Genomic DNA, 111,257 nt, shown 5'->3' with positions numbered 1-111,257 from the left:
AAGCCGGTTTTTTCTCCGCACGGATCGCGTCTTGCCTACCTTGTCCAAACCGACGACACGACCGATGCCGTGGTCATGTCGCTTGGAACCGGCCACACCCGTCGCCTCACCCACGGCCGGGGCGACGTGCTCGATCTGGCTTTTACGCCGGACGGGAAGGCGCTGGCCATGACGATGACCATGAACGGCGGCTCGGGCAACCGGGAGACCAACTGCGACGCGGATGTGGATGTCCTGGACGAGGAGGGCGGCGCGGCGGGGCTTTTTCTGCTGCCGCTTGCCGGCCAGGGAGCGCTTCGCGGACTGGTCACGGACAGGGACGTGGGCGGCTTCGTCTTTTCTCCGGACGGCGGCCGCATCGCTTTCGAGACGACGCCGCCCGACGCGCCGCCGCGCGGTCGTCGCGGCAATACCGTCGCCGGCCGGGCCCAGCCCCAGGACGCGGCCCAGACCGACATCGCCATGGTGGACGTGAAAACCGGCCGCGTCGTGCCGGTGGCCGCTACCGCCGATTCGGAAACCAGCCCCTGTTTTTCCCCGGACGGCAAATGGTTGGCCTACGTGGCCACCCGCGCGCCGGGGTTTTATTACAGCGCCGCCCGGGTCATGATCGTTCCCGCGTCCGGCGGCGCGCCCCGGGCGCTGGCGGCGACGCCGGACGCCCGGCCGGAGATGCTCGGCTGGTCGGCTGACGGCGGGACCATCTATGTCCGCGAAATCGAGGGCACGGGCGCGGTGGTTTTGGCCCTGCCCGTTTCCGGCGCCGCGCCGCGCACGGTGTCCGGCACGCCGCGCATGGTGTCCCAGGCCGCCGTTTCCGCCTCGGGCAATGCCCTGGGCATGGTGCTGGTCGACAGCGACCTGCCCCCGGAGGCCTACCTGACTCCGCTCGGGCGGTTCGCGCCGAAACCCGTGTCCGCGGTCAACAAGGAATTTGTCGGCTACCGGCTGGGGAAGACCGAGGTGGTGCGCTGGAAGGCGGCCGACGGGACCGTCCTCGAGGGCCTCTATACCCATCCCGTCACGCCCGGTTCCGGGCCGCCGCCGCTTCTGGTGGAGCTTCACGGTGGTCCGGCCGTGGCCGCCGACCGGCAGTATCTGGGCGCGCTCAACTACTACCCGCTGGCTGTCTTCAGCGAGCGCGGCTACGCCCTTTTCCAGCCCAACGTCCGGGGCTCGGACGGCTACGGGCCGGCCTTTCGCATGGCGATCAAGGGCGATTGGGGCGGGGTGGACTTCGCCGACCTGCAAAGCGGGATCGACGCCCTGGTCGCGCGCAAGCTGGCCGATCCCAAGCGCCTGGGCGTCATGGGCTGGAGCTACGGAGGCTACCTGACCGCCTGGACCATCGGCCATACCGACCGTTTCGCCGCCGCCTCCATCGGCGCGGGCATAACCGATCTGGTCAGCCAATCCGGCAGTATGGACCTGCCCGATTTCATTCCGCTGTATTTCGGCGGCGAAGCCTACGAGCGCTTCCAGACGCTTTTCGACCACTCGCCGCTCAAGTATGCCGCCGCCATAAAGACCCCGACGCTTTTTCAGCACGGCGTGTCCGACGAGCGCGTGCCGTTCACCCAGTCCCTGGAACTCTATACCGCCCTGTCGCGCCTGGGCGTGCCCACCAAGCTGGCCGCCTATCCCCGAAGCGGCCACGACGTGACCGAGCCGTCGCTTATCCGCGACCTGATGGTCCGAAACCTCGACTGGTTCACGCGCTATGTCCCGATCGCGCCAGTGGAAACGGCGTTCTTTTTCGGCGACGCCGCAACCGTGCCGCCGGTTCGGGAAAACGGCAAAACCGGGGCGGGCGATCGCCCGGGGGCTGGCGGCGGGCCGTGTCCCCGGCCCGGCTCCTGACGGGCGGCCATGACCGGGACAGGACGGCGCATCCTGGCGGCGGCAAGCCTTGTCTGGACGCTTGTCGCGGCCACGGCCTGTCCCGCCCTCGCCGACGAACGCCTGGAAATCGCCGCCGTCTACCGCAGCCTGGGCTATCGGGACCTCGGCGAACCCCGCTGCTCCAATCCTTCCGCCGGCATTCTGCCGGAGTACGGCGGCTGGACCCGCAACTGGTCCGAGACCCGGGCCTATGTCGCGCTCTCCTGGCGTCTGCTGGACTCGCGCCACCTCGTTGTCGCCCCGGGTTTCCACCTGGGCACGTCCACGGGCCGTTTCGAGGCCAAGAACGTCGGCATCGGCTATTATGAAGCCTGGGAAACCCGGCCGGCCTTGCTTTGGGGCCCCTCGGTCCGGCTGATCCTGCGCCGGGAACCGGGCCACGGCGGTTTTCTCCTGGCCCGCTACGAGCTTTTCATCGCCAGCGCCCCCGAGGCCCGCGAGGATGTCGCCAGCGCCTCGGGCACGGGCACGCCGCCTTCCCAGCGCGACGCGACCTTCTCCTGGCGCAGCCACGAGGCCACACTGGCCCTGGGCTACGATTGGGGCAGGGTGACCGTGGCCGCCGGAGCGGCGCTCACCGCCTTTCGCCTGGACAAGCGCCTTTCCCACCACATCGATCCCAGCGGGGCCAGGGGGACGGCCCTGGCCGCCATCCTGGCGCTGAACGCCTGGCCCGGCCAATACGGCTACGAACCCAAAAGCCTTGTCGCGCCCTATCTGGCCGTGGCCTTTCGGCCCGTGTCCCGTCTGCGTCTGGCGGCGGAACTGCGGCCGTCCGCCCAGCCCGATTGTTCCCTGTCCCTTTCGGTTTCCTTCTGAAGATTTTTATCTTCCGACGGTTTTCGTATGCTAATGGTTGCCATGCGTTCCTGCCGCGTGTTATGAATTATTTGTTCTTACTATGATTGATAACAGGCGATAAAAAAAGGAGGCTTCATGGTGTCCATTTTCCGTGTTCTTGTCGCGCTGGCGACGGTGGCGCTGACGGCCGCCCCGGCCCTGGCCCATTTCGGCATGGTCATTCCGTCCCAGGATGTGGTCACGAGCAAGGAAAAAGCCAAGGTGGACCTGGTTGTGTCCTTCTCCCATCCCATGGAAGGCAACGGCATGAACATGGCCAAGCCCAAGGCCTTTGGCGTGGTTGACGGCGGCAAGAAGACCGACCTGCTCGGCACGCTCAAACCGACCAAGGTCATGGATCATGACGCCTGGAAGTCCGAATATACCTTCAAGCGCCCGGGCGTGGGGATTTTCTACGTGGTGCCCGAGCCTTATTTCGAGCCGGCCGAGGACAAGTACATCGAGCACCTGACCAAGGTCGTGGTGCCGGCCTTCGGCGAGGAAGAGGGCTGGGATGAGCCTGTGGGGCTACCGGCCGAGATCATTCCGCTTTCGCGTCCCTTCGGCAACTATGTCGGCAACGTGTTCACGGGCAAGGTGCTCGTGGACGGCAAGCCGGCCGCCGGGGTCGATGTGGAAGTGGAATATTATAATAAGGACAAGGCCTACACCCCGCCCAACGAATATCTGGTGACCCAGGTGGTCAAGACCGACGCCAACGGCGTTTTCACCTATGCCGTGCCCTTTGGCGGCTGGTGGGGATTCGCCGCCCTGACCGACGCGCCGCAGACCATCGAAAAGGACGGCGTGGCCAAGAAGGTGGAGCGCGGGGCCGTCATGTGGGCCAAGTTCGTTGATCCCAAGCACAAGAAGAAGTAAGGCATTCCGATTCGTCCCCGGGACTCTTGCTTGACGATTCGGGAGGGCGGGCTGGGTCCGCCCTCCCACAACTTTCCGCGCCTTGGGCGCGACAGGCAGGCAGCATGCATATTTCCGAAGGGGTGCTTTCCGGACCGGTGCTGGCCGGCGGCTGGGCGATCACGGCCGTGGGCACGGCCGTGGGCTTAAAGCGCCTGGACTACGACAAGCTCATGACCGTGGCCATCCTCTCGGCCGCTTTTTTCGTTGCTTCGCTCATCCATGTGCCCATCGGGCCGGTCAGCGTCCACCTTATCCTCAACGGGTTGATCGGCGCGATCCTCGGCTATGCGGCCTTTCCGGCCATCTGCGTGGCGCTGTTGCTCCAGGCCGTGCTCTTCCAGTTCGGCGGTTTGGTGGTGCTCGGCGTCAACACCTGCGACATGGCGCTGCCGGCCGTGTTCTGCTTTCTGCTCTTCGGGCCGCTTCTTCGAGCCGGCGGAACCAAACAGGCGGTGGGGGCCTTTTGCTGCGGCTTTTTCGCCGTGCTTCTGGCCGGCTGCCTGACCGCCTGCGCCCTGGCGCTGTCCGGCGAGGCGTTTCTCGGCACGGCCAAGGTGATTCTCATCGCCCATATTCCCATCATGCTTATCGAAGGGGTGCTGACGGCCATGGCCGTGGCCTTCCTGGCCAAGGTCCGCCCCGAGATGCTGGCCATCCGTCTGGCTGGGTAAGTTGGGAAGAACTGGGGGGAAACCTTTCTGTAGAAAGGTTTCCCCCCAGGCCCCCCTTCCCAAGACTTTTAACGGTGACGGGATGTGAGCGGTGCTGCTCAAGGAATGTCGGAGTGTTCGGGAAGAGGAGGGCGCGAAAAGGGAGAACCCTTTTTCAAAGGATTGGCCCTCTCGTATAAGGGATTATTGCCATGAAATATAAGTATATTCTCATTGCAGCTTTGGCGCTTTGCCTGGGTGCGGCCGCACCGGCCCTGGCCCACCGGGTCAACGTGTTCGCCTATGTCGAGGGCAACGACGTACATGTGGAATGCAGCTACAGCCGCTCCGACCGGGTGCGCTTCGGGGAGATCACTGTCAAAAACGCCGCCACCGGGCAGGTCTATCTGACCGGCAAGACGGACGACAAGGGCAATTTCGTCTTCCCCGTGCCCGAGGCCGCTCGCAAGGACAAGGCTGAGATCGCCATCCATCTCGATGCCGGCGAGGGCCATCAGAACAATACGACCGTCAAGGCCGAGGAATACCTGTCCGCCGCCCCGGCCGATCAAAGCGCGGCCCCGGTCGCCCCTGCCGCTACGACGGCAACCGCGCCCGCGACAGCCGCCGCGTCGGCACCGGCCCAAACCGCCGTGGCCGTGCCCATGGACCAGGCCGCCTTGCGGGCCGTGGTCGAACAGGCCGTGGAAGTCAAGATCGCGCCCATCCGCAAGATGCTGTTGGATCAGGAGGAAAAAGGCCCGGGCCTGGCCGGGATCGCCGGGGGCATCGGCTGGCTGGTCGGCATTGCCGGACTTCTGGCCTACGTCCGCTGCCGCAAGGGCGGACGGGGCGCATGATCGACGAGCCGCTTGCCCGGGGAAGCTCGCCTATCCATTCCCTGGACCCCCGTTTCAAACTCGTAGCCTGTCTGGCCCTGTCTGTTGTCGCCGCCTTGGCCGCAACGCCGGCCGCCGCCGGTTTGGTGCTCGTCTGCGGTTTTTGCCTCACCATTGCCGCCCGCCCGTCCTGGCGCGTGGTCTGGGGCCGGTTCGTCGCGGTCAACGTCTTCGTGCTTTTCTTGTGGCTCGTGTTGCCCTTTACAGCGCCGGGAGAGGCGGCGTGGCGGAGCTTCGGCCTGACCGCGACCCGGGAGGGCGTGGCCCTGGCCTCCGTCATCACGGTCAAAACCAACGCCATCTTTTTTTGCATCGTGGCCCTGGTCGCCACCATTCCGGCTCCGGCCCTGGGCCGGGCCATGACCGCGCTTCGCGTGCCGGCCAAGTTTTCCTTTCTCTTTCTTTTCACCTACCGTTACCTGCACGTCATCGCCGAGGAGTATGCCCGGCTGGTTACATCGGCCAAACTTCGGGGCTTTGTCCCGGCCACGGACGCGCGCACCTACCGCACCTACGCCGCCCTGGTCGCCATGGTGCTGGTGCGCAGCTTCGATCGTTCCCAGCGGGTCTATCAGGCCATGCTGTTGCGCGGCTTTCACGGCACATTCCCCAGCCTGGACCGGTTTGCGGCCCGGCGCGGCGATGTGGTTTTCCTGAGCCTGTGTCTGGTCGTATCCGCGGCGGCCGGCGCGCTCGATTTCGTTTTGCGGAGGGGACATGTCTTCTGAGCCGCTGCTGCGCCTTTCCGGGGTGGGCTACGCCTATCCCGGCAGCGACCGTCCGGTGCTGGCCGATGTCGATTTCACGTTTTCGGCCGGGGAGCGCATCGGGCTTTTTGGGCCGAACGGCTCGGGCAAAACCACGCTGTTGCATGTGATGATGGGGCTTGTCCGGCCCGATGCCGGCGAGGTGCGCTACAAGGGGACCGTTGCCGCCACGGAAAAGGATTTCCGGGCCGTGCGGCGGGGTATCGGGCTCCTTTTGCAAAACGCCGACGACCAGATCATCTACCCGACCGTGCTCGACGACGTGGCCTTCGGGCCGCTCAATTGCGGGCTCTCGCCGGCGCGCGCCCGGGAGGCGGCCGAACGCACCCTGGACATGCTGGGCTTGGCCGGTTTCGGCGAACGGCTGTCGCACCGGCTTTCGGGCGGGGAGAAAAAGCTCGTGTCCCTGGCCGGGGTGTTGGCCATGGAACCCGAGGCGCTGTTACTGGACGAGCCGACCAACGGCCTCGATCCGGGGACCCGGGAGCGCATCGCGGATATCCTCAAGCGCTTGGGCAAGCCGCTGATCGTCATTTCCCACGACTGGGATTTCCTGTTCGACGTGACCGAGACCTTCTATACCATCGAGGCGGGCAAGCTCGTCCACGACCCGCACTTCATCATCCACCGACACGTCCACGGTCACCCCCTGGGCGACCAGGCCCACCACCATCACGCTACGGAGTAGGGTAGGGCGAGGGATAAAATGGAACCAGGGGGAAACTTTTCTGTAGAAAAGTTTCCCCCCGGACCCCCTTTCCAAAGATTTTTAATGGTGAGGGGATGTTATCGGCGTTGCTCCCGTAACGTCGAAAAATTGAGGAAGGGGAGAGTGCGAGAGGGGCTACTGCCCTTTTTAAAGGGTTTCCCCTCTCGCACTTCTCTTGCCATTCTCCCCCTAATCCAGCCCAAGCTGGGCGAGGAGGTCGTCCACCGCGCCTTGTTGGACTTTGGTCTGGGGGCCTTTGAGTTCGGAAACCTTTTGTTTGGCCTCGGCCTGGAGTTCGGAGATGGTCTTGTCCGGGGCTTCGGCCCGGGCCTTGAGCTGGATGCCTGTGGACAGGTAGAGGTCGAGCACGATCTGTTCGACCTTTTTGATGGCGGTGATGATGCGCTTGATGCGCTGGCCGGTGAGGTCCTGGAAGCTCAGCGTGGTCATGATGCGCATGAGGTCTTCGCCGAGGGCGGCATTGTCCGTGCGCAGCTTTTCCACGGCTTCGGTGTCGGCCACGCCATTTTGCATGGCCGCCAGAAGCCCGGCCGCGTCGGCTTGCAAGTCCATGTGCTTTTCCACGATGTCCATGATCTCGGTGGTGGCCGTTTCCGTGGTCTCGAGGATCTTGTCCAGCTGCTGCGCCGCTTCCTGGAAGAGCTGGTCGGCCTGCTGCCGGTCGTCGACATGGGCCTCGCCCTCGGTCTTGGCCGCCTGGTTGATCTCTTTGTAGATGTCCTGGAGGCCCTGGCGCATTTCCTCGTTTAGGCGCTGGTGGAACTCGCTTTCCAGAAGCGAACGGGACAGGGTCTTGGCGACTTCCTTTTCAATGGTGACGCTGATGCTGTGGCGCAGGTCCGGGACGACTTCGGTCAAAAGCCTGTCCAACATGCGTTCGAGAAGTTCTTCGTCATTGATCATGCGGCGTTAGTCCCATTTTTTTCCGCGCAGGTCGTCGCGCTGGCTTTGGAAGACAAATTGTACGATGCTTTCCAGGTCGCGTTCCCGGATGCGAGTGAAATCGAGGGCATAGACCGTGCTCCCGTCCGGGGATTGCTCCTGGCGTAGGATGCGCCCCACCGCGCCGGCCATGCGGAGCGGAAATCGCGACAACACGACGACCGACTCCACATACTGCTCCACGTCCAGTTCCTGCGAGGCCGTAAACCGCACGCCCGCGCCGCTGATTTCGACGATCCCCATGGTTACCGGGAAGTCGGCCGTGAGTTCGTCGCGGCTTTGCATGGAGAGCAGCATGTCGAGTTTGGCGTTGATCGAGCACAGCATGGTGTGCAGCGCCTCGCTCATGCCCGCATCGCGCAGGTCGTTGCAGAGTCCCGGGCCGCCGCCGAGGAACGGCGATTCCCGGAAAATCTGGATGTCTTCCGGATCCGGCAACAGCCGGAGATAACCGGATAGGCGCGTGGGAATGCGCATGAAGGCCCGTTTTTCTTCCAAGCGGCACCCCCGCCGGTTACATGACGCCGTTTTCCAGTAAAATCTCCATGGCCGCCACCGGGCAGACCTTGGTGCACATACCGCAGGCCGAGCAGGTGTCTTCGTGAAATTCCACCAGCCGGGTCTCGATGTTGAGCGAAAGGGCCCTGGTCGGACAAAGGGCCGTGCACACGCCGCAGTGGATGCAGCGATCCTCGTCCCTGGAGACGCGCTGGGCGGCCGGCACAACGCCCACGCCGTGCTCCTTGAGGTAGGTCATGCCGGCGTCGAAGGCCTCTTTGGGGCCGCTGATGTCCATGGTCATCTGGCCTTCGTGGCGCGGGGTGATCTGGGCTTTCGAGATGTTGAAGACCAATCCGTAGACCCGGGCCAGATCGCAGACCACGGGCTTGTTCGAGGATTCGGGCGGGAAGGTCAGGTAAATGATCTTCCGCAGCGTGTTTTCTTGTGGGGTTTCCATGCGTATCCGTCGCTTGTTGGCCGGCGCTACTTGGGCATCATGGATTTGGCCCGGGTGGCGAAGGCGGAATCGGGATATTTGTCGATGACTTCCTTGAAGGACAATTTGGCCGCGCCGGCATTGCCGAGCTTCATGAAGGCCACGCCCCGCTTGAAGAGCGCATCGGCGTGTTTGGGGCTTTTGGGATATTTCTCGATGACTTCCTGGTAGGCCAGGGCCGCGTTGGCGAAGTCGCCGAGCTGGAAGTAGCACTCGCCGGTCCAGAAGAGGGCGTTCGGCATCAGCGAGCTGGTTTTGAAATTGCGGGCGAATTCCTGGAAAATCCCCAGCGCCTGCTGGTACTGGCGGGCGTTGAAGCTGGAAAGGCCCTTGGCGTAGACGGCGTCGGCCGGATTTTGCGGCTGCACCACCGGCGGTTGGGCCTGGGCGGCCGGAGCCTGGGTGCCTGGGGCGGTATAGGGCGGAATGGCCGGCTCGGATTCGTCCGGTCCCGCGCCGCCCGGGGTGGGCGCGCCGTAACCGGTGCGGGATTGGGCATAGCCGGTCTGCGGTTGGGCGTACCCGGATTGCTGCTGCTGGGTGTAGCCCGTCTGGGGCTGGGCGTACCCGGTCTGGGACTGCTGGCTATAGCCGGTTTGCGGCTGGGCATAGCCGGGCTGCTGTTGGGCGTAGCCGGTTTGGGGCTGCGCGTAGCCGGCCTGAGGCGCTGGAGCGGCTGCCGGCGCTGTGGCCGCCGGCGTTGCTGCGGCCGGACCGGCGGTTGGGCCGAGGTCGATGGCCAGCTGGGAGGCCATGCGGCTGACGTTGCCCTCGAGCCGGGTCACGCGGCCGGACAGTTCCGGATCGTTTTTGTTGGCCTGCACCTGCTGGGAGAGCTCTTCGACCTTGGCGTTTAAGCGCCGCAACTCGCCCTTGGTGTTCTCCAGTTCCGCCCACATGTCGGCGGGCGTGTTGAGGGGGGCCGGGGTATTGGGCTTGGGCGCGCAGCCGCCGACCAGGGCGGCGAGCATGGCTGCGGCCAGAAACGTACCTTTGCTGTGACGGGACTTCATGACGGCTTGCGACCTCGCTTGCGTCCCCAGATGAGGTAGACCACGCCCCCGAGTACGGGAACGAAGATGGCCAGGAGAAACCAGAACATCCTCTCCAGGGGGGTTGGAAACACGCGGTGAAAACTTTGCCATATCGCGATGTAATTGGGAAGGATCGCCAGGGCCAAAATGGCGACGGCGAAAACCATCTGGCCGGTGGTCATGGGCGGCAGCGCTGGCAAGGGGGGCATGCGGACCTCGTTTCGGATGTTGGCGGCGGTGCGGCCGTTATTTGCGGGAAGAGGGGCGGCGCATGCGGTAAAAGGCCGCAAGGAGCGCCAGCGAACCGAGGAAAATGGCGATGTCGGCCACGTTGAAGGCCGGCCAGTGATAGCTTTTATAATAGAAATCCAGGAAGTCCACGACCTCGCCCGTCTTGATGCGGTCGATGAGGTTGCCCACGGCCCCGCCCAGAATCGAGCCGAGGCCGAGGATGAGCAGCTTGTTGTCGGGACTGGCCATGCGCAGCAGATGGAAGATGATGAGCACGGCCAGGGCCGTTGCCGCGAAGAAGAAGTAGGTCTGCCACTGGATGTCGTTGCGGTTTAAAAAACCGAAGGCCGCGCCGCGGTTGAGCACATAAACGATATTGAAAAACCCGGGGATGACCTGTCGGGTGGTGTAGAGCGTCATGTTGCCGACGATCCACAACTTGGCGGCCTGGTCGAGGACGACCACCAGCACGGCCAGGGGAATGGCGATCTTGAAGCTCGAGCGCATGGATCAGTTGGCCTCCTTCGCCATGACCGCGGCGCAGCGCGGGCACAGGTCCGGATACTCGGGCGCGGTGCCCAGTTTGTCGTACACCCAGCAACGGGCGCATTTCTCGCCGGCGGCGCGGGCCACGCCCACAAGCGCGCCCTCGAGGCCCTCGCAGGCCACGGCGTCGGCCGGGGCGTCGGCCGCCGGGGCGAGGGTCGCCTGGGACACGATAAAGACTTCGCGCAGGTTCATGTCCAAAGAGGCCACCGCTTCGCGCACGGCCTCGGGCAGGTAGAGCGTCACCGCCGTCTCCAATGAATGACCGATTTCGCCGGCCTTGCGCCGGGGCTCGATGGCCCGGGTCACCTCGCCGCGAAGCGCCGCCACGAGGTCGAGCTTTTCCTTGCGTTCCGGGGCAAGCTCCCAGCCCGCCGTATCCAGCGGCGGCAGGGAGAAGACCGAAACGCCGTCGCCCCGCTGGCACTCGGGCGTATGGCGGAAAACCTCCTCGGCCGTGAAGGACAGAATCGGGGCCATGTCGCGCAGCAGCACGCGCAGGATGCGCCACAGGGCCGCCTGGGCCGAGCGGCGCTCAAGGCTGTCCGTAGCCGAGACGTAAAGCCGGTCTTTTAAGATGTCGAGATAAAATGCCGAAAGGTCCGTGACGCACAGGTTGTGCAGGGCGTGAAAGACCTTGTGGAACTCGTAGGCTTCGTAGGCTTCGGCTATGCGGGCGTGGGCCCGGGCGGCCGTGTCCACGGCGTAGCTGTCGAGCGGCAGCATGGACTGCGGGGCCACGTCGTTTACGGCCGGGTCGAAGTCGGACAGGTTGCCGAGCACGAAGCGGCAGGTGTTGCGGATGCGGCGGTAGGCCTCGACCAGCCGGGAGAGGATTTCCTCGGAGAGGCGGATGTCGTCGCGATAGTCCACGGCCGACGTCCACAGGCGCAGGATTTCCGCGCCGTGCTTGTCGATGATTTCCTGGGGCTCGATGCCGTTGCCGAGCGACTTGGACATCTTGCGGCCTTCGCCGTCGACCACGTAGCCGTGGGTGAGCACCTGCCGGTAGGGGGGCGTGCCGCGCGTGGCAAGGGAAGCCAGAAGCGAGCTGTGGAACCAGCCCCGGTGCTGGTCCGAGCCCTCCAGGTACAGGTTGGCCGGGAAGGCCAGTTCCGGGCGCTTTTCCAGCACCGCGGCAAAGCTCGTGCCCGAGTCGAACCACACGTCCAGGATGTCGGTTTCCTTGCGCCAGTGGCTCCCCCCGCAATTGGGGCAGGTGAGCCCGGCCGGCACGATGTCGGCCAGGTCCGCCTCGAACCAGTAGTCGCAGCCGCGCTCGTGGTTGGCGAATTTTTCCGCCACCGAGCGCATCCAGGCCGCGTCGTTGTAGGCCGTGTCGCAGGACTCGCAGATAAGGGCCAGAATCGGCACGCCCCAGGTGCGCTGGCGCGAGATGCACCAGTCCGGGCGGCCGGCGATCATGTTGTGGATGCGCTCCCTACCCCAGGCGGGAATCCATTCCACCTCGCCGTCGATGGCGGCCAGGGCGCGGTTGCGCAGGTCGCCCACCTCCATGGAGATGAACCACTGGGTGGTGGCCCGGAAAATGACCGGCTCCTTGCAGCGCCAGCAGTGGGGATAGGAGTGGCGGATCTTGCGCTCGGCCAGAAGATTGCCGACTTCCTTGAGCTTTTCGATGACCTTGGGGTTGGCTTCCCAGACGGTGAGCCCGGCGAAATAGGGCACCACGTCCAGGAAGCGGCCGGCGTCGTCCATGGGCGAGAGCACGTCCAGGCCGTAGCGCAGGCCCGTGTCGTAGTCCTCGCGGCCGTGGCCCGGCGCGGTGTGGACAAGGCCGGTGCCGGCGTCGAGGGTGACGTAATCGGCCAGAGCGAAGGGCGACTCCCGGTCGTAGAAGGGATGGCGGGCCTTGAGTCCTTCGAGCGCCGAGCCAGGGGCCGTGGCCAGGACCTTCGCGTCGGTCCAGCCGAAAAGTTCGCGCACGCTTTCCAGAAGCTGCGCCGCCAGCACGTATTGGCTGTCGCCGGCCGCGACCAGGGCATAGTCGAACTCGGGGTGGGCGGCCACGGCCATGTTGTCCGGCAGGGTCCAGGGCGTGGTGGTCCAGATGGCGGCGTAGGTTCTCGCCGGATCGGCCATGGGGAAGACGTCTTTTATTTTCGGGTCGGGCAGGGGAAAGCGCACGAAGACCGAGGGCGAGGTCTCGTCGGCGTATTCCACCTCGGCCTCGGCCAGGGCGGTCCGACAGGACAGGCACCAGTGAATGGGCTTTTTGCCCCGGTAGACCGAGCCCTTTTCCACGAAATCGCAAAGCGCCAGGGCGGTGGCCGCCTCGTAGGACGGGCGCATGGTGAGGTAGGGATCGTCCCAGTCGCCGAAGACGCCCAGGCGCTTGAACTCCTTGCGCTGGATGTCCACGAACTTGGTGGCGTAGTCCCGGCACAGCCGGCGCACGGTGATGGCCGGCAGATTCGTCTTGCCCTTGGCCGTAAGCTCCTGGGACACCTTGTGCTCGATGGGGAGCCCGTGGCAGTCCCAGCCCGGCACGTAAGGGGCCTGGTTCCCGGCCATGTGGCGGGATTTGACGATAATATCCTTCAAAATCTTGTTGAGCGCATGGCCCATGTGCAGGTGGCCGTTGGCGTAGGGAGGCCCGTCGTGGAGCACGTAGCGGGGGGCGTCCTCGCGGGCGGCGAGCATCTGGTTATAGATGTTGTTTTCCGCCCAGAACTTGAGGGTTTCCGGCTCCTTTTCCTTGAGGTTTGCCTTCATGGGAAAGGAGGTCTTGGGGAGTTTCAGGGTCTTTTTGTAGTCACTGCTCATGGCCTGGTTTCCTTGCGCTTGTCCCGGCGTCCATACGACGCCGGAGAAACCGCCTGTTTGAAACAAGGCCGCCGGGAAGTCAAGGAACGTCGGCCTCGGGAGCCTGGGCGCGGGCCCCGTGGCGACGGGGTGAAGCCCGGTTGCGAGGTCGATCGGAGCGGTTCGGGGCAAATTGCTTGCCCATCGGGCCGAAGTGGCTTATTCGTTGCCGGTTCCGCTTTTTTCGTTCCACCCTCTACAAAAAATACGCTCATGCCCAAACGGACGGATATCAAAAAAATCATGATCATCGGCTCCGGGCCCATCGTCATCGGACAGGCCTGCGAGTTCGACTATTCCGGTTCCCAGGCGGCCAAGGCCCTCAAAGAAGAAGGGTACGAGGTGGTCCTGGTCAATTCCAACCCGGCCACCATCATGACCGACCCGGGACTGGCCGACCGCACCTATGTCGAGCCCATCGAGCCCGCATCGGTCGCCCGCATCATCGCCCGGGAAAAGCCCGATGCCGTGCTGCCGACCCTTGGCGGCCAGACCGGGCTCAACACGGCCGTGGCCCTGGCCGAGTCCGGCGTTTTGGCCGAGCATGGGGTGGAGCTGATCGGCGCGTCCCTGGACGTGATCAAGAAGGCCGAGTCGCGGGAGCTTTTCCGCGAGGCCATGGAGAATATCGGGCTCACCATTCCCCAAAGCGGCATCTGCCACACCATGGACGACGTGCGCGAGTGGGGCAAGAAGATCGCCTTCCCCATCATCGTGCGCCCGGCGTTCACGCTCGGCGGCACGGGCGGCGGCGTGGCCTACAATATGGAAGATCTCGAAAAGATCTCCGCCCGGGGGCTGGCCGCCAGCATGAAAAGCGAAATCATGCTGGAGCGGTCGGTGCTCGGCTGGAAGGAATTCGAACTCGAACTCATGCGCGACCGGGCCGACAACTGCGTGATCATCTGTTCCATCGAGAACATCGACCCCATGGGCGTGCATACCGGCGACTCGGCCACCGTCGCCCCGATCCAGACGCTCACCGATGAGGAATACCAGAAGATGCGCAACGCCGCCATCGCCATCATGCGCGAGATCGGCGTGGAAACCGGCGGGTCCAACGTCCAGTTCGCCGTCAATCCGGCGGACGGCGAGATGGTCATCATCGAGATGAACCCGCGCGTGTCGCGCTCCTCGGCCCTGGCCAGCAAGGCCACGGGCTTCCCCATCGCCAAGATCGCGGCCAAGCTGGCCGTGGGGTATACCCTCGACGAGATCCCCAACGACATCACCCGCGAGACCATGGCCTCCTTCGAGCCGACCATCGACTACTGCGTGGTGAAAATTCCGCGCTTCACCTTCGAGAAGTTTCCCGGCTCCGAGGATTACCTGACCACGGCCATGAAAAGCGTGGGCGAGGCCATGAGCATCGGCCGCAACTTCAAGGAAGCCTTGCAAAAGGGCCTGCGGTCGCTGGAAATCGGGGCCACCGGCCTCGGGCCGGACGCGGTTTCCTGCGAGCCCGACCGCGAACAGCTCCTGGCCGACATGCGCAAGCCCAATTCCAAGCGCCTTTTCCAGCTGCGCCAGGCCATGCGCTGCGGCGTGACCCTGGAAGAGATTTTCGACGCCACCTGGATCGATCCGTGGTTTTTGCGCCAGATCAAGGAAATCGTGGACATGGAGGTGACGCTCGAGGCCTTCCCCAAGAAGAAGGTCGCCGCCGGCGATCCGGAATGCCGGGAGCTGGTTACGGCCGCCAAGAAGGACGGTTTTTCCGATCCCCAGATCGCAAGCCTGCTGCGGCTGGCCTCGCCCCTTGACGCGCGAAAGCTCCGCCAGGACATGGGCGTCGCCCCGACCTATTATCTGGTCGACACCTGCGCCGCCGAATTCGAGGCCTACACGCCGTACTATTACTCCACCTACGAGACCGGCCGCGAAGTGGCGGCCAAACCCGCCCGCAAGGTGGTCATCCTCGGCGGCGGCCCCAACCGCATCGGCCAGGGCATCGAGTTCGACTATTGCTGCTGCCACGCCTCCTACGCGCTTCGGGCCATGGGCGTGGAGTCGATCATGGTCAACTCCAACCCCGAAACCGTGTCCACGGACTACGACACTTCCGACCGCCTCTATTTCGAGCCGCTGACTTTCGAGGACGTGCTCAACATCATCGAATCCGAAAAGCCCGAGGGCGTCATCGTCCAGTTCGGCGGCCAAACCCCGCTCAACCTGGCCGTGCCGCTGCTCGACGCCGGGGTGCGCATCCTTGGCACCTCGCCCGACAGCATCGACCGGGCCGAGGACCGTGAGCGCTTCCAGGAGCTCCTGATCAAGCTGGGGCTGCGCCAGCCGGCCAACGGCACGGCGTTTACCGTGGACGAGGCGGCGGCCATCGCGGACAAGATCGGCTACCCCGTGGTGGTGCGGCCGTCCTATGTCCTCGGCGGCCGGGCCATGGAGATCGTCTACGACCGGGGCGACCTGGAGAACTATTTCAAGGTGGCGGTGGTGGCCTCGGGCAAGCACCCGATCCTCATCGACAAGTTCCTGGTCAACGCCACCGAGGTGGACGTGGACGCCGTCTCCGACGGCACGGACACCTACGTGGCCGGGGTCATGGAACATATCGAAGAGGCCGGCATCCACTCGGGCGACTCCGCCTGCGTGCTGCCGCCCCACAGCCTGTCGCCGGAGCTGGTGGCCGAAATCGAGCGCCAGACCGTGGCCCTGGCCAAGGAGCTTGGCGTCATCGGACTCATGAACATCCAGTTCGCGGTCAAGGACGGCGACATCTATATTCTCGAGGTCAATCCCCGGGCTTCGCGCACCTCGCCGTTCGTGTCCAAGGCCACGGGCGTGCCCCTGCCAAAGCTCGCGACGCAAGTCATCATGGGCGAGAAGCTCAAGGACCTCGATCCCTGGTCCATGCGCAAGAAGGGCTACTACGCGGTCAAGGAATCGGTTTTCCCGTTCAACCGTTTCCCCGGCGTGGACGTGCTGCTCGGACCGGAAATGCGTTCCACGGGCGAGGTCATGGGCGTCGACGCCTCGGTGGGCCTGGCCTTCATGAAGAGCCAGCTCGGCGCGGGCCAGAACCTGCCCCTTTCCGGGACGGTGTTTATTTCCGTGGCCGACGAGGCCAAGGACGACGTGCTGCCCGCGGCCCGCATCCTCGGCCAGTTGGGATTCCGGATCATGGCCACCAAGGGCACGGCTGCCTATCTCGAAGACAAAGGCATCGCCGTGACTCCGGTCATGAAGGTGTTCGAGGGCCGGCCCCACGTGGTCGACCACATGAAGAACCGGGAAATCGACCTGGTCATCAACCTCATTTCGGACAAGCGCACGGTGCGCGACTCCATGGCCATTCGACAGACGGCGCTTTTATACGGCATCCCCTACACGACCACGGCGGCCGGGGCCAAGGCCATGGCCCAGGCCATCCGGGAAATGGGGGGCGGCCAGGGGCTCACCGTCAAAAGCTTGCAGGAATACTACGCGGGCAATTAGTCCCGCCACGGCTCGCCATGAAAAAGGAATACTGCGGACTGTTCGGCATCTACGGCCATCCCGAGGCCGCGCGGATGACCTATTTCGGCCTCTACGCCCTCCAGCACCGGGGGCAGGAATCGGCCGGCATCGTGACCTGGGACGGCACCCGCATCCGCGAGCAGCGCGGCATGGGGCTCGTTGCCGACGTCTTTTCCGAGCGGCACCTGGGCAAGGAGCTCAAGGGCACGGTGGCGGTGGGGCATATCCGCTATTCCACCACCGGCGCGTCGCTTTTGCGCAACTGCCAGCCCTTTCTGGTGCGTTTTGGCGACTACCATCTGGCCATCGCCCACAACGGCAACCTGGTCAACACCATGGAGCTGCGCCAGGAACTCGAAGCCACGGGGTCCATCTTCCAGACCACCATCGATTCCGAGGTGTTCGTGCACCTGATCGCCAAGTTCCTGGGCTCGTGTTCCCTGGAAGAGGCGGTCATCAAGGCCTGCAACAAGATCAAGGGCGCGTATTCCATATTGCTTTTGGCCAACGACAAGATCATCGCCGTGCGCGATCCCCATGGCGTGCGGCCGCTGATGCTCGGGCGCATGGGCGATGCCTACGTGATCGCTTCCGAAACCTGCGCCTTCGACCTCATGGAGGCCGAGGCCATCCGCTCGGTGGCCCCGGGCGAGATGCTGGTCATCCAGGACAAGCGGCTCCAGTCCTACCGCATCTGCGACCCGCAGCCGGTCAAGCAGTGCGTGTTCGAGCTGATCTATTTCGCCCGTCCCGATTCGGAAGTCTTCGGCGAGGTGGTCTACGAACGGCGCAAGCAGATGGGCGCGACGCTGGCCCAGGAAGCGCCGGTCGACGCGGACTACGTCATGCCTTTTCCCGATTCCGGCTTCTACGCCGCCATCGGCTATTCCCAGGCCTCGGGCCTGCCCTTCGAGATGAGCATGGTGCGCAACCACTACGTGGGCCGCACCTTCATCCAGCCCTCCCAGGACATGCGCGATTTCAGCGTCCGGGTGAAGCTCAACCCGGTCAAGAGCATGATCAAGGGCAAGCGCATCCTCATCGTCGAGGATTCCATCGTGCGCGGCACCACCATCCGCACGCGGGTCAAGCGCCTGCGGGAACTCGGCGCGCGCGAGATCCACATGCGCGTGTCCTGTCCGCCCATCCGCTTTCCGTGCTTCTACGGCATCGACTTCTCCTCCAAGGGCGAGCTGATCGCCGCGCACCAGAGCGTGGAGGAGATCGCCAAGTTCATCGGCCTCGACTCCCTGCATTACCTGAGCATCGAGGGGTTGTTGGAATCGGTGCGGGGCAACGGCGAAAAACCGCCGTACTGTCTGGCCTGCTTCGACGGGGACTACATGATCCCGCCCTGCGGCGAGGGGCTCAAGAACTGCCTGGACGACGTGTCCCTGGCCCTTTCCTGGTAGGGCGGCGGCATGGGGTTCAATCTCAATCTCGACCTTGCCGGGGCCAAGGACAAGTCGCTCTCCAAGCTGCTTTTATCCTCGGCCCGGCAGTATCTCCACGAATACGGCGAGGTGCGGGACCTGATCCTTGATACGGCCGCCCGCACCATCACCGTCGAAGTGCTGCCCGTGGGCGAAAAGGAGACCATCCGGGTGACGGTCTTCGGCTACGGGCTGGCGACCGACGGTTCCGGGCGCGGCTTTCTCACCTACGACGATATCGCCTTTTCCCGCCAGTGGCTCGCCTTGCTCGCCGAGCGCATCCTGCCGGAAAAGCGCCTGCCGCTTCCCTCGGGCACGCCCATGGGGCTCTTGCAGACGCTGTTATAGCATTCCCGCAGGCCGCAGCGCTGTGGCGATTACGACCCGGCCCTTCGTATCGTCTGGCGCAACCCCGCGTCACCACGAGCTTCTTTCCTTCCGGTCCTCCGATGCCCGCGTCTTGAGCCAGTGTTTGCGCTTTTCCGCTTTGGAAGCAACGCATCCGATCGCCTGTATTGGCAACGTCGCGCCGATACGCTACAGGGAACCATGCAGCCGAATCAGATCCAGCTGGCCCAGCGGGCCAAGGTGTTCAAGGCCCTGGGGCATCCCAGCCGCCTGCTTATGGTCGAAGCCCTGGGCGCGGGCGAAAAATGCGTGTGCGAGTTGCGCGAGTTGGTCGGCTCGGACATCTCGACCGTTTCCAAGCACTTGAGCGTTCTCAAGGAAGCCGGCATCGTCACCGATTCCCGGCGCGGCACCAATATCTATTATTCCCTGCGCATGCAGTGCGTGTCCTCCTTCCTCTCCTGCGTGCGCCGGTTTTTCGACCAGCAGGTTGAGGAACAGTTCTTGTATCTCGAAGACTTGCGCAAGCAAGCCAAGTCCTGATCGTCGCCTTTTTTGCTTGCTTTGGTCACACGTATTTTCTAAAATCCGTGTCATCGAACGCCGCAAAAAGCCCGGCCCCTTTCCCGCTTCATCATACGCCCGGGCGAAGGAGGCGCCATGTTCCAGACGGATGGTTCCGCGCATGACGGCGCGCGATCGGCAACGGAAGGCATCCTGGTCCACGGCGGCAAAACCCCGAACCGTTACGACGCCATGGAGTGGGCCGGCGCTTTCGGCGACATCGGCACGCTCATTCCTTTCGTGGTGGCCTACATCACCATCCTCGGCGTCGATCCCCTGGGGCTCCTTTTCATGTTCGGCGTGTCCAAGATAGCGGCCGGACTGTTCTACAAAACGCCTATTCCCATCCAGCCCATGAAGGCCATCGGCGCGGCGGCCGTGGCCGGCGGCATCACCCCGGCGGCGCTTTTCGCCTCGGGGCTGACCACGGGGCTTTTCTGGCTCGTCATCGGCCTGACCGGGACCATCAAATACGTGGCGAGGCTGGCCACCAAGCCCGTGGTGCGCGGCATCATGCTCGGGCTCGGCATGACCTTCGTGGTCGAGGGCATCCACCGGATGGTGGGCTCGCCGTGGCTGGCCGGCATCGCCCTGGCCATGACCTTCGTGCTGCTGTCCAACCCGAAAATACCGGCTATGTTCGCGCTGCTGATCCTTGGCGTGGTCGCCGCCGTCGTCTCCAATCCGGCGCTTTTGGGCGAACTGGCCCAGGTGAATATCGGCTTCCGGCTGCCCCGGTTCGGCCTGCACCAGATACGCTGGGACGACATCGTTACCGGCACGCTGCTTTTCACCTTGCCCCAGATTCCGCTGACGCTCGGCAACGCGGTGGTGGCCATCACGGCCGAGAACAACGACCTGTTCCCGGACCGGCCCGTCACCGAGCGCACCATGTGCGTGAGCCAGGGCGTCATGAACCTCGTCTCCCCGATGTTCGGCGGGGTGCCCATGTGCCACGGCGCGGGCGGCATGGCCGGCCACGTGCGTTTCGGCGCGCGCACCGGCGGATCGCTGGTGATCCTCGGCAGCATCGTCATCGTCATCGCGCTTTTTTTCAGCCAGTCCGTGGCCGTCATCTTCAAGATGTTCCCGCCGGCGGTGCTGGGGGTGATCCTGTTTCTGGCCGGAGCCGAACTGGCCGTGACCGTGCGCGACATCGGCACGAAAAAGTCCGAATTCTACGTGATGATCGTGGTGGCCGGATTCGCCATGTGGCACATGGGCGTGGCCTTCGTCGTCGGCGTCATCCTGGACACCGCCTTACGCCGGGAGTGGATAAAGATTTAAGAAGGGGAGGCGTGAAGAGGGTGCGAGAGGGGAAACCCTTTGAAAAGGGTTCTCCCCTCTCGCGCTCTCCCCTTCCTAAACTTTTTAACGATTGTAGTCGGATATATTCTTAAGTTGGGTGAAACGCCGTATTTTCACCTTTTGAAAGTTTTTGAGGGTGGGGGTCCGGGGGAGGGAACTTTTTTCAAAAAGTTCCCTCCCCCGGATGCCTTCTCCTCCCCCTATCTCCCCCCTAGGCACTTCCAATCAACATGCCGGTGGCGAAGACCAGCGCGCCGCCGAGGCCGACTTGCACGGCGGCGGAGAAGGCCGGGGTGTCCATGTATTTGGCCCGGATCCAGGTGATGGCGGCCAGTTCCAGGGCCACCACGGCGAAGGCGACGGTCATGGCCATGCCATAGTGGGGGATGAGAAAGGGCAGGGTGTGGCCGATGCCGCCGAGCGTGGTCATAAGCCCGCAGACGACGCCCCGCAGCCAGGGGTGTCCCCGCCCGGTCATGCTGCCGTCGTCGGAAAGCGCCTCGGCGAATCCCATGCTGATGCCCGCGCCGAGCGATGCGGCCAGGCCCACCAGAAACGCCTGCCAGCTGTCGTGTGTGGCCATGGCCGCGGCAAAGACCGGGGCCAGGGTGGAGACGCTGCCGTCCATGAGTCCGGCAAGGCCCGGTTGGACCACTTGCAGCACGAACAGGCGGCGCTGGGTGGCGGCCTCGGTTTCGAGGGCCGTCGCGTCCAGGTTGGTTTCGGTCAGATGCTCGGCCCGGGCTTCGTGGGTGCGTTCGGCCTGGGCCAGATCGTCGAGGAGCCGGCGGATATCGACATCCTGGGCCCTGGCCGCCGCCTTTTCGTAGAAAAGCAGCGTTTCCCCTTCCATGTCGGCGGCGTACTTGCGCACGGCTTCGAGCTTGAGTTCGGGCGCGAGCCAGATGGGCTTGCGTTGGATGAATCCCTTGACGTCCTGGCGGCGGATCAACGGGATATGCTCGCCGAATTTCGCCTGGAACAGGTCGGTCAGCCGCCGCCGGTGCGCGGATTCCTCGGCTCCCATACCGTCGAACACGGAGGCTGTGGCCGGATAGGTGTCGCGGAGGCGATTGGCGAACTCAACGTAAATGCGCTCATCCCCTTCTTCCAGGGAAATGGCCAGGGCCAGGATTTCCGCTTCGCTGAGCTGGGAAAATTTTTTCATGGATGTTCTCTCCTCCCCGCGATGCCGGGGATCTGTCGCAAACGGCGTTACGGCCGCGGGCGCAGGGCAACCTAAGCCGGGCCGGGACCATTTCGCAACAAGGAACTCTGGGCTCAGTTTTGAGGAGACGTGGCTTCAGTCCCCCCGGGAGGTCCGGAACTTTGGGCCGATTGACACTGGATATTCTATGAAAGCTCTTTGACGCGTGGCCGGGGAGGACGCGTTTGAAAAAGCCCTCCCCGGAACTTCATTGAGCATCTCTACGCCGTGGCGCAACGGGCCTGGATGCGCCGCACTACCCAGGATTTCACCACCTGGGTCAGGCACATGTAGCCGAAGATGATGCTGGCGATAAATCCCCAGTAGCTCGTCGGCGGCACGACCAGGCCGAAGGTGCCGGCCAAAGGGGAAAACGGCAGCCAGATGCCGATGATGCAGATGCAGATGGTCGTAAGCCCAAGCGGCACGCTCGACCAGCTTTGCAGAAACGGGACGTTGTCCGTGCGGATCACGTGCACGATGATGGTCTGGGACAAAAGCGATTCGAGGAACCAGCCGGTCTGGAACAGCGCCGCGTTGTTCCAGGCCCCGAAGAAGTGGATCATGACGAAGAAGGTGACGTAGTCGAAAAGCGAGCTGACCGGGCCGAGGAAAAGGATGTAGCGCCGAATGTCGTCGATACGCCAGCGTCTGGGCTTGCCGAGGATGTCGGCGTCCACGTTGTCCGTGGGGATGGCGGTCTGGGAGAAGTCGTACATGAGGTTGTTGACCAGTATCTGGATCGGCAGCATGGGCAGGAAGGGCAAAAAGGCGCTGGCCCCGAGCACGCTGAACATGTTGCCGAAGTTGGAGCTGGCCCCCATGCGGATGTACTTGGTGATGTTGAAGAAGATCTTGCGGCCTTCGAGCACGCCGTGTTCGAGCACGTGCAGGCTTTTTTCCAGCAGGATGATGTCCGCCGATTCCTTGGCCACGTCCACGGCCGAGTCCACGGAGATGCCGACGTCGGCCGCGCGCAGGGCCGGGGCGTCGTTGATGCCGTCGCCCATGAACCCGACCACGTGGCCGGTTTGGCGCAGGGCCGTGACGATGCGCTCCTTCTGCATGGGGTCGAGCTTGGCGAACACGTTGCAGGTTTTCACCGTCTCGTGGAGTTCTTCCTCGGACATGCCGGCGAGCTGGTCGCCGGTGACCAGATGCTCGCCCGCGTCGAAGCGGACTTCCCGGCAAATCTTGGCCGTGATGACGGCGTTGTCGCCGGTCAAGATCTTGGGCTTGATGCCGTGGGCGACCATGGCCGCCAGGGCGTCGGCGGCGGTGTCCTTGGGCGGGTCGAGGAAGGCCAGGTAGCCCATGAGCGTCATGTCGGATTCGTCGGCCACGGCGAAGTCGCGGCGCGATCCGTCCACTTCCTTGTAGGCCAGGGCCACCACGCGGAAGCCGTCCTCGTTGAGGTCGTGGACGAGCTTTTTGCGCGTTTCCAGATGGGAGCCTTCCAGGGGCTTGATGACGCCGTTTTTGAGGTAGGCGCGGCTGTGGGCGAAGACTTCCTCGGCCGCGCCCTTGCAGATGAGCACCGCCTTGTCCGTGCGCTTGTCGCGCACGATGACACTCAAGCGCCGGCGCATGAAATCGAAGGGAATCTCGTCGAGCAGTTCGTACTGGGACGGGTCGATGGTGCTGCCCGCTTCGTCTCCGGTATCGATGACGGCCAGGTCCAGGGCGTTTCGAAGCCCGGTTTGCAGCTTGCTGTTGATGTAGGCGTATTCCAGGACCGAACAGTCCTCCTCGCCTTTGATGTCGAGGTATCTTTCCAGGATGATCTTGTCCTGGGTCAGGGTGCCGGTCTTGTCCGTGCACAATACGTCGATGGCCCCGAAGTTCTGGATGGCGTCCAGGCGCTTGACGATGACCTTGTGCTTGGACATGGCCAGCGCCCCCTTGGACAGGCACACCGTCACCACCATGGGCAGCATTTCCGGGGTCAGGCCCACGGCAACGGCCAGGGCGAACATGAACGCCCCCATCCAGTTGCCGGTGGAAGCGCCATTGATCACGAAGACGAAGGGCACCATGACCATCATGAAGCGCAGCATCAGCCTGGTGAAGCCCTTGATGCCGCGATCGAAATCGGTTTCGACGCGTTTTTGCGACAGCTTGGCCGCGATGCCGCCGAAATAGGTCTTGGCCCCGGTGGCCGTGACCACCGCCGCCGCCGATCCGGAAACGACGTTGGTGCCCATGAAGCACATGGCCGGGTCGCCAAGGCCGGTTTCCCCGTCCGGGGGCGCCTGGTCGGCCGGCCGGGCGGATTTCTCCACGGGAAGGGCCTCGCCTGTCAGCATGGCCTGGTTGATGTGCAGGTCCTTGGCGCGAAGGAGCTGCACATCGGCCGGGACCATGTCGCCGGCGGCCAGAAGCACGATGTCCCCGGGCACCACTTCGGCCAGGGCGATTTCCCGCTGGGCCCCGTCGCGCAGCACCGTGGCCGTGGTGTGGACCATTTTTTTGAGTTCCGTCGCGGCGGTGTCGGCCTTGGCCTCCTGGATGACCTTGAGCACCACGCCGAGCAGGGCCATGCCGATGATGACCGCGGCCGACTCGACGTCGTCGGTGGCGTAGGAGATGGTGCCGAGCACGAGCAGGAGAAGCACCAACGGGTTTTTGACCGCGTCGACGATCCGGTCGAGCAGGGTGACGCGTTTGGCCGTGGTCGCCTGGTTGGGGCCGTATTGGCGCAGGCGCTCCTCGGCTTCCTGGGAGCTGAGCCCGGCCATGGCGGGTTTGGGCCGGGGCTCGGGCTCGTTTAAGTGCGCGCCGAGGGCCGAGACTTGCAGCCACAGGCCTTCCAGGTGCTTGTAGGCGTCGTAGGCGGTGATTTTTTTCTGGTGGGCCAGTCCTTGGAAGGCATGGGCCTTTTGCACGAAGTGCTCGAGGTTTTTGATGAACACCTCTTCGGGGCCAAGGCTGAGGCCGGGCTGGCCGGACGGGTCGGCCAGAGGCTCCCGGGCGGCGTCAGGCGTGGATTTGGGATCGGTCATAGAGGCTCCGCTTCGTTACGAAAGGCTGCCAACGAAATAGCCATCGACAATGCTGCGGGCGGCGGGGAAACATCTCCGGGCCGGCGACGGAAAACGCAACGCAAGAAGGTTGTCGCCGGACGGGTCCGACCACGGGGGATGTGCGTTGGCACATCCCCCGCAAGGCCGTTTACGACTGTATTTCCTTTAAAAAAGCGAGGCAGGCTTCGGCCGCCTTGTGGAAATCCACGCCGCCGTCGATTTCGAGCACAGGCAGGTCGCCCAGAAGATCAAGGTAGGCGTTTTGGCTGGCGATGGAAGGTTCGGACGGGTCCTCGAACTCGTAAAAAAGGCCCACGTCCTTCATGAACGCGGCCATGAGGTCGCGGCGCTGGCGCAGGTCGACGCGGTTTGCGGTCATGGGCGAGGTGTCGCGCTTCCAGCGCAGGACCACCAGCCCGGACATGAGGCAGGCCAGCTTGAACCGGCCCGGGCCGTAGCACTCGTCGATAAACGCGTCGTACTTGTGCTCCAGGTCCCACAGCTCGGCCTCGGGCAGGGCGGAGAAACGCTTGCGGTCCGCCTCGTCCATGACCGGGGCCAGGTTCGGGTTGTTGAGCACCGTGCCCGGGTTGACCCGGGGCATCTTGGCCACGCCGGTCATGGTCAGCGAGCCGTTGCCGTTTTTGGAGACCATGATTCGGTCGTTGCTGATGAACGTGGTGTCGTGGCGCATGATTTCGAGGGCCAGGGTGGATTTGCCGGCCCCGGAGAAGCCGGAGATGACCAGCCCCGATCCGTGCGCGGCCACGCCGGCGGCGTGAAAGAGCAGGGCCCCGGCCTTGAGGCAGTGTTCGATGAAACGGTTGTTGATGAAGTTGACGACCTGGTTGTCGTTTTCGATGCAGGGGCCGACGGCGTAGTTGTCGCCACGGCCGAAAAGAAAGGCCAGACCGGTCAGGAGTTTTCTGACCACCCGCCCGTCGGGCACGTCGATGAAGGCTTCCTTGAGCTTGGTCTTGCCGGGTTCGCGCTGTTTGATGGCGTAGGGCAGGTCGAAATCCGGAGGGCCGGCTTCGATGGCCGTGACCGGGATGGTGATGGACCCGCCGCCGCCGATGAAATCGCGATAATAGTTGGCGAGCTTGTCGATGAGCGCCTTGGAGTTGGAGGAGATGATCACGGTCACCTCGTCGAAGGTGACTTCCAGGCGGTGGGTGATGGGCGATTCCTCGAGAATCGGGGCCATGATGCCGGCGATGGTGGGCAGGCTCGTCATTTGAGTTTCTCCAGTACGTAGTCGGCGTAGACCTCGGCCGCGTCGATGCCGCAGGCGTCAAGCAGTCCCCGGAAGCCGCCGAAGGCGGAGACTTCGTAGATGGCCGCGCCGTCCGGGGTCTCCACCACGTCCACGCAGGTAAAGGCCATGTCCGGGAAAAGCGACTGGGCCTTGTGGGCCAGGGCGATGATGGCGTCGGACGGGGTGTGGGGCACGTAGTGGCCGCCGGTGCGGGTGGTGGTGTCCCAGGATTTGCCGCTGCCCTGTCTGGCGTAGGTGGCCAGGTACTCGCCTCCCAGAAACGAGACGCCGAGGTCCAGATGCCCGCCGGCATGGGAGACCATCTTCTGGATGTACATGACCTGGTTGCCGGCCGCCTTGTAGTCGGCGATCTCCTCGCGGGCCTCGGGGGTATCCTCGATGACGGTCATGCCCCGGGCCTTGGAGCTGAAAAGCGGCTTGAACACGGCCCGGCCGAAGTCGGCCACGGTGGCGGCCGCTTCCTCGATGTCCTCGGTGATGACCGTCGGCGGCATGGGGATGCCGCCAAGGCGCAGGGTGGCCGTGCCGCTTAAGCGGTCGATCAGGCGAAACATGCTGTCCGGGTTGGAGAAGACCGGCACGCCGCCGGCGTGCAGAAACCGCAGGATCTCCATGCGGTCCAGGGCGTCGGGGGAGTAGCTCGGCGCGATCTTCTTGACGATGATGGCGTCGAGCTCGGTCAGGTCGGCCCCACGGCAGAATACCTTGCCCGTTTCCAGGTCCAGCCGGACCTCGGCCATGTCGATGCACAGGCGAAATCCGGTTTTGCGTTCCAGGGCGTCCAGGAGCCGCAGGGTGGACCACCCCTTGGGGATGCCCACCACGCCGATTCTCTTCATCATATCCTCCATTGGTCAGGCTTGTGTGCAATTAGTAGCAGACCGCGGCCACGGGCAGCCGGAAACCGGCCGGGTCGCCGCCGTGGCCGGCCACCCGCGAGAGCAGGTAGATGCCGCGGGAAAGCATCTGTCTGGAAAAGCGTTCGCTCAGTTCGAACCGGGTCGAGGTGACAAGCGACCGGGCCAGCCCCAGCGCCACCCGGATTTCGAAAGTCGTGTCGCCTTGTTTCGCGGCGAACGACCGGGCGAAGTCGAAGAATTCGACAATGACGGTGTTGAGCACCCGCCGGCGTTCGGCGTCGAAGATCGGCAGGCGGAAATTGGAGATCATAAAGACCGAGACGTCCTGGGCCAGATCGGCGTCGGCCGAACGGTGCAGGTCGATATAATGAATACGGTCGGCGGCCGGGTCGTAGAGGATGTTGTTGCTGTTGTAATCGCCGTGGATATAAACGGTAAAGGGCGCGGACAGCTTCTCCTCCACTTTCTCGGCCGCGGCGATGGCCGCTTCCAGGCGCGGCAGGGGCTGGGCGCCGATGGACCGGGGCGGGGCGTCGAAATTGGGGTGCACGGTAAGCACCTCGCCGAGCCGGGCCCGCAGCTGGGGCATGCATCCGGCCGCGATGGGATCGTGGGAAAGGGTCCTTTGCCAAAGCGCCGCGGCGGTCAGGCACTGGGCGGTCAGCGCCCGTTGCAAAAGCTCCAGGTCGCCGGCCACGGCCAGGTCCTGGATGGTCTGGCCGGGGAGCAGCTCCACCAGCATGGAGCTCGATTTCTTGCCTTCCCGGAAGGCCTCGACTCGGGGCGGCAGCCCGGGCAAGAGCGATTCCCACCGCTCGATGTTGGCCGCTTCCTTGCGCAGCTTGGCCGTGTCGCCGTCCTTGAAGATGACGTCGCGACGGGGCAAGGCCTCGTTTGGGGCATGGTCGGCGATGCGGCCGATGCGGCAGCCCGAGCGCGTGCCCCAGATGGATTCGAATTCCAGTTCGGACAGCGGCAGCTCGTGGCCGCTTTCGGCCAGGATGTCCTTTAAGGCCGTGAACTGGTGAATCTTGAATTTGTCGCCGGTGATGCCGAAAATGGCCGCTTCGCCCACATTTAAGAGCGCATCGCCCATGCGTTCCAGGTAGCGGAAGATAAAAAGGGTGGTGAGAAGGTCGCCGGTCTGGTAGCCGCTGCGCAACTCGTCGCGGATGCGGTCGAACTGTTCCTTGTACAGGCGGTCAAGGTGCAGTTCGCAACGGCATATTTTGAGCGCCGCCGACATGTTGCGTTCGAGTACCGCTTTGGGCATCCAGTCGAAGGCGTGTTTCACTTCATCGAAGAAAGGTTTATAGTCGTAGCGCTTGATGCATTCGGGATCGTCGTAGTGCCTGGTTTGGCGCACGATGTTGACGGCATGGTCGCCCACCCGCTCCAGGTTGTTGCCGATGATGTTGAACGAGCGGATGTAGGCCACTTCCGCCGCGCTCGGCCGTTTTCCCCCATGCAGGGTGGCGAAGCAGGCGTTTTCGATGACGCTTTTGAGGTTGTCGATATAGTCGTCGCGGGCTTCGATCTTGGCGATGGCGCGCTCGTCGTGCCTCTCCACGACGGCCAGGGTCGCCTCGATCTGCCGTTCGACCTCGACCAGGAGGAATTTGAAGTTCGTTTCGATCTCATGCATCGCTGGGGTCCCGGGGCGTAATCAGCAGGGGGGCGTCGAGAACGTCGCATTCGTCTTCCCGCTCCTTCCAGCGAAACGTCATCTTGAGCTTGCGGTCCTCGCCCTTGAGCTTGCCTTCGATGGTCACGGCCACCAGTCCTTTCGGCAAGAGTTCCATGATCTGATCGCCCTGGGTGAGCGTGACGGCCCCTTTGGCGAAGCCGTCCCGCACGGCCTCCAGGTATTCGGCGATGACAGCCGGTTCCTGAAGCCCGTCGTATTTGAAAACCTTGTTGGCCACAGTGCCTCCTTTCGCCCGTTCGCGGCTGCGGGGGCCGCGCGGCATTGGGATGGATACCACCCGATTATGAAGAAAAGATGAAGTCCGGGCCGCAAATTGACGTTGATCGCGCGGGCGCGACTTTTTTTGTCGAACCGGAGACGCCGGAAACACCCAATTGCCACGGGGCGTTGACACAGCCTCCATATCCGCGCGGCTAAACCTTCGCCATTCTTCTTTCTCAACGTCAACCGGAGGTCCGCATGAGCCAGGACGCCATCGATCAATTTATCGAATACCTGCGTGAAAACAAGGACGACCTGATTTTGGTCAGCGGCATGCCGCTCGACGAGTTGATCGAATATGCCGCCCGGCGCGGTTTCTCCTTTACCGCCGAGGAACTCAAGGCCAGGCAGGCGCTCGTGCATCTCGTGGAAGGAACATGACGCGGCGCTAAGCCCGGCGGCAATCGCCCCGGCCGGCCCCGGCCGACCGGCATGTAACGAATGGCAACGCGCGCGGAGCACGGCATGCACATTTTTTCCGGCCTCGACAGCCACACCATCCTTCTCCTGGTGGCATCCCTCGGAATCGCTCTCTCCTTCGAGTTCGTCAACGGCTTTCACGACACGGCCAACGCCGTGGCCACGGTCATCTACACCAAATCCCTGCGCGCCCGCACGGCCGTCGTGCTCTCGGGCCTTTGCAATTTCGTCGGCGTGCACCTGGGCGGCATCGCCGTCGCCTATTCCATCGTCCACCTGCTTCCCGTGGACCTGCTCGTCTCGGTCAATACCAACCTCGGCCTGTCCATGGTCTTTTCGCTCCTGGTCTCGGCCATCCTGTGGAATTTCGGCACCTGGTACCTGGGGCTGCCGGCTTCGAGCTCGCACACGCTGATCGGGGCCATCCTCGGGGTCGGGCTCGCCAACGCGGTGCGCGAGGGAATGCCGTTCGGCTCGGGCGTCAACTGGCACAAGGCCGTGGAGGTGGGGTTGTCGTTGCTCATATCCCCGGTCATGGGCTTTGTCCTGGCCGGAGGACTGCTGCTGTTGTTGCGGCGTTATCTGAAAAACAAGACTCTGCACGAGCCGCCCCGGGGGGACGCGCCGCCGCCGTTCGGCATGCGGCTGGCGCTTATCGTCTCGGGACTCGGGGTCAGCCTGGCCCACGGCTCCAACGACGGCCAGAAGGGCGTGGGGCTGATCATGCTCATCCTTATCGGCATCCTGCCCGGCGTCTACGCCCTGGACGTCGATACGCCGAGCCGGGACGTCCTGGCCGTGCGCGAGGTGGCGGCCCAGTTCACCGATTATTTCAACGCCCATCGCCTGGAGATCGAAAAAGCCTATGCCTCGGGCAAGTACCGGGAGCCGGCCCAAAATTCACCGGCCGCGTCCTGCGGACCACGCGGCGCGGTCACGGCCGCCGAAGCCCTCCAGGTGAGCCTCGCCCAGGCCGACACCCTCGCCGCCCTGCCGGCAGCCGACCGTTGGAACGTCCGGACCAACATCCTGTGCCTCGATGACGCCGCGCGTCTCATGGCTGAGGACGCGTCGCCGGAGCAGCGGGAGAAACTCCGGCAGTGGCGTGAGATATTGCGCCGCCCCACGGAATACGCCCCGGACTGGGTGCTGCTCGCGGTGTCCATGGCCCTCGGCACCGGCACCATGGTCGGCTGGAAACGCATCGTGGTCACCATCGGCGAGAAGATCGGCAAAACCAAGCTGTCCTATGCCCAGGGGGCCGCGGCCCAGGTGGTCGCCATGGCTACCATCGGCCTGGCCGACGGCATGGGACTGCCGGTTTCGACCACCCACGTCCTGTCCTCAGGCGTGGCCGGCACCATGGCCGCCGGAAAAAGCGGCCTGCAGATGAGCACTCTGCGCTCCATCGCCATGGCCTGGGTCTTCACCCTGCCCGCCGCCATGTTCCTCGGCGCCGGCCTGTTTTTCCTGTTCGCCATGCTGGCATGAGGAGAAAGGATAAGAAGAGGGAGAGAAGAAGGTGCGAGAGGGGAAACCCTTTGAAAAGGGTTCTCCCTTCTCGCGCTCTCCCCTTCCTAAATTTTATAATAATATAAAGTGGTAAGTGGTGGTAATTCGTCGCCGGAAAAAGTCTTTGGAAGGGGGCCTGGGGGAGAACCTTTCATCAGGATGGTTTCCCCCCGGCCTCTTCGCCATCCCCCTCCGCCTGAAGGGCCTTGGCGGCCTGGCCCAGCAGGGCCTTGATGGCGGCGAGGGCGTCGGAAGCGGCTTCGTAGTCGGCCTGGCGCAGGTGTGTTTCAAGGCGTCCGGCGGCCTGCCGCGAGGCCTCGGCCCCGACCGCGCCGGCGATGTTTTTGAGCGAATGGGCGGCCAGGGCCGCCTCGTCCCAGTTCTCCTTGTCCAGGCACAGGTCGATCAGGCGCAGCTTGCGCGGATACTGCCGCAGGAAGTCGCGTTGCAGTTCCTGGAGCAGCTCCAGGTCGCCGTCCAGGCGTGAGAGGGCTTGTTGCCTGTCCAGGGCCGGGGGCGCGTCGTCCGTTGGGGGGGGATTGACGTCGGAAGTCGCGGCCTGACGGGAAATCCTGTCCAAGAGGGCGTCCAGGGCATGAAAATCCAACGGCTTGGCGAGGTAATCGTTCATGCCCGCCTCCAGACAGCGTTGTCTGGCGCCGCTTAAAGCGTGGGCGGTCATGGCCACTACCGGCACGTTCCGGTTGACGGGACCGGCTTGGCCCGTCCGCAGCCGGCGGGTCGCCTCCAGGCCGTCCATGCCCGGCATCTCCACATCCATGAGCACCACATCGACCGGGGCGGTTTGAAGGATCGCCAGCGCCTTGTTCCCGTTTTCCGCCACCAGGAAGGCGTGTCCCCGCCTGGACAGGTAGGTGCGCGCCACCTTCACGTTGACCGGGTTGTCCTCCACCAGCAGGATGCGCAGGCTGCGCGGGGCCGCCAGGATAGTCGCCGGGGCCGTTAGGGCGTTCGCCCCGGGTGTGGCGGCCGTTTCGGGCGGCAAGGCCGGGGGAAGGGGCACCACGACGCGAAAGCGGCTGCCCGCGCCGGGCCTGCTTTCGGCGACGATGCAGCCGCCCATGAGCCGCGCCAGTTCGCGGCAGATGGCCAGCCCCAGGCCCGTGCCGCCGTATTGGCGGGTGATGGAGGCGTCGGCCTGGGCGAACATGTCGAAAATGCCTTCGAGCCTTTCGGATTCGATGCCGATGCCCGTGTCCGACACGGTGAAGGCGATGGCCGTTGCGCCGTCCGGTTTGGCTTGCCCCGTGTCCGGTCCGACGATCAGGGATACGCTGCCCTGGTCGGTGAATTTGATGCCGTTGCCGACGAGGTTGAGCAGGATCTGACGCAGGCGCACCGGGTCTCCCGTGACGAAGCGGGGCGTTCGCGGGGCGATGGCCAGGGCCAGGCGCAGCCCCTTGTCTTTCGCCTGGGCGCGCATGGATCGTGTGATTCCGGCCAGGGTGCGGCGCAGGTCGAAGACGTCGCTTGCAAGTTCCAGCTTGCGGGCCTCGATTCTGGAGATGTCGAGGATGTCGTTGATAAGCGCCAGAAGGCTGGCGGCGGATTCGCGGGCGGTTTCCAACGCGTCGCGTTGCTGGTGGGACAGGGGCGTGTCGAGGGTCAGCTCGGTCATGCCGATGACGGCATTGAGCGGCGTGCGGATGTCGTGGCTCATTTTGGCCAGAAAATCGCTTTTGGCCCGGTTGGCCGTTTCCGCCGCCTCCTTGGCGGCACGCAGATCGGCTTCGATGGCCTTGTCCTCGGTGACGTCGCGCACGATGGCGAAATAGCGGCGCGCGTCATCGCCCCGGGACGGATAGCGTTGCAGGCGCAAGGCGGCCGGAAAGACGCTGCCGTCCTTGCGCCGGTACTCTTTTTCGAAAATGCCGGAAAAGCCCTGGGTGTCGACGGCGGTGCGCAGCACCGCCTCTTCGGGCGCCTGCCAGCGCTCCGGCGTGATGTCCAACGTGGTCAGCCCGTTCAGTTCCTCGCGGGAATAGCCGAGCATTTCCCGGAAAGCCGGATTGGACTCCATGATGCGGTTGTCCTTGCCGATCACCACAAAGCCGTCGCGCATGGAGGCGAGCAGTGTCCGGTATTTCGCTTCCGAATCGGAAAGCGCCATCTCGGAATGCCGCAGGGTGGTGATGTCCTGCATCACGCCGATAATGCCGGCCGTAACGCCCGAGGCGTTCTCGAAACTGGATTTGGTCACGAGCTGGTCGTGCCAGGCGCCATCCCTCAGGCGCGCGCGCATTTCGAACTGGATGCTCCGCTGTGGTTCGGTCAGCGCTTCCCGGTCCGTATCTTCGCATTGCCGCGCGATTTCCGGCGCTTGGACCGCCCGGGAGGTCTTGCCCAAAATGGAGGCCAGGGGGTGCACCATGGTTTCGTAGGTCTTGTTGCAGCCGAGATAGCGCCCATCGAGGCTCTTGTAGAATACGGGGGCCGGAATGGCGTCGATGAGTTCCTGGGTGAAGCGGATGCGCTCGCGCAGGCTGGCGGCCATGACGTCCAGGGCCCGGCCCAGTTCCGAAAGTTCGCCGTAGCCCGGTCCGATGTCCAGGCGGCTCGAGAGGTTTCCGCGCGCCATGGCCGTGGCCGTCCGGACAAGCTGCCGGGTGGGCCGCAGCAGGGTGGTGTTGCTGAAGACGAGGGCGGCCAGCAAGGCGAAGGCCAGGGTTACGACGAGAAACCCCAAGTCCCTGAACATGGTCCTTTCGAGGGAGGCGCCGACGCTCCTGACCGGCAGCCCCAGTTGAAGATACAAGGCGTCGCGGCCGTTGGCCATGACCGGGACGATGGCCTCGAAGGAGGCCGCGCCGTCGGGGCCCGGGCCGGTCCGGATCGCTTTTGGCGCGTGCCCGTGCTCGGTCATGATCGTCGCGGCATCGGGCAGTGGACGGCCTATGGGGCGGGAAGCTTCGGGCCAGGCGGCCAGGACATTGCCCTGGCCGTCGAGCAGACAGGCCGTGGCCTCGGGCGGCATGGCCTTGTCGGAAAAGACGCCTGAAAACCAGCTGAGGCGCAGGTTCAGCGTGCATACGCCGATGATTGTGCCGGCCGGGTCGCGTACCGGGCAGGCCAGGGCCAGGCCGGGCAGGCCCGTGCGCTTGCCGGCGGTGAAGCCGCCGATGGCCAATGCCTGGCCGGCCAGTGCCTGGCGCACCCAGGGGCGGTCGCCGTAGTTGATTTCCCGCCCGGTGGGGAGGTTCGAGGCCACGATGGTTCCGCCTGGCGACAGCAGGGAGATGGTGGCGAAATCGGAAAAGAACTCCTTGACCCGGATGAGGAGTCTTTCGGCCGGGATCGGCCGCATGGCGGTGATCTCTGGCAGGGCGGACACGCCTTGGAGGATTTCGCCGGCGTTTTTGAGGACGGAATGCAGGTTGGCCGCGGCGAGTTCCGCGGTGGTCGTAAGGTTCTTCTTGGCCGCTTGGCGCGCCGTGTTGCGTTTCTCCAGCGTCGAGGCGACATGGAGGACGATGGCGGGGAGCAGGGCCAGGAGAACCAGCCAGAAAAGACGCGTGCGCAGACTGTGCATCCGCATCCAGGGCATGGTGATCTCCGGTTGGCAAGTCGGCGCACCGCATAACGGTCAGCCATCTCGGCCGGATTACGAGAGTTCTATGGCAAAAGCAACATAAGCTTCCGGATTCGATCGGCCGTATTGCACCGGGTCAGGCGGCGGGGAGATAGGACCGGCCGAGCTTGAAGCCGCGCCGCTCCAGCGTCTCCGCGATGTATTCGGGCGCGCCCCGGCTCGCCACGTAGGGCACGACGAAACAGCGCTCCGGGGCGGGCGCGTCGCGCATATGCAGCACCGGCCGACCGCCGAGCACCATGCCCACTTTCCGTGGGTCGATGTCGAGCCAGGCCTTGATGACCACGCCATGGGCCAGGAGATGCTCGGCCCGGCGGCGGGTGATGCGCCCGGCCCCGACCACATGGATTTCAGGATGATGGGGGTTGATCCGGGCCAGAAGGCGGGCCAGGTAGCCGGCTTTGATCCGGTGGAAGGCCTCGGGATCGTAGCGGGGATCGGTGCGCGACAGGCGGCCGGGCGGATCGTTCCAGGTCATGAGCGCCTGGGGAATTTTGGCCATGTCCACGCCGGCCTCGAGCCAGCGCAGCCACAGTTCGTAGTCTTCGGGAAAGGCGCCGTCGCGGTAGCCGCCGAAACGGTTCGGCAGCTCGGCCCGAAACATGACCGTGGGATGGGGCAGGGGGGATTCCCGGAAGATGGCCTGCCGGATGGCTTGCGGGGTGCGCACGCTGTTGGCCCACTCGATGTGGGCGAGATAGCCCGCGGCCGCGTCCGGGTCGCCGCCGAAGGCGGCCAGGCAGGAGACCAGACCGATCTCGGGATGCGCGTCGAGATAGCCGGCCTGGAGCTCCAGGCGGCGGGGATGGCAGACGTCGTCGGCGTCCATGCGGGCGATGTAGCGCCCCCGGGCGGCGGCCAAGCCGGTGTTGAGGGCGGCGGCAATGCCGTCATGGGGGCGGTCGAGGACCCTGAGCCGCGCGTCGCGCCCGGCGGCGGCGCGAAGGACCCTCAGGGTTGCCCCGCCGTCGTCGGAGCCGTCATCGACCGCCACCAGCTCGAAATCGGCAAGCGTCTGCGCGGCCAGGCTGGCCAGGGCCCTGGGCAGGGTGTCGGCCGTGTTTCGCACCGGCAGCACCACGGAAATCATGGGGAATTTCTAGCGAGCCCGCGACGCGAGGGCAAGCGCCAACCCGAATCGGTTTGCGATATTCCCGCTCGCCGCCATTGATCTGTCAAATGTCCTTTGCTAGATTTCCCGAATCCTACCGGGGAGACACCGCATTCCATGTCCGACCCGCGTATTTTGTTCGCCTCAGACAACGCCGCCTTGGCCGCCAGTCTCGTTGGTCATTGCAGTGCTGCCTCCGGCCTGCGGGCCATCCGCACCGACAACGCCGCCGCCGCCGCTGCCGCCCTGGCCGAAACGGCCACGCAGGACATCGTGCTGTGTGTTGTGGATATGGCTTTGCCCCAGGCCGAGGTGGAGCGTCTGGCCGCTGCTTCGGCAAACGCCCGCGTCCCCTGGCTGGCCGTGGGCGACCGCTATACGTCCGATTTGCGCAAGCGGGCCGAAACCCTCGACGCCATTGATTACGTGGTGGCCGATGCCGAGGATTGCCAGGCCGTGGCCCGGTTCGCCGAGCGTCTGCTGCGCAACCGGCCCGTGCGCATCCTGGTGGTGGAGGACTCGGGCTTCATGCGGGCCCATCTGCGCCGCCAGCTGCGGCGCTACCAGTTCCGGGTGCATATGGCCGCCACTCCGGGCATGGGCATGCGGATTCTGGAGCAGCGTCCCGACATCATGGCCGTGATCATCGATTACGACATGCCGGATCAAAACGGGGTGGAGCTGACCCGCAGCATCCGGCGGCAGTTCCGCCATCGGGAAATCTGCCTCATCGGCATTTCGGGCAAGGCCCCCCGGTCCATCTCAGCGGAATTCCTCAAGAACGGCGGCGACGATTACCTGCACAAGCCCTTCGAGCGCGAGGAACTCTACAGCCGGGTGCTCCACGGCGTGGTGGCTGTGGAGCGCATACTGGAAATCAAGCGGCTGGAGCGGCTGCGGCGCATGTTCTTGTCCATGCTGGCCCATGACCTCAAAAGCCCGGCCGGCGGCATCGTGGGCGCGGCCAACCTCATCCTGGACGGCATCTGCGGCCAGGTGGGCGGCGAAGTGCGGGAGATGGCCGCCGTCATCAGCCAGGCCGGCCGGCGACTGTGCACGCTCGCTTCCAACATGCAGGACCTCACCCGCCTGGAAACCGGCCGTCTGGAGCCGGTATTGGCCTCCACCTGCCTGGATTCCCTGATCCTGGAGCGGGTTCGTCTGGCCGAGGCCACCGCCTCGGGCAAGGGCATCCGGCTCGAGGTCACGACCCGTCCCTTGCCCCCCATGGAAATCGACGCCGATCTGGTGGCCCGGCTGCTGGACAATGTGCTGTCCAACGCGGTCAAGTTCTCGCCGCTGCGTTCCGTCGTGCGCGTGGAGATGGATGCGGCGTCCCAGGAGGCTGTGGTGCGGGTGCGCGACCAGGGCCCGGGCATCCAGCCGGAGGAGCGCGCCCGGCTGTTCAAACCTTTCGAACGGCTTTCGGCCAAGCCCACGGCCGGAGAGAAAAGCCTGGGCCTGGGATTGGCCATCGCCGAGGGCATCGTCGCCGCCCATGGCGGCCGCATCTGGGTGGAAAGCACGCCTGGGCAGGGCGCGAGCTTCTGCTTCGCCCTGCCCATTGGCAAAGGGGCCGATCAGTCGTCCGTGTGCATCTGCGAATAGACGTATTCCCGCACCGTTTGCACCCACGGCCGGGGCACGCGGCCGATGGCTTCGGCCAGCTTGGCGTTGCTGAGCACCGAATAACGCGGGCGGTAGGCCTTTTGCGGGTATTCCGAGGACGGAATGGACACCACCCGGCACGACAGCCCGGCGGCGGCCACGGCCTCGGCCGCCAGCTCGCACCAACTGCCGTGTCCCGTTCCCACGGCGTGGAAAATCCCCACCGGGTTTTTAAGAGCCAGATCCGCCGACCAGCCGGCCAGATCCACGGTATAGGTGGGTGAGCCGACCTGGTCCCCCACGACCCGCAGTTCCTCACGATCCTTGGCCAGGTTCAACATGGTGGCCACGAAGTTCTTCTTGCCCGGGCCGAACAGCCAGGCCGTGCGCAGAATCTGGTATTGCAGCAGCCCCGACTCCAGGATGGCCTTTTCGCCCGCCAGCTTGCTCGCGCCGTAGACCGAGCGGGGGCCGGTGGCGTCCTCCTCGGTATACGGCGCGTCCGCGTCGCCGCTGAAAACGAAATCGGTGCTGTACTGCACGAGCATGACCTTGGCCGCGCGGCAACATTTGGCCAGCAGGGCGGGCAGGTCCCGGTTGAGGCGGTAGGCCCCGGGAACGTCGTCCTCGGCCGCGTCCACGGCCGTGTAGGCCACGGTGTTGAACAGGTGCGTGGCGCCGAAATCGGCCAGCGCCCGTTCCACGGCCGCCGCGTCGAAGGGATCCAGCTCGCTACGGGTGGTGGGCAGCACGGCAAAACCCGCGTCCGCCAGGGCCTTCGTGAGCGGCCGACCGAGCAGGCCCGTCTTGCCGCCCAGGACAATGGCCCGCCCGGTCTCGCTATTTTCGGTCATGCCCGTCCTCCGTACCATTTGTCCATGAACTGGCGATAGGCGCCGCTTTGCACGCTTTTCAGCCATTCCCCGTTTTGGCGGTACCAGTCCACAGTGGCCGCGATGCCGCGCGTGAAATCGTACTCGGGCGCAAAGCCCAGTTCCCGCGCCGCCTTGGTGAAGTCCATGGCGTAGCGGCGGTCATGGCCGGGGCGGTCGGTGACGAAGCGGATGAGGCTTTCGGGCTTGCCCAGGGCGGCTAGAATGGTCCGCACCACCTCGATGTTGGGCTTTTCCGCGTCGCCGCCGAAGTTGTAGACCTCGCCGGCCCGTCCCTTGATGAGGGCCAGCTCCACGCCCCGGCAATGGTCCGTGACGTAGATCCAGTCGCGCACGTTTTTCCCGTCGCCGTAGACAGGCAGCGGTTCGTCGGCCATGGCCCGGGAGAACATCAGGGGAATGAGCTTTTCCGGAAACTGGAACGGGCCGTAGTTGTTGGAGCAGCGGGTGATCACCGTGTCCATGCCGTAGGTCTCGTGGGCCGCGCGCACCAGCATGTCCGCCCCGGCCTTGCTGGCCGAGTAGGGGCTGTTGGGGGCAAGGGGCGTATCCTCGGAGAATTTCCCGTCCGGGCCGAGCGTGCCGTAGACCTCGTCGGTGGAGACGTGGACGAAACGCTTGATGCCGAAAAGCCGGGCCGCGTCGAGCAGGCTCTGGGTGCCGGCCACGTTGGTGCGGATAAAGGGCGAGGCGTCGGTTATGGAGCGGTCCACGTGGGTTTCGGCCGCGAAGTTGACCACGGCCTCGATCCGGTGCTCCTCGAACAGGTACAGCGCCAGCTCGCTGTTGGCGATGTCGCCCCGGGCAAAGAAATAGCGGGAGCCGCCATGGGCCGCCTCGATGTCGGACAGGCTTTGGCGGTTGCCGGCATAGGTCAGGGCGTCGAGATTGACGATGGTCAGATCGTCATGGCGGTCCAGCATGTCGCGGATGAAGTTGGAGCCGATAAAGCCGCATCCGCCGGTCACGAGCAGTCGCATCGATGTTTTGTCCTTTTATAATAAGGTGTTGTCGTTTCTCGGGCACGTTGCCCGAGGACTTTTTTACCCGATTCTCAAAAAAAGTCTTGCCAAATAGGGGCGGTCAGCATACTTTTTTCGACGGGCGATTAACTCAGCGGTTAGAGTGCCATCTTCACACGGTGGAAGTCCGGGGTTCAAATCCCCGATCGCCCACCACCGAAAGGAAACGAAACGCCTCGCAACGCGAGGCGTTTTTATTTGGGAAAAGGGGTTGCGTTTCACTGGACGCCACGAGCCTTGTACTCCTGGATCTTCCGGTAATCGTCCGCGATCTTGGCCCGATAGTCCTCGATCTCATGGACGTAATACTGCTTGAGGATGCGGATTTCCTCGCGGCGCTTGATCGAAGCCGGGTCGTTGCCCACGACCGTCCGCAGTTCGTTGCCATAGCTGGTCAGGATTTTTTCGTTCTCGGCAATGGCGTTGCGGGCCGTCTCGATGGAACGCATGAGATCGGCCGGCCCCGGCGGGGCCGCCGGACAGACGCCGGCCGCGCCTGTCAGCACGGCAAAAGCAAGCACGAAGGCGCACACGGTCCTCGGCATCTCGATCCCCCCGTCGGCAACGGCGACGTCCCCATATACCCGCAATCCCCCGGCTTGACAAACAATCGCGTCTGGCGTTCCATCCCGAAATTTCTCGACATCCGCCACAACGACAAAGGAAGTTCTTTATGGATATGCAGTGGTTCGTCGAACGTGACGCTTTGGCCGCCCATCTCGGCATCCGACTCCTCGACGCCGAACCCGGCTATGCGAAAGCGGCCATGGATCTGACCGACAACCTTAAAAACGGCGCGGGGATCGCCCACGGCGGAGCCATCTTCTCCCTGGCCGACCTAGCCCTTGCCGTCGCCTCCAACAGCTACGGCAAGCTGTGTCTGGCCGTTTCCGCCACCATCTCCTACATCAAACCCGGCATCGGCAAGACCCTTTACGCCGAAGCCCGCGAAGTCTCTTGCGGCAACAAAATGGCCACCTACGCCATCACCATCACCAACGACGCCGACGAGGCCATCGCCGCCTTCCAGGGCACCGTCTACCGCAAGAACACGCCCTACACCAAGGAGACGGCGTGATCGAAGTCGTTCTCTACGAACCGGAAATACCCCAGAATACCGGCAGCGTCGCCAGACTCTGCGCCGCCGCCAAAACCCCCCTGCACCTCATCAAACCACTGGGGTTCTCCCTCGAAGACCGCTACCTCAAACGAGCCGGCCTCGACTACTGGCCCTACGTCGATCTCACCGTTTGGGACCGCTTTGACGACTACCTGGCCGCAAGGCCCCGCAACCGCCTCGTCGCCACCACCGCCGGCAACCGCGGCCACACCGCCGTCCCCTACCATACCCTGGCCTACACCCCGAACGATTCCCTTATCTTCGGTACCGAAAGCCGGGGATTGCCCGAATCGCTTCTCGACGCCGCTTCCATCCGCCTGCGTATCCCCATCTGGGGCCACGTGCGCAGCCTCAACCTCGCCAACGCGGCCTCGATCGTGCTCTATGAGGCGCTTCGGAGCGTCGGCGAACTGGATGGCAAATAGGGAAGGGAGTAGGCGAAGAAGAAGGAGGGCGGGGCTCCGCCCCGCACCCCCGCCGGGGGACTTGATGTCCCCCGGACCCCCCTTTCCGGGTTGGGTTGGTGAGGTGGGAGTTTGGTTGGGCTGGGTGATGTTGGTTGGTGTTGTTGAGCGGTGGGACGCCGCATGTTCGTTGCCGCAATCGGCCCGGCGGCACGAGGCGCGTAAGCGCCTCGACGCCGGACACGATTGCGGCAACAACCGCGCCAGCGGCGAAGCGCCGCATTTTAAGACAAGCTGTTTCTCTGAATGTCGCCCCTTTGGGGCGACCGGCGTGGTGGAGGCGGAATTTGCTTGGGACGAGCTTGTCGCGGAGCGACATGCACCGTCCCGACAAATTCCGCCTCCATCTTCTCCACTCTCCGCCCTCCCGCCAACCCGCGAAACCTCCGCTCGGCCAGAGCCGAATCGGGGGGACCGGGGGGCCCGTGGCCCCTCGGCGGGGGTGTGGGGGCAGAGCCCCCGCCTCTCCGTCTTCGTCTTCGGCTTCGCCCTCGCTATTGCCGCAACGTGTCGGCCACGTCCTTGGCGAACTTCTCCACGAGTTTGCTTTGGGCGGCGGCGAGGTCGGCGTAGCCCGGGCCTGTGGCGGCTTCCTGGTATTCGACGGAGCGCCAGGCGAGGTTGTTGCCGTCGCCGTCGACCACGGACCAGCTGGCGCGCAGGGTGGCGTTTTGGCCGAGGCTGCCGTCGAAGCGGGCGACCTGGATGACGATCTGCTTATCCGGGTGTCCGCCCACGGGCCAGGGGTAGGTGACGAGGGGCTTGGCGCAGATGAGCGCGCCGAGGTTTTCGGCCAGGGCGCGCTGGAAGTTGTCGCGAAGTGGTTCTGCCCACTGGTCGAATTCGGCCAGGTGCATCTGGTTGGGGCCCAGACGCGTGACGATCTGGGACCGGTCGAGGTAGGCCGGAAAATCCACCGGGCCGATGCCGATGGACTGGCAGGGGCCGTCCGGTGCCGCGACATTTTCCTTGGCGGCGGTGCTTAAGGAAAAGAAGTGGGTGGGCGCGGACTTGCCGCAGCCGGTGAGGAGCGGCAGGCAGCAGGCGGCGGCTGCCACGACGGCGGCGATGGTACGGGGGCGACGTCTCATCTGCGGGGTCCTCCCTTGCCCTGGATCAGGGCTTCGGGGTGGCGTTCGAGGAAATTGGCCAGTTCACGGATGGCCCGGGCGGCTCCGGCGATTTCGGACAGTGACCGGTTGAGGTCCGTGACGGTCGGCGAGTTGGAGTTGATGACTTTCTGGAAGTTGCCGATGGCGGCGCGTCCGTCCTTGAGGGTCGCGTCCAGGGATTTGATCGCGCCGCTGGCCGACGTGCTCAGGCCCTCGCTGCGGCGGTCGAGGTTTTTGGCCAGGTCGGAGTAGTTCTGGAGGGCCTGGTCGAGTTTCTGGGCGAGCGGTCCCACCTTGCTGCGGATTTCGACCAGGATGTCGCCGCCGTTGGTGAGGGCGGTGTCGATCTTGCCGGGGATGGCTTTGACTTCAGGCGAGTTGATGAGCTGTTCGAAGCCGGAAACCGCGCTGATGAGCCGGTTGACCAGTTCCTCGAGGGGCAGGCGCTTGATGGTTTCGGTCAGCTTTTCGAAGGTCGAGGGCACGGTGGGGATTTCGGGCAGCTTGGTGTTGCCGACCAGGCGCACGGGGGTATCGGGCATGAGGTCCAGGGAGACGGCGAGCTGCCCGGTGACGAAGCTTTGGGTGACAAGCTGGGCGCGCAGGCCTTTGTCGATCAGCTGGGTGAGCAGCGTTTCCGATCCTTCGTCGCGCGCCTGGGCCAGATTTTGGAGACCCTTCTGTATGCCCTTGTCGTGGATGATCTTGATCTTGCCGCCCATGATTTCCACCACCACGGGGATGAAGAAGTGGAGCTTGCTGGGGTCGGCCTCGATGCTGATCTCGGTGACCGAGCCGATGGGCACGCCCCTGAAAAGGACCGGCGCGCCGACTTCCAGTCCGCTGACGGAATTGGGGAAGAACATGATGCAGCGGTATTTCTGCGTGAAAAACATGCCCGAGCCCAGGGCCACGATGGCCCCGAGGGCCAGGGCCAGGGCGCCGAGGACGAACAGGCCGATCAGGGGTTTGTTGGCTTTGGCGCTCATGGGGAATGCCTTTTTGTGTTCCGGCCGCCGGACCGCTATTCCTGGCCCCGGGTGAGGAAGTGGCGCAGGTTGGGATCGGTGGTATGGGCCAGGAGTCCCTTGGGGTCACCGCTGGCGCTCATGGTCCGGGTTTCGACGTTTAAGAAGACGGAATTGTTGCCGATGGCGAAAATGCTGGCCAGCTCGTGGGTGACGACCACGAAGGTGGCGCGCAGGCTGTCGCGCAGTTCCAGGATGAGTTCGTCGAGCAGGTGGGCGCTGACCGGGTCGAGGCCGGCCGAGGGCTCGTCGAAAAAGAGGATGTCCGGGTCGAGGGCCATGGCCCTGGCCAGCCCCGCCCGTTTACACATGCCGCCGCTTATTTCCGAGGGATAGAAGTCCTCGAATCCGGCCAGCCCGACCAAGGCGAGCTTCAAGGAAGCCAGCTCGCGGATCTCTTTGGGCTTGAGCCTGGTGTATTGGGAGAGGGGCAGGCTGATGTTCTCGGCGAGCGTCATGGAGCTGAAAAGCGCGCCGGATTGGTAGAGAATGCCGGTGCGGCGCAAGATGGCGTCACGCTCCTCGGACGGGGCGTCCCAGAGGCTGCCTTCGCGGTAGAACACCTTGCCCACGGCCGGTTCCTTGAGCCCGACCAGCACGCGCAGGAGCGTCGATTTGCCGCAGCCACTGCCGCCCATGATGATGAAGATGTCGCCCCTGTTCACCGTGAAATTGAGATCGCGCATGATGACGAAATCGCCGTAGGCCAGGGTCAGGTTTTCGACGCGGATGGCCGGCGTTTCGGCGGCTGTTGGAGCCTTGGCGGCGGTGGTGGCGGTTGCGGTCGCGTCCATGGGGCCTCACACGCCGATGATGTTGCAGGCCACGGTGATGATCGCCGTGGCGATGATGATGGCCAGGATGCTCGTGACCACGGCGGCGGTGGTGGCCTGTCCGACGGCCAGGGCGCTTCGGCCGCAACGCATGCCCCGGTAGCAGCCGGCCATGGCCACCAGCACGCCGAAGACCGTGCTATGGACGAGCCCGATCCAGAAATTCGCCAGGGGCACGGACTGCCAGGTGTGGGTCAGGTACTGGATGGGATTGATCTTGAGCATGAACACCCCGACGATAAAGCCGCCGAGGATGCCCATGATATCGGCGTAGATGCACAAAAGGGGCATCATGAGCACCAGCGCGATCATGCGCGGCAGGACCAGGAACTGGGTCGGCGAGAAGCCGAAGGTGCGCAGGGCGTCGATTTCCTCGTTGACCTGCATGGTGCCCAATTCGGCGGCGTAGGCCGCGCCGGTGCGGCCGGCCATGATGATGCCGGTCATGATCGCGCCCATGACCCGGACCATGGCGATGCCGACGATGGTGGAGACGTAGATCTGGGCTCCGAACTGGGACAGCTGGATGGCTCCGACGAAGGCCAGGATGAGCCCGACGAGGAGGCTTATGAGCGAGACGATGGGCAGCGCCTCGACGCCGGCCTGGTAGATGAGCGCGAAAAGATTCGAACGCTGGAATACGGCCCTGCCGCCGGCCAGGGCCAGGCAGGCCAGGGTGACGTCGCCGACGAAGTCCAGCAGGTTGTGCACGCCCTGCCATGCGCCGAAGGCCATGTCGGCCACGCGCGTGAGAAACGGGGTGCTGGCCTCTTTGCGGGCCGCGCCCTGCCGTTCGGGCACTTTTTCGGCCAGTTCCAGCAGGCTTTTCGCGCCAGCCGGCAAACCGGACAAATCGGGTGTCACGCCATGGGCTTTGGCCAGGGCCAGAATGGCGCGACATTGAGTCAGAAAGCGGCTGTCCCAGTCGGTGACCTTGGCGCTTTCGAAAGCCAGCGTCTTGGGAGCGGGGGATTTGCCCAGGGCCGCCCGGATCGGGGACAGATCCGGGGAGGGCCTGTCGATGCGCCATGTTCCGGAGAAGGTCAGGGTGAGCACGCCGTCAGACTCGGCCATGGCGCAGGCCGGAGCATCGGGGAGAGAGCGGGATTGGGGAGAATGTATCATGACAGGCGCGCCGTATATGGGCCTCTGTTTCCTGGCCCGGTCTAAATCCAATGGAAACAGGGAACTGTCAAGCGACAACGTGGTGTCGGACGCATCGCGTTCGGTTCCGATGGCTTTTGGAAACCCCGGTGAAACGGCGCGCCGCCTTGCTCCGGCGGCGCGCTGTGAACCCTACGCAAGGAGTTTTACGGGCGTTATTTTTGTGCGGGATACTGGCGCAGGCATTCCTGGTCGCACAGGTCGCTGCCGCGATCGAGCATATACCCGCAATCCTGCATATCATAGCCCTGGAAGTAGAGGTGGTTGTAAACCTGGTTGCAGGCCGTGCGGCAGGCCCCGGCCGTGGCGTACTTTTGCGAAATGACATTGTCGAACTGCTGGCAGATGTTCATGTCGGAACCGCAGGGATCCGGGCCGGGGGGCGTGATGCAGTTGCCGTAGAACATGGAAGGCGAGGCGGGTTTGAGCGGGGCGCAGCCGGCAGCGAGTCCCAGCAAAGCCGTTGCGGCCAGGAACACGAAGAGAATACGGCGTGACATGGCTTCCTCCGTTGATGATGGGTGCGGGATATCTGAAGACGACATGATAAGCCTAGCATGGTCCGGCGGCAAAAAGCCAGCCCGACGTTGCATTGCCCGCGAATTCTAGCGACCGGTCAACAGACGGAAGATGGTGGGACCGTAAAGCATCTGCACCATGGCCCCGAAACAGAGAAACGGCCCGAAAGGAATGGGCATGGATCTTTCCCGGCCTCGGCCCAGGATGAAAAACGGACTGGCCGCAAGCGCCGCCACGGAACCGATGAGCACCGCGTAAGGCAGCCCGAGCACGCCGACCACGCCGCCGATGGAAAGCATGAGTTTGACGTCGCCCCCGCCGAGACCGTCCACGCCCTTGGCCAGCCGGTAGCCGGCGGCAAGGAGCCAGAAGACGCCAAATCCCGCCGCCGCGCCGATAAGCGCCGGCCAGAGCCCGATGCCGGGATGCAGGATGCCCATGGCGATGCCGAGGACGGCCGCCGGGTAGGTCAGGACGTCCGGCAGCAGGTAGACTTGCAAATCGATGCCCGAGGCCACGATGTACAGCCCGCCCAGGGCCAGGCAGCCGAGAAACCACCAGCCGGGACCGAAGGCCAGAGCCGCAAGGATGGCCCAGACCGCCGAGGCCAGTTCGATCAGCGGATAGAGGGGGGAAATGCGTTCCCCGCAGGAGGCGCAGCGCCCCCGCAGCAACAGGTAGCTGACAAGGGGCAACAATTCCCACCAGCGCAGCCTGTGGCCGCAGCGCGGACAGTGCGACGGCGGCCGGACAATGGATGTGCCGGCGATGCCCCGCGACACGCACACCGAATAAAAGCTGCCGAGCACAAGGCCCAGCACCCCGGCGGCTGTGGGGAAGAGGTAAGGGAAAAAAAGCATAGGCATGAAGGTGCGAGAGGGGAAACCCTTTAAAAAGTGCAGTAGCCCCTCTTGCGCTCTCCCCTTCCTAAATTTTTTATCGTTACACGTGTCGGACGGATAACATCATGCTATTATTAAAAGTCTTTGGAAAGGGGGCCTGGGGGGAAACTTTTCTTCAGAAAAGTTTCCCCCCAGTTTTTTTGTCTTGCCCGCCCGCCCGCGTCAAGGCGGCTATTGGAAAAGCTTTTCCACGGCCGGGTCGGCGGGATATCGCTCGTCCAGGGAGATGACCGAGGTCTTGTAGGTCTGGCCGGGTTTCCAGGCGAAGTCCGGGGCGCCGGGCAGGGCGAACAGATCCAGGCGGTTGATGGTCTTGCCCTTGATGTAGGTCCGGGCCCACAGGGTCTTGCCGTCGGCCGAGGGTTGCCCGGCGTTGCCGGCGTTGGGGCCGCTGCCGAGCAGGATGTCCAGGACCCCGGGATGGGCCTCAAGAAAGGCTTTTTCGTCGCCCATGCCCAGGCCGCTTATGCCGATGACGAGCCGGGCCTTACCCCGAAGCGCCTTGGCCGCCTGGGCCACGGCGTCGCCGAGGGCGGCCGGGGCCGGTTTCTTCGGGTCGGGCGAGGGCGGGAAAAAGACGATGCCGACCGTGTCCCCGCCAAGGGGCACCAGCTTGGTTTGGGGCGCGGTGCCAAGGACGGTGAAGGCGGCGGGCAGAGGCGCTCCGGCCTCTTTGAGAAAAGCCGCTTCTTCCGGGGTAAGCGCTCCGGCGTCGTAGCCCATCATATCCAGGGCCTTGACCATGCCGGGCATCTTTCGCGGATCGGGTTTGGCTTCCAGGGCGTAGTCGGGAAGCACTTCGAAGGGGCATGCCAGAAGCAACAGCCGGTCATGGAGCGACGGGGCGTTGCGCAGGGTCTTGATGAAGGCGGCCCGCCGGGCCAGCCCGCCGATGAGCCTGCCGCCTCAGGAGGGGCACGGCGCGACGTTGCCGTAGGTATTGCCGGTAAAAAGGATGGTGAGCACGGGATCGGCCGCCCGCGCGGACGGGACGGCGAGGGCACAAAGCAGGAGCATGGCGGCCGGGAGGGCGCGCAATATTTTTTGCAGCACGGGAAAAAAACCTTTTGAGACGGTGTGCGGGCAGTCGGATCAGAACAACTTTTCGATGGCCTCGTCCTGGGGAAAGGCCGCATCCAGGGGCTGGACCTTGGCCATGAAGTTGTCGCCGACCTTCCAGGTGAAGCCGGACGCGCCGGGCAGCGCGAAGAGGTCCAGGCGGTTGATGGTCTTGCCTTTGATGTAGGCCCGGGTCCACAGCGTCTTGCCGTTTTTCGAGGTCCGGGAGGGAAAGCCCGAGCCGCCGCCGCTGCCGAGCAGCACGTCCACCGCGCCCACGCGGGTATTGATGAACGCCTCCTCGTCGATGGCCCCCCAGGGGCTGATGCCGACGACCAGGGCGGTCTTGCCGCGCAGGCCGGATGCGGCCTTGGCCACGGCGTCCATCAGCTTGTCCGGCACAGGGGCGCTCACGTCGGCGGGCATGGGGAAAAAGACCAGTCCCACGGCCTTGCCGCCGATGGTCATGATCCGCGTGGTCGGTTCCTGGCCGAGGATGACGGCATCCTTGGGCACGGCGGCCTTGTGTTCGGTGAGGACCTTTACTTCGGCCGGAGTCACGGCCAGGACGTCATAGCCCAGGCGTTCATGGGCCTTGGCCACGGCCGGGAGCTTTTCGGGCTCGGGCGGCGCGGCCGAGACTTCGGGCAGAAATTCCCAGGCTCCGGCCACGACCAGGGTCTTGCCGGCCGTGGGCGGCTGGGTGCGCAGGTTGCGGATATAGGTCGCGCGCCGGGCCAGGCCGCCGAGTTTTTCGGGGCCGCAGGTGGGGCAGGGATCGTAGTAGCCGTAGGTATTGCCGGAAAACAGGATGGTCAGCACGGGATCGGCGGCGAAAGCCGGCCGGATCGCCAGGACCATGAAGCCCAGACCCAGGAGAAAAACGCGCAATGCTCGCATGGGACGCCTATTTATTCAGATATTCCTTGAGTTCCTTGCCGGGGCGGAAAAAGGGGAGCTTTTTCGGAGCCACGGTGACCACGTCGCCGGATTTGGGGTTGCGGCCGGTGTAGCCTTTGTAGCCCTTGATCTTGAAGCTGCCAAACCCGCGGATTTCCACGCGGTCTTCGTTGATCAGCGCCTGCTTGACGGAATCGACGAAGGCATTGACGATGTCCGCCGCCTCATCGATGTGGAGGTCCTTGGTTTCGGCCAGGGTTTTGATGAGTTCGCTTTTGTTCATCGCGGTGTCCTCGCGCTGTTGACGGTTGGCCGGGCACCGCCGGAAGCTGGCGGTCGAGCAATCGTCCATCTATTTCATACCATTGCCGAAAAATAGCGACGTTCGTCAAGGCCTACTTCGGCGGCCGGGGAAGTTTTCCCAGCACCGGCAGGGTTTGCAGCGCCTCCTCCCGAGCCTGTCGAATACGGTGCAGCTTGACGGCTCCTGCCAAAATATCCTGTGCCGCCGGACACTTGGGAGCGTGGCGCAACAGCGGGATCTGACGGCGCACGGCGTCCGGCAGGGTCGGGTCGGCGCGGACGCCGCCGAGCAGTTCCGGCGTAAATCCCAGAAAATGCTGGCATGCCGAAGCCAGACGGTTGTAGGTGGCCTTGGTGTCGGCGGCGCCGCTCACCTGGTTGACCAGCACATGGAAGTCGGAAATCCCGTATTGGGAATGGAGCACCTTGATGACCGCGTAGGAGTCGGTCAGGGATGTCGGTTCGGGCGTGACCACCAGCACGTGGAGATGGCTCATGGCGGCCACGGACAGGACGGTCTGGGAGATGCCGGCTCCGAGGTCGAGCATGAGGTAATCGTAGTTGCTGAACGCATTGTTGAGCTTGTGGAAAAGGATTTCGCGCATGTCGTCGTCCATTTCCAGCAGTTCGGGCACGCCGCTGGCCGCCGGCAGAAAGTCGAAGCCGCCTTCCTCCACGGACAGCATGACCTCCTCGGCATTGACTTCGGGCCGGAAGAGGTCTTGCAGGTTTTTTTCCGGCGACAGGCCGAGCAGCACGTCCACATTGGCCAGCCCCACATCGAAGTCCATGAGCAGCACCTTGTGACCGGCGCGAAACAGGGCATAGCTCAGGTTGAGGGCGAGATTGGTTTTTCCCACGCCTCCCTTGCCGCTGAGAATCGCCACGGACAGGGAGCTCCTGGGATTTATGGCTTGGGACATATGCCGTCTTATCCTTTGGTTAATCCGGTGAAAAGAAAGCGTTTTTCGTCCGCGCGCACAAGCGTTTTCTCCGGTGGTCCGGTCAAGTCGGCAATGGGCGCGGCCATGACCCGGTCCTTGCCCGCGGTCTTGGCCTGGTACAGGGCCGTGTCGGCCAGGGCGTAGAGCTTTTCCCGGGTCGTGGGGATTTTGCCTTTGGTGATGGCCAGTCCGGCGGAGATGGTGATATGAAGCGGCGTGGACACCCCGTCGCAGAGAATCGTCATGGACCGGACCGCGGCCAGGACGCGGCTGACGACCATTTCCGCCCGCACCAGTCCCACGCTCGGCAAAATCAGGGCGAACTCCTCGCCGCCGATGCGGGCGGCATAGTCGTAGGCGCGCTTCTCGGCCAAGAGCATGGCCCCGAGATCCTCGAGCACCTTGTCGCCGCAGGGATGGCCGTAGGTGTCGTTGACCGCCTTGAAATCGTCGACGTCGAGCAGCACCAGGGCCAGGGACTGGCCGGCCCGGTAGGCCCGGACGAGTTCGGCGGACAGGATGCGCTCGAAAGCCCCCCGGTTGTACAGCTTGGTCAGGGGATCGTGCTCGGAGAGAAAAACCAGATCGTTGAGCGTTTCCTGGATGCGCGCGAGAAAGGGCAGGGGGTCGGCGTGCAGGGGCAGGGCCAGCCAGTCCCGGAAATCCCGTTGATGGCTGATGGCTTCCCAGTCGACCAGACGCAGGCCCGAGCACAGGCGCATGATGATCATGCCCTCTTCGCCGGACTGTGAGGAGGGATTATCCAGGTCGGCCAGCATGCTGCGCAGCGTGTCCAGCTCCGCAAGCAGCGCCTCTCGGGTGGCGGACGGCAGATGGCCGTTTTCAGGATTCATTGCCGGCCCGCAGCAGATAGCCGCGTATGAACTTGTCCAGATCGCCGTCGAGCACCGCCTCGACGTCGCCCGCGTCCACGCCTGTACGGTGGTCCTTGACCAGTCTGTAGGGCTGCATGGTGTAGGTCCTTATTTGCGAGCCGAAGCCGATGGCGTTTTTCGACTCGTAGCTTTCCTGCTTTTCGGCCTGGAGTTTTTTGAGCTCCAGGTCGTAGAGCCGGGCCTTGAGGACTTTCATGGCCGTTTCGCGGTTGCGGTGCTGCGACTTTTCGTTTTGGCACTGCACCACGATGCCTGTGGGCAGGTGGGTGATGCGGATGGCCGAGGAAGTTTTGTTGACGTGCTGTCCGCCCGGGCCCGAGGCCCGAAACACGTCGATGCGCAGGTCGTCTTCCTTGATGTCGATGTCGATGTCCACGCCCGCGTCGGGATAGACGTCCACCGAGGCGAACGAGGTGTGGCGACGGCCGGAGGAGTCGAAGGGCGAGATGCGGATGAGCCGGTGGATGCCCTTTTCGGCGGCCAGCATGCCGTAGGCGTAGGGGCCGGAGAACTGGAGGGTGACGCTTTTGAGGCCGGCCTCGTCGCCGGGGAGGTAGTCGAGGATCTTGACGCCGAATTCTTTGCGTTCGGCCCAGCGGCGGTACATGCGAAGGAGCATCTCGGCCCAGTCCTGGGCCTCGGTGCCGCCGGCCCCTGGGTGGATTTCCAGGATGGCGTCGACGTTGTCCTCGGACCGGAAAAAAGCGGCCAGCTCGGCGTCGGCCAGTTCGCCGTCAAGCGTGGCGATCTGTTCGGCCAGGGCGTCGAGAACCTCGGGGCTGCCGTCGTCTTTGGCCAGCGAAAGCCACTCGTCGAGGTCGGTCCTGGCGGCCAGCAGCTTTTCGCCGTCTTCGATGCGCGAGGTCAACATGCTTTTTTCCCGCAACACGGGGGTCAGAAGCTCGGGGGCGTCCCAGGCTCCGGGTTTGGCCAGTTCGGCTTCGATGGCCGCCAGACGGGATTTCGTCTGTTCCAGGTCAAAGACGCCTCCAGAATTCGTCGAATTTTTCGAGAAGCTCCGTGCTCGTCGTGCGCAGTTCCGAATATTGCAGCATGAAAGGGTGGCTCGCTTACAGGCTTGTGCCGCGGGGAGAAACGGCATCGCGGCGTTTGGGGGAAACAAGGGCGACCAGACACAGCGCCAGGAAAGCTCCCGGCACGGCAAAAGTCAATAACTTGAAATGGCGGTGGAACCAGGTCGTTTCCGACACGATGGGCACCTCCGGGCACGGCAGGGTCAACGTGGTGAAAAGTCCGCCCTGGGCCATGATGCGTCCCCGGGGGTCGATCACGGCGGAAATGCCCGAGTTGGTGCCCCGGATGATGGCCCGTCCCTGTTCCACGGCGCGAAGCAGGGCCACGTCGAGATGTTGGCGCGGCGCGGCGGAATCGCCAAACCAGGAGTCGTTGGAGATGTTGACCAGGATGTTGGCCCCGGCCGTGACCCGCTGTTGCGCCAGTTCCGGAAAGATTGCTTCATAGCAGATGAGCATGCCCAGGGCAAGGTTGCCCTCGCCGAGGGGCTTCTCGGCGTGCCCGGGACGGAAGTCGCCCACGCCCTCGACCAGCTTGTGGATGAAGGGGAGGTATTTTCCAAACGGCACGTACTCGCCGAAGGGGACGAGGTGCTCCTTGTCGTAGTAGCTTTCGCTTCCCGACGGCATGAGCAGGTAGGCCCGGTTGAAAAGCACCGGCCCCTCGGGGCGGCGCTCGTAGGCCGGCGCGCCGAAGACGATCGGCACCTTGGACGCGGCCGCGAAATCGGCCAGCATGGCGGAAAGCGGCCCGTGGTCCTGGTAATAAAACGGCATGGTCGTTTCCGGCCAGACGAGCAGGTCGGTGGGCGCGTCCTTGATGGCCTGACGCGACAGGGCGATATACTTCTCCACCGTGTCGCGCTGGGATTCGGGGTCCCATTTGCGGCTTTGGTCCACGTTGCCCTGGACGATGGTGGCATGGATGGCCCCGTCCTTGGCGACGGGAGCGTCGAGGCGGCTGTTGCCCAGGAAAAAAAGCCCCACGAAGGCCAGCACGGCGACAAGCCCTTGGCGGGAGATGGGGCCGCACACGGCGATCCAGCCGGCCAGTCCGGCGAGCAGGCCGGAGAGGCCGTAGGCGCCGAGAAAGGCCGCGCCCTGGATGGTCGCCGGCCAGGGGGAAAGCGCGCCGGCCAGGACGAGCCAGGGAAAGCCGGTCAGAAGGGTCCCCCGGGCCATTTCCATGCAGGCCCAGGCGAGGGCGTAAAACGGTCCGAACAGCCACGGCGAAAGCCGGGCCGCGCCAAAGCGGGTCAGGCCGGCCAAAAACATGGTGTAAAGCCCGAGCACCATGCCGACCAGCACCGGCACGGGCAGGGCCAAGGGCCAGGCCAGGCCGCCGTAGTCATGGATGGGCAGCGCCGTCCAGTACAGGCTGCCGCAGGCGGCAAGCGCCCCGATCAACCAGCCGGCCTTGAGCGCGGACTTGAGCGATGGGGCCCTTACGGCGGCTACGGCCAGTCCGGCCGGCAACAGCAGGACCAGGGCGGGCAGGCGGTAGACGGGATTGGCGAAACCCAGCCAGGCGCCGATCACGGCCAATATGCAAGCTGTCGTCACGATGCTTCTTTGTGGACGCCACGGGTTGAGGAGATGCCGAAGGGATTTTTCACGGGGGACAATGCGTCGCGTTTCTTAGAAAATACGCCCGTAGTTTTGAAGAAGAATACGGGTGGGGAAAGATGTCGCCATTGTAATCGGGATAGGGCCATTGCGAGGGTGCGACACTAGGCGGCGGGCTCGATGGCGATCCAGCGGATCTGGCGGCGGTCCGCCTCCCGGATGGTGAAGCGGCGGCCTTCCAGTGTGAAGGCGTCGCCCTGGCGCGGCACCCGGCCGGCCAGCTCGGTCAAAAAGCCGCCGATGGTCTCCACTTGCTCCGATTCCAGGTCGAGGCCCAGGGCGGCGTTCAGGTCCTCCAGGGGAAAGCGGCCGGAGACGCGGTAGACGCCGGGGCCCGTTTCCTGGATTTCCTCGGGCTTGCTCGGGTCGTGCTCGTCCTCGATCTCGCCCACGATCTCTTCCAGCACGTCCTCCAGAGTGATGAGCCCCGAGGTGCCGCCGTATTCGTCCAGGGCGACGGCCATGTGCTTTTTCTGGCTGCGAAATTCCAGCAGCATGCGCTTGAGGTCGAGGGTTTCGGGAACGAACAGCGGGGCCCGCATGATGGCCCTGGGGTCGGGCATTTCCCCTTGGGCCCCCACGATATGGGAGAGCAGGTCCTTGGCGTAGACAATGCCCAGGATGTTGTCCCGGTTCCCCTCGTAAACGGGGATGCGGGAGTGCCCGTGGGTGCGGATGAGATCACAGATGGCCGGGATGCCGTCGTCGGCCTCGGCGCAGACGATGTCGGGCCGGGGAATCATGATGTCGAAGACCTGCTTTTTTTCCAGGCGCAGGATGTTGAGCAGCATGGAGGCGTCTTCCTGGATGAGGGTCCCCTCCGCCTTGGCCTCCAGGATGAGCTCTTCGATGGAAATGCTTTTCTGGCGGAAAAACTTCCCCAATGCGCCCCAGAATCGACTGTCGGAATCGTCGTCCAACCTTTTTCTCCTTGGCGGGCCCGCTTCGGACCGCGCCTTCTTCGTGTCGCACCGCAGGAATGGGTCGCTGCGGATGGCGACGGCAACATATTTGAATGGTTATATTTCCCGAGACAATAAGATCATATTATCCCAAAAGGCGCGACATCGGTCATTATGGGCCGCCGTACGTGACATCCTGCCGACGTTTCGCGAAAAAACGTGGCCCGGATAGCAAAATCACCGCTGCCCGTCCATGGGCCGGACCGCGCCGTCGCCGCGCCGGCTTTTTGAAACCGGATTGCGCCCTCCTGGCGCGATCCGTCTTCGTTCTGCCCGCTCTTTTTATAACGGGGGCAGGCGTCATTCCCCCCGGGAGCGGTACATGGCCAGATGCCGCCTGAAGGCCCAATCGTCCAGGGCCGGGACGCCGGCGGCGGCGGTCTTCCAGGACAGGTTCTCCCGGGGCGTTTCGGTCGGCACGCCGAAGCTCAGGATATGGAAGCCGAAGCCCTTGGTGCCGGAGAGGCCGGGATCGCCGTAGGCGTTTTGCAAACGCAAGGCCAGGAAAAATTCCACGGGCTGTTCGGCTTCCGGCTCGGCCAAAAGCAGATGCATGAGAAAACGGTTGGCAGGCTCGAAAAGCCCGGTGTGGTTGTTCATGGCTTCGGCCTGGACTTCCAGGCGCAGGCCGCCGCCGGAAATGTTGCGCAGCTCGACGTCTGGCTTGGCGAGATTCGGGTCCAGACGCACCAGGGGCTTGCCCCAGGTGGAGGGCAGGGCGAAATTGCCCTTGGCCATCTTGATGGTGTTTTCGTGCCACAGGGCCAATTCGAGCACAAATGCCCGGGGAGGCTCCACCCGCAAGAATCCCCGTTTCTGCTCGAGTTCGAGCCGGGTCGGCCAGCCCACGTGCATATGGACGAAATCGTCGTTGGCCTTGCGGACGGCCATGATGGGGGTCACGAAGTTGTAAAAGGTCTGGTAATCCTTGCGCGGGTCCAGGCGCAGTCTGAAATCGCAGACCACCAGCTTGCCGATCCAGGACGGCGTGGCCCGCACGAGGGAGGTCATTTCCAGTTCGATGCCCCGGGCGGGATCGGCGGACAGGATGGAGGCGTCGGTGGAGCGGGCGCCGGGATCATCGCGCACGAAGCTGACCCGCACCTTGCTGCGCTGGGTCTGGGCCGTGTCGAGGAGGGCGCGGATTTCGCCGGGGCTGACGATCCAGGAAGACGGGACGGCTTCCTTTTTCCCTATATGGATTTTGAGGAAAAAGCCGGCGGTGATGGCCAGAAAAGCCAGGCCGAAGACGCCGGCCATCAGGATCATGGCCTCGGGCGAATAATGCCCCGAAGTGGTGGCGTCGAGCATGCGATTCCACCAACCGGGGTCGAAGAGGCTCAAAAAAGCCGGGAGTTCGCCTATGGCCCTGGAAGAAAGCATAAATTCTCCATAAGCGAACATCCTGACAGGCACAAGCCCGCGCGATCAGTCGAAATGCTTTTTCAGATGGATTTCCAGGCAGGAAAGCGCGGCCGGGGTGACGCCGGAGATGCGCCCGGCCTGGCCCAGGCTGCGCGGCGCGATGCGCGTGAGTTTTTCCACCACCTCCCGCGACAATCCGGCCACGGCGGCATAGTCGATCCCCGGCGGCAACAGCACGGCTTCCAGGCGGTCCATGCGCCCGGCCAGCTCTTCCTGGCGGCGCAGATACCCTTCGTATTTGATCCGCGTTTCGGCTTCCACGGCGATGATCGCATCGAGACTCCCCAACTCCGGCCAGAAACGGGCCAGATCGGCAATTCCCACCTCGGGCCGGCGCAAAAGCTCCTCCAGGCGCAGACTGCGGTCATGGGGCCGGCCGCCAAGCGTCTGCCAGTCCGCGTCGTCGCAGTCGTCGGGCCGCACTCGGCGCGCGGCGATTCCTTCGATGACGGCGGCGAGCGCCGCCTCCTTGCGGCGATACAGATCCCACTGGCGGTCGCCGACTAGGCCGAGTTCCCGGCCCATGGGGGTGAGCCTCGCGTCGGCGTTGCCCTCGCGCAACAGCAGCCGGTGCTCGGCCCGGGAGGTGAACATGCGGTAGGGTTCGCTCGTGCCCTTGGTGACCAGATCGTCAACCAGCACGGCGGTGTAGGCCTGATCGCGCCGGGGCAGGAACGGCTCGCGCCCGGCCAGGGCGCAAAAGACGTTGAGCGCCGCCCACAGCCCTTGTCCCGCCGCCTCCTCGTAACCCGAGGTGCCGTTGATCTGGCCGGCCAGATAGAGCCCGGGCAGGGCCTTGGTCTCGAGCGTGGGCAAAAGCTGCACCGGGTCGGCGTAGTCGTATTCAATGGCATAGCCGGGGCGCACGATGACCGCCTTTTCCAGCCCCGGGATGGTGGCGATCATGGCCTTTTGCGTCTCGATGGGCAGGCTCGTGGAGATGCCGTTGGGATAGATTTCCGGGCTCTCCAGGCCTTCCGGTTCCAGAAAGACGTGATGGCGGTCGCGCTCGGGAAACCGCGCCACCTTGTCCTCCACCGACGGACAATAGCGCGCCCCCGTGCCCTCGATGACGCCGGTAAAAAGCGGCGAACGGTCGAATCCGGCCCGGATGGCCTCGTGGGTGCGGGCGTTGGTGTAGGTCAGATGGCAGGGAACCTGCGGCAAGATAGGCCCCGGGCCATGGAAGCTGAACGGCGGGGGAGAGGTGTCCCCGGGCTGGGGCGTGGTGACGGAAAAATCGATGCTCTTGGCCAAAAGCCGGGGCGTGGTGCCGGTCTTGAGCCGGCCAAGGGCGATGCCGTGGCGGCGCAGGCTGGCCGAAAGCCCGTCCGAGGGCGGATCGCCGAGCCGGCCGCCGCGAAGCTTGGTCAGCCCGATGTGCATGAGGCCGCAAAGAAACGTGCCGGTGGTGAGAAGCACTACCCGGGCCGCGAAATCCTCTCCCGAGGCCACGCGCACCCCGCGGGCCCGGCCGTCCACGGCCAGCACCTCCTCCACCGAGTCCTGGCGCACGGTCAGATTGTCCTGGCCGAAAACCGCCGCCTTGACCACGCGCATGTAGGCGTCGCGGTCGATCTGGGCCCGGGTGGAGCGCACGGCCGGCCCTTTGCGGGTGTTGAGGGTGCGGAACTGGATGCCGGCCGCGTCGGCCCAAAGGCCCATCATGCCGCCGAGCGCGTCGATTTCGCGGACCATGTGCCCCTTGGCCAGCCCGCCGATGGCCGGGTTGCAGGACAAATGGCCGATGCGGTCCACGTTTTGGGTCACAAGCAGCGTCTCAAGTCCCAGTCGGGCCGCGGCCATGGCCGCCTCGCACCCGGCGTGCCCGGCGCCGACGACGATAAGGTCGAATGTCATGGGATGGGATGCCTCCGGCGGGCAGGGGGAAACTTTTTGAAAAAAGTTTCCCCCTGCACCCCCTTCAAAAAACTTTTAACGGGGGTGGTGATGGACACAGAGAATACGTTGGGAAGGGAATAAGCCAATAGGTATGGTGTCAATGCACATTGCCAGGATAATATTATGAAAATTTTTTGGAAGGGGGTCCGGGGGGAACTTTTTTTTTAAAAAAAGTTCCCCCCGGCCGCCGGAGGCCTCTTCTTTCGGCCGACGCAGCAGATCCAACCTTCTTCGGTGTGCTCGTAGACGCCGATGCCGTCGAAGCCGGCGGCGGCGAAGCAGTCGTGGAATTCCGTCGTGTCGAGGTAGGCCATGGGCGTGAGTTCCAGCCATTTGCGGTTGCGGGCGTCGAAGCGGTCGCAACGGTAGACTTCGGCGATCAGCACAAAGCTGCCGCCCGGCCGCAGCACCCGCAGGATTTCCGCCAGTCCCTTGGTGATGTCTGGCCAGAAATAGTGCGTCTCCACGGCCGTGGCCAGATGGAACGTATCCGCCGGGAAGGGGATTTCCATGACCGAGGCCTTGCGGATGGCGACATGGCCTTGCTGGATGGCTTTGCGGTTGACGCGCCGGGAAAGGCCCAGGCTTTTGTCCGAGACGTCGATGCCGACGACCAGGCCGTCCGGGGCGAGCCTGGCCAGCCGGCCGGCGGTGCGGCCGCCGCCGCAGCCGATGTCCAAAACGAAGTTGTCTTTTCCGACCAGGACGTGGTCCAGGCCCCAGCTGGTCAGCGGATAATGGTAGCGGTTCATGCGCCGGGCCACGTATTCGCCAAGAAGGCCCGACGGCCGGCGGCATTGGCCGAGGCGTCTCTCTTTCAACCACTGCATGAACCGCATTTTTCTCTACCCTTGTCAGACGTGAAGGTGGGCCGGGGGGATGGTTGCCCCCGGCGGGGAGCGGGGCGGAACCCCGATTGCGCTTCCCTACTCGAACAACACCCGGGCCATGACCTTGGCGTCGCCCAGGGTGGCGCGGATGCTGGAGCGTTCGTTGGGCTGGTGGGCGTTGTGCACGAGGGTGGCCCAGACCACGGTCGGGTAGCCGCGCCGGCGCAGGTAGGCGGCCACGGTGCCGCCGCCGATGCCCATGGGGCGGGGATTGGCGCCGTAGACCGCCCGGACGGCGCTCATGACCTTGCGCACGATGGGGGCGTCTTCCGGGGTGGTCGGGGCGGCCTGTTCCCGCTGCACGACCTCGTAGTCGACGGTCACGCCGCAGGCGGCCTCGACCTCGGCGCCGTATTCGCGGATGACGGCGAGCACGTCGTCCAGGGGATACTCGGGCAGCACGCGGCAGTCGACGTAGAACACGTCGCGGCCGGGGATGGTGTTGATGTTCTCCACGTTGGCCTCTTTCTTGGTCGGCTCGAAGGTGGAGTTGGCCGGCTGGAACAGCGGATTCTTGGCCGGAAAGCGGTCGTGGAGCTTGGGAATCTTGAGGATGAAAAGCGCGGCGGCGGCCAGGGAGTTGACGCCGGCTTCCGGTGTGGAGGCATGGCATTGCCGGCCGTTGACGATGATTTTCAGCCACAGCATGCTTTTTTCGGCCACCTCGACCATCTCGCTGTCGGCCTGGCCGAAGTCGGGCACGAGAAAGAGGTCGTCCGGGGTGAAAAGGCCGTCGTGGTGTTCGGCCACGTAATCGAGGCCGTACTTGCTGCCGGTTTCCTCGTCGGCCACGAAGAGCAGGCCGTAATTGATGGGCGGCGTCTCCCCGGCGTCGAGGATCGCCTTGCCGAGGGCAACCGAGCTGGCGATGGCCTGCTGGTTGTCTTCCACGCCCCGGCCGAAAATGGCGTCGCCGTCCACGGCCAGGGTATAGGGATCGGTCTTCCACAGGGTGCGGTCGCCCGGCGGCACGATGTCGATATGGGAGATGACCCACAGGGTGCGGGACGTATCCCTGCCCGGGATGACCACGGCCAGGTTCGGCCGGTGGCCGCAGGGTACGCGTGAATCCGGGGCGTTTATTTCCCGGGCTTCGGGAAAGCCCATGGCGGCGAGCAGGGCTTTTAAGCGATCGGCTTTTTCCCGTTCGCCGGGGCCGCCGTTGTCCGGGCCGAGGGCGGGTATGGCGGTCAGTTCGCGTTGCAGGTCGATGACCGTGTCGCGCATGGCGTCGAGCCGCGCAAGCAGGGCGTCTAACATAGGGGCTCCGGGCGGTTGGAAGGACATTTCGGCATACCGTTCATGCATAGCCGCTTGGTTGGGCGATGGCAAACCGGACACGCAAACGCAAAAAGCCGGAAGGCAAGCCTCCCGGCATGGACGCAAAAAAGATGCGGTATGACAACCCTCGAAAGAAAAAAGATTTAGGAAGGGGAGAGCGCGAGAGGGGAGAACCCTCTTTAAAGGGTTTCCCCTCTCGCACCCTGCCTCTAATCTCTCCTAACGGCCGCGGGCGGCGCGCTTGGAAGCCTTCAAGGGGTTGATGCTGACCTTGCCGCCCTTGTCGACTTCGAGCTTGACGTGGGTAGCGAAGTTGCAGACCTTCTGGGCCCATTTGCGTTCGGGCATGGGATAGCTCTTGCAGTATTTGCCGCCGTCCTGCTCCAGGATGCGTTCGCAGCCCTCGCATTTGTCCACGATGGGATGGCACTCGACGCCGTTGACGGTAATGACCTGGGACATGGGAATAACCTCCGGGCCGCGCAGAATTGGGGCGCGGGAATGATTTCAGCGGAAAGCCAGCCTTTATTATGGAGCCGGCGGGTTTTGTCAAGCCCCGGGCCGCGTGAGCCGCGCCGCCGTTTCCTTGAAGGCGGCCACGAGGGCGGGGTAGTCGAACCCCGGGAATGCGCCGTTTCGGTAGAGCACCTTGCCCGCCACCATGGTGCAGGCGACTTCGCCGCCGTTGGCCGCGTAGACGGCGTCCGAAACGGGATCGAAAGCCGGGGTGAGTTGCGGCCGGCTCATGTCCAGGGCGCACAGGTCGGCCGGGCCGCCGACCGTCAGGCGTCCGAGTTCCGGCCAGCCGATGGCGGCCGCGCCGTCGCGGGTGGCCATGTCCAGGGCCGCCTCGGCCGCAAGCAGGGTGGGGTCGCAGGCGGCCACCTTCTGGAGCAGGGCGGCGGTCTGCATTTCCGAAATGAGGTTCAGGGTATTGTTGCTGGCCGCGCCGTCGGTGCCGAGGGCAACCGTCACCCCGGCCTCGCGCAGGGCGGCCACGGGCGCGATCCCGCTGCCGAGCTTCATGTTGCTTTTGGGGCAATGGGCCACGGACGTGCCGGTTGCGGCCAGAATGCCGATATCGGCGGCATCGAGGGCCACGCCGTGGGCCAGCAGGGTATTTTGGCCGAGCAGCCCCAGTTCGTTGAGGTAGGGGATGACCCGCGCGCCGTTGGCTTGGAGGCAATCCTCGTTTTCCCGGGCGGTTTCCGCGGCGTGGGTGGACAGGAGCACGTTTTGGGACCGGGCGAAATCGGCGCAGCGCGTCAGTGTTTTGGCCGAGCAGGTGTAGACCGCGTGGGGAAAAATGGCCGGGCGCAGCCGGTCGTGGCCGGCCAGCCGGTCGGTGAGCGCCCCGGCGGCGTTTAAGGCCGCGTCCACGGTCTTGAACCCGGCGTTTTCGATCTCGAACACGCCCTGGCTGATGACGGCGCGCATGCCCGCTTCCTCCACCGCGTCGGCGATGGCGTCGACATACAGATAGGCGTCGCAAAAGCAGGTCGTGCCCGTGGCCAGCATCTCGGCGCAGGCAAGCCGTGTGCCGAGGGAAACGGCCGCCGCGTCGAGCCTTGCCTCGGCCGGCCAGATGTGCTCGGAGAGCCAGACGGAAAGCGGCGCGTCGTCGCACAGTCCCCGGAAAAGCGTCATGGCCGCGTGGCCGTGGGTATTGACGAGCCCCGGCAGCACCAGGCAGCCCGACAGGTCGAGGGTCTCTCGCGGCGCGTAGGCCTTGGCCAGGGCATCGGCCGGGCCAATGGCCGCGATGCGCCCATCGGTTACGACCAGGGCCGCGTCGGAAAGTATTCGCCGGTCGTCGTCCTGGGTGACCAGGATGCCGGCGGCAACGAGCATGTCGCAAGGGAAGGCGGTGTGTTGCGTTTGCATGGGGGCCTTGTAACGCAGCTTCCGTTTCGGGCCAAGGCCGCTTGACCATGCCTGGCAAAATCCCTAATCCGACTCGGTACCACTTCGCATTTTTCAAGGAGACGGCCATGGATCTGCGCAAACTCATTCGCGACATCCCGGACTATCCCAAGCAGGGCATCCTCTTTTTCGACATCACGCCGCTTTTGGGCGATCCGGAAGGGTTTCGCCGGGCCGTGGACGCGCTGGCAGAACGCTTTGCCGCGTCGGGAGCGACCAAGATCGTGGCCGCCGAGGCCCGGGGATTCATTTTCGGCGCGGCGCTCGCCTACAAGATGGGCATCGGCTTCGTGCCGGTGCGCAAACCCGGCAAGCTGCCCTACAAGACGCGGTCCGTCTCCTACGACCTGGAATACGGTTCCGATACGCTGTGCATGCACGAGGACGCGCTGTTGCGCGGCGAAAAGGTGCTGGTCATCGACGATTTGCTGGCGACCGGCGGCACGCTTTCCGGGGTGGTGAAGCTGGTGGAAGAATTCGGGGCCGCAATCGTCGGCATCGGCGTGGTCATCGAGCTGACCTTTTTAAACGGCAAGCAACAGTTTAGCACCTACGACTGCGAGAGCATCCTGCAGATTGCCTGAGGCCGGCCGCGAAGCATGACGTCCGGAGCTATCGCGCAGGGAATAGGCGCAATCGGCGTCCGGTCGGCAGCGAAAACCCGCAACATGGAAGCGGTCCGTCCGGCCTTGCCGGGTACGGACCGTTGAGAGCCTAACCACATGAAGATCGGCATCATCGGCGGCAGCGGCCTGGACGATCCCAACATCCTCGACAACCCCACCGACCTGGAGCTCGATACCCCGTACGGGCCGCCGAATTCGACCCTGCGCCAGGGCAAGATCGCCGGCAAGAGCGTGGTGCTTCTGGCCCGCCACGGGCGCGCCCACACGGCCACGCCGAGCCACGTCAACTACCGGGCCAACATTCACGCCCTGCGCGCGGTCGGTTGCGCGGCCATCCTTTCCACCACGGCCGTGGGCTCGTTGCGCCAGGAGATCGGCCGGGGCGACCTCGTCATCCTCGACCAGTTCATCGACTTCACCAAGCGCCGGGTGGCGACCTTCCACGACCGTTTCGAACCCCACAATCCGGCCCATACCCCCATGGCCGACCCGTTTTCCGAGCCGCTTCGCGAACTGCTCATAAGCGCCTGCCGCAAGTTCGGCTATCGCCATCATGACAAAGGGACGGTGGTGACCATCGAAGGGCCGCGTTTTTCGACCCGGGCCGAGTCCAACATGTTTCGCATCCTCGGGGCCGACGTCATCAACATGAGCGTGGCCACGGAGTGCGCCCTGGCCGTGGAAGCCGGCGTGCCCTACGCCGCCGTGGCCATGAGCACGGACTACGACTGCTGGAAGACGGACGAGCCGCCGGTGAACTGGGAGGAGATCGTCACGATCTTCAAGGAGAACGCCGAGAAAGTGACCAATGTGCTGGTTGATGTCATCAAGGAAATGTGACGGCGCGCGCGCCGTCTCCCATAAAAAAGGCGCTCCGACCGGAGCGCCTTTTTTTGTTTCGGAAGGAGGCTTATTTTTCCGCTTTGAGGAACTGCCGCCTGAAGCTGGCGAAAATGGCCTCGTACACGGCATGGTCCCGGGTCTCCGGCAGCACGAAATTGATGGTATGCGGCTGGGCGTCGCTTGCATAAACGCCATGCACGGAAAGGCGCATCGGCGACGTAAGTTCCGGTCCCGCCTCGTGGGGAGAGGTTTCGGGAATGTCTTCCCCGGCAGGATCGGCACCGGGCGCTGTTTCCGTGAAGGAGAGGGGCGAAACATCCTGCGTCGCGGCGTCCGGAGAGAGGTCTTCGGCAGTCAAAGCGTCGATTCCGGGCGCAACGGTCGCTTCGTTTTCCCGGGTTTCCGGTTCCAATGCGAGGTTGGGGGACACGCTTGCCGCCGGCGTCGCCGGCTCTTCCGCCGCCTCGGGCGGTTGCGTCGTCGGCGAGGCTTCCTCTTCCAGGACAAGGGGGGGCAGGAGGGAGGCCTGCTGGTCGCCGGCAGGGATGTCCTCTTGCGTCGAGGCGGCCGGGACTGTCGGGGCTTTTGGGGCCGGATCGGCGCCGGAAAGGGGCTCTTGCGCGGTGTCGGCCGGCGCGGCCGTGGCGGCCTGTGAGGGTTGCCAGGACGCGTCGAGCTCGAGACGCGGCAGCGCGGGAGAGGCGACTACGGACGTTTCCGGTCGGGCATCCCCGTCGATGACGATTTCGATTCCGTCAGCCGGGGTGCCCGGTTCGGGCCCGGCAACGGTGCTCTCGATCCGGGCCTCCTCTGTCGACATCGCGTCCTCTGGTTGTTCCAAAGAGCGGGGGGCCGTGTCATGGTCGAAGGAACGCCCGATTTTAGTCCTTTCTTGCGGCGTTTCCAGCTCGAAAGGAGCGTCCAGGGAGTCCGCCACGGATGCCTCGACCGGTCCGTCAGCTTCCGGCTGGTCCAACGTCAAGAGGATGGGCTCCTCAGAGACGTCGTCCGGGACGACCGTTTCCGGCCGATCGGGGACAAGGTCCGTTGCCGCCGGCTCGGGAAAGAAACCCGGTTCGGGGGGCACGAACGAAAGGGCGGGCTCGTCCGCGCTCTCGGCGCGCGCCGTTTCCGGCTCCTCGGCCGGAGTCGCCTCCGCGACCGCATCAAGGGAAAGCGCCGGTTCGGGCCGGTCGGCTTCCATCGCCTCCCGGGGCGCGCCCGAAGAAGGAGATTCCGCGCCCGCCTCGTCTTGTTTGCCGGCATCCTCGGTCCGCACTTCCGTGGCGGCGTGCAGCGGCGGAGGGTTGCGATCGATTTCCTCGGCGTATTGGCAAAGCGCCACGAAGGTCTTGGCGATGCCAATGACCATCATGTCTGGTTTGCTGCCGGCGTATAACGCCTTGAGTGTCTCGAATATCTGGCGTTGCGGCAGGGCGCGGGCATCGGGTTCCATTTCCAGGAGCCCGCCGTAGGCGTCGCGGATACCGTCAAGGAGTGCGTCGGAAGCCGCAATGCCGTCATGGAAGTCGAAGTAACGCCGTGTCGGCCTGCCGTCGGCATGAAGAAAACGCATTTCTTTAAGAATATCGATAAACGCGCGGTCGATGGCGTAGCGGAATCCGATATCGGCAAAAAACGCCGCATCGAAGACTTCGGGCACAGGCAACGCCAGCAGTGCCTGGAAATATTTGGGGATGCTCCCGGTCTTCAAGGAATAGGCGTCGGGAAGGGCCTTTGACGCATCTCGCCTGTTGGATGCGGGTTCAAAGGATGGCGGCATTGTACTCGTGCCAGGGGTAAACAGATTGAAAAACAAGCGACTCTCCTTGCATCTCCAATTGGCCGCGTCGGCGGTGAAAATTCAATATCTCATTATAGCCATTTCGCCTGTTTTGTCATCCATTTTGCCTTGACGTGTATTCTTCAAAGAAAACCAAAATGATAGGAAATACGCTGTTGCCGCGTCATGTCGCATCCCATGGCCCGCCCATTGCCCAACCCCGGAAAATAGTGGCATAAGAAACCTTCATTCCCCCAAGCGACGCGCCCCGCCGCCAAGGAGCCTTCCCATGACGCATCCCGGCCACGACAGCACGCTGCCTCCGGCGCATAAGACGTTTTACGACCGCATTGCCGCGTTCCTCCCGGCGGACCGCATTTTCCTCGGGCCGTTTCACACCCTGGCCCTGGGCGATGACGCCAGCTTCTACCGGCTGGTCCCCAAGATCGTGGTCAAGGCCACGGACGAGGCGGAAGTGGCGCACATTCTGCGCGCCGCCTCGGGCGCCAAGGTGTCCGTCACCTTCCGCACCGCCGGCACCAGCCTGTCCGGACAGGCGCTCACCGACTCGGTGCTGGTCTATCTCGCCGGCAACTTCCGGGGATTGCGCATCCACCCCGGCGCATCCCATGTCAGTATCGAGCCCGGCGTCATCGGGGCCGAGGCCAATTTCCGTCTGGCCCCTTATGGCCGCAAGATCGGCCCGGACCCGGCGTCGATCAATGCCTGCATGATCGGCGGCATCGCGGCCAACAACTCCTCGGGCATGTGTTGCGGCACGGCGGAAAACAGTTACAAGACCGTGGAATCCATGAAGCTCGTCTTTGTGGACGGCACCGCCCTGGACACGGCCGACCCCGTATCCCGGGCGCGTTTCGAGAAGATCCATGCCGGGCTTTTGGCCGAGCTCGCCGCCATCCGCGACGAGATCGCCGCCGATGCCGCGCTTACCGAGCGCATCCGCCGCAAATTCAAGATCAAGAACACGACGGGCTACAGCCTGAACGCCTTTGTGGATTTCACCGAGCCCTTCGATATCCTGCTCCACCTCGTCGTCGGTTCCGAAGGCACGCTGGCCTTTATCAGTGAGGTCACCTACCGCACGGTCGTCGAACATCCCCACAAGGCCTCGTCGCTGATGCTCTACCCGAGTATCGCCGACGCCTGCCGTGCCGCCGCGCTGCTCAAGTCCCTGCCCGTGGCCGCGGCCGAACTTATGGACCGGGCCTCGTTGCGCTCCGTCGAGGACAAGCCGGGCATGCCGTCCTCTCTCAAAGGACTCGACGAAGACGCCGCCGCTGTGCTGGTCGAGGTGCGCGCGGCGGACAAGCCGGGCTTGCTCGCCCAGATCGAGGCCGCTCTGGACCGGGTGTCCGGACTTTCGCCGCTTTTTCCGCTGCTCTTTATGGACAAGAAGGAAGATTACGAAAAGCTCTGGAACATCCGGCGCGGCCTTTTCACCTCGGTCGGCGGCGCGCGCAAACCCGGTTCCGCCGTCATCATCGAGGACGTGGTCTTTCCCATTGACAAGCTGGCCGAGGGCACGGTGGAGGTCCAGCGCCTCATGCGCCACCACGGCTTCGCCGAAGGCATCATTTTCGGCCATGCCCTGGAAGGCAACATCCACTTCGTTTTTTGCCCGGATTTCGGCGATCCGGCCTCCGTCGCCAACTACAAGCACCTGATCGACGATGTCACCAATATGGTCGTCGGCCGCTACGACGGGTCGCTCAAGGGCGAGCACGGCACCGGCCGGAACATGGCCCCGTTTGTGGAGATGGAGTGGGGGGCCACGGCCTATGCGTTCATGAAACGCCTCAAACGCGCCTTCGACCCGGAAAACCTGCTCAACCCGGGCGTGATCCTCACCGATGACCCGCAGGTGCACATGAAGAACCTGAAGCCCTTGCCCAAGGTGAGCCCGTTGATCGACCCCTGCATCGAATGCGGCTACTGCGAGTCCATCTGCCCCTCGCGAAACGTCACCACCACCCCGCGCCAGCGCATCACCCTCCAACGCCACATGGCCCTTGCCGCCGCCAAGGGGGACAAGGCGGACTTCGACCTCTTTCACGAAGACTACCAATATTACGGCAACCAGACCTGCGCCGCCGACGGCTTGTGCGCAACGGTCTGCCCGGTGTCCGTGGATACGGGCGTTTTCACCAAGGACTACCGCCGGCGCGAAGCGACCGAGCGCGGCCGCAGGATCGGGCGATGGGTGGCCGACCATTACGGCCTTGTCACAGCCCTTTCCGCCAAGGGGCTTTGGCTGTCGAACGCCGTGCACCGCCTGCTCGGCACGTCGGCCATGACCGCCATGACCCACGGGCTGCGCAAACTGAGCCGGGGCATGGTCCCTTACTGGACGCCCTACGCGCCCAAGGCCGCGCCCAAGGCGCGTTTTCATCCCACCTGTCATGGCACGGGGCGCAAGGTGGTCTACTTCCCGAGCTGCACCACCCGCTCCATGGGCCCCTCGGCCCTGGACCCCGATCAGCGCGGACTTTTCGAAGCCACCATGTCGATCCTGGCCAAGGCCGGCTACGACGTCGTCTTCCCGGAAGGCATGCGCGAGCTGTGCTGCGGGCTCACGCTCGAGTCCAAGGGCATGCACGGCGAGGCCGGACGCAAATCCAGGGAGCTCGAGGCGGCCTTGCGAAGGGCCAGCAATGACGGCGAAATCCCGATCCTCTGCGACGCCAGCCCCTGCCTCTACACCATGCGCACCCACATGGAGCCGGGGCTCAAGCTGCACGAACCGGTGGAATTTATCACCGACTACTGCCTGCCGTACCTCGACATCACGCCCGTGGCCGAAACCGTGGCCGTCCACGTGTCCTGCTCCTCGGTCAAAATAGGGCTTACGGCCAAGTTCACGGCCCTGGCCGAACGTTGCGCCCGCGAGGTCGTCGTGCCGCGCGACATCCACTGCTGCGGCTTCGCCGGCGACCGGGGCTTTTTCTACCCGGAACTCAACGCTTCCGCTCTGGCCGAGTTGCGCGGCAAGCTGCCGGCCACCACCACGTCGGGGTACAGCAACAGCCGTACCTGCGAGATCGGGTTGTCCTACCACGGCGGCGTACCCTACCAGTCCATCGTTTATTTGGTGGACCGGGCAAGTCGGGCTGGTGGGGAGTAGGGCGAAGAGGCGGAGATGCCTCCGGCGGCCAGGGGGAAACTTTTTGAAAAAAGTTTCCCCCTGGACCCCCTTCAAAAACTTTCAAAGGGGGTGAAGGGCTTCACCCGATGCGGGATGGAGCGTTATTTTCAAGATAGCGGAAGGTGGTCTTCCTGCGCGAGGGAACAGTATTCCCAGGCCATGCCGGCATCCCCGCGCAACCGCCTGTCCTTCCCAAAAGGGCAAGTCCTTTTCCTGGTTCCTTGTTTCAATGGAGAGCATGCTGACTGAGATTACGCAACGTTCATAAAATATTTAGGATCGCCTTTTTAACGATATGCCTTATGGCCATCTCCTCTTGTGGTGTTTTGTTTTCCGAACTCTTGTTTGGTAAAAACAAAATATTACGTAGAGTTAATCCCGTCAGATAGAAGATTTAGGAAGGGGAGAGCGCGAGAGGGGAGAACCCTTTGCAAAAGGGTTTCCCCTCTCGCACGCTTTTTCCTTTTTCCCCTTCACTCCCGCCTCTTGACGCCGTTTGCGACTGGGACAAGAATGCGCGCCGCCCGTTACGGGGCGAGGAGTGACCGTATGCGCCTTCGCGTCCTGATTCTGACTGCCATCCTGATCCTTGTCGCCTTCTGCCACGTCACCGCCGCGTCGGCCGGTACGCCGCCGGCCGAACCCATACTGCGCATCGAAACCGGCATGCACACGGCGCTCATAAAGCGCATCGCCGTGGATGGCCTCGGCCGCTATCTGGCAACCGCCTCGGACGACAAAACCTGCCGCGTCTGGGACATCAAGACCGGCGAACAACTGCGTGTGCTGCGCCCGCCCATCGGCCACGGCTACGAGGGCAGGCTCTACAGCGTGGCCATGAGCCCCGACGGCCGCTACGTCTTTTGCGGCGGCTGGACCGGCTATGGCTGGGACAAGACCCACAGCATCTATATTTTCGAGCGCGAGACCGGCCGCATGGTCAAGCGCCTGACCGGCCTGCCGAGCGTGATCAACCACCTGGCCGTATCCCACGACGGCGCATACCTGGCCGCGGTCATGGGCGAGGAGGGCGTGCGCGTCTGGCGGCTGTCCGACCTGTCCCTGGTCGGCGGGGACAAGGCTTACGGCGGCGAGTCCTACGGCGCGGCCTTCGACGGCAAGGGCCATCTGGCCACCACCTGCTACGACGGGGCCATCCGCCTGTACAAAGTGACGGACACGAGTCTGTCGCTCGTGGCCAAGACCAGGACCCAGGGCGGTTCGCGTCCCTTTTCCCTGGCTTTTTCCCCGGACGGGACCCAGCTCGCCGTGGGCTTTACCGATACCGCCGCCGTCACGGTGCTGGACGCCGAGACGCTGAATCTTCTTGGCGCGCCGAACCTGACCGGCGTGGACAACGGCAACCTCGCCTCAGTGGCTTTTGCCGCCGACGGTTCGCTTTTGGCCGCCGGGCGCTGGGTGACGGATCGGGGCTGCCCGGTGCGTCGCTTCAAGCCCGCCGATTTCGTGGCCTACCAGGACTTGGACACGGGCAAGGCCGCCGTGGTGACCATCTGCCCGCTGCCCGACGGCGGGCTGGCCTATGGCACCGTGGCCCCGCGCTGGGGCGTGTTGCGGCCGGATGGCTCCTTCGGCATGACCCGGTCCCCGGCCATCCGCGACTATCGCGCCTCGGCCCGCCGCTTCTACCTTGACCGTACCGGCGAAACCGTGGCCTACGACGCCACGCCCCAAAAGGGCCTGTACCGTTTCGCCCTGCCCGGGCGCGACCTGCGCCAGATCGACGCGCCCACGCCCGGCATGACCGCGCCCCGCACCCAGGCCCCGGGCCTCGTGGTCACGGGCTGGGAGGGTGGCCGCACGCCGCAGCTGAATGGCAAGCCGCTTGCGCTCAAGGAATTCGAGACGGCCTATTCCCTGGCCATCGCCCCGGACGGCCGGCGGCTCATCCTCGGCACGGCCTGGAACGTGCGGGCCTACGGCGCGGACGGCCGGCCTTTGTGGCAGACCCCGGCCCCGGACACCGTCTGGGCCGTCAACGTCAGCGGCGACGGCCGTGTGGTGGCGGCGGCCATGGGCGACGGCTCCATCCGCTGGTATCGCATGGAGGACGGTCGCGAGATTCTGTCCTATTTCCCCAATGCCGACGGCCGGCGCTGGGTGCTTTGGACGCCGTCCGGGTACTACGACGCCTCCTCCGGCGGCGAGGACATGATCGGCTGGAACGTCAACAACGGCCCGGACCGCGCCGCCGACTTCTTTCCGGCTTCCCGTTTTCGCGACGCCTTTCACCGCCCGGATGTAGTCGATCTGGCCCTTCGCACCCTGGACGAGGACCGGGCCCTGGCCGCCGCCAACGCGGCCCGGGGCGGCGATGTCCGTTCGCCCTCGGTGCTGACCGCCCGGCCGCCGGTGGTGGAGATCCTGTCGCCTTCCGCCGGTTCTGCCTTCAGCACCCCGGATGCGACGGTCAAATTCGCCGTGCGCAGCCCCGGCGGCGAGGATGTCACGGACGTGCGCGTTCTGGTCGACGGCGCGCGCGTGGTCGAGGACCATCCGTCCGTGGCCGGACGCGGTTTCGAGCCGAGCGTGTTGCAGTCCAAGGTGACGCTGCCCCGGCGCGACGTGGTGCTCTCCGTTATCGCCGACAACAAGAACGGTCCTTCGGCCCCGGCCACGGTGCGTCTCAAGTGGGCCGGCAAGACGGCGGCTCCGGCGGCTCCGGCGGCCAAGCTCTACGTCCTGGCCATTGGCGTGGGGGCCTATGACGACAAATCCCTGGCCCTGCAATTCCCGGCCAAGGACGCCCGGGATTTCGCCGCCGCCATGGCCCTGCAGAAAGGCCGGCTCTACGGCGACGTGGTCACCCGCGTGCTCACCGACGGCTCGGCCACCAAGGACGGCATCCTCAATGGCCTGGATTGGATCGAGCGTCAGACCACTCAGCACGACGTGGCCATGATCTTCCTGGCCGGCCACGGCGTGGACGACAAGAACGGCGATTACTACTTCCTGCCGGCCACGGTGGACCTGGAAAAGCTGCGCGCTTCCGGGCTGCCGTTCATGGAGATCCAAAAGACCATCCGCAACATCGCCGGCAAGACGCTTTTCTTTGTCGATACCTGCCACAGCGGGTCCGTCATGGGGCAGACCAAGCGGCGCGGTATGGGCGACATAAACGGCGTGATCAACGAACTGGCCAGCGCCGGCAACGGCGCGGTGGTCTTCGCCGCCTCCACCGGCCGCCAGTACTCCCTGGAAAATCCGGCCTGGCAAAACGGCGCCTTCACCAAGGCCCTGGTCGAAGGGGTGATGGGCAAGGCCGATATCCGCCACACCGGCCGGGTGACGTTCAAGATGCTCGACCTCTACATCTCCGAGCGCGTTAAGGAACTCACCCACGGCGAACAGACCCCGACCACCGGCGTCCCGGGCACGGTCGAGGACTTCCCCATCGCCGCCGATTAGCGCGTCAAGGCGGTTGGAAAAGGCGGAATGCGAGAGGGGAAACCCTTTGAAAAGGGTTCTCCCCTCTCGCGCTCTCCCTTTCCTAAACCTTTTGACGGGGTTGGGTTGGCCGTTGGGAAAAGAGGGTGCGGGCGGTTGCGGCCGTGTCGGGGAAATCCGAAAAGACGCCGTCCACGCCCAAGGCGAAGAAGTGGCGGTATTCCGCTGAGGGGGCGTTGTGATAGGCCGGGGCCAGATAGCGCTCTTCGTTGCGAAAGGTGTAGGGATGGACGAGGAGCCCCGCCGCATGGGCGTCGGCGATAAGCGCCGTTGGCGCGCCGAGGCTCTTGTCGCTCTCTTCCGGGACGATGAGCCGCTTCCAGGGCCCGATGCCCCGGGCGAAGGCGGCGATGGCGGCAAGCGCCGCCGGGGTGGCCAGGTCGCCGAAGGTGCGCGGGTCGCCGGCCAGCGTGAAATCGTATGGCCGAGCCTCCGACGCGCCGAGCAGGAAGATGAGCGGCATCTCTGTCATGCGGCGCAGATCCTTGAGGTTCGCCATTTCAAAGGATTGGATGAAAACCGGCGCGTCCGGGCCGCTGTAGCCATTTTGATCGAGAATCTCCACCAGCCGACCTTCCAGGGGAAGGCCTATGGACCGAAAATAGGACGGGTGCTTGGTTTCGGGATAGAGGCCGATGCCCCGCCCGGTTTCCCGTTCCTTTTGCCGGACCAGGGCGATGATTTCCTCGAAGGTGGGCACGGGAAAAATGCCGTTTCGGCTCTGGTCACGAAAGGGCAGGCGTTCTTTGGCCCGCAGGGTCCGCACTTCGGCCAGGGTCAGGTCCTCGGCGAAAAAGCCTTCGACCGTCTTGCCGTCGATGACCTTGCGGGTTTTGCGGTCCGGGAACTTGGCGGCAACGTCGGTGGTGCCGCCGATCTCGTTTTCGTGACGGGCGATGAGCGCGCCGTCCCTGGTGGCCACGAGGTCGGGCTCGACGAAGTCCGCGCCAAGCTCGATGGCCAGGGCATAGGAGGCCAGGGTGTGTTCGGGGAGGTGCCCGCAGGCGCCGCGATGACCGATGATGATCGGTTTGGGAAAGTCCATGACGGTTTTCCTGGCACGGCGGCCGGATGAGGGCAAGGGGAGGGAGGTTTCACGCGCCGCGTCCCGCCGCGTGGGGTGGACGCATGATTTTTGCCATGTCAGGGTGCTGCCATGGAAGTCGGGCGGTCGCCCGCAAGGCCCGCGGGGGGAATTCGCCGCACGATCGGAAATACGGCCTGTCCGGTTAAGGGAGGGCAAAAGCTTCAAGGGAGGCGTCGTCATGCCTCATATGTTCGCCAATCGGATCAGGTTGTACGACTTGACCAAGGACAAGGCCGATCTTCAGGCGCAATTCCGCTGGGAAACCTTCAATGCCGTTCTCTACAAGCTGGGCGGGCTGGTGTTCATTGCCGGCAGCATACTGTTTTTTCCAAGGTTCGAAGCGTATCAGGACATCGGGGCCTGGATATTTTTTGCCGGCTCCCTGCTGTATCTCGTCGTCACGCTCCACGACATCATCGAGGTGCGACGTCATTGGCATCAGGCCGGAGAGCATTATATCCTCGATGTGTTCGAATGGGTGGCCGCTTCCAGTTATTTGTGGGGAACGATTCTTTTTACGGTCGGCAGCATCCTTTTCCTCTCCTTTGTCGGGCTGCCCAAGGCAGGGGCCTGGTGCTTCGTTATCGGCAGTCTGCTTTTCGTCGTTGGCGCGTGCATCAACGTATTGCGGATTGTTTCCTCGAAAAACCTGATCACGCTGCAACTGATGAATCTCACGGCCGTGAGCTTCGTGATTGGCTCCGTGCTTTTTACGGTGGCCTCGATACCCTATTTATGGAATTTCAACACCGCGCACGACAAGGAAATACTGTTTTCCTTCCTTGCCTGGCAGTATCTCGTGGGAAGCACGTTTTTCTTGTTGGGCGGGATTTTCAACTACTGGCGCGCGTATGTCCTGTTGCGACAGGCCATGCGCCATCGCGGCGATGCGGCCGCAAACGGCGAGCGGGCGGGCGCATGTCCGGCAACGCCCGGCGGCAATGTTTGAAGAGGGTCCAGAGAGAAACTTTCGGAAAAGTTTCTCTCTGGTCGCCGGAGGCTTCCCTCTCAACGCGATTCGTCGCTTATTACTCTTCGGTTTCCGTGGCCGGCTCCGCGCCTTCGGGGGCCGGTTCGGGGGCGATATGGTCGCTCCAGTAGATCAGGCGCTGGCAGTTGGGGCAGCTGAGGATCTGGATGCCCTTTTGCAGTTCGATGAAGGACTGCGGCGGGATGGAGATGTGGCAGCCGGAGCAGATGCCGGCCTCGACCGGAACGATGACCGGGTTTTTGAGGCGCGACCGGATGAACTCGTAGCGCTGCAAAATGGGCTTGGGCACGGCCGTGCCGGCCTCGGTGCGACGCTTGTCGAGCTCGTCGAGCCGGGCCTGGGCCACGGCCATGCGCTCGTCCAGGCTCTGACGGGCGGCCTTGAGTTCCGTGTCCAACTCCGCGATGCGCTCTTCGACGGATTTGAGCTCCAGTCCCTGGCGGGCCAGTTCCTCGGCCACGGTGACTTTTTCCTCTTCCCGGCCGCGGTTCTGCTTTTCCAGGTTGTCCATCTCACGCATCATGGCGTGATATTCCTTGGTGTTGCCCACCATCATCATCTTGCTTTTGCTTTTTTTCAGGCGCACGGAGTCGGTTTCGATCTCCGTCTCCAGCCGTTTTTGCTGGTCGCCCAAGTACTTGAGCTTGTCGCGGATGACGGCGGCGCTGTCGTCGACTTCCTGGCGGCGTTTTTCCAGTTCGGCAATCTGCAAAGGCGCCTTGTTGAGTTCCTCCTGGAGGAGGACGATCTCGTCGTCCACTTTCTGCAAGACCACCAGTTGTTCGATCTGTTTCAAGTACATGAGGTTCTCCGAGTGGTTATTCGGTCCGGGAGGGCTTGGCCGCATCCGGGACATGCGCTGAAAAAGGGTCCTTTCCGGAAAAAAAACGGACGGTCGGACCGGTCTCGCCCAGGGTCGCGGCCAGATCGTCGGCGAAGCGGCGCATCATGACCTCCTCCAGGGAGAAGTGGCCGACGTCGATGACGCATTTCCCCGGCGGCACGGATTGGGCCTGATGGTATTTGAGGTCGCCGGTGAGATACGCGTCGGCGCCCGCGGCGAAAGCCCGCGGGGCCATGTCCGCGCCCGATCCCGGGCAATAGGCCAGGGTGGCGATGGTCGGGGGCGGATCGCCGGCGACGATGAAAAAGCGCCGGGGCAAGAGTTTGGCCAGACGCGTTTCCAGTTCGGAAAGCGTCAGCGGAACGGACAGTTTCCCGATCAGCCCGTACCCATAGGGTACGGCCGGTTCGGCCAGGGCGATCAGGGAGACGAGGGTGGCCTGGGGACAGGCCGTGGCCAGGGTTTCTTCCACGCGACCGCGCTCCCGGGTCGGGAAAACCGCTTCCACTTGTCCGACGCAGGGATGGGCCGTGACGCCGGGGAGGGCGGAAAGGGCATGGGCGACGTCTTTGCCGGGCGCGGCGCGCCAGCGGGCCTGCCAGTGCGGTTCGGTCCCGGCCGGCTCCAGGATGCGGCGGCCGGTCAGGGCGAGGGCGTCGGCCAGCCAGGCCGGCGGGCCGTCGACGGCCGTGTCCAGGGAGGTGTGGGCGGCGTAAAGCCAGGCCCCGGCCCCGAGCGTCAGGGCGAGCATCCGGTGGTAATCATCCACACGGTCGGGCAGGCGCGGGGAAAGGGTCAGGGGATGGTGGGTGAGGATGCACTGCGCGCCCCAGGCGAGCGCCTGTCTGATCATGGAGGGCGTCGGGTCCAGGGCAACGGCCAGTTTGTCGCACTCGTCCAGGGTCCCGGCGATCTGCACGCCGGAGCGGTCCCAACTGGCGGCGCGGGCCGGGACGGCCGTGCGCTCGATGACGCCGATCACATCGCTAACGAGCATGGCGCATGAAAAAAGGCGCTTTTGGTCCGTGGGACTGGCAAAAGCGCCTTTGTCGCGTCATCCGTGTCGCCGCGACGGCGGGGAAAGCGTTTTCGGGAAGCTTCGCTGGGGTAGCCATGTATCCTTCGTGGTGGGCCTACCAGGATTCGAACCTGGGACCTGCCGGTTATGAGCCGGTGGCTCTACCAACTGAGCTATAGGCCCATGCCGCATTGTGAACTCACATTTATACATTCATGCGCAAGAGCCTGTCAAGGATTGTTTTGTCCCTGAGCGGCCCCCGGCCACGACGGTTCCCGGCCCGCCGGCGCGACGCCAGCCCAGGTCAGGCCTGGCCGGCGCGTTCCTTGATATGGGCGATAGCCGCCCGCCCGGCCTTGGCCCCTTCGCCCACGGCCACGCTGATCTGCATGAAATGCCCCACGCAGTCCCCGGCGGCGAATACCCCGGGGATGTTGGTTTTTTGTTCGTGGTCCGCCTCCAGGAAGGCCCCACGGGAGGCAACGCCCAGCGTCTTGGCGAAATCCAGGGCCGAGGCCTGCCCCATGGCCACAAACAGGCCGTCGGCCGCGATCTCCCGGCCGTTCTCCAGCACGGCGGCGGTCATGGCCGGCTCGCCGGCAAGGTGTACGATTTTGTCGGTGGTCACGGCGATGCCGGCGGCTTCCAGCTTGGCTGCGAATCCATCGCCCATCGCCGGCTCCTTGCCCTGGGTATGGACAGTGACGTCCTTGGTGAAGTTGGTCAGTTCCAAAGCCTGGTTGGCGGCATAGTTGCCTTCGCCGACCACGAGCACCTTGCGGCCCCGGTAGAAAAAGCCGTCGCAACTGACGCAATACGAGACGCCCTTGCCTTCGTAGTCGGCGATGTTGTCGATGCCCGGGCGCACCCTGGTCACGCCGGCGGCGATGACCACGGCCTGGGTCTCGTATTCGCCTTTGTCGGTCTTGGCCACGAACGCGCCGTCATCGGTCATGTGGACGGACAGGACGCGTTCGCAGATCACGCGCGCGCCGAAGCGCTGGGCCTGGCGTACCCCGCGCTCGATCAGTGCGCGTCCGGTAATGGTTTCGGGAAAGCCGAAGTAATTGTCGATATCATAGTCGCCAGCGATTTTCGGTTCGCAGCCGGCGACGACGGTGTCCATGCCGGCCCGGGCCGTGTAGATGGCGGCGGAGAGTCCGGCGGGGCCCGCGCCGATGATCAGGCACTGAATGCGGTTCATGAGCGTACCTCCCAAAGCGTGAAGCGGGTCTTCCAAGCGACCCGGTGTAACTGCACGATAACCTTAAAACGTCGGGGCGGACAAGATGTCGGGAATCGGGCGCGAAACCGGCGAATCGGCTGTTGCCGTTGTCATCCCCACGGAGCTGGGCTAGGGTCCGTCTCGCGGCGTACCCGTGCAACGTTATCGAGCGATACGGCGCTATTTTTTTTGAGAAATATAATTATGTTAGGGTATTGTTCTCGAGAGTTATAAGCACGGATTTCGAGAACGCAACACCTGGCGCGCCGCAACGGGAGGTTTTGGGCATGGGACACCGTGACGCCGACGGTCCGGACAAGGCCCCGCACGGACTCGGACCGTTGTATGTCAAGGCGCCGGTCATGCTGCACTCCGTCGATGCGACCGGATGCCTGCTTGCCGTCAACGACAGGTGGCTGGAGAACCTGGGCTATGCGCGCGAAGATGTCCTCGGGCGTTTTCTGGGGGATTTTTTTACCGAGGCGTCCAAAGTCGAATATATGCGCAATCTCGCATGCTTCGTGCGCGAGGGCCGGATTTCGGAATTGCCCTATACCATGCTGTCCAAGGACGGCAGGCCCATCGACATCCTGCTGTCTTCCGTGGGCGAATACGATGGGCACGGGCGGTTCGTGAGGTCCCTGGCGGCGATCGAGGACATCACCATGCGGCGCCAGGCCGAGCAGGCCTTGGCCGCGAGCGAGGAGCTCTTCCGCATGGCTTTCGAGAGCGCCAACGAAGGCCTTTGCATTCTTTCGCCCGAGGGCAGGTTTTTACGGGCCAACGAGGCCCTGTGCGAGTTTCTGGGCTATCCGGCCGAGGAACTGGCCACCATGACGGCTTTCGAACTGACGCATCCGGACGATCGCGTCAGCAGCGCGCGCCTCGTGGCCAGGGCCGTTTCCGGTGAAGTGGAGCATTTTCGTTTCGAGAAACGGTATTTCCACGCCTCGGGCCGCGTGATCTGGGGACGCGTTTCGGCCCGCCTGGTGCGCGACGCCGCCGGCTCGCCGCGCTACATCATTTCCCATATCCTGGACGTGACCGAATCCCGGCGCAACGCCGGGAAGATCGCCCTGCACACCAAAACCCTCGAAGTCCTGCTGCGCCTTGGCCGCATGCGCGAAGCCGGATTGTCCCAGCTTGGGACCTATGCGCTGTCCCAGGCCGTGGCTCTGACCGGCAGCGCCGACGGGCTGATCGCCCTTTTCGAGCCGGCGCGGGAGACGTTTCGACTGCTGGCGGCCCATCCCGGCGCATTGTCAGCCTTCGGCATGCCGCCGGGAGCCCAGTCCTTCGACGCGCGCCGCATCGAACCGTTTTCCACCGCCTGGCTGTCGCAGCAGCCCGTGATATCCAACACGCCGCCGACGGTGCCGGAAGCCCAGAGCCTGCCCTGGCGTTCCCTGGTCGTGCCGGTGGAGGGCGAGGGCGAAAACAGGCTGCTCATCGTGGTCATCGACAAGGACGAACCGTACGACGACGCCGACGTGCATCGCCTGATCCTGCTTGGCGAGGGGGTGCTCGGGCACGTCAAGGACCGGGCCCGGGAGCGCGACCTGGAGCGGGCCAGGAAGCAGGCCGAGGCCGCCAGCCGGGCGAAAAGCGGCTTTCTGGCCAACATGAGCCACGAGATCCGCACGCCTTTGTCGGGCATCATCGGCCTGACCCAGATGACGCTGAGCCAAACACCCCGGCCCGAGGTGCGCGAACACCTGGAGCTCATTCTCGACTCCTCGCGGTCCTTGCTCGCCATCGTCAACGACATCCTGGATTTCTCCAAGATCGAAGCCGGCAAGATGGAATTTTCGCCGGTGGATTTCGACCTGCGCGAGATCCTCGACCGGACCATGAAGCCGTTCCATTTCTCGTCGCGGCAAAAGGGGCTGCGCCTCTCTTTGCGCATCGCCCAGGAATTGCCGGACATCCTGCACGGCGATCCCGACCGGATCATGCAGGTGGTGCGCAACCTCGTCGGCAATGCGCTCAAGTTCACGGACAAGGGCGAAGTGGCGGTGGAATTCCGGTTGTTGCGGCCCGGGGACCCCATGCTGGTCGAGTGTTCGGTTCGCGACACCGGCATCGGCATCCCGGAGGAGCGGCTGCCCGAACTTTTCCAGGTTTTTTCGCAGCTGGAGTCGTCGCGGACCAAGCGCTACGGCGGCACGGGACTGGGACTCGCCATCAGCCGGCGGCTGGTGGAGATGATGGGCGGCACCATCGGGGTGCGCAGCCGTCCGGGGCAGGGAAGTGTTTTTTCCTTCACCGTTTCCCTGCGGCCGGCCCAGGAAGAATGCTCCGAGGCAGGTGGATCGCGGTCCGAAGCTCCAAGCGGCGGCTTTGCCGGACTGACGGTGCTTCTGGCCGAGGACAACCAGGTCAACCGGCTTTTTCTCAAGCATTTCTTGAGTGAAGCTGGTTGCGAGGTGCGGCTTGCCGGGTCGGGCGGGGAGGCGCTGGCCCAGTTGCAAAACGGTCCGGTCGATCTGGTGCTCATGGATATTCAGATGCCGGAGATGGACGGCACCGAGGCCACGAAGCGCATCCGGGCCGGGGAGGCGGGGGAGGCGAACAAGGGGCTGCCGGTGGTGGCGCTCACCGCCTACAGCATGAAAGGGGATCGGGAGCGGTTTCTTTCGGCCGGGCTCGACGATTACGTGTCCAAGCCGGTGGATGTGGACGAACTCTTTATGGTCATGCGTCGGGTGCTGGACCGGCGGGGGGGATTGCCAGCCCAACTCGTCGTCTCGGACTCGCCCATGGACATGGCCTACTACGAGGAGCGGGGCAAAAGCGCTTTTGCCCGGGAAATCTGCCGCATGTTTCTCGACGAGAGCCCGCGCACGGAGGAGTCGCTAGCCGTGGCGATCCGGACCGGGGATTGGCAGCGGGCCGCGGAGGCCGCCCACACCCTGCTCGGCATGTCCGTGCCCCTGCGGGCCGGCGGGCTGGTCGACCGGGCCCGGCGGTTGCAGGAAGCGAGCCTGGCCGGCAATGCCGCCGGCTGCCGCGAGGCCGGACAGCGCGTCATCGAGGAACTGGAAAAGGTGCGCGCCGCCATCCGTGACATGTTGCAGTGACGCCGCTTTTGGTCCCGAGGGAAGCGTCCTTTCTTATGAAGACGTTCCCCCTTTTGCCCAACGATCCCCGGCAAAAAGTTTCGGAAAGGGAGAGAGCGAGAGGGGCTGCCGCCCTTTTCAAAGGGTTTCCCTTCTCGCATCTTCTCTTCCCATAACCCGCCGTCTACCCCGCCATATCCATATAAAATGCCGCCCCGTCGTCCCCGGCGCCGACGAGCCGCCGGCCGTCGGGTGACCAGGCGATGCAGGTGACCCGGCGGTTGGCGATGGCGAAGAGCGGCGCGGCGACTTTGCGTTCGGGGCTGCCGAGAAAAACCACCCCGCCGTCGAACCCGCCGGCCACAAGCGGCAGCACGGGATGCACAGCCAGGCTGCCCAGGAGTCCGTGCTCGAAGGCCCCGAACACGGTGGCTTCCCTGGCAGCCGGGTCTACGGCCGCATCCACCGGCCAGGCGACGAACGCCTGCTCGCCGCCGGTCCAGAGCATGTCTCCCTCCAAGGAAAATTCCAGACAGCGCACCTTGGCCGGGTAGCCTTCCAGCAGGTAGCCCGCCGCCCGGTCCAGGTCGTAGACGCGCACGCTTTTGTCCTGGGTGGCGCAGGCCATCTTGGCTCCGTCCCGGGAAAAGACCACGGCCAGGTTCGAGCCCGGGCCGTCGAAGGTGTTGCCTGGGCAATCCGGGCGGGGTGGGGCGTAGACCGTGACGCCGTCGTAGTGGCTTGCGGCCAGGGTGCGACCGTCGGGGCTGACAGCCAGCCCGCCGATGGCGCTCGGCAGCGGCGGCAACAGGGAAGGGGCCAGGGTCTCGGGATCGAAGAGCACGACCTGTTTGCCGCAGGCGGCGGCCAGGACGCGGCCGTCGCGGCTGGCGGCCACGTGCTCGATCCACTGCCCTGGAAAAGCGGCCAGCTCCCGCGTGCCGCCGGAGAGGTCGGTCAGGGCGATCCGTCCGTCGTCGCCGCCGGTCACGAACCCAAACGGCGTTGCGGCAAGGCAGGAGGCTCCGCCGGAATGGGCCGCGGCAAAGGTCGTCCCACCCGTAGCCACGGCGGCAAGGGCCAGCCTGCCGTCGCCCAGGGCGAAAGCGGCCACGGTCTCGTCGGGGCTGACGGCGCAGGCCGCGACATAGGCCCCGAAGTCGGCCCGGTGCAGTCCCGGCAGTTCGTTGTCGGGCATAAAGCTCATACCGCGTCCTCCTTGGCCGCGCTGGCGGCAAGCCCCTTCTCCACGAGATTCCGGTCGAGGCCCCGGCCGATGAACACGGCCTTGCTTGCGCGCGCCTCGCCATCCTTCCAGGGGGCGCCCCAGGCGGTCTCCAGGTACATGTGCACGCCCTGGAAGATGAAGCGTTGGCTGGTGCCGGCCACGTCCATGATGCCCTTGCAGCGGTAGATGTCCTGGCCGTGCTCGCGCAGCAGATCGGCCAGGAGTGTCCCGAGTTTTTCGGGATCGCACGGCGTGTTCAGGGAAAAGCTCATGCTCTGGATGCCGTGGTCGTGCTCGTGGGTATGGACGTGCCCTGGCGCGACGGCTCTATCCGGGTTGCCGAAGAGCCTGCGGCCGATGTCGAAGGCCTTGCGGTCGAGAAGCTTGGCGATGGGCAGGTCGCAGCGCACGGCGTCGACGATTTCGGCCGTGTCGTTTAAGCGCCGCACCGTGGCCTCGATGCCCTTGATGGCCGTGTCGTCGACCAGGTCGGCCTTGTTGCAGGGGTAGCACCAAAGCGGCGATTTGAAAAGAAAGCGGATGGAGGGGAAGGAGAAGAGGATGCGAGAGGGGAAAACTTTATAAAGGGGTCTCCCCCTCTCGCGCACTCCCCTTCCTCAACGTTATTTCTTTGAGATCGTTACGGCAAAGAGCGCCTTGCTTGGCGATGCGAACCAAGGAAGCGGATGGGACCTTTCACAAGGCAAGGTTCCCGCGGCATCCTTGGAGAAAGGGGCGCTAGCGTTTTTGATACGCCTCTTCGAAGTCGATGAGTTCCTTGCCCCGGGCGACGGCGTTTTCCTCGGTCTTGCCGGCCGCGCCCACATGGGAAAGCAGATGTCCCGTCTCGTCCCGGACGTCGATGGCAAAGGCGGAACAGTAGTTGCTTTCGGGGCTGAGTTCGATGGAATACCCCTTATAGGTGTGCTTGAGCTGTTGCATGATGTCCTCCTTTCTCTGCGACTCCCTCGTTGACCTGATAAGTATGTTCCCGGGTTTGGCAACCGGCCTGTCGCCTTCGATTGGCCAGGAAGGAAGTCTGGATGACAAATTTGGAAAAAAGAACGCCGCCCCGTGGAGAGAGGGGGCGGCGCGTGGTCCACGTCGGGAGAGGGGGGGCCGGCATGGACCAAATTGGGGCGGGCGTAGCGTCCGGCGGGTACTTGCCGGGCGCGACGCGCCGTTTTTTTTAATCTTCGACCTTGCCGACGGTGCTCACGCAGCAGATCTTGTCCCAGGCGTAGTAGGTGTTGCGGGTCTCCTCGCCCAGCTTTTCGGTGATGCGCACGAATTCATCGCCGAGAAAAAGCGTGGCGGCCTCGAACAACTTGCCTTCGTTGATCTGCAGTTTCACACCCTTACGCAGCTTGCGCGAAAGGGTGCCGTGCATCGGGGACGAAGCGTATTCGAATACTTTTTCCAGGGTTTGCTTCTGCACAAGGCGTCTCCTTTTTGACAAAAAAGCTAAAATTCAACACGGCTACCACTTAACGCTTCTGGAGCAAAAAGCAACGACAAAAAAGGGGGCAAAATAAATCATTTGCTAACTATTTGTTTGTATGGAGTATTTTTTGTAAATTCGTAGAAAGGTCGCCGAACGGACCTCGCCTGAGGGCCGATCGTTAGCGCATGGAGATTGAAAATAAGAGAGGACAATTCTGTAAGCCAGTGTTTGCCAAGAGAGACGGGAAAGGCCGGCGGCGGGCGCTTTTACCCGGGGATCGCTTCCCCGCGTATGGCGGAAGCCAGGACCTCGAAAAACGCCTCGCGGGCTTGACGTTCCCGCCAGGGCGTATGGCCGCAGCGGGGCAGCACGATCATGCGGAAGCGGGACACCCCGGATAACGGCTCCCGTACGCCGGCCACGGGGTGTGGATCATAGTCGCCGTGGATGGCGGTTATGGGACAGGAAAGGGACAAGGCGATGCGCAGCAGTTCGCCACTTTGGCGCAAGGCGGCCGCCTCGGGCCAGACCTTGGCCTGGATGTCGGCCGCGAAGACGCACGGCGGATCGGCTTGGGCATCCTCCCCGGCGGGCAGGGGATCGTAGGCGTCGGTCCGCTTGAGCAGACTGGTCAGGCGGACTACGGCCGCTTGATCCGGTTCGGTGCCGGAGGTGAAAAAAGCCTGTATTTCCTGGCGGTCGGACGGCTCCAGGCGGCCAAGTCGCGTTTTCATGACGCCGGGCGCATCGCGGGCCAAAAACGGGCCGCTGCCGACGAGGATGAGCTTTGCCACCAGATCGGGACGCCGGCCGGCGACAAGCACGCCAAGCCAGGCTCCCCAGGAATGGCCGATCAGCGTGACCGGGCCGTCCGCCTCCGCATCCAGACAGGCGGCGAGCTCGTCGATTTGTCCGGAAACGGAGTCGGCCGTCTGCAACGGCTCGAGCACACCGCCAAGGCGGGAAAGCCGTCTTGCCACCGGGGCGGCCTCGCCGGTCGCGCCGGGACCGCCGTGCACCACGGCCAGGCGATAGGGCGGCGATCCGTAGCGGCGCAGCCTGGGCCCGGGGCCGCCGTTTATCAACCGACGACCCCGAGGAGGTCTTCGCTCTTGGTCGGCATGCGGCTAGTCTTCCTTGCCCTCGGGGCGCATGGACAGGACCGGAATCCTGGCCGTCTTGATAACCTTTTCCGCCACCGAGCCGAACAGGATCTTGTCGAGGCCCTTGCGGCCATGGGTGCCGAGCACGATGACGTCGGCCCCCACTTCCTCGGCCACGGACACGATTTCCTCGGCCGCGTACCCCGAAACCACCCGTGCCTCGACCGGGACGCCCTGGAAGTATTCCTTGACGAAGGAGTTCATGGTGTCCGTGGCGCCGCTGACGATGCCGGTGACGAAGTCGTCGATGTAGCTGGCCTGGACGTGGAACTCCACATACTGGGTCAGGGACGGGGCAACGTACAGGGCCACGATCTTGGCCCCGCAAATCTCGGCAAGGTTCTTGGCGTATGCGGCCACCTTGGGACTGACCTCGGAAAAATCCAGCGCGCAGACGATCGTCTTGATCTGGACCATGGCGGACTCCTCGTGGTTGCGGTTTTTTCGCTCCATCAATTTACCACAGGGAGAAGAAAAGCGGAAGAAGCTTTTTATGGCGGCGAGTTAGCGCCGACGCAGCACTCGCTCCTGGCGCAATCGCTCAATGGGCGCGGACACGTACCGGTTGAGCGCCAGACAAAAGACGGTGGTGGCCGCCAAGGCGACCAAAGGCAGGTCCCGCTTGCCGTGGAAATACTCGATCACCATGATCACGGTCCAATGGGAGATATACATGGGGTAGGACAACTCGCCGATGGCCCGGTCGAAGCGCATCTTTTTGGTCAGCAGAAAGAGAAAGGGGATGGAAAGCGCGGTGGCGGCGTAAAGGAAATATTCCTTGCCCCGCGCCCCGGGCAGGAACTGGTAGCCGAGGATGGTCGCCACATAGAGGCCGCTTATCGTCCACAGCGTGCGCCGGGCGATGGCCACGGGCCTAAGCGCCGCGTACAGGCGGTAGGACAGGATGCCGAGCAGGAAAAAGCCGCATTCGACCGGAAAGAAACGCTGCTTCCAGGGGTCGAAAGGCAGGTTGTCCAGGTAGACCACGGATCGTAGCGCCAGGCTCGCGGCGATGACGCTCACCAGGAAAAGATTTGAGCGCCGCACCAGCCAGGGCGCCAGCAGATAGAACATCAGTTCCAGGGAGATGGTCCAGGTCTGGGGCGTGAGCAGGAAAAACCAGCCCGGCGTGGTCCGATGCAGGGCGTCCCAGGCAAAAGAGAGCGTGCCCGTGGCGTGGTTGAGATTGGTGAAAAAGAGGATCTCCTGGCCGAGGATGGTGATGTTGGCCGTCACCAGCGCGGCGACGGTCGCCGGCGAGAGCGCGTGCAGCCAGGTTCGCCACGGTCCGATGAGCAGGGACGTGCGCAGGAACGAGGCGAAGAAAAGCGACGCGCAAAGGGATAAGACGAGCACCACCCAGTACGGCGGGAAAAGCCGCAGCAGGCGGTTGCCGTAAAAAAGGCGGCAGTGCCCCGGTCCCGTGTATTTCTCCGTCAGGATAAGCGCCATGTAGAAGCCGGAGATGATAAAAAAGACTTTGATGGCAATATAGGCGTCAGTAAAGACGAAGCCGTACAGGGGACCAGTATGATTGATCACCACGGTTGCGGCCAGAAGAAATCGCACCAGACCCATGTCTCGTCCGCTCGTCTGCTTTCTGCATCCCGCCCCAGCTCAGGGAGCGGGATGCGCGCTAACCCTTCAAGGCCTTGGTAAGCTTTTCCTTGTCATCGCTGAACAGCTTGTAATTGATGGCGTCTTCCATGGCCTGGAAGCTGGCCTCGATGACGTTGTGGGAAACGCCCACCGTCACCCAGCGCTTCGCCGTGTCGCCGGATTCCACCAACACCCGCACATGGGAGGCCGTGCCGCAGACGCCCCGGCCGCATTGTTCGTCTTCCACCGTTCCGGACAGCACCCGGACCTTGAAGTCGAGCAGGCGCATCTCGGCCAGACGCGGATAAAACCCGCGCAGGGCCTTGCGAATGGCCTTGTCCAGGGCGTTTATGGGACCCCGGCCGGTGGATGCGGTGTGCTTGACCCGGCCCCCGACCTTGATCATCACTGTGGCCTCGGTCAGCGGTTCATCGCTTTCATAGACGTTGTCGTCGAGCACCCGGTAACGGGTGACGGTGAAATAACTGCGGGCCCGGCCGAGCACACGGTTTAAGAGCAGCTCATAGGAGGCCTCGGCCGCCGTGTATTCGTAGCCCAACGCCTCGCGCTCCTTGATGGTGGTCAAAAGCTCCAGCACGAAGGGATCGTTTTTATCCAGCTCGAAGCCGAATTCCCGGGCCTTGTAGAGGATGTTGCTCTGGCCGGAGAGGTCGGAAAGCAGCACGCGCCGGGCGTTGCCCACGGATTCGGGCGTCACATGCTCGTAGGTGAGCGGGTTTTTGACCACGGCCGAAACATGCACTCCGCCTTTGTGGGCAAAAGCTCCGTCGCCCACGTACGGCTGGTTGGAAGGCGGCTGCTGGTTGACCATCTCGGAGACGAAATGGGCCGTGGGCGTCAGCAACGGCAGTTTGCCCTCGGGCAGGCAGTCGATGCCGCACTTGAGGATCAGGGATGGGATGATCGTGCACAGGTTGGCGTTGCCGCAGCGTTCGCCGTAGCCGTTAACCGTGCCCTGAACCTGCACCGCGCCCAGTTCCACGGCCTCGAGCGAGTTGGCGACGGCCACTCCCGAGTCGTTGTGGGTGTGGATGCCGAAACGGGCCTCTGGCAGGGCGGCCGCCACGGCGCTCATGATGGCGCGAAATTCCACGGGCAGGGTGCCGCCGTTGGTGTCGCAAAGGACCAGCACGTCGGCCCCGGCCTCCTTGGCGCGGCGCAGCACGGACAGGGCGTAGTCGGGATTGGCCTTGTAGCCGTCGAAAAAATGTTCGGCGTCGAAAAAGACTTCCCGGAAATGCTGGCGCAGGTAGGCCAGGGAATCGCCCACCAGTTCCAGGTTGCGGGGCAGGGTGGTGCCGAGCGCCTCGGTGACGTGGATGTCCCAGCTTTTTCCGAAAATGGTGACGACCGGCGCGCCGGAGTCGACCAGCGCCTTGAGGTTGGGGTCGGTTTCGGCCGTGACGCGGTGGTTGTGGGTGCTGCCGAAGGCGGCGATGCTGGCGTATTTCAGGTGGTAATTCTGGATCTCCTGAAAAAAGCGCTTGTCCGTGGGATTGGATCCGGGCCAGCCGCCCTCGATGTAGGCCAGACCCAGCTCGTCGAGCTTGAGCGCGATACGCAGTTTGTCCTCGGTGGTGAGGCTGATGTCTTCGGCCTGGGTGCCGTCGCGCAGGGTCGTGTCGTAGCAAAGCACGCGTCGCATGAGCTATTCCTGATTGCCGCCGGGGCCAAGGCACAAGGGCCATGCGGCTGCTTCCGGCGGAAGATTGCCCTCGCGGCCGTTGCCATGGGAAAACGGCCGCGAGGCGTTATGAGCGGGCCGCGTCGACTAGACGCAGGCCACGGCCGGGCCTTCGCCCAGCCCGAAGGCGTCGTGCAGGGTGCGCACGGCCAGCTCGAGGTATTTTTCCTCGATCAGACAGGTGATCTTGATTTCCGAGGTGGCGATCATGAGAATGTTGATGTTTTCCTTTTTGAGCAGGGTGAACATCGTGGAGGCGACCCCGGAATGGCTGCGCATGCCGACGCCGATGACCGACACCTTGCACACGTGGATGTCGTGCTGGATGTCGTCGGCGCCGATCTCGGGACGCATATGGTCGAGGATGGCCAGCGTCTTGTCGAGGTTGGCCCGGGAGACGGTGAAGGTCATGTCCGTGTGACCGTCGCGCCCGGTGTTCTGGATGATCATGTCGACCAGGATGCCGGCCTCGGCGATGGGGGCGAAGATGGCGGCCGCGACCCCGGGGGTGTCTTTGACGTTGCGCACCGTGATGCGGCACTGGTCCTTGTCGTAGGCGATGCCCGAAACCAGGACGTCTTCCATTTCCGTATCCTCCGAAGTGACCAGCGTGCCGGGATCGTCGGTGAAGGTCGAGCGCACCCGGACCGGGACATTGAATTTCTTGGCCAGCTCCACCGAGCGGATCTGCAGAACCTTGGCCCCCTGGCTCGAAAATTCCAGCATCTCGTCATAGGAGATGCGTTCGAGCTTGCGGGCCGCCGAGCACAGGTTGGGATCGGTGGTGTAGACGCCGTTGACGTCGGTGTAGATCTCGCAGACCTCGGCCTCGAGCGCCGCGGCCAGGGCCACGCCCGTGGTGTCCGAGCCGCCCCGGCCGAGCGTGGTGACGCGGCCGTGGCAGTCCACGCCCTGGAAACCCGCCACCACCAGCACGTCGTAGCCTTCGAGCATGGCGTGCAGGCGGGGGGCGTCGATTTCCATGATCCGGGCCCGGGTGAAATTCGAATTGGTGGTGATGGGAATCTGGTGGCCCAGGAGCGAGCGGGCGCGCAGCCCGGCATCCTTGGCCAACATGGTGAAAAGAGCGACCGAGGCCTGCTCGCCGGTGGTGACCAGCACGTCGAGTTCAGCCGGGTCGGGATCGGCGGAAAATTCCCGGGCCTGGGCCAAAAGCCGGTTGGTCTCGCCGGACATGGCCGAAAGGGCCACCACCAGCTTGTAGCCAAGGGCGTGGGCCTTTTGCACCCGGGCCAGGACCAGACGCATGCGCTCCAGCCCCTTGACCGACGTTCCGCCGTATTTCTGCACGATAATCCGCATTGTTGCCTCCAAAGGTGCCGGAGCGTGCGGCTTCCGGCACGGCGTCGCGCCGTTACGTGGCGAGGGATCGGGCCAGGGCCGCCAAAGCCGCCCGGCCGCGCTCTCCGGCGGCGGTGATCCGGCAGCGCCGTCCCGATTCGGCCGGGAGCCAGTCGATTTCCAGGCGGTCGGCGGGCTGGGCCGCCCGGGCGAGGTATTCGGCCCACTCCACGACCACCAGGGCATCCTGGTCCGCGGCCGTCTCCAGATGTTCGTCCACGCAGGGGTCGCCGCCGGCGATCCGGTACAAATCCACGTGGAAGGTCTCGGGGGTCGTGGGATAGACGTTGACGATGTTGAAGCTCGGACTGGCCACTTCCGCCGCGTCGCCGCCCGGCAGGGCGGTCACCATTCCCCGGACGAGCGTGGTTTTGCCCGAACCGAGTCCGCCGCGCAAGAGCAAAGCCGCCCGTGTCGCTGGATCGGAAGCCAAAACGGCCAGTTTCCGGCCGAGCGCCAGCGTCGCTTCCGTATCGGGCAGGGACAGGGTCAGCGGCTGCGATCCAGCGTCCATCGCCGGAACTATTTCTTGTCCACCAGCGTGCCGAGAACGTCGCTCATGCCGATAATGCCGACCACCTTTCCCTGGGCGTCCGTTACCGGAATGGTGTGGTAGCCCTTGTCGGTCATAAGCGACGCGACCTCGTCGATGCCGGTCTCCGGCGAAACGGTGGCGGGATTGCGCGACATGGCGTGGACGGCGGTCAGCGCCGACATTTTCTCCACTTCCCGGTCGAGGTCCTTCATGGACCCGAGCGGAATGAAGCCGTCGAGGAGCGAAAAGACCGAGGGCAGCGACAGTTTCTTCTGCTGGGCGACAAGGTCGGCCTGACAGAGAATGCCGGTCAGCTTGCCGGCGGCATTAAGGACCGGCATGCCGTTAAATCCCTTCTCGAGGAGAAGTTTGGCCGCAGCGCTTATTTCCGTGTCTTCGGTGATGGTGACGACATCGCTGGTCATCATGTCCTTGGCTTTAAGCATGATCACTCCGTGAGGGCCCGGGGCAGCATATCGGCGATTTCCGAGGCCAGATTGCCCCGTCTGGGGTACAAGGCGGCAAGGCGCGCGCCGGCAAGTCCATGCCAATACACCGCAATGCAGGCGGCAAGCAAGGGGGAAAGCGGGGAGCAGGCAAGCGCCGCGGCAAGTCCGGAGAGCACGTCGCCCGAGCCGCCAACGGCCAGATTGGGCGCGACGACCGGGCTTACAGCCGCCGACCCGTCCGGCGCGGCCACCACCGTCGCCGGCCCCTTGAGCACGGCCACGCAGCCGTAGGTCGCGGCCAGGGCTCGGGCGGACTCCAGCCGGTCGGCCTCCACAGCCGGGATATCCGTGCCGAGAAGCCTCGCCGCCTCGCCGGGATGGGGCGTGATGACAACCTCAGACCCGATTTTTTCCTTCAGCTCCGGATCAGTTGCCAGGAAAAAGAGGCCGTCGGCGTCGAGGACCAGCCGGGAGGGCAGCGGCAAAAGGGCGCGCAGGAACGCCCCGGTGTCCGGATGACGGCCAAGGCCCGGCCCCAAGGCCACCGCGCCGGCCGTGGACACGAAGTCGCGCACCGCCCTCGCGTCGTCGGGGCCGAAATGGTCGCCCGCGCCCACGGGCAGGGTCATGACGTCGGGATGGCCGGCCTTGAGCGCGATTTCCACCGCGCCCGGACAGGCCACGCTGACGAGCCCCGCCCCGGCCCGAAGCGCCCCAAGCCCGGCCAAAAGCGGCGCGCCGGTCAGTCCCCGGCTGCCGCCGACCACGACCGCCCGGCCGGCCGAGCCCTTGTGCAAGAGCGGATCGAGGGCCGGCAAGGCGTCCGCCAGACGCGGCGTCATGCGCCAGGCCCGGCACGGATGGTTTTCCCTGACGGGGCGGGGGATGCCGATCGGGCGCACCAGCAGCCTGCCCACGTAGGGCGCGGCCTGGGGCGCGACCAGCCCGGTCTTGGCCGCCTCGAAGGTCACCGTGGCGTCGGCGGTCACGGCCACGGGCGAGGCCACTCCGGTCGCCCCGGAAAGCCCGGACGGGATGTCCAGGGCGAAAATGTACGACTGGCCGGCCAGCCGGTTGACCGCCTCCACCACCTCGCGCAAATCCGGCCGCAGTTCGCCCGTAAATCCGGTGCCGAGCAGGCCGTCGACAATGATGTCCGGCCCGTTCGCGCCCGAAAGATCGGCTTTGGCCAACGGGATCATGGGCAGGCCGAGCCTCGCCGCGAGCCGGGCGTTGAACCCGGCCGCGCCCTTGTAGCGCCCGCGTGGCCGGACCAACGCGATGGTCACCTTGGCCCCCAGGCCGTCCAGATGACGCGCCAAGGCCACGGCGTCGCCGCCGTTGTTGCCCGGACCGGCCAACAAGAGCACCGTCTTGCCGCGCACCTCACCGACTTCGCCGACCAGCGCGTGCATGGCCTCGCGACTGGCGTTTTCCATCAGCGCCAGAAACGACATGCCGCACTCGGCAACACTGGCGGCATCCCAACCGGCAATCTCCTGCGGCGTCGGCAACGGATCGAAGTAGCGACCATCGAGCATTGTGGTGTGCCTCCGGCGGTCGGGGGGGAACCCTTTTTGAAAAAAAGGTTCCCCCCGGACCCCCCTCCAAAAAACTTTCAAAGGTGTTGCTTGGTCATCCCGGGTAACCCCTTTGCCGCAGGGCCTTGACGCCGGCGTCAAGGCCCTGCGGCGGTAAGGGGGGACCGGGGGGCGCGCTCGCCCCCCGGTGGGGAGGTCCAGGAGGGGCAAAGCCCCTTCTGGCCGCCGGAGGCATCCTCACCTCCCTTCCAGCACCACCACGGCGGCGGCAGTGGCGCGTTCGTGGGTGATGCTGACGTGCCAGGCGGTCGCGCCGAGGGCCTGGGCGCGGGTCAAGGCGGGGCCGGTCAGGGTCAGGGTCGGGCGTCCCAGGGCATCGGGGAGGATTTGCAGGTGTTGAAAGCCGACGCCCTGGGAAAAGCCGGTGCCGAGCGCCTTGACGGCCGCTTCCTTGGCCGCGAACAGACCGGCCGCCCTGGCCACGGGACGCGGCGGCAGGGCGGCCTGTTCGGCCGGGGTGAGGATGCGGGCCAGGAACCGCTCGCCGAACCGCTCGATGGCCGACTCGATGCGGGCCAGTTCCACCAGATCGATGCCGAGGCCGAGGATCACGGCCGCACTCCGTCAGTCGGGGAAGCCGGCGACGATGGCGGCCATGGTGGAGACGGCCTCGGTGATGCCGGTCATGATGGCGCGGGCGATGATGCTGTGGCCGATGGAATATTCGCTGATGCCGCTTGTGCCTTTGAAGGCATATATATTGTCGTAGTCGAGGCCGTGCCCGAGGTTGACGCCGAGTCCGGCCCGGCGGGCCTGGGGAATGGCGGCCAGCAGGCGGTCCAGCTCGGCTTGCCGGGTTTCCCGCGTCGTGGCGTCGGAGTAGGCCCCGGTGTGCAGTTCGACATAGGCCGCGCCCACGTCGACGGAGGCGTCGATCTGGCGCGGATCGGGATCGATGAAAAGGCTGGTGGGGATGCCGGCCTCCGCCAGTTCGTCGACGAAGGCGGCCAGTTCCTTTTCCCGGCCGGCCACGCCGAGGCCGCCCTCGGTGGTCAGTTCCCGGCGTTTTTCCGGCACCAGGCAGACCATGTCGGGCTTCAGTTCCAAGGCGATGCCGCGCATCTCGTCGGTGGCGGCCATCTCCAGGTGCAGGCGGGTTTTTATGGTCTGGCGCAAAAGGCGCACGTCCCGGTCCTGGATATGGCGGCGGTCTTCGCGAAGGTGGACGATGATGGCCCTCGCGCCGGCGAGTTCGGCCATGGCGGCGGCGGCGACGGGATCGGGGCTTTGGCCCAGGCGCGCCTGGCGCACGGTGGCCACATGGTCGACATTGACCGCGAGCAGGGGCATGGCTGACTCCTTCCTCTTTAACTGTTGCGCGGACGGTAAGCCTTTTACATTTGCGAGGCAACCGGCCAGGGCGGGCGTGGGATTGTTGACAAACGTCGGACCAATCCGTAAGTGCGAACCACTTTCTTCTAAAACGGGGCTAAGCCGCAAGCCGGCAACAGACGCCCCATCCTCCGCGGTCCTTTCCCGTCGCTGGGGAACAACCCTAACAACGAGTACACAGGTATGAATCTTTGTATTGTAGGCACCGGTTACGTCGGCTTGGTGAGCGCCGCCTGTTTCGCCGAAATGGGCAATGACGTCTGCTGCGTGGACATCAACCCCACCATTGTCGAAAACCTGCGCCAGGGCAAAATTCACATCTACGAGCCGGGTCTTGACGAGCTGGTCAAGCGCAACGTGGCCGAGGGCCGCCTGCGTTTCACCACCAAGGTATCCGAGGGCATGGAGAATGCCCTGTTCGTGTTCATCACCGTGGGCACGCCCCCCCGCGAGGACGGTTCGTGCGATCTGTCCTTCGTCTACCAGGTGGCCCGGGACATTGGCTCCAGCATGACCGATTACAAGATCGTGGTCGACAAATCCACGGTCCCGGTCGGCACGGCCGACGAAGTGCGCAAGTTCATCGGCGAGGAACTGAAAAAGCGCGGCGAGACCATCGAGTTCGACGTGGTCTCCAACCCCGAGTTTCTCAAGGAAGGCGACGCGATCAATGACTTCTTCAAGCCCGACCGGGTGGTCGTGGGCACGGACAACGTGCGCACGGGCGAGTTGTTGAAGGCCCTGTACGCCCCCTACGCCCGCAGCCGCGAGAAGGTCATCGTCATGAACGTGCGTTCGGCCGAGATGACCAAGTACGCCGCCAACTGCATGCTGGCCACCAAGATTTCCTTCATCAACGAAGTGGCCAACATCTGCGAGAAGGTCGGGGCCGACGTGCGCGAAGTGCGCATGGGCATCGGTTCGGACCACCGCATCGGCTACCAGTTCATCTACCCGGGCATGGGCTACGGCGGCTCCTGCTTCCCCAAGGATGTCAAGGCGCTGATCGACACCGCCCGCCAGTACAAGTTCGAGCCCCAGCTGCTGGCTTCCGTCGACGACGTCAACAAGCGCCAGAAGCACACCCTGACCAAGAAGATCGAGGCCTATTTCGAGCCCCAGGGCGGACTCAAGGGCAAGACCCTGGCCTTGTGGGGCCTGGCCTTCAAGGCCAACACCGACGACGTGCGCGAGGCGTCGGCCTTCGAGCTCATCAAGGACGTCACGGCCAAGGGCATGAAGGTCGTGGCCTTCGACCCGGTCGCCGGCCCGAACACCCGTGAGCAGTTCAAGGACAACAACCTGCTGACCGTGGTCGACGAGCAGTACGCCGCCCTGGAAGGGGCCGACTGTCTGGCCGTGGTTACGGAATGGAACCAGTTCCGCAATCCGGATTTCGGCCGCATCAAGAAGATGATTAAGGAGCCGCTGATCTTCGACGGCCGCAACCTGTATTCCCCGCAGCTTCTGGCCGACCTCGGCATGGTGTACTTCTGCATCGGCCGTCCGGCGCCGAAGATCTAACGCGCGATCGACCGATAGGTCTTTAGTAAAGGGCGGGCAACCGCCCTTTTTTTGTGCCCGGCCGCAATGGGAGACCGCATCGGGAAGGGCGGCACAAAGGAAGTGGTCCCGGGGAACGCCTGGGAAGAGTACCGGTTGGCGGACGGGCGCTACGGAACGCGGTTGGCCGGGGACCGGTCCGACCGCTTGGCCGCGTCCGCCTCCGGAAAAGGGCTGGTGAAAAAACGGTGGAAAGTCGAAATGGCGGGAAGGGGCAGGCCTAGCGGTTCCCTTCGAGGGTGCGGCGGCAGGAGCGCAGCATGAGTTCCTGGAGGATTACGCGTTCGTATTCCATGGAGTTTTCGGCCTCGGGGCTCTCTTCCTCCACGAGCATGCGCTCGAGATATTGGGTTTCCTCCCAAAAATCGAGCAGTTCGTCATCACCGAGATTTTTTATCTGATCGACCAGGGGAAACTGGTCGCTATCCGGGAAAAATTGGCCCATTCGGGTCGACTCCTTGCGTGGGTGGGCGCTTGGCGGCGTGTCCGCCGTGTAAACGGCGGCGTCCGTTTTGGCAAGCCTCAATTCCTGTGGTTTTTCCCCGCGTCCCTGCCGCATCCGTCGCGTTCGTGCCGTTGGAAAAAAAGGGCGGGGGCATGGACTTTCGGGCGAACGGAGACAGGCTGATCGCGGTTTACGTGGCGTCATCCCCGGCGGCCAGGGCTTGGCGCGGCTCCTCGCCCACTTCGAGGGCGGGGTTTACGGGGAGGGCCATACGCACGAGGCCGTTGAGGATCGCGCCTTCCTCGATGACCACGATCGGGGCCAGCAGGTTGCCGCTCAGGCTCGAGCGGACAAAAAGGGTGGCGCGCCTGGAGGCTTCCACATCGCCGACGATGCGGCCGCTCGAGACCAGTTCGGCCACCTTGATGCGGCCTTCCACATAGCCTTGTTCGCCGAGCACAAGGGTGCCGTCGGAGATGATGTCGCCGATGACGCCGCCGTCGATGCGTACGACGCCCTGAAAATTGAACTGGCCGTGGTATTGGGTGCCCGCGCCGAGAAAGGCGGAAATGGCCTCATGGCGGGGCATTTTTTTGCTGGAACGTCCGAACATGAAATGGTCCTTGCTGCCCGCGTCTTCGGGGCGTGGGGTGAGCCGGGCTGCGCCTACTGGTGGGCTTGGTTGTGGATCTCCATGTTAAGCTGGATCAGGCGCGCGTTGATTTGCTGGATGCGGTCGATATTGTCCCCGTAGTTGTCCACCAGCGAACGCTTTTCCTCTTCCAACTGGTAACGTTCCACTTCCTGGGGACTGGCGCCGGGGCCGGGCTGCGGATTGGCAAGCTGCGGCATGACGGGCGGCGTGGCCTTCTTGTCGCAACCGGCGCCAAGCGGCAATGCGGCGACAAGCAGGCAACAAAAGACGATGACGTAACGTTTCATATTCCTCTCCCACTCGGCAGGATAGCAAAGCATCCGGCGGCTGTCCCGTGAAAAAAAGCGCTCCGTCGACGTCAGGCGTCCCCAGGCGGCGTTTTGCCGGGAGCTGGGGCCTGTTCCCGGACGATGCGCACATCGCATTGGGGAAAGGGAATTTCGATGGACTCCTCGCGAAAACGACGGTCGATGCTGAAGCGGATGTCCGACTCGGTATCCATGCCATAGGCGACGTTGTCGACCCAGACCATGAGCAGGAAGTCGAGCGAACTGTCGCCGAAGGCCGAAAACTGCACGGAGGGACTGGGGTTTTGCAGCACGTGTGGGTGGGCTCTGGCCACCTCGATCAGGATATCGCGGACCTTCCCTGTGTCGGAGCCGTAAGCCACGCCCACGGTGATGTCCCGGCGCATGGTGGCGTCACGGTGGGTCCAGTTGATGAGCTTGCCGGAGATGAGGTCGGAATTGGGCACGAACAGCGTGGCGTTCTGGAAAGTCTTGACCACGGTGTTGCGGATGTTGACCTTGCTGACCTTGCCCCAGATCGTGTCAATCTGGATGACGTCCCCGGCCTGGATGGAGCGACCGAAGAGCAGGATCAGGCCGGCGATGAAGTTGTTGACGATATTTTGCAGACCAAAGCCGATGCCGACGGAAAGGCCGCCGGCGACCACCGCCAGGCTCGTGAAGGAAAAGCCGAGCAGAAAAAGCGAGATGAGCGCGTATAATCCCCACAGCAGATAGGTGGAGGTGGTGTCGAGCACGTCGCGCACGCCCGGGTCGACCCCGGGCTGCAGTCGCGGCAGGTCGCGGATGAAGGATTTGGCCACGTAGACCGTGGAACGGGTCACGAAAAAGCCGGTGAGGACCATCGCCAGCCCGCCGACGGACAAGCGCAGGTTGCCGATGTCCACGGCGAAGGACACGGTCGCGGCAAAGACTTCCTGGCCGCCGAGCTCCGTGGAGAACCAGTAGAGGACGAGGAAAAACAAGGACAGGAAGATCAGCGGAAACCCGAGCCCGGACACAACCGCCCGGGTGACGATGGGCGCGCCTTCCCGGGCGGCCTTGTCCTGCCACTTGGCCACCAGTCGGGACAACCCCGAGCCGGTTTCGATGGCGGCCAGAAATAGGAACCATCCCGCCAGCGCCAGCACCGACAGATGCTGCCAGCCCATGGCGGTCATCAGGCACAGGATGATGTACAGGGCCGGAGTGAAGCTGCCGGCCAGATGCGACGGTCCGGTGCGGGCGGCGGGCTTTTTGCGCTCGTAGAGGAAAAACGCCAGTAGCAAGGCCATCCACACCGCGGTCATGAGCACGTCTGGCAAAGCGCCGATCTGGAGGAGCAAGCCCATGGAAAAAAACAGCCACAACCGGCGCAGATGCACGGCCGGCTTGCCCTTGCCCTCCGGGGAGGCGGCCCGGGCAAGCATCTCGGCAAAGGCGACCAGGGCGGCGGCCAGGGATATCTCGGCCAGGGCATTGAGAAATTCATGAAGCAGAAGCGGCGCGTCCCCGGCCACCCAGTTGAAAAGGCAGCCCAGGCCGACCATGAGCCAGATGCGGCGCGCCTGCTTGAGTTCCCTGAAATCCGGGTAGCGGCGGCGCAGGCGCAAGGCGGCCATGAAATCGGCCAACCCCAGGACGAAAAAACCGATGGCGATTCTGACCAAGGCGGCCAAGGTGCGGCTGGAATCCGCGCCGCCGATCAGGGACTGGACCATGGACGTGTTGGAGCGCAGCCACAGCTGGATGCTGGCAAAGGTCTCGGACCAGGCGGTCAGGGACGAAACATCGCCTACAGGCGTGAAATAATAGTGTTTCCAGGCCTTGGGGAGCCTGGCCTTGAGGGCCTTCTCATTCTCCGACAGGGATTCGAGGAAATCCTTGGCCGGGCCGAGTTGCTTTTCCAGGGCCGAGCGAACCTTGGCCAGGCTTGCCCGCACGCCCTTGATGTAGTTGAGGTAGTACGTGATGGCGTCGGTAAGGGCCTGATCCTGGCCATCGGAGAGATGCTTGCTGAATTCTTCCTTGAGGGAGTCGAGGCGGGTGGCGATCTTGTCGATTTCATCCCGGCTGTTGGCAAAGGGGTCGATGAGCGCCTGGGCGTTTTGGCGCAAGCGCCCCATGTCGTTGAGCACGGCTCGCATTTCCCAGGGGTTGCCCCCGGAAATCGAGATGATGAGGTTGAGCGCGTCGAGCTTGCTTTGCAGGTCGGACAGCGCGGTCCTGAAGTGCCGCACATTCTGGGGCAAAAGTCCTTCCAGGGACTTGAACCGCACCGCCTGCTGGACCAAGGCGTCCTGATGGATGGACAGCAGCACCTGCCAGTCCTTGGGCTGCGAGGCGTCCGAAGCGTCCGCGGCGTCGTCTTTGGCGGACTTGTCCGACTTGTCGGCCGACTGCTTGGCTCCGTTGGCCGGGCCGGCCAGGGCGTCACGGGCAAATACGCCGTCCGGGAGACAGGGCATGGCAAGGCCGAGCGAAAGCGCCAGGATGGCGATGCACAGTCGAAGGATACGGGGCATGGAAGGATCCTATGGGAAATGATGCGGGCTTGTTTTTGAATGCGGTGCTTGTTGGAGGCGTTGACGGAAGTACTGTTTCTGTTGGGCTGGCCGGCGACGGAGTGTGGCCGGTGCGCGCGGCCGTCTGTAAAATTTTCGGAACAGGAGGGCGCGAGAGGGGAAATCCTTTTAAAAAGGATTTCCCCTCTCGCGCCGCTCTGATCGCCCTAACGTTTCTCCATGGTCGTGTAGGAGTGGCGTTTGCGGCCGATGTAAATCTGGCGCGGCCGTTGGATGCGTTGGTCGGGCGAGTGGGTTTCTTCCTTCCAGTGGGCGATCCAGCCCGGCATGTTCCCTATGGCCGTGATGACCGGGTACATGTTGGGCGGGAAGTTGATGGCCCGAAGCAGCAGGCTTGAATAGAAATTGGTGTTGGGGAGCAAATGGCGGGAGGCGAAGTATTCGTCCTCGCCGGCCCGTTCCTCGATTTCCTGGGCGATGTCGTGGAAGGCGTCGCACTTGGCGTAACCGGTGGCGATGAGCTTTTCGTAGGTCGCCTTGATGATGCGGGCCCGGGGGTCCTCGACGTGGAAGACCCGCTGGCCGAAGCCCATGAGCCGGCCGGAGCGGGCCTTGGCCGCTTCGAGAATGCGGGTCACCGTCGTGCGCCCGGCCACCACGTCCTCGAACATGCGGATGGCGGCCGAGCTGGCCCCGCCGTGGTGGCGTCCCCACAGGGCGCAGATGCCGGCGGAGACCGAGGCGAAGAGGTTCGCCTGGCTCGAGCCCACCATGCGCACCGTGGCGCAGGAGGTGTCGAGGGCCTGGTCGGCGTGGCACATCATGAAGATGCTTAAGGCCCGCACGATGGGGTCCGGAGCCTCGTAGATCCAAAACGGCACGGAGAACATCATGTGCAGGAAATTGCGGCAGTAATCCAGTTTCGGATTGGGGTAGTTGAGCGGCATCCCCTGGGACTTGCGGAAGCTGAAGGCGGCGATGGTGCGCACCTTGCTCATGATCTTGGCCGCGGCCAGGCGAAAGTCGTCCTGGGAGCTGATGTCGTAAAGCTCGGGGTAATAGCTGCCCATGGCATTGATCATGGCCGAGAGGATGGCCATGGGGTGGCCGTTTGGCGGAAAGCCGTCCAGGTGGCTGAGCAGGTCCTCGTGCAACAGCTCCTGGTCGCGCAGCATGACGCGAAAGGCCTCGCGTTCCGCGCTGGTCGGCAGCTCGCCGAACATGACCAGCATGGCCGTTTCCACGAACGTGGACTTTTGGGTCAACTCCTCCAGATCGTAGCCGCGAAAGAGCACCACGCCCTTTTCTCCGTCGATATGGGTGATGGCGCTTTTGCACACGGCCGTATTGGCGTAGCCGGGGTCAAGGGTGATCCAGCCCGTCTGGGCGCGCAGCTTGCGCACGTCCAGCGCTTTTTCCACGTGTTCGCCATTGATAACGGGCAGGGAGACGCTTTTGCCTTCGTACGTCAGGGTGGCGGAGTCGGGTGCGGTCATCGAACGTCCTTTTGTGAAATTTATAAATCATAGCCGCCGTGCCGGCCGGTGTAAAGCACGCCTCCCTGTCGCTCTTGACCCGCAACGCAAGCGGCGTAATTTGGCGGCCCCCAAGGAGGAATTTTGTGAAAGCCTTTCTCTTCATTCCCTGCCTGGTCGAGCATGTGCTGCCCCGGGTGGGTGAGGCCACGGCCATGGTCCTTTCCCGGGCCGGGGTGACCCCCGAGCTTCCTTCCGGGCAGACCTGCTGCGGCCAGTTCGCCTATAAGCGGGGCCGTCCGGATTTGACCCGGCCCCTGGCCAGGCGGTTCGTGGAAATTTTCGAGGAGGCCCCGGCCATCGTCAGCCCTTCGGCTTCCTGCACGGCCATGGTGCGCAAGTATCCGTCGCTTTTCGAAGCGGACGATCCCTGGCGCGATCGCGCGGCTCGCGTGGCGGCCAAGACCTTTGAACTCGGCGAATATCTGGTGGGCAAGCTCGGCAGCCCCGACCTCGGCGCTCGTTACGCCGCGCGGGCGACCCTGCACGCTTCCTGCCAGACCACCCGGGCGCTCGGCGCCGGCGACTGCACCGAAAAGCTCCTTGCCGCCGTGGAAGGGCTTACGCTTTTGCCGCTTGCCCATCCCGAGCGCTGCTGCGGCTTCGGCGGGGCGTTCAGTGTGGATTACCCGGAAGTGAGCCAGGCCATCCTGGCCAAGAAGATCGACGACATCATCGCTACCGGAGCCGAGGCGGTCATCACGGCCGAGCCGAGTTGCCTGCTCAATATCAGTTCCGCCCTGGCCAAGCGTGAAGCCTCGGTCAAGGCGCTGCATCTGGCCGAGGTGTTGGCGGGAGGGGAGTTATGAGCGCGGGCCGACACGATTTCGGCAAGGCTTCGGCCGACGCCCTGGCCGACGGCGAAAGCCGGGCCATCTTGGACAAAGCCATTTTTCACATCCACGCCCTGCGGCAACGGTCGGTCAACGCCATGCCGGATTTCACCGAGCGCCGGGCCCGGGCCGTGGCTGTACGCGAGGCGACCCTCGACCGCCTGCCCGACCTGCTCGAGACCCTGGAAGCAAGCGTCACCGCCGCCGGCGGCATCGTCCATTTCGCCGAGGACGCCCCCCAGGCGTCGCGCCTGATCACCGACCTCTTGACCGCGCGCGGCGTGCGCCTGGCGGTCAAGAGCAAGTCCATGGTCAGCGAGGAGATCGGGCTCAACGAGGCCCTGGCCGCCGCCGGCATCGAAGCCGTGGAGACCGACCTCGGCGAGTACATCATCCAGCTGCTCGGCCAGAAGCCCTCCCACATCCTGGCCCCGGCCCTGCACGTGTCCAAGGAGCAGGTTTCGGCGCTTTTCGCCGCAAAGTTCGGCCGCACCAGCACCGACATCCCGGAGATGACGCGCATTGCCCGCGACAGCCTGCGGGCCAAGTTCCTGGCCGCCGACGCCGGCATCACCGGGGCCAATATCGTCGTGGCCGAGACCGGCACGGTGATGGTGCTGGAAAACGAGGGCAACATCCGGCTTACCGGCTCCTGCCCGCCCGTTCATGTGGCGCTCATGACCCTGGAAAAGGTCGTCGGGTCCCTGGCCGAGGCGGCCGCCGTGCTCGACATCCTGCCCCCGTCCGCGACCGGCCAGACCCTGCCCGTGCACCTGTCCCTTTTCACCGGCGCGCGCCGCGACGGCGAACGCGACGGGCCCAGGGAAATGCATCTGGTCATTTTGGACAACGGTCGCTCCGAACTGCTGGCCGATCCGATCCTGCGTTCGATCCTCAAATGCATCCGCTGCGGCGCCTGCCTCAACGTCTGCCCGGTCTACCAGAGTGTGGGCGGCCATGCCTACGGCTCGGTCTACCCCGGTCCCATGGGCTCGATCCTTTCCTCGGTGCTCAAGGACGCGGCGGGCGATGCGCGGCAGCCCTTTGCCTGCACCCATTGCGGGGCCTGCGCCGAGGCCTGTCCGGCCGGCATCGACCATCCGGTGCTGCTCCAGGAGCTGCGCCGTCGACAGGCTGCCCAGGGGACCGACACGGCAACCAAAGGCTATGCCGCATTAGCCCGCCATCCCATGCTTTTCGGCGCAGCGGCGGCCTGGGCCCGGACCGTCGACCCCAAGCTCGACCGCGTCGCGGCCATGGCCCCGGACGGGCCGGTAGGCAGGTTTTTGCGCGGCCGAAAATTTCCGGGCCTGTCGAAGCCCTTTTCCAGGCGTTTCAAGGCCCTGGCCAAACGCCTGTCCCGGCGGGGGCTGGGCGACAAGGGAGATCGGTCATGAACGAAGCCCAAGTGAGAACCGCCATCCTCTCCCGGCTTCGCGCCGGCCAGCCCAAGGGATTGCCGCGCGCCCGGCGTCCCCTTTCCTTGCGCCGCCAGTGCCTGGATTCGGTCGATTTCGAAACCTTCGCCGCCGCCTTGACCGCCCTTGGCCCGACCTTCGAGCTGGCCAAGACGCCGGATGCGGCCAAGGCCGCCCTGGCCGCCGTGATCGCCAAAAACGGGGTCAAAACCGCCGTGCGCTGGGACCATCCCGACCTTGACGCCGTGGATGCGGCCGCCACCCTGGCCTCGGCCGACGTGGCCGTGCTGGCCCCCGAAGACCTGCCGGAACGCGTCTGCCCGTCGCTTGCCGCCGTGGATATGGGCCTTACCAGCGTCGCCTACGCCGTGTGCGCCACAGGGAGCCTGATCCTCGCCGCCGGCAAGGAGCGGGAGCGGGCCACGCCGCTGGTGCCGCGCCTGCACGTGGCGCTGCTTCCGGCCTCAAAGCTCGTGCCCGATCTGCCGGCCGTGTTCGAGGGACTGGCCAAAGGCCCCATGCCGAGCGCCGTCAACTGCGTCTCCGGCGTCTCCAGCACCGGGGATATCGAATTCGTCTACGTGCGCGGCGTCCACGGCCCGCTGGCCGTCCATGTCATCGGTTTGGAGTGGTTGTAGCGGGTGAGGCCAGGGGCGCCGCCCCCGGCCCCCGCACGATGCCCCACCCCGTAAAAAGGTTTAGGAAAGGGAGAGCGCGAGAGGGGAGAACCCTTTGCAAAAGGGTTCTCCCCTCTCGCATATTCCCTCCTTCTACCTCTTCCCCCCAAATAACGCGCCGAGGATGCCTCGGGCGATTTGGCGGCCGATCTGGCTGCCGATGGAGCGCACGGCGCTTTGGGCCATGGAGCCGATGAGTTTTTCCACCGGCGAGGCCTGGGTCCGGGAGGGCTTGGTTTCTTCCTCGCGGCGCTGCGCCCTGGCCTGGAGCATTTCGAAGGCGGATTCCCGGTCCACCATTTGTTCGTAATGTCCGTAGAGCGTCGAGCCCCGCACGATTCCCTGGCGTTCGGCGTCGGCAAGGGGAGCAAGGCGGCTTCGCGGCGGCACGATCAGCGCCCGTTCCACCATTTCCGGCTGCCCCTTTCCATCGAGAAAGGACACCAGCGCTTCGCCCACGCCGAGTTCGGTGATGGCCTTAGCCGCGTCGAAGGCGGGATTTTGGCGGAAGGTGTCGGCCGCCGCGTCCACGGCTTTTTTCTCGCGTGGGGTGAAGGCCCGCAGCGCGTGCTGCACCCGGTTGCCGAGCTGGGCCAGCACCGTGTCCGGCAGATCCAGGGGCGACTGGGTGACGAAGTAGACCCCGACGCCCTTGGAGCGGATGAGCCGCACCGTGAGTTCGATTTTTTCGACCAGGGCCTTGGGCGCGTCGTCGAAGAGCAGGTGGGCCTCGTCGAAGAAAAAGACCAGCTTGGGCTTTGCCGGGTCGCCGACCTCGGGCAGGCGCTCGAAGAGTTCCGAAAGCAGCCACAGGAGCATGGTGGCGTAGACCTTGGGCGCGGCGAGCAGGCTCTGGGCATTGAGGATGTTGACCACGCCCCGGCCCGATGCGTCGGTCTGGAGCAGGTCGTCGAGGTCCAGGGCCGGTTCGCCGAAGAACGTGTCGCCGCCTTGCCCTTCCAGGGCGAGCAGGGCCCGCTGGATGGCCCCGACGCTGGCCGTGGACACGTTGCCGTAACGGGTGCGCAGCCCGGCCGCGTTTTCACCCACGTACGTGGCCATGGTGCGCAGGTCCTTGAGATCGAGCAGCAGCAGCCCGGAATCGTCGGCCGCGCGGAAGATGATCTCCATGACCCCGGACTGGGTTTCATTGAGCCCAAGCAGTCGCGATAAAAGCAGCGGCCCCATCTCTGAAATCGTGGTCCGCAGCGGATGCCCGCTCTGGCCGAACACGTCCCAGAAAACGACCGGATAGCCGGCCGGCGGGTCGGTCAGGCCGAGCTTTTCGGCCCGGGCGGCAATCTTTGGGTTTTCGCCCCCGGGCACGGCCATGCCCGAAAGGTCGCCTTTGACGTCGGCCAGAAAGACCGGCACCCCGCGCTCGGAAAACGCTTCGGCCAGGACCCGCAGGCTCACGGTCTTGCCCGTGCCGGTGGCTCCGGCCACCAGTCCGTGGCGGTTGGCCATGGCCGGCGAAAGCAGGGCGTCCTTTTTTCCCCTGGCCACGAGAATCGGGGCAGTCTCGGTTGTCATGGGCAATCCTTTTGCTTAAAAATCGAAAAGCGGTTCATATCTTCGGCGATCATGCATCCTATCGCAACCGCCGGCGTCGCGCCACGTGCGGCCGGCATCCCAATCCCTGGAGGTCACCCATGTTCCGTGTCCGCATCCTGGCGATTCTGGTTATGCTCGGTCTTGTCCTCACCGCTCTCCCGGCCCTGGCCAAGGAGCACAAGGAGAAAAAGGAAAAAGCCGTGCCCGATGTCACCGGCGTGTGGAAGGGCACGTCCGACACCGTGGCCATGGGCAAGCTCGGCCATGCCGACGCCGTGCATTCGCCGCAGTTTCTGCATGCCGACTGGACCCTCACCATCGACAAGCAGGAGGGTCGGGCTTTTTACGGCACCAAGGCTTCGGCCAGGGCCAAGGAAACCGTGGTCGGCGTTATCGACGGGGCCGCGAAGCTCTACATGGCCGACGACGACGGCGTCTACATCGGCAAGCTGACCGGCAAAAACACCATGATCATCACCTACGTCGAGGGGACCAAGGAGTCCAAGGTGGCCTCCATCACGCACTATCGGCGTGAAGCGGCCGACCAGAAAAAGGAAGAGTCCAAAAAGTAGGCGCGTTGCTCTTTACTGTCCGGGATGTTCGGGTCGCGGCTGCGGTCGCGGCCCTTTTTTATGGCGCGGATGGATGGTGCCGTCGCCGAAGATGCGGTCGTATTGCGCCGTATCGCCGGGATGGAAGTCGTAGCAGTCCGAGGCGATGAGCGGCCGTCCGGCGGCGAGCAGTTCGCTGACCGTGACGAAGCGATAGCCGCGTTTTCGCAGTTCCACCAAAAGGCGCGGCAGGGCCTCCCCGGTGCCGTGGCCGTTGCCGTTGGCGTGGCCGATAAGGATGTCGCCGGGGCGCACCCGGGCGAGGACGATCTTGACGATGCGCTCCGGTGTGGAGTGCGGATCCGGGTCGCCGGTGGTCAGGCTCCATTGTATGGCGGCAAGTCCCATGGACGCGACCAGGGACAGAGCATCGGGTCGGCAGCGGCCGTAGGGGAAACGCAGCAGCGTCGGCGCGGCCGGAATCGTGGCGATTGCCGCCTCGGAAATACCCTTTTCCCGGGCCATCAGCGCGATTTTTTCCCGCAACAGCGCATACTCGGCCTGGGTCCAGGCGATTTGCCGGCGCATTTCGGCCGTGTCGAGCTGGCCGAAATTGCCGTGGGTCCAGGCGTGGCTGCCGATCTCGAAGAGCGGATCGCTTATGAGCTGCATGGCCCGCGTCGGGTGGGAACGCATCCACTTGCCGCCGGCGAAAAAGGTGGCTTTCGCCCCGGCGGCGCGAAGCGCGTCCACCACCGCGCCGTCATAGCCGGATTTCTGGTCGGCCAGTTCGCACAGGTCGAAGGTCAGGGCGACGAGCTTCTCGCCATGGGTGTTCACCCTGCGGATGGAGCCGGCCAGGGCCTCGGGCAGCGGCGGGAGGGCCGGAAACGTGGTGGCCTCTGGTGGGGAGCGGTCGGGCGGCCCGAGCCGGCCCGATTTGCGTTCTCCCGGCCCGGCGGCCAGGACGTCCGGGGACCACAGGGCGGTGAAGACGGCGGCGGAACCCGCGGCCCGGGCCGTGACGACCCCGGCGAGGAACGGCAAGCAGAAGGTGAGCGCAAGAATGCGGGCGAAACGCATGGGAGGCCTCCGGTAAGCGGGATGGGGCACCATGGCATCGGTGCGGGACGGTGGCAAGGCGGCGGCAGGCGCGGGTAGGCCTTTTCCGAGGAAGGATGCGGCCGGGGCGCGGGCCGTTTCCCGTCGGGGAGAGAAGGGAAACGGTCCGCGCGATCCTTGGGGTGTGGAAAACGACCGCGGAAACGGGAGGCCGGGAGATTTACTTGCGGCTCGACGCGCCGGCTTTCTTTTTGTGCTTGCTCTTGGACCGGGACGCGGTGTGCGTTCTCTTTTTCGAGGGGGCCTTTTTGACCTTGGCGGCCTTGTGGCGGCTGGATTTGACGCTGGCCTTGTGGCCGTCGATGCGCGCCGACGCGCCGCGCTTGGCGCTGATTTTCTCATGCCGGCCGGAGTCGGCCACGCGGATTTTCTTGCCGCGATGGTGCGACTTGGCCCTTTTGACCGAAGACTTGGCCGGGGCAACGTCGGCCTTGGCCAGCATGCTGTCCACCGAGCCCTCGAAGGAGGCGTCGAGGATGCGTTCGGTTTCGCGATTGCGGACCTGGCTCGAACGCCCGCCGAGGACCACGGCGATGATGCGTGTCTTGCCGCGCTTGGCCGTGGCGATGATGTTGAAGCCGCTGGCGTTGACGAAACCGGTCTTGATGCCGTCCATGCCTTCGCACACGCCGAGCAGACGGTTGGTGTTGGCGTGCACCGCGCCGCAGTGGTTGATGGTCGTGGTGGAGTGGTAGCGCAGGGCCTGGGGATAATGGCGCAGGTAGCTGACGGCCAGCTTCATGAGGTCCCGGGCGGTGGTCAGCTGTCCAGGAGCGGGCAGCCCGTTGGGGGTCTTGAAGGTGGTGCGGGTCATGCCGAGCTGCCGGGCCTTGGCGTTCATCCGTTTGACCCAGGCGGGCACGCCACCGAAATGTTCGGCCACGGCCACGGCGGCGTCGTTGCCCGAGGCCACGGCCATGCCGCGCATGAGTTCGTCGAGGGTGACGGTTTCCCCGGCCCGCAGGTTCATGGTGGAACCGCCCGTGGCGTCGGCGCGGCGGCTGACCTTGACCTTGTCGCTGAAGCTGGCCTGGCCGGATGCCACCATGTCGAAAACCAGGTACATGGTCATGACCTTGGTCACGGAGGCGGGAGCGATGCGCCGGTCGGGGTCCTGGCTGTAGAAAATTTTCCCCGTTCCGTAGTCGGCGACCAGGGCGGCTTTGACCGCCAATTTGCCGGAAGAATGATGTTTGGCTGGAAACGCCGTTTTCGGCCCGATCAGGCACAGGACGATGAGCAAGAACATGATGCGTCGCATTGACGCCTCCCCGTTTAAAAAAATCATACAACTCCCGCGAGTGAAAGCCCTTCCCCAAGCGTTTTCCACAGGCAGCACGAACCATGCCACAAACCCCGCGTGAAAAGCGGGCGCGGCAATAACAGGCCGACAGGACTTGGGGTTTGAATCAGGGCGAGATACGCCCGCGCAGAATAGGGCGGACCATTCCGGGCCGCGTCCAAGGTCGGTTTGAAATTGTCAAACGAGGCGTTTGATAATCTCAAACAGTCCCGGGGGCAAGAAGCATCCGGGCCAGGTCCTCGATTTTTCCCAGGTACTCTTCGCGGTAGGCCTCGCCGTTGGCCGTGAAAGTCGCGGCCGTGCGGGCATGGGCCTCGCACCAGCCGGCCAGGACCGGATTTTTACGCCACCGGCCGTAGGCCCGCACCATGGACAGCAGGTTGTGGCATACCGGCATGTACGGTGCCGCCGTGACCAAAAGCTCGGTGAAGTCGGTCTCGGGCCGGAAGAAGAACTGGCCCACCGCCCGGGCCGCCTTGTAGTTGGAGCCGCTTATGAGCAGGGGGAGCATGGCCGCTTCGTCCAGGCGTTCGGGCGCAAAGGGTTTGTCCCAGGACGCGGGCACGGCCTCGTCCGGGGCGTAGGCCACTTGTCCCGTCTCCAGCGCCTCTTCGACCTTGGCGACAATCGCCGGCCACAGCCCGCCGGCATGCTCAAGGTCGCGGCTTATGGCCAGCGCCCCGTCGTCGGCTGGTCGAACGCGTAAAAACGGGAAGTGCGCCTCCACAGGCGTGCCGCTACGGGCCATCACCCCGGCCATGATCCGGTCGGCGTCGAGGTAACGGACGCCTGGAAGATCGGCCGCCCAGGCCGCGAATTCCCGGCCCGCGTCGAAGCAGGCCTCGCCCCAGCCTTGCAGATAGGAGTGGGGCGAGGGGCCGAGGCCCGGGAAATGGGACATGCGGCCGCATACGATAAGGGGAATGTCGGGCAAGGCTTCACGCCAGGCGAGCAGCATGTTCGCCAGCCGGTCGAGGTAGGTGGCGGGATTGGGCGCGATGGCGCGGTAATGACGCTTGATGAAGCGGCCGAAGGCCGGCGCGGCGTCAAGCGCCCGCGGATCGATGTAAAAGGCGTGGCCTTCACGCTCATGCAGGAAAAGGGGCGTGTTTTCGTGGAAGAGATTGACCACCAGGACGTCGGGACGGGGACTCTCAGGCGGCGGCAGGAACTGGTCGGCAAGCTCCCGGGTGTGCAGGTATTCTCCGACCCCTGCGGCGGCGATCATCTTCGCCAGAAGCGGCGGTACGAACCCCGGCGAGCGCGCCAGGGTCACGGGCGAGGCCAGGGAGGCAAAGCCTGCCGGCAGGCCGGCGGCCGTTGCCGCCTCGGCGCAAAACTGCATCTGGCAATTGCCGCGAAAAAGGATCATTGCTGGCCCTCTGAAGTCGGCATGACCGTTCGGCAAGGGGATTGCAAGCGGAACTGCCGGGAGGACGGAATTTCCGCGACCGCATGTTTATACGGACGTTTCGCATGGACCCGCTCGAGGTCAACGCCCACCTGCTCTGGAAAGAGGACGGCCGGGCGGTTGTCGTCGACTGCGGCGGCCGGCCTGGGCTGGTGCTGGAGGAGATCGGCAGGCGCAAGCTGACGCTTGTCGCCGTGCTGCTTACGCATCTGCATCACGACCATGTGCTCGGGGTGGCCAGACTCGTCCGGGAGACGGGCGCGCCGGTGTACGCTTCCTCCGCCGACTCTTTCTTGGCCAGGGACGGCATCCTTTCGCCGGGCGGCCGGCTGGTGAGCCCTTCCTTTTCTTTTGAAGACATTGCCCCGGGACGCCATCTTTTTCTCGGCGAGCCCTGCCTGGTTTTGCCCGTGCCCGGGCATACGCCGGGCCATATGGCCTATTTCTTCCCGCATTCCCTGGTCGCCTTCACCGGGGATACGCTTTTTGCCGGCAGCGTGGGGCGCACCGATACGGCCTACGGCGACGGAGCGCTGCTTCTGGCTTCCATCCGGGACAGGCTCCTGACCCTCCCCGAGGCTGTGGAGATTTTTCCGGGCCATGGCCCGTCGACCACGGTGGGTCGGGAAAAGACCCGCAATCCCTTTTTCGCGCCCAAAGGCGCTCACACGCCGTAAATGGCCGCCGCCTTGGCCCGCAAATGCCGGATGAGCGGCCCGGCCGTCGGGGCCTGCCCCGTGGCCGCGGCGATCAAATCGCGCGGGCGAAAAAGTCGTCCCTTCTCGTGGATGTTCGTGCGCAGCCAAGTGAGCAGCGTCCCGAAATCCCCGGCCGCCATGCGCTCGGACAGGTCCGGGATGGCCTTGCCCGCCGCCTCGAACAGGCAGGCGGCGTAGATGTTGCCCAGGCTGTAGGTGGGGAAATAGCCGAAGGCCCCGGTGGCCCAGTGCACGTCCTGCAGACAGCCGGAAGCGTCGTCCGGCGGCGTCAGGCCCAAAATCTCCTCGGATTTTGCGTTCCAGGCCTCTGGCAGGTCGGCCACGGCCAGATCGCCGCGCACAAGGGCCAGCTCCAGCTCGAATCGCAGTACGATATGCAGGTTGTAAGTCGTTTCGTCGGCGTCCACGCGGATGAGCCCCGGCGCGGCCGCACCGACGGCCTTGAACGCGGCTTCGGGCGAAAGCCCGGCCAGTTGCGGGAAAAGCGATGCGGCCAGCGGCAGGAAATGTTCCCAGAAGGGCAGCGACCGGGCCACCTGATTTTCCCAAAGCCGGGACTGGGACTCATGCACGCCCAGGGAAACGTGTTCGCCCATGGGGGTGCCGTGGCGGGCGTCGCCGGTGTCGTGGCCGAGGCTGTAGAGCGAATGCCCGGCCTCGTGCACGGCCCCGAAGAGCGCCTTGGTGCAGTCGCTTGTGTCGTAGCGCACGGTGATGCGGACATCGCCCGGGCCGATCATGGTCGAAAAGGGGTGGGCCGAGACGTCCAGGCGCGAGGCTTCGGGCGGCAAGCCGATGCGCCGGGTGACCTCGGCCAGCAACGCTTGCTGGTCCGCGAGGGGGTACGGGCCTCCTGGCAGGGGGGCTGGAGCCGGCGCGCCCGCCACCGCATCCATGATGGTCCTGGTCGCGTCGCGCAATTCGGCCAAAACCGGCGTGATGCCGGCCGTGGTCTCGCCCGGTTCGAAACCGTCGAGCAGGGCGTCGTAGGCTTCGCCGGCGTAGCCCAGGGCTTCGGCTTTTGCTCTCGAAAGTTCGAGCAGCTCTTTAAGTTTCGGGGAAAATGCTTTGAAATCGTTGTCTTTTCTGGCCAGTTCCCAGGTCCGCTGACCGGCGCTTGCCGCCCGGGCCAAGGCCACGGCCAGATCCTGGGGGATTTTTACGGCCAGATCGTAATCACGCCGCCATTCGCGGATGTTGGCCGCCTCGGGGCTTGCCGGATCGACGGTCAGTTCCGATCCTTCGCAGGCCGCCAGCCACTCGCCCATGGCCGGGTCTGTGGCCCGGCGGTGCAGGATGGCGGTCATCTCCCCGATCTGGGCGGCCCGGCCGGCATGGGCGGCGGCGGGCAGCATCACCTGCTGGTCCCAGGACAGAAGGCTTAGCGCCGCGCCGATGTCGGCGCTGGCCCGGCCATGGGCGACCAGACGGTCGTAGGCGTCGCGCGCGGTCATTTCTTGCGGCTCCTCGGGGTGTGCTTGGCGGCGGCCGCCTTTTTGGCCGCCATCATGGGCTCGTAGAGCGGCTGGTAGAAAAAGCTCACATCACCCGCGTTTTCGGCCGGGTGGAACACGCAGTAGATGTTCACGTCGCCGATGGTCCAGGAATGGTAGTACTGGTCCGGCTTCTCGGCGGTCGGCGGGCCGAAGTCCCTGGTGAGGCCGGCCAGGGCCGTCTTGTAGGCGGCCATGCCGTCGAAATCGATCCACACGTGATAGAAGCGGTCTTTGAAAAATTCGTAAAAGGCGTCGCGGATGGGCGCGCCGGCAATGTCCTTGGGGCCCTGGGGCCAGATGCAGGTGACCACGTCCACGCCCTTGTCCACCTCATAAACGGCCAGGCCGGGATTCGATTTCACCGAGACTCCCCAGGCCAGCCCGCCAAAACCCGTGGGCACGGCCATCCCCGGTGTTTGGGGAGACGCTTCGCCGAACATGGGAACGCCCTGGGGCGTGGCGGCGGGCGCCGGCGCGGCCGGCTGCTGCGCTGAAGCCGCCTGCTGGACCGGGGCCTGGGCGACCGGGGAGGGGGCTAGGGGAGCTTGGGCCAGAGGGGCCGGCGGCGGCGTCTGGACGGCAGGGGGAACCGCAACGGGCGGTTGCGGCGCGGGGGCCGACGTTATGGGCGCACCGGGCGGCAACGGCTCGCCAAGGACGACCCGGTGGCCCGGCTGGGAGGGAGAATCCGGCGCGGCTGCTTTGGCTGTGGACTTGCCCTTGCCGGCATCGTGCCGGGTTTGGGGCTTGGGCGCGCAGGCGGTCAGGGCCAGGATAAGGAGCAGGACGAATGCTGGTCTGATGCGGGGCATGCGATAACTCCGGGCAGGGAAGTAGCGTTGTCGTATGCTAGCCAATGCCCTGCGGAAAGGAAAGCTCCGGGGACATGTTTCGGCGGCCGGCCTGCATACGGGCAGCCGCTTGTCGTTTCGGGGCGCGGCGTGTACCCCGAAGGCAACCCCGCGTCGCGACAGGCTCCAAGGCTGTCCGGGCGGGCAAGTCGTAACGGAAGGGAGCGAGAACCATCATGAAGTGCATCACATTCGACGAGGTCCCGGCCCGGGAACTGACCGCCGCCACCATGCGCGGCGTGACGGGCCGGGTGGTCATCGGCAAGGCCGACGGCGCGGACAATTTCTGCATGCGCGTCATCGAGATGGCCAAGGGCGGTGTCATCCCGGCCCATAGCCATCCCTGGGAACACCAGCAGTTCGTGCATTCCGGCCGGGGCTGGGTGGAATGCGACGGCGTGCGAAAGGACATCGGCCCCGGCTCGGTGGTCTACATCCCGCCAAACGCCGTCCACCAGATGCAAAATACCGGCGACGAACCGCTCGTCTTCGTCTGCCTCGTGCCCCCTGCCGCGCCGGAACTTTAAATAATACTTTGGGGAAAGGAAGTGCGAGAGGGGAAACCCTTTAAAAA

Annotated in this window: 98 protein-coding genes and 2 tRNA genes (1 of these 100 running past the window's edge); 31 read left to right on the top strand and 69 right to left on the bottom strand. The window is 64.5% G+C overall.

The window, feature by feature from the left end:
• From DESFRDRAFT_RS09840 to DESFRDRAFT_RS09810, 7 genes are all read left to right on the top strand, one after another.
• Positions 1-1,860, top strand: the 3' portion of a protein-coding gene (locus DESFRDRAFT_RS09840; protein ID WP_005993484.1) for a S9 family peptidase. Its footprint begins 291 nt before the window's first position; 1,860 of the gene's 2,151 nt are visible here — the last part of the coding sequence; its start codon lies off the left edge, out of view; it ends in the stop codon at positions 1,858-1,860.
• A gap of 9 nt (positions 1,861-1,869) precedes the next feature.
• Positions 1,870-2,721, top strand: coding sequence for a hypothetical protein (locus DESFRDRAFT_RS09835; RefSeq protein ID WP_005993483.1), 852 nt, complete (start codon positions 1,870-1,872; stop codon positions 2,719-2,721).
• Between the two features lie 117 nt (positions 2,722-2,838).
• Complete coding sequence (locus tag DESFRDRAFT_RS09830; RefSeq protein ID WP_005993481.1) at positions 2,839-3,621, top strand: DUF4198 domain-containing protein; 783 nt, start codon at positions 2,839-2,841, stop codon at positions 3,619-3,621.
• 104 nt (positions 3,622-3,725) lie between these two features.
• On the top strand, positions 3,726-4,334 hold the full coding sequence (gene cbiM / locus DESFRDRAFT_RS09825; protein WP_005993479.1) for a cobalt transporter CbiM: 609 nt from the start codon (positions 3,726-3,728) through the stop codon (positions 4,332-4,334).
• Positions 4,335-4,525: 191 nt separating this feature from the next.
• A complete protein-coding gene (locus DESFRDRAFT_RS09820; protein ID WP_005993477.1) occupies positions 4,526-5,173 on the top strand; it encodes a hypothetical protein in 648 nt (215 codons plus the stop codon).
• Positions 5,170-5,940, top strand: coding sequence for a cobalt ECF transporter T component CbiQ (cbiQ, locus tag DESFRDRAFT_RS09815; RefSeq protein WP_005993475.1), 771 nt, complete (start codon positions 5,170-5,172; stop codon positions 5,938-5,940). The genes DESFRDRAFT_RS09820 and cbiQ overlap by 4 nt, the downstream gene beginning before the upstream one ends.
• Positions 5,930-6,667 carry an energy-coupling factor ABC transporter ATP-binding protein gene (locus tag DESFRDRAFT_RS09810; RefSeq protein WP_005993473.1) on the top strand — a complete coding sequence of 246 codons (738 nt, stop codon included), beginning with the start codon at positions 5,930-5,932 and terminating at the stop codon, positions 6,665-6,667. Before cbiQ ends, DESFRDRAFT_RS09810 begins: the two co-directional genes overlap by 11 nt.
• A 210-nt stretch (positions 6,668-6,877) precedes the next feature.
• Here the strand turns inward: DESFRDRAFT_RS09810 and DESFRDRAFT_RS09805 are convergent, their stop codons facing one another.
• Genes DESFRDRAFT_RS09805 through ileS form a run of 7 tightly spaced genes read right to left on the bottom strand, consistent with a single transcriptional unit; the run spans position 6,878 to position 13,246 of the window.
• Positions 6,878-7,612: a protein phosphatase CheZ gene (locus DESFRDRAFT_RS09805; protein WP_005993471.1), complete on the bottom strand. Its 735-nt coding sequence runs from the start codon at positions 7,610-7,612 to the stop codon at positions 6,878-6,880.
• A 6-nt stretch (positions 7,613-7,618) separates the two neighbouring features.
• A complete protein-coding gene (locus DESFRDRAFT_RS09800; RefSeq protein ID WP_005993469.1) occupies positions 7,619-8,149 on the bottom strand; it encodes a PilZ domain-containing protein in 531 nt (176 codons plus the stop codon).
• A 16-nt stretch (positions 8,150-8,165) separates the two neighbouring features.
• Entirely contained in the window at positions 8,166-8,609 is a 444-nt protein-coding gene (locus DESFRDRAFT_RS09795) for an NIL domain-containing protein (RefSeq protein ID WP_005993467.1), read from the bottom strand.
• A gap of 26 nt (positions 8,610-8,635) precedes the next feature.
• A complete protein-coding gene (gene ybgF, locus DESFRDRAFT_RS09790; protein ID WP_005993465.1) occupies positions 8,636-9,661 on the bottom strand; it encodes a tol-pal system protein YbgF in 1,026 nt (341 codons plus the stop codon).
• Complete coding sequence (locus DESFRDRAFT_RS09785) at positions 9,658-9,891, bottom strand: PLDc N-terminal domain-containing protein (protein ID WP_005993463.1); 234 nt, start codon at positions 9,889-9,891, stop codon at positions 9,658-9,660. The genes ybgF and DESFRDRAFT_RS09785 overlap by 4 nt, the downstream gene beginning before the upstream one ends.
• A 37-nt stretch (positions 9,892-9,928) precedes the next feature.
• A complete protein-coding gene (gene lspA, locus DESFRDRAFT_RS09780; RefSeq protein ID WP_005993461.1) occupies positions 9,929-10,420 on the bottom strand; it encodes a signal peptidase II in 492 nt (163 codons plus the stop codon).
• A gap of 3 nt (positions 10,421-10,423) precedes the next feature.
• The gene (gene ileS, locus DESFRDRAFT_RS09775) at positions 10,424-13,246 is read right to left on the bottom strand and encodes an isoleucine--tRNA ligase (protein WP_005993460.1); all 2,823 of its coding nucleotides are present in this window, start codon (positions 13,244-13,246) and stop codon (positions 10,424-10,426) included.
• Positions 13,247-13,498: 252 nt separating this feature from the next.
• On the opposite strand from ileS, the gene carB reads away from it, so the two are divergent.
• The 5 genes from carB (at position 13,499) to DESFRDRAFT_RS09750 (ending at position 20,391) form a co-directional block, all read left to right on the top strand.
• A complete protein-coding gene (gene carB, locus DESFRDRAFT_RS09770) occupies positions 13,499-16,738 on the top strand; it encodes a carbamoyl-phosphate synthase large subunit (RefSeq protein ID WP_005993458.1) in 3,240 nt (1,079 codons plus the stop codon).
• 17 nt (positions 16,739-16,755) lie between these two features.
• Entirely contained in the window at positions 16,756-18,171 is a 1,416-nt protein-coding gene (gene purF, locus DESFRDRAFT_RS09765; RefSeq protein ID WP_005993456.1) for an amidophosphoribosyltransferase, read from the top strand.
• A gap of 9 nt (positions 18,172-18,180) precedes the next feature.
• Entirely contained in the window at positions 18,181-18,540 is a 360-nt protein-coding gene (locus DESFRDRAFT_RS09760; RefSeq protein ID WP_005993454.1) for a hypothetical protein, read from the top strand.
• A 201-nt stretch (positions 18,541-18,741) separates the two neighbouring features.
• Entirely contained in the window at positions 18,742-19,083 is a 342-nt protein-coding gene (locus DESFRDRAFT_RS09755) for an ArsR/SmtB family transcription factor (protein WP_005993452.1), read from the top strand.
• A 117-nt stretch (positions 19,084-19,200) separates the two neighbouring features.
• Positions 19,201-20,391: a putative sulfate/molybdate transporter gene (locus DESFRDRAFT_RS09750; RefSeq protein ID WP_005993451.1), complete on the top strand. Its 1,191-nt coding sequence runs from the start codon at positions 19,201-19,203 to the stop codon at positions 20,389-20,391.
• A gap of 232 nt (positions 20,392-20,623) precedes the next feature.
• Here the strand turns inward: DESFRDRAFT_RS09750 and mbfA are convergent, their stop codons facing one another.
• From mbfA to DESFRDRAFT_RS09720, 6 genes are all read right to left on the bottom strand, one after another.
• Entirely contained in the window at positions 20,624-21,580 is a 957-nt protein-coding gene (mbfA, locus tag DESFRDRAFT_RS09745) for an iron exporter MbfA (RefSeq protein ID WP_005993450.1), read from the bottom strand.
• Positions 21,581-21,840: 260 nt separating this feature from the next.
• Positions 21,841-24,621, bottom strand: coding sequence for a magnesium-translocating P-type ATPase (gene mgtA, locus DESFRDRAFT_RS09740; RefSeq protein ID WP_005993449.1), 2,781 nt, complete (start codon positions 24,619-24,621; stop codon positions 21,841-21,843).
• A gap of 169 nt (positions 24,622-24,790) precedes the next feature.
• Positions 24,791-25,879 (bottom strand): HprK-related kinase B, encoded by a 1,089-nt coding sequence (locus DESFRDRAFT_RS09735; protein WP_005993448.1) that lies wholly within the window; start codon positions 25,877-25,879, stop codon positions 24,791-24,793.
• Positions 25,876-26,760 carry a GAK system ATP-grasp enzyme gene (locus DESFRDRAFT_RS09730; RefSeq protein ID WP_005993447.1) on the bottom strand — a complete coding sequence of 295 codons (885 nt, stop codon included), beginning with the start codon at positions 26,758-26,760 and terminating at the stop codon, positions 25,876-25,878. Before DESFRDRAFT_RS09730 ends, DESFRDRAFT_RS09735 begins: the two co-directional genes overlap by 4 nt.
• A 31-nt stretch (positions 26,761-26,791) precedes the next feature.
• Positions 26,792-28,426 carry a PhoU domain-containing protein gene (locus DESFRDRAFT_RS09725; RefSeq protein WP_005993446.1) on the bottom strand — a complete coding sequence of 545 codons (1,635 nt, stop codon included), beginning with the start codon at positions 28,424-28,426 and terminating at the stop codon, positions 26,792-26,794.
• Positions 28,419-28,706 carry an amphi-Trp domain-containing protein gene (locus DESFRDRAFT_RS09720; RefSeq protein WP_005993445.1) on the bottom strand — a complete coding sequence of 96 codons (288 nt, stop codon included), beginning with the start codon at positions 28,704-28,706 and terminating at the stop codon, positions 28,419-28,421. Before DESFRDRAFT_RS09720 ends, DESFRDRAFT_RS09725 begins: the two co-directional genes overlap by 8 nt.
• A 242-nt stretch (positions 28,707-28,948) precedes the next feature.
• Between DESFRDRAFT_RS09720 and DESFRDRAFT_RS09715 the strand changes: the two genes are divergently transcribed.
• Both DESFRDRAFT_RS09715 and DESFRDRAFT_RS09710 read left to right on the top strand, forming a co-directional pair.
• The gene (locus tag DESFRDRAFT_RS09715) at positions 28,949-29,131 is read left to right on the top strand and encodes a Nif11 family protein (protein ID WP_005993444.1); all 183 of its coding nucleotides are present in this window, start codon (positions 28,949-28,951) and stop codon (positions 29,129-29,131) included.
• Positions 29,132-29,215: 84 nt separating this feature from the next.
• Positions 29,216-30,661: an inorganic phosphate transporter gene (locus tag DESFRDRAFT_RS09710; RefSeq protein ID WP_005993443.1), complete on the top strand. Its 1,446-nt coding sequence runs from the start codon at positions 29,216-29,218 to the stop codon at positions 30,659-30,661.
• 175 nt (positions 30,662-30,836) lie between these two features.
• Here the strand turns inward: DESFRDRAFT_RS09710 and DESFRDRAFT_RS09705 are convergent, their stop codons facing one another.
• Positions 30,837-34,247 carry a PAS domain S-box protein gene (locus DESFRDRAFT_RS09705; RefSeq protein ID WP_005993442.1) on the bottom strand — a complete coding sequence of 1,137 codons (3,411 nt, stop codon included), beginning with the start codon at positions 34,245-34,247 and terminating at the stop codon, positions 30,837-30,839.
• A gap of 121 nt (positions 34,248-34,368) precedes the next feature.
• Complete coding sequence (locus DESFRDRAFT_RS09700; RefSeq protein ID WP_005993440.1) at positions 34,369-35,382, bottom strand: glycosyltransferase; 1,014 nt, start codon at positions 35,380-35,382, stop codon at positions 34,369-34,371.
• Between the two features lie 138 nt (positions 35,383-35,520).
• Between DESFRDRAFT_RS09700 and DESFRDRAFT_RS09695 the strand changes: the two genes are divergently transcribed.
• Positions 35,521-37,011: a hybrid sensor histidine kinase/response regulator gene (locus DESFRDRAFT_RS09695; RefSeq protein ID WP_005993439.1), complete on the top strand. Its 1,491-nt coding sequence runs from the start codon at positions 35,521-35,523 to the stop codon at positions 37,009-37,011.
• Here DESFRDRAFT_RS09695 and rfbD read toward each other — a convergent pair.
• The gene (gene rfbD, locus DESFRDRAFT_RS09690) at positions 36,984-37,865 is read right to left on the bottom strand and encodes a dTDP-4-dehydrorhamnose reductase (RefSeq protein ID WP_005993438.1); all 882 of its coding nucleotides are present in this window, start codon (positions 37,863-37,865) and stop codon (positions 36,984-36,986) included. The genes DESFRDRAFT_RS09695 and rfbD overlap by 28 nt on opposite strands.
• On the bottom strand, positions 37,862-38,884 hold the full coding sequence (gene rfbB / locus DESFRDRAFT_RS09685; protein ID WP_005993437.1) for a dTDP-glucose 4,6-dehydratase: 1,023 nt from the start codon (positions 38,882-38,884) through the stop codon (positions 37,862-37,864). The genes rfbD and rfbB overlap by 4 nt, the downstream gene beginning before the upstream one ends.
• Positions 38,885-39,006: 122 nt before the next feature.
• Here rfbB and DESFRDRAFT_RS09680 point away from each other — a divergent pair.
• A tRNA-Val gene (locus DESFRDRAFT_RS09680) sits at positions 39,007-39,082 on the top strand.
• 62 nt (positions 39,083-39,144) lie between these two features.
• On the opposite strand, the gene DESFRDRAFT_RS09675 is transcribed toward DESFRDRAFT_RS09680, so the two are convergent.
• Complete coding sequence (locus DESFRDRAFT_RS09675; protein WP_005993436.1) at positions 39,145-39,471, bottom strand: hypothetical protein; 327 nt, start codon at positions 39,469-39,471, stop codon at positions 39,145-39,147.
• A 128-nt stretch (positions 39,472-39,599) separates the two neighbouring features.
• On the opposite strand from DESFRDRAFT_RS09675, the gene DESFRDRAFT_RS09670 reads away from it, so the two are divergent.
• Positions 39,600-40,004: a PaaI family thioesterase gene (locus DESFRDRAFT_RS09670; RefSeq protein ID WP_005993435.1), complete on the top strand. Its 405-nt coding sequence runs from the start codon at positions 39,600-39,602 to the stop codon at positions 40,002-40,004.
• The gene (locus tag DESFRDRAFT_RS09665; protein WP_005993434.1) at positions 40,001-40,471 is read left to right on the top strand and encodes a tRNA (cytidine(34)-2'-O)-methyltransferase; all 471 of its coding nucleotides are present in this window, start codon (positions 40,001-40,003) and stop codon (positions 40,469-40,471) included. The genes DESFRDRAFT_RS09670 and DESFRDRAFT_RS09665 overlap by 4 nt, the downstream gene beginning before the upstream one ends.
• A 533-nt stretch (positions 40,472-41,004) precedes the next feature.
• On the opposite strand, the gene DESFRDRAFT_RS09660 is transcribed toward DESFRDRAFT_RS09665, so the two are convergent.
• The 20 genes from DESFRDRAFT_RS09660 to DESFRDRAFT_RS09565 all read right to left on the bottom strand — a co-directional run bounded on the left by DESFRDRAFT_RS09660 (position 41,005) and on the right by DESFRDRAFT_RS09565 (position 61,174).
• Entirely contained in the window at positions 41,005-41,601 is a 597-nt protein-coding gene (locus tag DESFRDRAFT_RS09660; RefSeq protein ID WP_005993433.1) for a PqiC family protein, read from the bottom strand.
• The gene (locus DESFRDRAFT_RS09655; RefSeq protein WP_005993432.1) at positions 41,598-42,611 is read right to left on the bottom strand and encodes an MlaD family protein; all 1,014 of its coding nucleotides are present in this window, start codon (positions 42,609-42,611) and stop codon (positions 41,598-41,600) included. The genes DESFRDRAFT_RS09660 and DESFRDRAFT_RS09655 overlap by 4 nt, the downstream gene beginning before the upstream one ends.
• 35 nt (positions 42,612-42,646) lie before the next feature.
• Entirely contained in the window at positions 42,647-43,444 is a 798-nt protein-coding gene (locus DESFRDRAFT_RS09650) for an ABC transporter ATP-binding protein (RefSeq protein WP_005993430.1), read from the bottom strand.
• Positions 43,445-43,450: 6 nt separating this feature from the next.
• Positions 43,451-44,557 (bottom strand): MlaE family ABC transporter permease, encoded by a 1,107-nt coding sequence (locus DESFRDRAFT_RS09645; RefSeq protein WP_005993428.1) that lies wholly within the window; start codon positions 44,555-44,557, stop codon positions 43,451-43,453.
• Between the two features lie 245 nt (positions 44,558-44,802).
• Positions 44,803-45,147, bottom strand: coding sequence for a hypothetical protein (locus DESFRDRAFT_RS22685; RefSeq protein WP_005993426.1), 345 nt, complete (start codon positions 45,145-45,147; stop codon positions 44,803-44,805).
• Between the two features lie 105 nt (positions 45,148-45,252).
• The gene (locus tag DESFRDRAFT_RS09635; protein WP_005993424.1) at positions 45,253-46,026 is read right to left on the bottom strand and encodes a prepilin peptidase; all 774 of its coding nucleotides are present in this window, start codon (positions 46,024-46,026) and stop codon (positions 45,253-45,255) included.
• Between the two features lie 213 nt (positions 46,027-46,239).
• Positions 46,240-47,085, bottom strand: coding sequence for a UshA-like (seleno)protein family 2 (locus tag DESFRDRAFT_RS09630; protein WP_456242866.1), 846 nt, complete (start codon positions 47,083-47,085; stop codon positions 46,240-46,242).
• A gap of 75 nt (positions 47,086-47,160) precedes the next feature.
• Positions 47,161-48,027 (bottom strand): UshA-like (seleno)protein family 2, encoded by an 867-nt coding sequence (locus DESFRDRAFT_RS09625; protein WP_005993418.1) that lies wholly within the window; start codon positions 48,025-48,027, stop codon positions 47,161-47,163.
• A gap of 7 nt (positions 48,028-48,034) precedes the next feature.
• A complete protein-coding gene (locus tag DESFRDRAFT_RS09620; RefSeq protein WP_005993416.1) occupies positions 48,035-48,310 on the bottom strand; it encodes an HU family DNA-binding protein in 276 nt (91 codons plus the stop codon).
• Between the two features lie 112 nt (positions 48,311-48,422).
• Positions 48,423-49,253: a MinD/ParA family protein gene (locus DESFRDRAFT_RS09615; protein WP_043794405.1), complete on the bottom strand. Its 831-nt coding sequence runs from the start codon at positions 49,251-49,253 to the stop codon at positions 48,423-48,425.
• A gap of 8 nt (positions 49,254-49,261) precedes the next feature.
• Positions 49,262-50,128, bottom strand: coding sequence for a GGDEF domain-containing protein (locus tag DESFRDRAFT_RS09610; protein ID WP_005993410.1), 867 nt, complete (start codon positions 50,126-50,128; stop codon positions 49,262-49,264).
• Positions 50,118-51,225, bottom strand: a protein-coding gene (gene prfB / locus DESFRDRAFT_RS09605) for a peptide chain release factor 2 (protein WP_199533115.1) whose coding sequence is annotated in 2 segments (ribosomal slippage) — positions 50,118-51,149 and positions 51,151-51,225 — 1,107 coding nt in all. Because the reading frame shifts where the segments join, the coding sequence is not laid out codon by codon here. The genes DESFRDRAFT_RS09610 and prfB overlap by 11 nt, the downstream gene beginning before the upstream one ends.
• A gap of 15 nt (positions 51,226-51,240) precedes the next feature.
• Positions 51,241-52,767 carry an apolipoprotein N-acyltransferase gene (lnt, locus tag DESFRDRAFT_RS09600; protein WP_043794403.1) on the bottom strand — a complete coding sequence of 509 codons (1,527 nt, stop codon included), beginning with the start codon at positions 52,765-52,767 and terminating at the stop codon, positions 51,241-51,243.
• A 167-nt stretch (positions 52,768-52,934) separates the two neighbouring features.
• Positions 52,935-53,750 (bottom strand): hemolysin family protein, encoded by an 816-nt coding sequence (locus DESFRDRAFT_RS09595; RefSeq protein ID WP_005993403.1) that lies wholly within the window; start codon positions 53,748-53,750, stop codon positions 52,935-52,937.
• 342 nt (positions 53,751-54,092) lie between these two features.
• Positions 54,093-55,175 (bottom strand): hypothetical protein, encoded by a 1,083-nt coding sequence (locus tag DESFRDRAFT_RS09590; RefSeq protein WP_005993401.1) that lies wholly within the window; start codon positions 55,173-55,175, stop codon positions 54,093-54,095.
• A 45-nt stretch (positions 55,176-55,220) separates the two neighbouring features.
• A complete protein-coding gene (gene mnmG / locus DESFRDRAFT_RS09585) occupies positions 55,221-57,077 on the bottom strand; it encodes a tRNA uridine-5-carboxymethylaminomethyl(34) synthesis enzyme MnmG (RefSeq protein ID WP_005993399.1) in 1,857 nt (618 codons plus the stop codon).
• Positions 57,078-57,283: 206 nt separating this feature from the next.
• Positions 57,284-57,949: a class I SAM-dependent methyltransferase gene (locus tag DESFRDRAFT_RS09580; RefSeq protein ID WP_233489594.1), complete on the bottom strand. Its 666-nt coding sequence runs from the start codon at positions 57,947-57,949 to the stop codon at positions 57,284-57,286.
• A 96-nt stretch (positions 57,950-58,045) separates the two neighbouring features.
• Complete coding sequence (locus DESFRDRAFT_RS09575) at positions 58,046-59,269, bottom strand: M20 family metallo-hydrolase (protein ID WP_005993395.1); 1,224 nt, start codon at positions 59,267-59,269, stop codon at positions 58,046-58,048.
• 240 nt (positions 59,270-59,509) lie between these two features.
• Positions 59,510-59,752, bottom strand: coding sequence for a PxxKW family cysteine-rich protein (locus DESFRDRAFT_RS09570; RefSeq protein WP_005993393.1), 243 nt, complete (start codon positions 59,750-59,752; stop codon positions 59,510-59,512).
• 87 nt (positions 59,753-59,839) lie between these two features.
• Complete coding sequence (locus tag DESFRDRAFT_RS09565; RefSeq protein WP_005993392.1) at positions 59,840-61,174, bottom strand: amidohydrolase; 1,335 nt, start codon at positions 61,172-61,174, stop codon at positions 59,840-59,842.
• 107 nt (positions 61,175-61,281) lie between these two features.
• On the opposite strand from DESFRDRAFT_RS09565, the gene DESFRDRAFT_RS09560 reads away from it, so the two are divergent.
• Together DESFRDRAFT_RS09560 and mtnP are read left to right on the top strand one after the other, a co-directional pair.
• A complete protein-coding gene (locus DESFRDRAFT_RS09560; RefSeq protein ID WP_005993390.1) occupies positions 61,282-61,797 on the top strand; it encodes an adenine phosphoribosyltransferase in 516 nt (171 codons plus the stop codon).
• Between the two features lie 138 nt (positions 61,798-61,935).
• Positions 61,936-62,679: an S-methyl-5'-thioadenosine phosphorylase gene (gene mtnP, locus DESFRDRAFT_RS09555; protein WP_005993388.1), complete on the top strand. Its 744-nt coding sequence runs from the start codon at positions 61,936-61,938 to the stop codon at positions 62,677-62,679.
• Between the two features lie 70 nt (positions 62,680-62,749).
• On the opposite strand, the gene DESFRDRAFT_RS09550 is transcribed toward mtnP, so the two are convergent.
• Entirely contained in the window at positions 62,750-64,396 is a 1,647-nt protein-coding gene (locus DESFRDRAFT_RS09550; protein WP_043794401.1) for a DUF5343 domain-containing protein, read from the bottom strand.
• 358 nt (positions 64,397-64,754) lie between these two features.
• Between DESFRDRAFT_RS09550 and DESFRDRAFT_RS09545 the strand changes: the two genes are divergently transcribed.
• Together DESFRDRAFT_RS09545 and DESFRDRAFT_RS09540 are read left to right on the top strand one after the other, a co-directional pair.
• Positions 64,755-67,607 (top strand): FAD-binding and (Fe-S)-binding domain-containing protein, encoded by a 2,853-nt coding sequence (locus DESFRDRAFT_RS09545; protein ID WP_005993384.1) that lies wholly within the window; start codon positions 64,755-64,757, stop codon positions 67,605-67,607.
• Between the two features lie 570 nt (positions 67,608-68,177).
• The gene (locus tag DESFRDRAFT_RS09540; RefSeq protein ID WP_005993382.1) at positions 68,178-71,057 is read left to right on the top strand and encodes a caspase family protein; all 2,880 of its coding nucleotides are present in this window, start codon (positions 68,178-68,180) and stop codon (positions 71,055-71,057) included.
• A gap of 82 nt (positions 71,058-71,139) precedes the next feature.
• Here the strand turns inward: DESFRDRAFT_RS09540 and DESFRDRAFT_RS09535 are convergent, their stop codons facing one another.
• On the bottom strand, positions 71,140-72,141 hold the full coding sequence (locus tag DESFRDRAFT_RS09535) for a glycerophosphodiester phosphodiesterase (RefSeq protein ID WP_005993379.1): 1,002 nt from the start codon (positions 72,139-72,141) through the stop codon (positions 71,140-71,142).
• Between DESFRDRAFT_RS09535 and DESFRDRAFT_RS09530 the strand changes: the two genes are divergently transcribed.
• A complete protein-coding gene (locus DESFRDRAFT_RS09530; protein WP_199533114.1) occupies positions 72,140-73,132 on the top strand; it encodes a YrhK family protein in 993 nt (330 codons plus the stop codon). The two genes, DESFRDRAFT_RS09535 and DESFRDRAFT_RS09530, sit on opposite strands and share 2 nt — an antisense overlap.
• A 79-nt stretch (positions 73,133-73,211) precedes the next feature.
• Here the strand turns inward: DESFRDRAFT_RS09530 and DESFRDRAFT_RS09525 are convergent, their stop codons facing one another.
• From DESFRDRAFT_RS09525 to DESFRDRAFT_RS09510, 4 genes are all read right to left on the bottom strand, one after another.
• Positions 73,212-73,976 (bottom strand): zinc ribbon domain-containing protein, encoded by a 765-nt coding sequence (locus DESFRDRAFT_RS09525; RefSeq protein ID WP_005993377.1) that lies wholly within the window; start codon positions 73,974-73,976, stop codon positions 73,212-73,214.
• 16 nt (positions 73,977-73,992) lie between these two features.
• Entirely contained in the window at positions 73,993-75,015 is a 1,023-nt protein-coding gene (locus DESFRDRAFT_RS09520; RefSeq protein WP_005993375.1) for a Nif3-like dinuclear metal center hexameric protein, read from the bottom strand.
• 128 nt (positions 75,016-75,143) lie between these two features.
• Positions 75,144-75,219 (bottom strand) — tRNA-Ile (locus DESFRDRAFT_RS09515).
• A 121-nt stretch (positions 75,220-75,340) separates the two neighbouring features.
• On the bottom strand, positions 75,341-76,240 hold the full coding sequence (locus DESFRDRAFT_RS09510; protein ID WP_005993373.1) for an NAD(P)/FAD-dependent oxidoreductase: 900 nt from the start codon (positions 76,238-76,240) through the stop codon (positions 75,341-75,343).
• A 308-nt stretch (positions 76,241-76,548) separates the two neighbouring features.
• On the opposite strand from DESFRDRAFT_RS09510, the gene DESFRDRAFT_RS09505 reads away from it, so the two are divergent.
• Complete coding sequence (locus DESFRDRAFT_RS09505; protein WP_005993370.1) at positions 76,549-79,341, top strand: PAS domain S-box protein; 2,793 nt, start codon at positions 76,549-76,551, stop codon at positions 79,339-79,341.
• A gap of 163 nt (positions 79,342-79,504) precedes the next feature.
• On the opposite strand, the gene DESFRDRAFT_RS09500 is transcribed toward DESFRDRAFT_RS09505, so the two are convergent.
• The 14 genes from DESFRDRAFT_RS09500 to DESFRDRAFT_RS09435 all read right to left on the bottom strand — a co-directional run bounded on the left by DESFRDRAFT_RS09500 (position 79,505) and on the right by DESFRDRAFT_RS09435 (position 91,696).
• Positions 79,505-80,527 carry a WD40 repeat domain-containing protein gene (locus DESFRDRAFT_RS09500; protein WP_005993368.1) on the bottom strand — a complete coding sequence of 341 codons (1,023 nt, stop codon included), beginning with the start codon at positions 80,525-80,527 and terminating at the stop codon, positions 79,505-79,507.
• Positions 80,524-81,156 carry a CobW family GTP-binding protein gene (locus tag DESFRDRAFT_RS09495; RefSeq protein WP_005993366.1) on the bottom strand — a complete coding sequence of 211 codons (633 nt, stop codon included), beginning with the start codon at positions 81,154-81,156 and terminating at the stop codon, positions 80,524-80,526. Before DESFRDRAFT_RS09495 ends, DESFRDRAFT_RS09500 begins: the two co-directional genes overlap by 4 nt.
• A gap of 130 nt (positions 81,157-81,286) precedes the next feature.
• Positions 81,287-81,490: a hypothetical protein gene (locus DESFRDRAFT_RS09490; protein WP_005993364.1), complete on the bottom strand. Its 204-nt coding sequence runs from the start codon at positions 81,488-81,490 to the stop codon at positions 81,287-81,289.
• A 247-nt stretch (positions 81,491-81,737) separates the two neighbouring features.
• On the bottom strand, positions 81,738-81,986 hold the full coding sequence (locus DESFRDRAFT_RS09485) for a hypothetical protein (RefSeq protein WP_005993362.1): 249 nt from the start codon (positions 81,984-81,986) through the stop codon (positions 81,738-81,740).
• A gap of 272 nt (positions 81,987-82,258) precedes the next feature.
• On the bottom strand, positions 82,259-83,077 hold the full coding sequence (locus DESFRDRAFT_RS09480; RefSeq protein ID WP_005993361.1) for an alpha/beta fold hydrolase: 819 nt from the start codon (positions 83,075-83,077) through the stop codon (positions 82,259-82,261).
• A 42-nt stretch (positions 83,078-83,119) separates the two neighbouring features.
• A complete protein-coding gene (locus DESFRDRAFT_RS09475; protein ID WP_005993359.1) occupies positions 83,120-83,572 on the bottom strand; it encodes a universal stress protein in 453 nt (150 codons plus the stop codon).
• An 87-nt stretch (positions 83,573-83,659) separates the two neighbouring features.
• Positions 83,660-84,733 carry an acyltransferase family protein gene (locus DESFRDRAFT_RS09470; RefSeq protein ID WP_005993357.1) on the bottom strand — a complete coding sequence of 358 codons (1,074 nt, stop codon included), beginning with the start codon at positions 84,731-84,733 and terminating at the stop codon, positions 83,660-83,662.
• 58 nt (positions 84,734-84,791) lie between these two features.
• On the bottom strand, positions 84,792-86,420 hold the full coding sequence (gene cimA / locus DESFRDRAFT_RS09465; protein WP_005993355.1) for a citramalate synthase: 1,629 nt from the start codon (positions 86,418-86,420) through the stop codon (positions 84,792-84,794).
• Between the two features lie 126 nt (positions 86,421-86,546).
• Positions 86,547-87,782: an aspartate kinase gene (locus DESFRDRAFT_RS09460; protein WP_005993354.1), complete on the bottom strand. Its 1,236-nt coding sequence runs from the start codon at positions 87,780-87,782 to the stop codon at positions 86,547-86,549.
• A 52-nt stretch (positions 87,783-87,834) separates the two neighbouring features.
• Positions 87,835-88,335, bottom strand: coding sequence for a tRNA (adenosine(37)-N6)-threonylcarbamoyltransferase complex ATPase subunit type 1 TsaE (gene tsaE / locus DESFRDRAFT_RS09455; RefSeq protein WP_005993353.1), 501 nt, complete (start codon positions 88,333-88,335; stop codon positions 87,835-87,837).
• Between the two features lie 8 nt (positions 88,336-88,343).
• Positions 88,344-88,802, bottom strand: coding sequence for a CBS domain-containing protein (locus tag DESFRDRAFT_RS09450; protein WP_005993352.1), 459 nt, complete (start codon positions 88,800-88,802; stop codon positions 88,344-88,346).
• A 2-nt stretch (positions 88,803-88,804) separates the two neighbouring features.
• Complete coding sequence (locus tag DESFRDRAFT_RS09445) at positions 88,805-90,346, bottom strand: bifunctional ADP-dependent NAD(P)H-hydrate dehydratase/NAD(P)H-hydrate epimerase (RefSeq protein ID WP_005993351.1); 1,542 nt, start codon at positions 90,344-90,346, stop codon at positions 88,805-88,807.
• Between the two features lie 237 nt (positions 90,347-90,583).
• Entirely contained in the window at positions 90,584-90,958 is a 375-nt protein-coding gene (locus DESFRDRAFT_RS09440) for a holo-[acyl-carrier-protein] synthase (protein WP_005993350.1), read from the bottom strand.
• A 12-nt stretch (positions 90,959-90,970) separates the two neighbouring features.
• Positions 90,971-91,696, bottom strand: coding sequence for a pyridoxine 5'-phosphate synthase (locus tag DESFRDRAFT_RS09435; protein ID WP_005993349.1), 726 nt, complete (start codon positions 91,694-91,696; stop codon positions 90,971-90,973).
• A gap of 225 nt (positions 91,697-91,921) precedes the next feature.
• Here DESFRDRAFT_RS09435 and DESFRDRAFT_RS09430 point away from each other — a divergent pair, with 225 nt between their 5' ends.
• Positions 91,922-93,262, top strand: a complete 1,341-nt coding sequence (locus tag DESFRDRAFT_RS09430) for a UDP-glucose dehydrogenase family protein (RefSeq protein WP_005993348.1) — start codon at positions 91,922-91,924, stop codon at positions 93,260-93,262.
• A gap of 259 nt (positions 93,263-93,521) precedes the next feature.
• Here DESFRDRAFT_RS09430 and DESFRDRAFT_RS09425 read toward each other — a convergent pair whose 3' ends face one another.
• From DESFRDRAFT_RS09425 to DESFRDRAFT_RS09405, 5 genes are all read right to left on the bottom strand, one after another.
• Positions 93,522-93,746, bottom strand: a complete 225-nt coding sequence (locus tag DESFRDRAFT_RS09425; protein ID WP_005993347.1) for a hypothetical protein — start codon at positions 93,744-93,746, stop codon at positions 93,522-93,524.
• Positions 93,747-93,936: 190 nt separating this feature from the next.
• Positions 93,937-94,359 carry a bactofilin family protein gene (locus DESFRDRAFT_RS09420; RefSeq protein WP_005993345.1) on the bottom strand — a complete coding sequence of 141 codons (423 nt, stop codon included), beginning with the start codon at positions 94,357-94,359 and terminating at the stop codon, positions 93,937-93,939.
• 53 nt (positions 94,360-94,412) lie between these two features.
• A complete protein-coding gene (locus tag DESFRDRAFT_RS09415) occupies positions 94,413-94,688 on the bottom strand; it encodes a hypothetical protein (RefSeq protein WP_005993343.1) in 276 nt (91 codons plus the stop codon).
• A 71-nt stretch (positions 94,689-94,759) separates the two neighbouring features.
• Positions 94,760-97,213, bottom strand: a complete 2,454-nt coding sequence (locus DESFRDRAFT_RS09410) for a mechanosensitive ion channel family protein (RefSeq protein WP_005993342.1) — start codon at positions 97,211-97,213, stop codon at positions 94,760-94,762.
• Between the two features lie 206 nt (positions 97,214-97,419).
• Positions 97,420-98,709, bottom strand: coding sequence for a citrate/2-methylcitrate synthase (locus DESFRDRAFT_RS09405; RefSeq protein ID WP_005993340.1), 1,290 nt, complete (start codon positions 98,707-98,709; stop codon positions 97,420-97,422).
• Positions 98,710-98,834: 125 nt separating this feature from the next.
• Here DESFRDRAFT_RS09405 and DESFRDRAFT_RS09400 point away from each other — a divergent pair, with 125 nt between their 5' ends.
• From DESFRDRAFT_RS09400 to DESFRDRAFT_RS09390, 3 genes are read left to right on the top strand one after another with little or no spacing between them, the layout of a single operon-like run.
• Positions 98,835-99,557 carry a (Fe-S)-binding protein gene (locus tag DESFRDRAFT_RS09400; protein WP_005993338.1) on the top strand — a complete coding sequence of 241 codons (723 nt, stop codon included), beginning with the start codon at positions 98,835-98,837 and terminating at the stop codon, positions 99,555-99,557.
• A complete protein-coding gene (locus DESFRDRAFT_RS09395; RefSeq protein WP_005993336.1) occupies positions 99,554-100,978 on the top strand; it encodes a lactate utilization protein B in 1,425 nt (474 codons plus the stop codon). Before DESFRDRAFT_RS09400 ends, DESFRDRAFT_RS09395 begins: the two co-directional genes overlap by 4 nt.
• Positions 100,975-101,637, top strand: coding sequence for a LutC/YkgG family protein (locus tag DESFRDRAFT_RS09390; protein WP_005993335.1), 663 nt, complete (start codon positions 100,975-100,977; stop codon positions 101,635-101,637). The genes DESFRDRAFT_RS09395 and DESFRDRAFT_RS09390 overlap by 4 nt, the downstream gene beginning before the upstream one ends.
• A 132-nt stretch (positions 101,638-101,769) precedes the next feature.
• On the opposite strand, the gene DESFRDRAFT_RS09385 is transcribed toward DESFRDRAFT_RS09390, so the two are convergent.
• On the bottom strand, positions 101,770-103,209 hold the full coding sequence (locus tag DESFRDRAFT_RS09385; RefSeq protein ID WP_005993333.1) for a helicase HerA-like domain-containing protein: 1,440 nt from the start codon (positions 103,207-103,209) through the stop codon (positions 101,770-101,772).
• A 119-nt stretch (positions 103,210-103,328) separates the two neighbouring features.
• Here DESFRDRAFT_RS09385 and DESFRDRAFT_RS09380 point away from each other — a divergent pair, with 119 nt between their 5' ends.
• Positions 103,329-103,802 (top strand): hypothetical protein, encoded by a 474-nt coding sequence (locus tag DESFRDRAFT_RS09380; protein ID WP_005993331.1) that lies wholly within the window; start codon positions 103,329-103,331, stop codon positions 103,800-103,802.
• A 12-nt stretch (positions 103,803-103,814) separates the two neighbouring features.
• Here the strand turns inward: DESFRDRAFT_RS09380 and DESFRDRAFT_RS09375 are convergent, their stop codons facing one another.
• The 3 genes from DESFRDRAFT_RS09375 to DESFRDRAFT_RS09365 all read right to left on the bottom strand — a co-directional run bounded on the left by DESFRDRAFT_RS09375 (position 103,815) and on the right by DESFRDRAFT_RS09365 (position 107,578).
• Entirely contained in the window at positions 103,815-104,864 is a 1,050-nt protein-coding gene (locus tag DESFRDRAFT_RS09375; protein ID WP_005993329.1) for a polysaccharide deacetylase family protein, read from the bottom strand.
• Between the two features lie 199 nt (positions 104,865-105,063).
• On the bottom strand, positions 105,064-106,164 hold the full coding sequence (locus DESFRDRAFT_RS09370) for a D-alanyl-D-alanine carboxypeptidase family protein (protein WP_005993328.1): 1,101 nt from the start codon (positions 106,162-106,164) through the stop codon (positions 105,064-105,066).
• A gap of 241 nt (positions 106,165-106,405) precedes the next feature.
• Positions 106,406-107,578, bottom strand: a complete 1,173-nt coding sequence (locus tag DESFRDRAFT_RS09365) for a hypothetical protein (RefSeq protein ID WP_005993326.1) — start codon at positions 107,576-107,578, stop codon at positions 106,406-106,408.
• Between the two features lie 104 nt (positions 107,579-107,682).
• Between DESFRDRAFT_RS09365 and DESFRDRAFT_RS09360 the strand changes: the two genes are divergently transcribed.
• A complete protein-coding gene (locus tag DESFRDRAFT_RS09360) occupies positions 107,683-108,294 on the top strand; it encodes an MBL fold metallo-hydrolase (protein ID WP_005993325.1) in 612 nt (203 codons plus the stop codon).
• Here the strand turns inward: DESFRDRAFT_RS09360 and DESFRDRAFT_RS09355 are convergent.
• Entirely contained in the window at positions 108,282-109,790 is a 1,509-nt protein-coding gene (locus DESFRDRAFT_RS09355; RefSeq protein ID WP_005993324.1) for a carboxypeptidase M32, read from the bottom strand. The two genes, DESFRDRAFT_RS09360 and DESFRDRAFT_RS09355, sit on opposite strands and share 13 nt — an antisense overlap.
• Positions 109,787-110,644, bottom strand: a complete 858-nt coding sequence (locus DESFRDRAFT_RS09350) for a hypothetical protein (RefSeq protein WP_005993323.1) — start codon at positions 110,642-110,644, stop codon at positions 109,787-109,789. The genes DESFRDRAFT_RS09355 and DESFRDRAFT_RS09350 overlap by 4 nt, the downstream gene beginning before the upstream one ends.
• Before the next feature lie 215 nt (positions 110,645-110,859).
• Here DESFRDRAFT_RS09350 and DESFRDRAFT_RS09345 point away from each other — a divergent pair, with 215 nt between their 5' ends.
• Complete coding sequence (locus DESFRDRAFT_RS09345; RefSeq protein ID WP_005993322.1) at positions 110,860-111,210, top strand: cupin domain-containing protein; 351 nt, start codon at positions 110,860-110,862, stop codon at positions 111,208-111,210.
• The last annotated feature ends 47 nt before the right edge of the window (positions 111,211-111,257 follow it).

Source organism: Solidesulfovibrio fructosivorans JJ] (assembly GCF_000179555.1).
In the GTDB taxonomy this organism is placed as follows: Bacteria; Desulfobacterota; Desulfovibrionia; order Desulfovibrionales; family Desulfovibrionaceae; genus Solidesulfovibrio; species Solidesulfovibrio fructosivorans.
Note: the sequence above shows the minus strand (reverse complement) of the source record. Positions and strands in the feature narration are given on the sequence as shown.

What these genes read in the sequence shown, in the direction of transcription:
- DESFRDRAFT_RS09835 (WP_005993483.1), top strand. Translation starts at nt 1,870, where the DNA reads ATGACCGGGACAGGACGGCGCATCCTGGCGGCGGCAAGCCTTGTCTGG.
- DESFRDRAFT_RS09830 (WP_005993481.1), top strand. Translation starts at nt 2,839, where the DNA reads ATGGTGTCCATTTTCCGTGTTCTTGTCGCGCTGGCGACGGTGGCGCTG.
- cbiM (WP_005993479.1), top strand. Translation starts at nt 3,726, where the DNA reads ATGCATATTTCCGAAGGGGTGCTTTCCGGACCGGTGCTGGCCGGCGGC.
- DESFRDRAFT_RS09820 (WP_005993477.1), top strand. Translation starts at nt 4,526, where the DNA reads ATGAAATATAAGTATATTCTCATTGCAGCTTTGGCGCTTTGCCTGGGT.
- cbiQ (WP_005993475.1), top strand. Translation starts at nt 5,170, where the DNA reads ATGATCGACGAGCCGCTTGCCCGGGGAAGCTCGCCTATCCATTCCCTG.
- DESFRDRAFT_RS09810 (WP_005993473.1), top strand. Translation starts at nt 5,930, where the DNA reads ATGTCTTCTGAGCCGCTGCTGCGCCTTTCCGGGGTGGGCTACGCCTAT.
- DESFRDRAFT_RS09805 (WP_005993471.1), bottom strand. Translation starts at nt 7,612, where the DNA reads ATGATCAATGACGAAGAACTTCTCGAACGCATGTTGGACAGGCTTTTG.
- DESFRDRAFT_RS09795 (WP_005993467.1), bottom strand. Translation starts at nt 8,609, where the DNA reads ATGGAAACCCCACAAGAAAACACGCTGCGGAAGATCATTTACCTGACC.
- ybgF (WP_005993465.1), bottom strand. Translation starts at nt 9,661, where the DNA reads ATGAAGTCCCGTCACAGCAAAGGTACGTTTCTGGCCGCAGCCATGCTC.
- DESFRDRAFT_RS09785 (WP_005993463.1), bottom strand. Translation starts at nt 9,891, where the DNA reads ATGCCCCCCTTGCCAGCGCTGCCGCCCATGACCACCGGCCAGATGGTT.
- lspA (WP_005993461.1), bottom strand. Translation starts at nt 10,420, where the DNA reads ATGCGCTCGAGCTTCAAGATCGCCATTCCCCTGGCCGTGCTGGTGGTC.
- ileS (WP_005993460.1), bottom strand. Translation starts at nt 13,246, where the DNA reads ATGAGCAGTGACTACAAAAAGACCCTGAAACTCCCCAAGACCTCCTTT.
- carB (WP_005993458.1), top strand. Translation starts at nt 13,499, where the DNA reads ATGCCCAAACGGACGGATATCAAAAAAATCATGATCATCGGCTCCGGG.
- purF (WP_005993456.1), top strand. Translation starts at nt 16,756, where the DNA reads ATGAAAAAGGAATACTGCGGACTGTTCGGCATCTACGGCCATCCCGAG.
- DESFRDRAFT_RS09760 (WP_005993454.1), top strand. Translation starts at nt 18,181, where the DNA reads ATGGGGTTCAATCTCAATCTCGACCTTGCCGGGGCCAAGGACAAGTCG.
- DESFRDRAFT_RS09755 (WP_005993452.1), top strand. Translation starts at nt 18,742, where the DNA reads ATGCAGCCGAATCAGATCCAGCTGGCCCAGCGGGCCAAGGTGTTCAAG.
- DESFRDRAFT_RS09750 (WP_005993451.1), top strand. Translation starts at nt 19,201, where the DNA reads ATGTTCCAGACGGATGGTTCCGCGCATGACGGCGCGCGATCGGCAACG.
- mbfA (WP_005993450.1), bottom strand. Translation starts at nt 21,580, where the DNA reads ATGAAAAAATTTTCCCAGCTCAGCGAAGCGGAAATCCTGGCCCTGGCC.
- mgtA (WP_005993449.1), bottom strand. Translation starts at nt 24,621, where the DNA reads ATGACCGATCCCAAATCCACGCCTGACGCCGCCCGGGAGCCTCTGGCC.
- DESFRDRAFT_RS09735 (WP_005993448.1), bottom strand. Translation starts at nt 25,879, where the DNA reads ATGACGAGCCTGCCCACCATCGCCGGCATCATGGCCCCGATTCTCGAG.
- DESFRDRAFT_RS09730 (WP_005993447.1), bottom strand. Translation starts at nt 26,760, where the DNA reads ATGAAGAGAATCGGCGTGGTGGGCATCCCCAAGGGGTGGTCCACCCTG.
- DESFRDRAFT_RS09725 (WP_005993446.1), bottom strand. Translation starts at nt 28,426, where the DNA reads ATGCATGAGATCGAAACGAACTTCAAATTCCTCCTGGTCGAGGTCGAA.
- DESFRDRAFT_RS09715 (WP_005993444.1), top strand. Translation starts at nt 28,949, where the DNA reads ATGAGCCAGGACGCCATCGATCAATTTATCGAATACCTGCGTGAAAAC.
- DESFRDRAFT_RS09710 (WP_005993443.1), top strand. Translation starts at nt 29,216, where the DNA reads ATGCACATTTTTTCCGGCCTCGACAGCCACACCATCCTTCTCCTGGTG.
- DESFRDRAFT_RS09705 (WP_005993442.1), bottom strand. Translation starts at nt 34,247, where the DNA reads ATGCCCTGGATGCGGATGCACAGTCTGCGCACGCGTCTTTTCTGGCTG.
- DESFRDRAFT_RS09700 (WP_005993440.1), bottom strand. Translation starts at nt 35,382, where the DNA reads ATGATTTCCGTGGTGCTGCCGGTGCGAAACACGGCCGACACCCTGCCC.
- DESFRDRAFT_RS09695 (WP_005993439.1), top strand. Translation starts at nt 35,521, where the DNA reads ATGTCCGACCCGCGTATTTTGTTCGCCTCAGACAACGCCGCCTTGGCC.
- rfbD (WP_005993438.1), bottom strand. Translation starts at nt 37,865, where the DNA reads ATGACCGAAAATAGCGAGACCGGGCGGGCCATTGTCCTGGGCGGCAAG.
- rfbB (WP_005993437.1), bottom strand. Translation starts at nt 38,884, where the DNA reads ATGCGACTGCTCGTGACCGGCGGATGCGGCTTTATCGGCTCCAACTTC.
- DESFRDRAFT_RS09675 (WP_005993436.1), bottom strand. Translation starts at nt 39,471, where the DNA reads ATGCCGAGGACCGTGTGCGCCTTCGTGCTTGCTTTTGCCGTGCTGACA.
- DESFRDRAFT_RS09670 (WP_005993435.1), top strand. Translation starts at nt 39,600, where the DNA reads ATGGATATGCAGTGGTTCGTCGAACGTGACGCTTTGGCCGCCCATCTC.
- DESFRDRAFT_RS09660 (WP_005993433.1), bottom strand. Translation starts at nt 41,601, where the DNA reads ATGAGACGTCGCCCCCGTACCATCGCCGCCGTCGTGGCAGCCGCCGCC.
- DESFRDRAFT_RS09655 (WP_005993432.1), bottom strand. Translation starts at nt 42,611, where the DNA reads ATGAGCGCCAAAGCCAACAAACCCCTGATCGGCCTGTTCGTCCTCGGC.
- DESFRDRAFT_RS09650 (WP_005993430.1), bottom strand. Translation starts at nt 43,444, where the DNA reads ATGGACGCGACCGCAACCGCCACCACCGCCGCCAAGGCTCCAACAGCC.
- DESFRDRAFT_RS09645 (WP_005993428.1), bottom strand. Translation starts at nt 44,557, where the DNA reads ATGGCCGAGTCTGACGGCGTGCTCACCCTGACCTTCTCCGGAACATGG.
- DESFRDRAFT_RS22685 (WP_005993426.1), bottom strand. Translation starts at nt 45,147, where the DNA reads ATGTCACGCCGTATTCTCTTCGTGTTCCTGGCCGCAACGGCTTTGCTG.
- DESFRDRAFT_RS09635 (WP_005993424.1), bottom strand. Translation starts at nt 46,026, where the DNA reads ATGCTTTTTTTCCCTTACCTCTTCCCCACAGCCGCCGGGGTGCTGGGC.
- DESFRDRAFT_RS09625 (WP_005993418.1), bottom strand. Translation starts at nt 48,027, where the DNA reads ATGCGAGCATTGCGCGTTTTTCTCCTGGGTCTGGGCTTCATGGTCCTG.
- DESFRDRAFT_RS09620 (WP_005993416.1), bottom strand. Translation starts at nt 48,310, where the DNA reads ATGAACAAAAGCGAACTCATCAAAACCCTGGCCGAAACCAAGGACCTC.
- DESFRDRAFT_RS09615 (WP_043794405.1), bottom strand. Translation starts at nt 49,253, where the DNA reads ATGTCCCAAGCCATAAATCCCAGGAGCTCCCTGTCCGTGGCGATTCTC.
- DESFRDRAFT_RS09610 (WP_005993410.1), bottom strand. Translation starts at nt 50,128, where the DNA reads ATGAATCCTGAAAACGGCCATCTGCCGTCCGCCACCCGAGAGGCGCTG.
- DESFRDRAFT_RS09590 (WP_005993401.1), bottom strand. Translation starts at nt 55,175, where the DNA reads ATGCTTTCTTCCAGGGCCATAGGCGAACTCCCGGCTTTTTTGAGCCTC.
- mnmG (WP_005993399.1), bottom strand. Translation starts at nt 57,077, where the DNA reads ATGACATTCGACCTTATCGTCGTCGGCGCCGGGCACGCCGGGTGCGAG.
- DESFRDRAFT_RS09580 (WP_233489594.1), bottom strand. Translation starts at nt 57,949, where the DNA reads ATGCAGTGGTTGAAAGAGAGACGCCTCGGCCAATGCCGCCGGCCGTCG.
- DESFRDRAFT_RS09575 (WP_005993395.1), bottom strand. Translation starts at nt 59,269, where the DNA reads ATGTTAGACGCCCTGCTTGCGCGGCTCGACGCCATGCGCGACACGGTC.
- DESFRDRAFT_RS09570 (WP_005993393.1), bottom strand. Translation starts at nt 59,752, where the DNA reads ATGTCCCAGGTCATTACCGTCAACGGCGTCGAGTGCCATCCCATCGTG.
- DESFRDRAFT_RS09565 (WP_005993392.1), bottom strand. Translation starts at nt 61,174, where the DNA reads ATGCAAACGCAACACACCGCCTTCCCTTGCGACATGCTCGTTGCCGCC.
- DESFRDRAFT_RS09560 (WP_005993390.1), top strand. Translation starts at nt 61,282, where the DNA reads ATGGATCTGCGCAAACTCATTCGCGACATCCCGGACTATCCCAAGCAG.
- mtnP (WP_005993388.1), top strand. Translation starts at nt 61,936, where the DNA reads ATGAAGATCGGCATCATCGGCGGCAGCGGCCTGGACGATCCCAACATC.
- DESFRDRAFT_RS09545 (WP_005993384.1), top strand. Translation starts at nt 64,755, where the DNA reads ATGACGCATCCCGGCCACGACAGCACGCTGCCTCCGGCGCATAAGACG.
- DESFRDRAFT_RS09540 (WP_005993382.1), top strand. Translation starts at nt 68,178, where the DNA reads ATGCGCCTTCGCGTCCTGATTCTGACTGCCATCCTGATCCTTGTCGCC.
- DESFRDRAFT_RS09530 (WP_199533114.1), top strand. Translation starts at nt 72,140, where the DNA reads ATGACGGTTTTCCTGGCACGGCGGCCGGATGAGGGCAAGGGGAGGGAG.
- DESFRDRAFT_RS09535 (WP_005993379.1), bottom strand. Translation starts at nt 72,141, where the DNA reads ATGGACTTTCCCAAACCGATCATCATCGGTCATCGCGGCGCCTGCGGG.
- DESFRDRAFT_RS09525 (WP_005993377.1), bottom strand. Translation starts at nt 73,976, where the DNA reads ATGTACTTGAAACAGATCGAACAACTGGTGGTCTTGCAGAAAGTGGAC.
- DESFRDRAFT_RS09520 (WP_005993375.1), bottom strand. Translation starts at nt 75,015, where the DNA reads ATGCTCGTTAGCGATGTGATCGGCGTCATCGAGCGCACGGCCGTCCCG.
- DESFRDRAFT_RS09510 (WP_005993373.1), bottom strand. Translation starts at nt 76,240, where the DNA reads ATGAACCGCATTCAGTGCCTGATCATCGGCGCGGGCCCCGCCGGACTC.
- DESFRDRAFT_RS09505 (WP_005993370.1), top strand. Translation starts at nt 76,549, where the DNA reads ATGGGACACCGTGACGCCGACGGTCCGGACAAGGCCCCGCACGGACTC.
- DESFRDRAFT_RS09500 (WP_005993368.1), bottom strand. Translation starts at nt 80,527, where the DNA reads ATGAGCTTTATGCCCGACAACGAACTGCCGGGACTGCACCGGGCCGAC.
- DESFRDRAFT_RS09490 (WP_005993364.1), bottom strand. Translation starts at nt 81,490, where the DNA reads ATGCAACAGCTCAAGCACACCTATAAGGGGTATTCCATCGAACTCAGC.
- DESFRDRAFT_RS09475 (WP_005993359.1), bottom strand. Translation starts at nt 83,572, where the DNA reads ATGGTCCAGATCAAGACGATCGTCTGCGCGCTGGATTTTTCCGAGGTC.
- DESFRDRAFT_RS09470 (WP_005993357.1), bottom strand. Translation starts at nt 84,733, where the DNA reads ATGGGTCTGGTGCGATTTCTTCTGGCCGCAACCGTGGTGATCAATCAT.
- cimA (WP_005993355.1), bottom strand. Translation starts at nt 86,420, where the DNA reads ATGCGACGCGTGCTTTGCTACGACACGACCCTGCGCGACGGCACCCAG.
- DESFRDRAFT_RS09460 (WP_005993354.1), bottom strand. Translation starts at nt 87,782, where the DNA reads ATGCGGATTATCGTGCAGAAATACGGCGGAACGTCGGTCAAGGGGCTG.
- tsaE (WP_005993353.1), bottom strand. Translation starts at nt 88,335, where the DNA reads ATGGACGCTGGATCGCAGCCGCTGACCCTGTCCCTGCCCGATACGGAA.
- DESFRDRAFT_RS09450 (WP_005993352.1), bottom strand. Translation starts at nt 88,802, where the DNA reads ATGCTTAAAGCCAAGGACATGATGACCAGCGATGTCGTCACCATCACC.
- DESFRDRAFT_RS09445 (WP_005993351.1), bottom strand. Translation starts at nt 90,346, where the DNA reads ATGCTCGATGGTCGCTACTTCGATCCGTTGCCGACGCCGCAGGAGATT.
- DESFRDRAFT_RS09435 (WP_005993349.1), bottom strand. Translation starts at nt 91,696, where the DNA reads ATGCCCCTGCTCGCGGTCAATGTCGACCATGTGGCCACCGTGCGCCAG.
- DESFRDRAFT_RS09430 (WP_005993348.1), top strand. Translation starts at nt 91,922, where the DNA reads ATGAATCTTTGTATTGTAGGCACCGGTTACGTCGGCTTGGTGAGCGCC.
- DESFRDRAFT_RS09425 (WP_005993347.1), bottom strand. Translation starts at nt 93,746, where the DNA reads ATGGGCCAATTTTTCCCGGATAGCGACCAGTTTCCCCTGGTCGATCAG.
- DESFRDRAFT_RS09420 (WP_005993345.1), bottom strand. Translation starts at nt 94,359, where the DNA reads ATGTTCGGACGTTCCAGCAAAAAAATGCCCCGCCATGAGGCCATTTCC.
- DESFRDRAFT_RS09415 (WP_005993343.1), bottom strand. Translation starts at nt 94,688, where the DNA reads ATGAAACGTTACGTCATCGTCTTTTGTTGCCTGCTTGTCGCCGCATTG.
- DESFRDRAFT_RS09410 (WP_005993342.1), bottom strand. Translation starts at nt 97,213, where the DNA reads ATGCCCCGTATCCTTCGACTGTGCATCGCCATCCTGGCGCTTTCGCTC.
- DESFRDRAFT_RS09405 (WP_005993340.1), bottom strand. Translation starts at nt 98,709, where the DNA reads ATGACCGCACCCGACTCCGCCACCCTGACGTACGAAGGCAAAAGCGTC.
- DESFRDRAFT_RS09395 (WP_005993336.1), top strand. Translation starts at nt 99,554, where the DNA reads ATGAGCGCGGGCCGACACGATTTCGGCAAGGCTTCGGCCGACGCCCTG.
- DESFRDRAFT_RS09390 (WP_005993335.1), top strand. Translation starts at nt 100,975, where the DNA reads ATGAACGAAGCCCAAGTGAGAACCGCCATCCTCTCCCGGCTTCGCGCC.
- DESFRDRAFT_RS09385 (WP_005993333.1), bottom strand. Translation starts at nt 103,209, where the DNA reads ATGACAACCGAGACTGCCCCGATTCTCGTGGCCAGGGGAAAAAAGGAC.
- DESFRDRAFT_RS09380 (WP_005993331.1), top strand. Translation starts at nt 103,329, where the DNA reads ATGTTCCGTGTCCGCATCCTGGCGATTCTGGTTATGCTCGGTCTTGTC.
- DESFRDRAFT_RS09375 (WP_005993329.1), bottom strand. Translation starts at nt 104,864, where the DNA reads ATGCGTTTCGCCCGCATTCTTGCGCTCACCTTCTGCTTGCCGTTCCTC.
- DESFRDRAFT_RS09370 (WP_005993328.1), bottom strand. Translation starts at nt 106,164, where the DNA reads ATGCGACGCATCATGTTCTTGCTCATCGTCCTGTGCCTGATCGGGCCG.
- DESFRDRAFT_RS09365 (WP_005993326.1), bottom strand. Translation starts at nt 107,578, where the DNA reads ATGATCCTTTTTCGCGGCAATTGCCAGATGCAGTTTTGCGCCGAGGCG.
- DESFRDRAFT_RS09360 (WP_005993325.1), top strand. Translation starts at nt 107,683, where the DNA reads ATGGACCCGCTCGAGGTCAACGCCCACCTGCTCTGGAAAGAGGACGGC.
- DESFRDRAFT_RS09355 (WP_005993324.1), bottom strand. Translation starts at nt 109,790, where the DNA reads ATGACCGCGCGCGACGCCTACGACCGTCTGGTCGCCCATGGCCGGGCC.
- DESFRDRAFT_RS09350 (WP_005993323.1), bottom strand. Translation starts at nt 110,644, where the DNA reads ATGCCCCGCATCAGACCAGCATTCGTCCTGCTCCTTATCCTGGCCCTG.
- DESFRDRAFT_RS09345 (WP_005993322.1), top strand. Translation starts at nt 110,860, where the DNA reads ATGAAGTGCATCACATTCGACGAGGTCCCGGCCCGGGAACTGACCGCC.